The 114,417-nt window shown below is 70.0% G+C and carries 109 protein-coding genes, 2 tRNA genes, 1 other RNA gene and 1 pseudogene (2 of these 113 only partly in view); 58 read left to right on the top strand and 55 right to left on the bottom strand.

All coding sequences use genetic code 11. The annotated features are described in order from the left end of the window. The 12 genes from KIK05_RS15990 to KIK05_RS15935 all read left to right on the top strand — a co-directional run. Positions 1-804, top strand: the 3' portion of a protein-coding gene (locus KIK05_RS15990; protein ID WP_214411491.1) for a 3-oxoacyl-ACP synthase III family protein. Its footprint begins 156 nt before the window's first position; 804 of the gene's 960 nt are visible here — the last part of the coding sequence; the start codon falls outside the window, past its left edge; it ends in the stop codon at positions 802-804. A gap of 11 nt (positions 805-815) precedes the next feature. Further along, entirely contained in the window at positions 816-1,565 is a 750-nt protein-coding gene (locus KIK05_RS15985; RefSeq protein ID WP_214411490.1) for a glycosyltransferase family A protein, read from the top strand. Then, positions 1,562-2,731 (top strand): cytochrome P450, encoded by a 1,170-nt coding sequence (locus tag KIK05_RS15980; RefSeq protein ID WP_308249944.1) that lies wholly within the window; start codon positions 1,562-1,564, stop codon positions 2,729-2,731. Before KIK05_RS15985 ends, KIK05_RS15980 begins: the two co-directional genes overlap by 4 nt. Then, positions 2,728-4,230: a class I adenylate-forming enzyme family protein gene (locus KIK05_RS15975; RefSeq protein ID WP_308249943.1), complete on the top strand. Its 1,503-nt coding sequence runs from the start codon at positions 2,728-2,730 to the stop codon at positions 4,228-4,230. Before KIK05_RS15980 ends, KIK05_RS15975 begins: the two co-directional genes overlap by 4 nt. After that, a complete protein-coding gene (locus KIK05_RS15970) occupies positions 4,230-5,144 on the top strand; it encodes an NAD-dependent epimerase/dehydratase family protein (RefSeq protein ID WP_214411489.1) in 915 nt (304 codons plus the stop codon). The genes KIK05_RS15975 and KIK05_RS15970 overlap by 1 nt, the downstream gene beginning before the upstream one ends. 194 nt (positions 5,145-5,338) lie before the next feature. Continuing rightward, positions 5,339-6,514 (top strand): cytochrome P450, encoded by a 1,176-nt coding sequence (locus KIK05_RS15965; protein ID WP_308249942.1) that lies wholly within the window; start codon positions 5,339-5,341, stop codon positions 6,512-6,514. Between the two features lie 132 nt (positions 6,515-6,646). Then, complete coding sequence (locus KIK05_RS15960) at positions 6,647-8,107, top strand: LCP family protein (RefSeq protein ID WP_214411487.1); 1,461 nt, start codon at positions 6,647-6,649, stop codon at positions 8,105-8,107. Between the two features lie 53 nt (positions 8,108-8,160). Next, on the top strand, positions 8,161-10,500 hold the full coding sequence (locus KIK05_RS48120) for a glycoside hydrolase family 95 protein (protein WP_214411486.1): 2,340 nt from the start codon (positions 8,161-8,163) through the stop codon (positions 10,498-10,500). A gap of 451 nt (positions 10,501-10,951) precedes the next feature. Further along, complete coding sequence (locus tag KIK05_RS15950) at positions 10,952-12,013, top strand: ABC transporter substrate-binding protein (protein ID WP_214411485.1); 1,062 nt, start codon at positions 10,952-10,954, stop codon at positions 12,011-12,013. Positions 12,014-12,044: 31 nt separating this feature from the next. Then, complete coding sequence (locus tag KIK05_RS15945; protein ID WP_214411484.1) at positions 12,045-12,905, top strand: ABC transporter ATP-binding protein; 861 nt, start codon at positions 12,045-12,047, stop codon at positions 12,903-12,905. A gap of 2 nt (positions 12,906-12,907) precedes the next feature. Next, positions 12,908-13,831, top strand: coding sequence for an ABC transporter permease (locus KIK05_RS15940; RefSeq protein ID WP_214411483.1), 924 nt, complete (start codon positions 12,908-12,910; stop codon positions 13,829-13,831). After that, positions 13,831-14,226, top strand: a complete 396-nt coding sequence (locus tag KIK05_RS15935; RefSeq protein ID WP_214411482.1) for an RrF2 family transcriptional regulator — start codon at positions 13,831-13,833, stop codon at positions 14,224-14,226. The genes KIK05_RS15940 and KIK05_RS15935 overlap by 1 nt, the downstream gene beginning before the upstream one ends. Positions 14,227-14,240: 14 nt before the next feature. Here KIK05_RS15935 and KIK05_RS15930 read toward each other — a convergent pair whose 3' ends face one another. Then, positions 14,241-16,175 (bottom strand): APC family permease, encoded by a 1,935-nt coding sequence (locus KIK05_RS15930; RefSeq protein WP_308249941.1) that lies wholly within the window; start codon positions 16,173-16,175, stop codon positions 14,241-14,243. Positions 16,176-16,472: 297 nt separating this feature from the next. Here KIK05_RS15930 and KIK05_RS15925 point away from each other — a divergent pair, with 297 nt between their 5' ends. Further along, positions 16,473-17,429 carry an ATP-binding protein gene (locus tag KIK05_RS15925; protein WP_214411481.1) on the top strand — a complete coding sequence of 319 codons (957 nt, stop codon included), beginning with the start codon at positions 16,473-16,475 and terminating at the stop codon, positions 17,427-17,429. A gap of 106 nt (positions 17,430-17,535) precedes the next feature. Continuing rightward, positions 17,536-17,922 carry an SCO5389 family protein gene (locus KIK05_RS15920; RefSeq protein ID WP_214411480.1) on the top strand — a complete coding sequence of 129 codons (387 nt, stop codon included), beginning with the start codon at positions 17,536-17,538 and terminating at the stop codon, positions 17,920-17,922. Positions 17,923-17,995: 73 nt separating this feature from the next. Here the strand turns inward: KIK05_RS15920 and KIK05_RS15915 are convergent, their stop codons facing one another. Further along, positions 17,996-18,937: a LysR family transcriptional regulator gene (locus tag KIK05_RS15915; protein ID WP_214411479.1), complete on the bottom strand. Its 942-nt coding sequence runs from the start codon at positions 18,935-18,937 to the stop codon at positions 17,996-17,998. Positions 18,938-19,091: 154 nt separating this feature from the next. Here KIK05_RS15915 and KIK05_RS15910 point away from each other — a divergent pair, with 154 nt between their 5' ends. Further along, on the top strand, positions 19,092-20,366 hold the full coding sequence (locus KIK05_RS15910; RefSeq protein WP_214411478.1) for a pyridoxal phosphate-dependent aminotransferase: 1,275 nt from the start codon (positions 19,092-19,094) through the stop codon (positions 20,364-20,366). Positions 20,367-20,529: 163 nt separating this feature from the next. Then, on the top strand, positions 20,530-21,174 hold the full coding sequence (locus KIK05_RS15905; protein WP_214411477.1) for a GNAT family N-acetyltransferase: 645 nt from the start codon (positions 20,530-20,532) through the stop codon (positions 21,172-21,174). 195 nt (positions 21,175-21,369) lie between these two features. Here the strand turns inward: KIK05_RS15905 and KIK05_RS15900 are convergent, their stop codons facing one another. After that, positions 21,370-21,849: a hypothetical protein gene (locus tag KIK05_RS15900; RefSeq protein ID WP_214411476.1), complete on the bottom strand. Its 480-nt coding sequence runs from the start codon at positions 21,847-21,849 to the stop codon at positions 21,370-21,372. Positions 21,850-22,126: 277 nt separating this feature from the next. On the opposite strand from KIK05_RS15900, the gene KIK05_RS15895 reads away from it, so the two are divergent. The 3 genes from KIK05_RS15895 (at position 22,127) to KIK05_RS15885 (ending at position 27,115) form a co-directional block, all read left to right on the top strand. Then, positions 22,127-22,807 (top strand): DUF4097 family beta strand repeat-containing protein, encoded by a 681-nt coding sequence (locus KIK05_RS15895; RefSeq protein ID WP_250562900.1) that lies wholly within the window; start codon positions 22,127-22,129, stop codon positions 22,805-22,807. A 521-nt stretch (positions 22,808-23,328) separates the two neighbouring features. Beyond that, positions 23,329-26,352, top strand: a complete 3,024-nt coding sequence (locus KIK05_RS15890; protein WP_214411474.1) for an AfsR/SARP family transcriptional regulator — start codon at positions 23,329-23,331, stop codon at positions 26,350-26,352. A gap of 448 nt (positions 26,353-26,800) precedes the next feature. Further along, on the top strand, positions 26,801-27,115 hold the full coding sequence (locus tag KIK05_RS15885) for a hypothetical protein (RefSeq protein WP_214411473.1): 315 nt from the start codon (positions 26,801-26,803) through the stop codon (positions 27,113-27,115). A gap of 9 nt (positions 27,116-27,124) precedes the next feature. On the opposite strand, the gene KIK05_RS15880 is transcribed toward KIK05_RS15885, so the two are convergent. The 3 genes from KIK05_RS15880 to KIK05_RS15870 all read right to left on the bottom strand — a co-directional run bounded on the left by KIK05_RS15880 (position 27,125) and on the right by KIK05_RS15870 (position 29,503). Then, on the bottom strand, positions 27,125-27,976 hold the full coding sequence (locus KIK05_RS15880; RefSeq protein ID WP_214411472.1) for an LLM class flavin-dependent oxidoreductase: 852 nt from the start codon (positions 27,974-27,976) through the stop codon (positions 27,125-27,127). A 366-nt stretch (positions 27,977-28,342) separates the two neighbouring features. Then, complete coding sequence (locus tag KIK05_RS15875; RefSeq protein WP_214411471.1) at positions 28,343-28,933, bottom strand: TetR/AcrR family transcriptional regulator; 591 nt, start codon at positions 28,931-28,933, stop codon at positions 28,343-28,345. 57 nt (positions 28,934-28,990) lie between these two features. Beyond that, complete coding sequence (locus KIK05_RS15870) at positions 28,991-29,503, bottom strand: GNAT family N-acetyltransferase (protein ID WP_214411470.1); 513 nt, start codon at positions 29,501-29,503, stop codon at positions 28,991-28,993. Positions 29,504-29,590: 87 nt separating this feature from the next. Here KIK05_RS15870 and KIK05_RS15865 point away from each other — a divergent pair, with 87 nt between their 5' ends. Continuing rightward, a complete protein-coding gene (locus tag KIK05_RS15865; protein WP_214411469.1) occupies positions 29,591-30,073 on the top strand; it encodes a winged helix-turn-helix transcriptional regulator in 483 nt (160 codons plus the stop codon). 7 nt (positions 30,074-30,080) lie between these two features. On the opposite strand, the gene KIK05_RS15860 is transcribed toward KIK05_RS15865, so the two are convergent. Next, positions 30,081-30,731 (bottom strand): VC0807 family protein, encoded by a 651-nt coding sequence (locus KIK05_RS15860; RefSeq protein ID WP_214411468.1) that lies wholly within the window; start codon positions 30,729-30,731, stop codon positions 30,081-30,083. A gap of 193 nt (positions 30,732-30,924) precedes the next feature. On the opposite strand from KIK05_RS15860, the gene KIK05_RS15855 reads away from it, so the two are divergent. The 3 genes from KIK05_RS15855 (at position 30,925) to KIK05_RS15845 (ending at position 33,693) form a co-directional block, all read left to right on the top strand. Next, positions 30,925-31,722, top strand: coding sequence for an SURF1 family cytochrome oxidase biogenesis protein (locus KIK05_RS15855; RefSeq protein ID WP_214411467.1), 798 nt, complete (start codon positions 30,925-30,927; stop codon positions 31,720-31,722). 60 nt (positions 31,723-31,782) lie between these two features. Beyond that, positions 31,783-32,361, top strand: coding sequence for a putative glycolipid-binding domain-containing protein (locus KIK05_RS15850; protein WP_308249940.1), 579 nt, complete (start codon positions 31,783-31,785; stop codon positions 32,359-32,361). A 195-nt stretch (positions 32,362-32,556) separates the two neighbouring features. Beyond that, positions 32,557-33,693: an amidohydrolase family protein gene (locus KIK05_RS15845; RefSeq protein WP_308249939.1), complete on the top strand. Its 1,137-nt coding sequence runs from the start codon at positions 32,557-32,559 to the stop codon at positions 33,691-33,693. 41 nt (positions 33,694-33,734) lie between these two features. On the opposite strand, the gene KIK05_RS15840 is transcribed toward KIK05_RS15845, so the two are convergent. The 3 genes from KIK05_RS15840 to KIK05_RS15830 form a co-directional block, all read right to left on the bottom strand. Next, positions 33,735-34,073 carry a YkvA family protein gene (locus tag KIK05_RS15840; RefSeq protein ID WP_214411465.1) on the bottom strand — a complete coding sequence of 113 codons (339 nt, stop codon included), beginning with the start codon at positions 34,071-34,073 and terminating at the stop codon, positions 33,735-33,737. Between the two features lie 131 nt (positions 34,074-34,204). Next, a complete protein-coding gene (locus KIK05_RS15835) occupies positions 34,205-35,164 on the bottom strand; it encodes an LLM class F420-dependent oxidoreductase (RefSeq protein ID WP_308249938.1) in 960 nt (319 codons plus the stop codon). 84 nt (positions 35,165-35,248) lie between these two features. Beyond that, a complete protein-coding gene (locus KIK05_RS15830; protein ID WP_308249937.1) occupies positions 35,249-35,923 on the bottom strand; it encodes a TetR/AcrR family transcriptional regulator in 675 nt (224 codons plus the stop codon). Positions 35,924-36,136: 213 nt separating this feature from the next. Here KIK05_RS15830 and KIK05_RS15825 point away from each other — a divergent pair, with 213 nt between their 5' ends. Next, positions 36,137-36,784: a hypothetical protein gene (locus tag KIK05_RS15825; protein WP_214411463.1), complete on the top strand. Its 648-nt coding sequence runs from the start codon at positions 36,137-36,139 to the stop codon at positions 36,782-36,784. A 70-nt stretch (positions 36,785-36,854) separates the two neighbouring features. Here KIK05_RS15825 and KIK05_RS15820 read toward each other — a convergent pair whose 3' ends face one another. The 7 genes from KIK05_RS15820 to ffs form a co-directional block, all read right to left on the bottom strand. Beyond that, the gene (locus tag KIK05_RS15820) at positions 36,855-37,958 is read right to left on the bottom strand and encodes an aspartate-semialdehyde dehydrogenase (protein ID WP_214411462.1); all 1,104 of its coding nucleotides are present in this window, start codon (positions 37,956-37,958) and stop codon (positions 36,855-36,857) included. Further along, on the bottom strand, positions 37,955-39,229 hold the full coding sequence (locus KIK05_RS15815; RefSeq protein ID WP_214411461.1) for an aspartate kinase: 1,275 nt from the start codon (positions 39,227-39,229) through the stop codon (positions 37,955-37,957). Before KIK05_RS15815 ends, KIK05_RS15820 begins: the two co-directional genes overlap by 4 nt. Before the next feature lie 236 nt (positions 39,230-39,465). Next, positions 39,466-39,996 carry a DUF5063 domain-containing protein gene (locus KIK05_RS15810; RefSeq protein WP_214411460.1) on the bottom strand — a complete coding sequence of 177 codons (531 nt, stop codon included), beginning with the start codon at positions 39,994-39,996 and terminating at the stop codon, positions 39,466-39,468. Beyond that, positions 39,989-40,588: a recombination mediator RecR gene (recR, locus tag KIK05_RS15805; protein WP_214411459.1), complete on the bottom strand. Its 600-nt coding sequence runs from the start codon at positions 40,586-40,588 to the stop codon at positions 39,989-39,991. Before recR ends, KIK05_RS15810 begins: the two co-directional genes overlap by 8 nt. 5 nt (positions 40,589-40,593) lie before the next feature. Further along, positions 40,594-40,941, bottom strand: coding sequence for a YbaB/EbfC family nucleoid-associated protein (locus tag KIK05_RS15800; RefSeq protein WP_214411458.1), 348 nt, complete (start codon positions 40,939-40,941; stop codon positions 40,594-40,596). Positions 40,942-41,247: 306 nt separating this feature from the next. Continuing rightward, positions 41,248-43,383 (bottom strand): DNA polymerase III subunit gamma and tau, encoded by a 2,136-nt coding sequence (locus KIK05_RS15795; RefSeq protein ID WP_214411457.1) that lies wholly within the window; start codon positions 43,381-43,383, stop codon positions 41,248-41,250. A gap of 106 nt (positions 43,384-43,489) precedes the next feature. Next, positions 43,490-43,585, bottom strand: an RNA gene (gene ffs / locus KIK05_RS15790) — signal recognition particle sRNA small type. 116 nt (positions 43,586-43,701) lie between these two features. On the opposite strand from ffs, the gene KIK05_RS15785 reads away from it, so the two are divergent. Continuing rightward, positions 43,702-43,787, top strand: a tRNA-Ser gene (locus tag KIK05_RS15785). 217 nt (positions 43,788-44,004) lie between these two features. Here the strand turns inward: KIK05_RS15785 and KIK05_RS15780 are convergent. Next, positions 44,005-44,307: a hypothetical protein gene (locus tag KIK05_RS15780; RefSeq protein ID WP_214411456.1), complete on the bottom strand. Its 303-nt coding sequence runs from the start codon at positions 44,305-44,307 to the stop codon at positions 44,005-44,007. A gap of 244 nt (positions 44,308-44,551) precedes the next feature. On the opposite strand from KIK05_RS15780, the gene ypfJ reads away from it, so the two are divergent. Both ypfJ and KIK05_RS15770 read left to right on the top strand, forming a co-directional pair. Next, positions 44,552-45,433: a KPN_02809 family neutral zinc metallopeptidase gene (gene ypfJ / locus KIK05_RS15775; protein WP_214411455.1), complete on the top strand. Its 882-nt coding sequence runs from the start codon at positions 44,552-44,554 to the stop codon at positions 45,431-45,433. Positions 45,434-45,502: 69 nt separating this feature from the next. Beyond that, positions 45,503-45,820, top strand: coding sequence for a type II toxin-antitoxin system VapB family antitoxin (locus KIK05_RS15770; RefSeq protein WP_214411454.1), 318 nt, complete (start codon positions 45,503-45,505; stop codon positions 45,818-45,820). 80 nt (positions 45,821-45,900) lie between these two features. Here the strand turns inward: KIK05_RS15770 and KIK05_RS15765 are convergent, their stop codons facing one another. Continuing rightward, on the bottom strand, positions 45,901-46,221 hold the full coding sequence (locus KIK05_RS15765) for a hypothetical protein (RefSeq protein ID WP_214411453.1): 321 nt from the start codon (positions 46,219-46,221) through the stop codon (positions 45,901-45,903). 320 nt (positions 46,222-46,541) lie between these two features. Between KIK05_RS15765 and KIK05_RS15760 the strand changes: the two genes are divergently transcribed. After that, complete coding sequence (locus KIK05_RS15760; protein WP_214411452.1) at positions 46,542-47,063, top strand: GNAT family N-acetyltransferase; 522 nt, start codon at positions 46,542-46,544, stop codon at positions 47,061-47,063. A gap of 65 nt (positions 47,064-47,128) precedes the next feature. Here KIK05_RS15760 and KIK05_RS15755 read toward each other — a convergent pair. From KIK05_RS15755 to KIK05_RS15740, 4 genes are all read right to left on the bottom strand, one after another. Continuing rightward, positions 47,129-47,218: transfer RNA gene (locus KIK05_RS15755), tRNA-Ser, on the bottom strand. Between the two features lie 72 nt (positions 47,219-47,290). Continuing rightward, a complete protein-coding gene (gene tadA / locus KIK05_RS15750) occupies positions 47,291-47,725 on the bottom strand; it encodes a tRNA adenosine(34) deaminase TadA (RefSeq protein WP_214411613.1) in 435 nt (144 codons plus the stop codon). A 45-nt stretch (positions 47,726-47,770) separates the two neighbouring features. After that, positions 47,771-48,262 (bottom strand): tRNA adenosine deaminase-associated protein, encoded by a 492-nt coding sequence (locus KIK05_RS15745; RefSeq protein ID WP_214411451.1) that lies wholly within the window; start codon positions 48,260-48,262, stop codon positions 47,771-47,773. A gap of 17 nt (positions 48,263-48,279) precedes the next feature. Further along, on the bottom strand, positions 48,280-48,768 hold the full coding sequence (locus KIK05_RS15740; RefSeq protein ID WP_214411450.1) for a tRNA adenosine deaminase-associated protein: 489 nt from the start codon (positions 48,766-48,768) through the stop codon (positions 48,280-48,282). A 177-nt stretch (positions 48,769-48,945) separates the two neighbouring features. Here KIK05_RS15740 and upp point away from each other — a divergent pair, with 177 nt between their 5' ends. From upp to KIK05_RS15710, 6 genes are all read left to right on the top strand, one after another. Continuing rightward, positions 48,946-49,584, top strand: coding sequence for a uracil phosphoribosyltransferase (gene upp, locus KIK05_RS15735; RefSeq protein ID WP_214411449.1), 639 nt, complete (start codon positions 48,946-48,948; stop codon positions 49,582-49,584). A gap of 125 nt (positions 49,585-49,709) precedes the next feature. Beyond that, positions 49,710-49,928: a three-helix bundle dimerization domain-containing protein gene (locus KIK05_RS15730; RefSeq protein ID WP_214411448.1), complete on the top strand. Its 219-nt coding sequence runs from the start codon at positions 49,710-49,712 to the stop codon at positions 49,926-49,928. Positions 49,929-50,044: 116 nt separating this feature from the next. Then, the gene (locus tag KIK05_RS15725; RefSeq protein WP_214411447.1) at positions 50,045-50,203 is read left to right on the top strand and encodes a hypothetical protein; all 159 of its coding nucleotides are present in this window, start codon (positions 50,045-50,047) and stop codon (positions 50,201-50,203) included. Beyond that, complete coding sequence (locus KIK05_RS15720; RefSeq protein WP_214411446.1) at positions 50,200-50,727, top strand: PH domain-containing protein; 528 nt, start codon at positions 50,200-50,202, stop codon at positions 50,725-50,727. Before KIK05_RS15725 ends, KIK05_RS15720 begins: the two co-directional genes overlap by 4 nt. A 133-nt stretch (positions 50,728-50,860) precedes the next feature. Beyond that, positions 50,861-52,198, top strand: coding sequence for a helix-turn-helix domain-containing protein (locus KIK05_RS15715; protein WP_214411445.1), 1,338 nt, complete (start codon positions 50,861-50,863; stop codon positions 52,196-52,198). A 104-nt stretch (positions 52,199-52,302) separates the two neighbouring features. Further along, entirely contained in the window at positions 52,303-52,992 is a 690-nt protein-coding gene (locus tag KIK05_RS15710; RefSeq protein ID WP_214411444.1) for a FadR/GntR family transcriptional regulator, read from the top strand. A 241-nt stretch (positions 52,993-53,233) separates the two neighbouring features. On the opposite strand, the gene dnaN is transcribed toward KIK05_RS15710, so the two are convergent. From dnaN to KIK05_RS15695, 3 genes are all read right to left on the bottom strand, one after another. Beyond that, positions 53,234-54,328: a DNA polymerase III subunit beta gene (gene dnaN / locus KIK05_RS15705; RefSeq protein ID WP_214411443.1), complete on the bottom strand. Its 1,095-nt coding sequence runs from the start codon at positions 54,326-54,328 to the stop codon at positions 53,234-53,236. 147 nt (positions 54,329-54,475) lie between these two features. Beyond that, on the bottom strand, positions 54,476-55,129 hold the full coding sequence (locus KIK05_RS15700) for a LuxR C-terminal-related transcriptional regulator (protein WP_214411442.1): 654 nt from the start codon (positions 55,127-55,129) through the stop codon (positions 54,476-54,478). Continuing rightward, positions 55,126-56,613: a sensor histidine kinase gene (locus tag KIK05_RS15695; protein WP_214411441.1), complete on the bottom strand. Its 1,488-nt coding sequence runs from the start codon at positions 56,611-56,613 to the stop codon at positions 55,126-55,128. Before KIK05_RS15695 ends, KIK05_RS15700 begins: the two co-directional genes overlap by 4 nt. Before the next feature lie 132 nt (positions 56,614-56,745). On the opposite strand from KIK05_RS15695, the gene KIK05_RS15690 reads away from it, so the two are divergent. From KIK05_RS15690 to KIK05_RS15670, 5 genes are all read left to right on the top strand, one after another. Next, positions 56,746-57,657, top strand: coding sequence for an ABC transporter ATP-binding protein (locus KIK05_RS15690; RefSeq protein WP_214411440.1), 912 nt, complete (start codon positions 56,746-56,748; stop codon positions 57,655-57,657). Between the two features lie 9 nt (positions 57,658-57,666). After that, the gene (locus KIK05_RS15685; protein WP_250562857.1) at positions 57,667-58,440 is read left to right on the top strand and encodes an ABC transporter permease; all 774 of its coding nucleotides are present in this window, start codon (positions 57,667-57,669) and stop codon (positions 58,438-58,440) included. 75 nt (positions 58,441-58,515) lie between these two features. Beyond that, positions 58,516-59,097, top strand: coding sequence for a TetR/AcrR family transcriptional regulator (locus tag KIK05_RS15680; protein WP_214411439.1), 582 nt, complete (start codon positions 58,516-58,518; stop codon positions 59,095-59,097). A gap of 71 nt (positions 59,098-59,168) precedes the next feature. Continuing rightward, a complete protein-coding gene (locus KIK05_RS15675) occupies positions 59,169-59,921 on the top strand; it encodes an SDR family NAD(P)-dependent oxidoreductase (RefSeq protein ID WP_214411438.1) in 753 nt (250 codons plus the stop codon). An 80-nt stretch (positions 59,922-60,001) separates the two neighbouring features. Next, positions 60,002-60,817, top strand: a complete 816-nt coding sequence (locus KIK05_RS15670; RefSeq protein ID WP_214411437.1) for a helix-turn-helix domain-containing protein — start codon at positions 60,002-60,004, stop codon at positions 60,815-60,817. Between the two features lie 416 nt (positions 60,818-61,233). On the opposite strand, the pseudogene soxR reads toward KIK05_RS15670, so the two are convergent. Beyond that, positions 61,234-61,683, bottom strand: a pseudogene (soxR, locus tag KIK05_RS15665) (redox-sensitive transcriptional activator SoxR); the annotation flags it as partial. A 169-nt stretch (positions 61,684-61,852) separates the two neighbouring features. Here soxR and KIK05_RS15660 point away from each other — a divergent pair. Further along, positions 61,853-65,404: a WD40 repeat domain-containing serine/threonine-protein kinase gene (locus KIK05_RS15660; RefSeq protein ID WP_214411435.1), complete on the top strand. Its 3,552-nt coding sequence runs from the start codon at positions 61,853-61,855 to the stop codon at positions 65,402-65,404. Between the two features lie 55 nt (positions 65,405-65,459). Here KIK05_RS15660 and KIK05_RS15655 read toward each other — a convergent pair whose 3' ends face one another. After that, positions 65,460-66,335: a MarR family winged helix-turn-helix transcriptional regulator gene (locus tag KIK05_RS15655; RefSeq protein ID WP_308249936.1), complete on the bottom strand. Its 876-nt coding sequence runs from the start codon at positions 66,333-66,335 to the stop codon at positions 65,460-65,462. 155 nt (positions 66,336-66,490) lie between these two features. On the opposite strand from KIK05_RS15655, the gene KIK05_RS15650 reads away from it, so the two are divergent. After that, complete coding sequence (locus tag KIK05_RS15650; RefSeq protein WP_214411434.1) at positions 66,491-67,939, top strand: MFS transporter; 1,449 nt, start codon at positions 66,491-66,493, stop codon at positions 67,937-67,939. Here KIK05_RS15650 and dnaB read toward each other — a convergent pair. Then, the gene (dnaB, locus tag KIK05_RS15645; protein ID WP_214411433.1) at positions 67,936-69,291 is read right to left on the bottom strand and encodes a replicative DNA helicase; all 1,356 of its coding nucleotides are present in this window, start codon (positions 69,289-69,291) and stop codon (positions 67,936-67,938) included. The genes KIK05_RS15650 and dnaB overlap by 4 nt on opposite strands. Positions 69,292-69,597: 306 nt before the next feature. Here dnaB and KIK05_RS15640 point away from each other — a divergent pair, with 306 nt between their 5' ends. Further along, complete coding sequence (locus KIK05_RS15640; RefSeq protein ID WP_214411432.1) at positions 69,598-70,905, top strand: MATE family efflux transporter; 1,308 nt, start codon at positions 69,598-69,600, stop codon at positions 70,903-70,905. A gap of 54 nt (positions 70,906-70,959) precedes the next feature. On the opposite strand, the gene KIK05_RS15635 is transcribed toward KIK05_RS15640, so the two are convergent. The 7 genes from KIK05_RS15635 to rpsF form a co-directional block, all read right to left on the bottom strand. After that, positions 70,960-71,721 (bottom strand): amino acid ABC transporter ATP-binding protein, encoded by a 762-nt coding sequence (locus KIK05_RS15635; protein WP_214411431.1) that lies wholly within the window; start codon positions 71,719-71,721, stop codon positions 70,960-70,962. Beyond that, positions 71,718-72,677, bottom strand: coding sequence for an amino acid ABC transporter permease (locus KIK05_RS15630; RefSeq protein WP_308249935.1), 960 nt, complete (start codon positions 72,675-72,677; stop codon positions 71,718-71,720). Before KIK05_RS15630 ends, KIK05_RS15635 begins: the two co-directional genes overlap by 4 nt. Next, the gene (locus KIK05_RS15625; RefSeq protein ID WP_250562856.1) at positions 72,674-73,534 is read right to left on the bottom strand and encodes an ABC transporter substrate-binding protein; all 861 of its coding nucleotides are present in this window, start codon (positions 73,532-73,534) and stop codon (positions 72,674-72,676) included. Before KIK05_RS15625 ends, KIK05_RS15630 begins: the two co-directional genes overlap by 4 nt. A 335-nt stretch (positions 73,535-73,869) precedes the next feature. Further along, a complete protein-coding gene (gene rplI, locus KIK05_RS15620) occupies positions 73,870-74,316 on the bottom strand; it encodes a 50S ribosomal protein L9 (RefSeq protein ID WP_214411429.1) in 447 nt (148 codons plus the stop codon). Positions 74,317-74,333: 17 nt separating this feature from the next. After that, a complete protein-coding gene (gene rpsR, locus KIK05_RS15615) occupies positions 74,334-74,570 on the bottom strand; it encodes a 30S ribosomal protein S18 (protein ID WP_061256131.1) in 237 nt (78 codons plus the stop codon). A 79-nt stretch (positions 74,571-74,649) separates the two neighbouring features. Continuing rightward, positions 74,650-75,201 (bottom strand): single-stranded DNA-binding protein, encoded by a 552-nt coding sequence (locus KIK05_RS15610; protein WP_214411428.1) that lies wholly within the window; start codon positions 75,199-75,201, stop codon positions 74,650-74,652. 99 nt (positions 75,202-75,300) lie between these two features. Further along, the gene (rpsF, locus tag KIK05_RS15605) at positions 75,301-75,591 is read right to left on the bottom strand and encodes a 30S ribosomal protein S6 (RefSeq protein ID WP_214411427.1); all 291 of its coding nucleotides are present in this window, start codon (positions 75,589-75,591) and stop codon (positions 75,301-75,303) included. Positions 75,592-75,818: 227 nt separating this feature from the next. Here rpsF and KIK05_RS15600 point away from each other — a divergent pair, with 227 nt between their 5' ends. Further along, entirely contained in the window at positions 75,819-76,145 is a 327-nt protein-coding gene (locus tag KIK05_RS15600; protein WP_214411426.1) for a hypothetical protein, read from the top strand. A 56-nt stretch (positions 76,146-76,201) separates the two neighbouring features. Here KIK05_RS15600 and KIK05_RS15595 read toward each other — a convergent pair whose 3' ends face one another. Then, positions 76,202-76,384, bottom strand: coding sequence for a hypothetical protein (locus tag KIK05_RS15595; RefSeq protein ID WP_214411425.1), 183 nt, complete (start codon positions 76,382-76,384; stop codon positions 76,202-76,204). 98 nt (positions 76,385-76,482) lie between these two features. On the opposite strand from KIK05_RS15595, the gene KIK05_RS15590 reads away from it, so the two are divergent. Further along, positions 76,483-77,238: a deoxyribonuclease IV gene (locus KIK05_RS15590; protein ID WP_214411424.1), complete on the top strand. Its 756-nt coding sequence runs from the start codon at positions 76,483-76,485 to the stop codon at positions 77,236-77,238. 90 nt (positions 77,239-77,328) lie between these two features. Here the strand turns inward: KIK05_RS15590 and KIK05_RS15585 are convergent, their stop codons facing one another. From KIK05_RS15585 to KIK05_RS15570, 4 genes are all read right to left on the bottom strand, one after another. Next, positions 77,329-78,453, bottom strand: coding sequence for a mannosyltransferase family protein (locus KIK05_RS15585; protein ID WP_308249934.1), 1,125 nt, complete (start codon positions 78,451-78,453; stop codon positions 77,329-77,331). A 71-nt stretch (positions 78,454-78,524) separates the two neighbouring features. Then, positions 78,525-79,883 (bottom strand): glycosyltransferase family 87 protein, encoded by a 1,359-nt coding sequence (locus KIK05_RS15580; RefSeq protein WP_214411423.1) that lies wholly within the window; start codon positions 79,881-79,883, stop codon positions 78,525-78,527. A 20-nt stretch (positions 79,884-79,903) separates the two neighbouring features. Then, positions 79,904-82,543, bottom strand: a complete 2,640-nt coding sequence (locus tag KIK05_RS15575; RefSeq protein WP_214411422.1) for a transglycosylase domain-containing protein — start codon at positions 82,541-82,543, stop codon at positions 79,904-79,906. A 268-nt stretch (positions 82,544-82,811) separates the two neighbouring features. Then, positions 82,812-83,219, bottom strand: coding sequence for a DUF5318 family protein (locus KIK05_RS15570; protein ID WP_214411421.1), 408 nt, complete (start codon positions 83,217-83,219; stop codon positions 82,812-82,814). Positions 83,220-83,365: 146 nt separating this feature from the next. On the opposite strand from KIK05_RS15570, the gene KIK05_RS15565 reads away from it, so the two are divergent. Both KIK05_RS15565 and KIK05_RS15560 read left to right on the top strand, forming a co-directional pair. After that, entirely contained in the window at positions 83,366-84,022 is a 657-nt protein-coding gene (locus KIK05_RS15565; RefSeq protein ID WP_214411420.1) for a PadR family transcriptional regulator, read from the top strand. 13 nt (positions 84,023-84,035) lie between these two features. Continuing rightward, on the top strand, positions 84,036-85,115 hold the full coding sequence (locus tag KIK05_RS15560) for an inositol-3-phosphate synthase (RefSeq protein ID WP_214411419.1): 1,080 nt from the start codon (positions 84,036-84,038) through the stop codon (positions 85,113-85,115). Between the two features lie 88 nt (positions 85,116-85,203). Here the strand turns inward: KIK05_RS15560 and idi are convergent, their stop codons facing one another. Then, positions 85,204-85,794 carry an isopentenyl-diphosphate Delta-isomerase gene (idi, locus tag KIK05_RS15555; protein ID WP_214411418.1) on the bottom strand — a complete coding sequence of 197 codons (591 nt, stop codon included), beginning with the start codon at positions 85,792-85,794 and terminating at the stop codon, positions 85,204-85,206. A gap of 818 nt (positions 85,795-86,612) precedes the next feature. Here idi and KIK05_RS15550 point away from each other — a divergent pair. After that, a complete protein-coding gene (locus KIK05_RS15550) occupies positions 86,613-87,917 on the top strand; it encodes an MFS transporter (protein WP_214411417.1) in 1,305 nt (434 codons plus the stop codon). Here KIK05_RS15550 and KIK05_RS46925 read toward each other — a convergent pair. Beyond that, positions 87,910-89,409 (bottom strand): aspartate aminotransferase family protein, encoded by a 1,500-nt coding sequence (locus tag KIK05_RS46925; RefSeq protein WP_250562855.1) that lies wholly within the window; start codon positions 89,407-89,409, stop codon positions 87,910-87,912. The two genes, KIK05_RS15550 and KIK05_RS46925, sit on opposite strands and share 8 nt — an antisense overlap. 273 nt (positions 89,410-89,682) lie before the next feature. After that, positions 89,683-91,122: a CCA tRNA nucleotidyltransferase gene (locus tag KIK05_RS15535; RefSeq protein ID WP_214411416.1), complete on the bottom strand. Its 1,440-nt coding sequence runs from the start codon at positions 91,120-91,122 to the stop codon at positions 89,683-89,685. 144 nt (positions 91,123-91,266) lie between these two features. On the opposite strand from KIK05_RS15535, the gene KIK05_RS15530 reads away from it, so the two are divergent. The 8 genes from KIK05_RS15530 (at position 91,267) to trxA (ending at position 100,651) form a co-directional block, all read left to right on the top strand. Then, positions 91,267-91,845 (top strand): aminoacyl-tRNA deacylase, encoded by a 579-nt coding sequence (locus KIK05_RS15530; RefSeq protein WP_214411415.1) that lies wholly within the window; start codon positions 91,267-91,269, stop codon positions 91,843-91,845. A 46-nt stretch (positions 91,846-91,891) separates the two neighbouring features. Beyond that, on the top strand, positions 91,892-94,093 hold the full coding sequence (locus KIK05_RS15525; RefSeq protein ID WP_214411414.1) for a DUF6049 family protein: 2,202 nt from the start codon (positions 91,892-91,894) through the stop codon (positions 94,091-94,093). Next, complete coding sequence (gene murJ, locus KIK05_RS15520; protein WP_214411413.1) at positions 94,090-95,703, top strand: murein biosynthesis integral membrane protein MurJ; 1,614 nt, start codon at positions 94,090-94,092, stop codon at positions 95,701-95,703. The genes KIK05_RS15525 and murJ overlap by 4 nt, the downstream gene beginning before the upstream one ends. A 181-nt stretch (positions 95,704-95,884) precedes the next feature. Continuing rightward, the gene (locus tag KIK05_RS15515; RefSeq protein ID WP_214411412.1) at positions 95,885-97,393 is read left to right on the top strand and encodes a protein kinase family protein; all 1,509 of its coding nucleotides are present in this window, start codon (positions 95,885-95,887) and stop codon (positions 97,391-97,393) included. 13 nt (positions 97,394-97,406) lie between these two features. Then, positions 97,407-98,051, top strand: a complete 645-nt coding sequence (gene sigM / locus KIK05_RS15510; RefSeq protein WP_214411411.1) for an RNA polymerase sigma factor SigM — start codon at positions 97,407-97,409, stop codon at positions 98,049-98,051. After that, positions 98,041-99,072 (top strand): RsmA family anti-sigma factor, encoded by a 1,032-nt coding sequence (locus KIK05_RS15505; RefSeq protein WP_214411410.1) that lies wholly within the window; start codon positions 98,041-98,043, stop codon positions 99,070-99,072. Before sigM ends, KIK05_RS15505 begins: the two co-directional genes overlap by 11 nt. A 215-nt stretch (positions 99,073-99,287) precedes the next feature. Further along, positions 99,288-100,217, top strand: a complete 930-nt coding sequence (gene trxB / locus KIK05_RS15500; protein ID WP_214411409.1) for a thioredoxin-disulfide reductase — start codon at positions 99,288-99,290, stop codon at positions 100,215-100,217. A 110-nt stretch (positions 100,218-100,327) separates the two neighbouring features. Beyond that, on the top strand, positions 100,328-100,651 hold the full coding sequence (trxA, locus tag KIK05_RS15495) for a thioredoxin (RefSeq protein WP_250562854.1): 324 nt from the start codon (positions 100,328-100,330) through the stop codon (positions 100,649-100,651). 173 nt (positions 100,652-100,824) lie between these two features. Here trxA and KIK05_RS15490 read toward each other — a convergent pair whose 3' ends face one another. Next, a complete protein-coding gene (locus KIK05_RS15490; RefSeq protein WP_443729120.1) occupies positions 100,825-101,427 on the bottom strand; it encodes a GNAT family N-acetyltransferase in 603 nt (200 codons plus the stop codon). Positions 101,428-101,819: 392 nt separating this feature from the next. Here KIK05_RS15490 and KIK05_RS15485 point away from each other — a divergent pair, with 392 nt between their 5' ends. Further along, entirely contained in the window at positions 101,820-103,052 is a 1,233-nt protein-coding gene (locus tag KIK05_RS15485) for an aminotransferase-like domain-containing protein (protein ID WP_214411607.1), read from the top strand. A 101-nt stretch (positions 103,053-103,153) separates the two neighbouring features. Next, positions 103,154-104,116: a D-alanine--D-alanine ligase family protein gene (locus KIK05_RS15480; protein WP_214411407.1), complete on the top strand. Its 963-nt coding sequence runs from the start codon at positions 103,154-103,156 to the stop codon at positions 104,114-104,116. A 72-nt stretch (positions 104,117-104,188) separates the two neighbouring features. On the opposite strand, the gene KIK05_RS15475 is transcribed toward KIK05_RS15480, so the two are convergent. From KIK05_RS15475 to rpmH, 10 genes are all read right to left on the bottom strand, one after another. Then, complete coding sequence (locus KIK05_RS15475) at positions 104,189-105,235, bottom strand: threonine aldolase family protein (RefSeq protein WP_214411406.1); 1,047 nt, start codon at positions 105,233-105,235, stop codon at positions 104,189-104,191. Then, positions 105,232-105,723 carry an FtsX-like permease family protein gene (locus KIK05_RS49410; protein WP_372455592.1) on the bottom strand — a complete coding sequence of 164 codons (492 nt, stop codon included), beginning with the start codon at positions 105,721-105,723 and terminating at the stop codon, positions 105,232-105,234. The genes KIK05_RS15475 and KIK05_RS49410 overlap by 4 nt, the downstream gene beginning before the upstream one ends. 509 nt (positions 105,724-106,232) lie before the next feature. Further along, positions 106,233-107,195 (bottom strand): ParB/RepB/Spo0J family partition protein, encoded by a 963-nt coding sequence (locus tag KIK05_RS15465; RefSeq protein WP_214411404.1) that lies wholly within the window; start codon positions 107,193-107,195, stop codon positions 106,233-106,235. A 164-nt stretch (positions 107,196-107,359) separates the two neighbouring features. Beyond that, positions 107,360-108,208: a ParA family protein gene (locus tag KIK05_RS15460; protein ID WP_308249933.1), complete on the bottom strand. Its 849-nt coding sequence runs from the start codon at positions 108,206-108,208 to the stop codon at positions 107,360-107,362. Positions 108,209-108,432: 224 nt separating this feature from the next. Further along, a complete protein-coding gene (gene rsmG / locus KIK05_RS15455) occupies positions 108,433-109,122 on the bottom strand; it encodes a 16S rRNA (guanine(527)-N(7))-methyltransferase RsmG (protein WP_214411402.1) in 690 nt (229 codons plus the stop codon). Between the two features lie 323 nt (positions 109,123-109,445). After that, entirely contained in the window at positions 109,446-109,955 is a 510-nt protein-coding gene (locus KIK05_RS15450; RefSeq protein WP_214411401.1) for a Jag family protein, read from the bottom strand. A gap of 27 nt (positions 109,956-109,982) precedes the next feature. Further along, a complete protein-coding gene (gene yidC, locus KIK05_RS15445; RefSeq protein ID WP_214411400.1) occupies positions 109,983-110,945 on the bottom strand; it encodes a membrane protein insertase YidC in 963 nt (320 codons plus the stop codon). Positions 110,946-110,949: 4 nt separating this feature from the next. Beyond that, on the bottom strand, positions 110,950-111,234 hold the full coding sequence (gene yidD, locus KIK05_RS15440; RefSeq protein ID WP_214411606.1) for a membrane protein insertion efficiency factor YidD: 285 nt from the start codon (positions 111,232-111,234) through the stop codon (positions 110,950-110,952). A gap of 68 nt (positions 111,235-111,302) precedes the next feature. Then, on the bottom strand, positions 111,303-111,674 hold the full coding sequence (rnpA, locus tag KIK05_RS15435; protein ID WP_250562878.1) for a ribonuclease P protein component: 372 nt from the start codon (positions 111,672-111,674) through the stop codon (positions 111,303-111,305). A gap of 121 nt (positions 111,675-111,795) precedes the next feature. Further along, entirely contained in the window at positions 111,796-111,933 is a 138-nt protein-coding gene (gene rpmH / locus KIK05_RS15430; RefSeq protein WP_010849920.1) for a 50S ribosomal protein L34, read from the bottom strand. Between the two features lie 591 nt (positions 111,934-112,524). On the opposite strand from rpmH, the gene dnaA reads away from it, so the two are divergent. Next, positions 112,525-114,417: the 5' portion of a chromosomal replication initiator protein DnaA gene (gene dnaA, locus KIK05_RS15425; protein ID WP_214411398.1), read on the top strand. 18 nt of this gene lie beyond the right edge of the window; 1,893 of the gene's 1,911 nt are visible here — the first part of the coding sequence; its start codon is at positions 112,525-112,527; its stop codon lies beyond the right edge, outside the window.

Below are 114,417 nucleotides of genomic sequence, written 5' to 3'. Positions count from 1 at the left end.
CAGGCGTCCGACCTCGCCGCCGCGGCGGCCCGCGGGCTCGACCACGACGACGCCGACCTGCTGATCTTCGCCTCGGCGTCGCAGGACATGGTCGAACCCGCCACCGCGCACATCGTCGCCGCCAAGCTCGGCCTGTCGTGCCCGGTGTTCGACGTCAAGAACGCCTGCAACAGCCTGCTCAACGGCCTGCAGGTCGCCGAGGCGCTGATCCGCACCGGCGCCCACCGCAAGGTGCTGGTCTGCACGGGCGAGGTGCCCTCCCGCGCGATCCGCTGGCGCGTGGCCGACCGGGAGCAGTTCGTGGACGCCTTCGCGGGCTACACCCTCTCGGACGCCGGGGCCGCCGTGCTGCTCACCGCGGACCAGCGGCGCGGCATCTTCTACCGCGACTTCTCGGCCGACTCCACGGCGTGGGCCGTCGGCACCCTCCCGGGCGGCGGCTCGGCCCACCCGCGCGACCCCGAGTACTCCTACTTCCGCGGCGACGGGCGCAGGCTGAAGGAGGCGTTCGAGCTCATCGGGCCCGACATCTTCCTCAACGCCCTCAAGCGCACCGGCCTGACCTGGGACGACTTCTCCGTCGTGGCCGTCCACCAGGTCGCCGTGCCGTACCTCGACACGCTGACCCGCATCCTCGGCATCCCCCGCGACCGCCTGGTGGTGACGCTGCCGGAGCACGGCAACTGCGCCTCGGCGACCCTGCCGCTCCAGCTCGCCGCGGCGGGTGTGGGCCCCGGCGACCGGGTGGCGCTGCTCGGGCTGGGCGGCGGCATCAGCCTCGGCGTGCTGCTGGCCGACCTGTGAGCGGCGGCGAGATGGACCTGTGGATCGTCGTCCCCGCCTACAACGAGGCCGGGGGCATCGAGGCGACGCTGCGCGCGCTGGACGCCCAGGACGACCAGGACTTCACGCTGGTCGTGGTCGACAACAACAGCACCGACCGCACCGCGGACGTGGTCAGGGCCTACGCCGTCACCTCGCTCATGAGCATCGAGGTGATCACCGAGGAGCGCAAGGGCACGGGTGCGGCCTCCGACACCGGCATGCGGCACGCCATCGCCCGGGGCGCGACGCACCTGTTGCGGACGGACGCCGACTGCCTGCCGCGCCGCGACTGGGTGCGGGCCATGCGGCGCGGCTTCGCCGACGGCCTCGAAATGGTCGGCGGCCGGCTGCGGCCCCGTACCGACGAGTTCCGGCTGAAGCTGTGGGAACGCCACCTGATCCCGTTCATCGTGGACGTGGCCGCCGCGTTCGGCCGTGTCCGGCCGGGCAACCGCGACCCTGCCTACCTCGGACCGTACGTCATGATCCCGGGCTGCACCGTCGGCATCACGGCCGAGCTGTACGAACGGTCGGGCGGGTTCCCGCGTACCGCGATCGAGGAGGTCCACGAGGACCGCGCCCTGGTCAACCAGGTGCGCAGGCTGACCCGCGCGTACGCCTCCCGCCGGGACGTGGTCGTGTACGGCTCGGTGCGGCGGCTGCGGGCCTACGGCCTGGCCGGCACCCTGGCCTGGTACGCCGACCACCACTACCGACCCGACGTCGTCGACATCCGGTGAAGGCGCGCGACGACCGCGCCGGGCGGGCCATGCGGCACGAGACCCGGCTGTACGCCGCCGCGCACCCGGTGGCGTACCCGCTGATGCGGCTGCTCGCCCGGCTCGGCCCCGTGGTCCGGGTGCCGGGCGTCGGGGTCGTGGTGAACGACGCCGCGACCGCCCGCGCGGTGCTGATGGACGAGCGTTTCCGCAAGGACGGCCCCGGCTCGCCCGGCGACCTGTGGACGCCGGTCCTCGGCCCGTCGGTGCTGCTGAACATGGAGGGCGAGGCCCACGCGGCGTTGCGCCGCCGGCTCGCGCCGCTGTTCTCCCCCGCGCGGGTCACCGAGCTGGTGTCGGGCGTGCTGGAGATCCCGCTGCGTGAGCTGTCGGCGCGGCTGGCGCGCGGTGACACGGTCGACCTGGTCGACGAGATGCGGCTGATGGCCGGGGCGGTGATCTGCCGGCTGATCGGCATGGGCGAGGTGTCCGCCCGGGAGGCGCGTTCGCTGTTCGCCGAGGGGGAGCGCGTCGTCGCGATGGTCTCGCTGCGCTCCCGCAGGCTCTCCGATCGCCAGATCGCCGTCGCGCGCCAGGTGCTCGACCGGGTCGGCGACATCGCGGGCGCGGCGTACGACCGGGGCGAGGAGTCGACGGTCATGGGCCGGATGCGTTCGCTCGGGCTGTCGGCGGCCGAGGCGCGCGGGGCGGCGGGAGCGTTCTTCCTCACCGGCAGCGAGACGGTGGCGACGTTCGTGCCGAGGCTGGTCGCGCTGCTGGACGACAGCGGGTGGCGCCCGGAGGGGCCCTACGGCCTCGACCGGGCGATCGAGGAGGCCATGCGGGTGACGACGCCGACTCCGGTGATGCTGCGGTCGGTGTCCGTCCCGGCGCGCGTCGGGCGCGTCGCCGTGCGTCCCGGGGACCGGGTGCTCATCGTGACGCACAACTGCGCCCGCGCCCTCGGCCCGTTCGACCCGGCGCGCGGGCACCCGCCGGAACTGCGCCGACTGTGGTTCGGGGCCGGGCCGCACTTCTGCATCGGCTATCCGCTGGCGCTGGCGGAGATCCGGGCCGTGGCGGAGATGCTGCTGGCCCACCAGGTCAGGGTGGTCGGCCGCCGGTACGCGCGCGGGGTGCTCATCCCCACCTACGCACACCTGTGGATAACGGCGGGGGCGAAGTGAAGGACGTCGTCGGAGGTGTCCTGGAGGCCGCCGCGCGGTCTCCCCTCGCGGTCGCGATGATCGACGGGCGCGGCCGGGAGCTGACGTACGGCGCTCTGCGCCGCCATGTGGAGGCCGCCGCGGCGGCCATGACCGGGAGCCGGGGCGGACTGCGGCCGGGTGACGGCGTGCTGTTCGCCGTGCGCCCCGGGCCGGACGCCGTGACGCTGGCCCTCGGGGCCGTCGCCGCCGGGGGCATGCTCGTGCTCGCCGACCCTGGTCTCGCCCCCGACGTGGCCGCCGGGCGGCTGGCCCTCACCAGGCCGTCCTGGGTGGTCGCCGACTCGCTGGTGTACGCGCTGAGCGGGCCGCTGCGCCGCCTGGCCCGGCGGCGCGGCCTGTCGCTGCCGCACCTTCGCGACCCGGTGCCCGGGAGCCCGGTGCGCCACCTCTACGCCGGCCCGTGGCTTCCGGGCGTGCCACGCGGAGCCGTGTCGCTGCGCGCGGTACGGCGGCGGGCCGTGTCGCCGTACGGTGGCCCGCCCGAGGCCACGGATCAGCCGGCCGTCGTCGCGTTCACCTCGGGCACGACCGGGCGTCCGCGTGGCGTCGTCCACACCCGGGGCTCGCTGGCGGAGGGGGCGTCCCTGTTCCGTCAGGTGATCCCCCTGGGGCCGGGCGACGTCGTCCACACCGACCAGCTCATGGTGGGGCTGCCGGCGCTCATGGCGGGTGCCACCTGGTCGCTGCCCGGCCCCCTGCCGTTCGCGGAGGAGGTGGCGGCACGCCGGGCCACCCATGCCTTCTGCGTGCCGGTGCGCCTGGACGCCGAGCTCCGCCGGACGCCCGCCCTGCCGCCGACGCTGCGCTGCCTGCTGCTGGGCACGGCGCCGTCCCCGCCGGCCGTCCTGCGGCGGGCCCGCGCGGCGGCGCCGGACGCCGAGATCTGGTCGGTGTACGCGATGACCGAGGCGCTGCCGATCGCGATCGCCTCGGCGGAGGAGAAGCTGGCCTGCCGGGAGGGGGATCTGCTGGGCGCGCCGCTGCCCGGCGTGGCCGTCCGGATCGCCGAGGACGGCGAGCTGCACGTCTCCGGCCCGCAACTCGCGCTCGGGTACCTCGGGGAGGCCCCGCTGGGAGAGGTCGCGACCGGTGACCTCGCCCGGATCGACGGGCAGGGGCGGCTGGTGCTGCTCGGCCGGAAGAAGGACATGATCCTCAGGGACGGGGTGAACATCTACCCCGGCCTGTACGAGCCGGCGATCGGAGCGCTCCCCGGCGTCGCCGAGGCGGCCGTCGTCGGCATCGAGGACCCGGAGACCGGCGACGAGGAGGTCGTGCTCGCCGTGGTGGCCGACGAGGGCTTCGACGCGGCGCGGCTGCGCAAGGAGCTTCCGCGCATCATGGACGCCGGGGCCCTGCCCGACCGGGTCGCGGTGGTCGAGGGCTTCCCGCGCGCCGGCCGCACCGACAAACTCGACCGGGCGAGCCTGCGTGACCTGCTGAGACAGGGTCGGTGATGAGGCTCGCGGTGACGGGGGCGACCGGGTTCGCCGGGGGCGCGGTGTGCCGGGCGGCGGTGGAACTCGGCTGGCGGGTGCACGCGTTCGGGCGGCGGCCCCACGCGGTCGTGGAGGGCGCCTCGTACCGCTCCTGGGACGTCACCGGGCCCGTGCCGGGCGATCTGCCGGAGGTCGACGCGGTGGTCCACTGCGCGGGGAGCGTCACCGACTGGGGACCGGCCCGCGAGATCATCGAGGTCAACGTCGCCGGCACCGCCCGGGTCCGGCGGGCGTTCCCCGCCGCCCGCTTCGTTCATGTGAGCACCGCGAGCGTGTACGACCCGTTCCGCCCGACGGTGATGGCCCGGGAGGACGAGTGCCGGGCGCGGCGGTACGTCAACGCCTACGGGGCCTCCAAGGCACTGGCCGAGCGGGTGCTGGCCGGTACGGCGGTGGTGCTGCGGCCGCACGCGGTCTACGGGCCGGGGGACACCACGTTGCTGCCCCGGGTGCTGGGGGCCGTGCGGGGGCGGCGGCTGTGGGCGGTCGGCGACGGGAGCCAGCGGGTCAGCCTGACCTCCGTGGGCAACCTCGCGCAGGCCTGCCTGCTGGCGGCGCGCGGCCCGGTGGACACGGGTGTGTTCAACGTGACGGACGCCGAACCGGTCGTCCTGGACGACGCGCTGCGCTGGATCCTGCGGGAGCGGGGTGTCGACGCCCGGCCGGCCTACCTTCCGGCCTCGGTGGTGATGCCGCTCGCGGCGGTGGCGGAGGCGGCGTTCGGGCTGCTGAGGCGGCCGGAGCCGCCGCGCCTGACCCGGTACGCGGTGGGTCATCTGGCCGTGGAACGGACCCTCGACATCTCGGCCGCGCGGGACCGTCTCGGCTACCGTCCCGCGCCGACGTCGTTCGCGGGCGCGTCGGCGTGGTGACCCCCGGGCAGCGAAAGCCCTAAAGAGGGATAAATACTGAAATAGGGCTAAAAGCCCTATGGTGGATCACTGTGCGTCATGACATGTCTTGACAATGAGGATTGCACGACCGCCCCGCGAAATGCGACCGTCGGGATGACCCATTCGCGCAGGGGGCGTGGATGGGACGCAAGCCGAAGAGAGGGGCGCCCATCGTGTCCGATCTCCCCCAGCTGCCGTTCCCGCGAAGCGGGCCGCTGGACGTGTCACCGGAATTCCGCGACCTGCGCAGGAAGGCGCCGATCGCCCGGGTCCGCACCCAGACCGGCGACGAGGCATGGCTGGTCAGCGGTTACGAGGACGTACGCCGGCTGCTCGCCGACGAACGACTCGGCCGCTCGCACCCCGAGCCCGACTCGGCGCCCAGGATCTCCAACTCGGTGATCCTCGGCGGCCCGAGAGGCGACTACGACACCGAGAAGTCCCAGCACGAGCGGATGCGTAAACTGCTCGCCCCCGCTTTCTCCGCCCGCCGGATGAAGGCGCTGGCCGGCCACGTCCAGGACCTGGTGGACGACCTTCTCGGCCAGATGGCCATGAAGTCCCCGCCGGTCGACCTGCACGAGCACTTCTCCTTCCCGCTTCCCGTGCTGGTCATCTGCGAGCTGCTCGGCGTGCCGTACGACGACCGCGACCACTTCCGCTCGCTGGCCGACGGCATGACCAACATGACCGACCCGGCGGCGGCCGGCGCCGCGCTGGAGGAGCTCACCGTCTACATCCACCAGCTGGTGCTGGAGAAGCGGGACCACCCCGCCGAGGACGTGCTGTCCGACCTGGCGGACATGGACGCCGACGACGCCGAGATCTCCGAGCTCGGCGCGGGCCTGCTGTTCGCCGGGCACGAGACCACGGTCAACCGCATCGACTACGGCGTGACGTACCTGCTCAGCGACCTCGCCCACCGGGACGCGCTGGTCAGGGACCCGTCGCTGGCGCCGCTGGCGGTCGAGGAGATCCTGCGGATGTCGGCGCCGTCCGACCACGGCCTGGTGCGGTACGCCAAGGCGGACATCGAGCTGGAGGACGTGACGATCCGTGCGGGCGAGGCGGTGCTGATCTCGACGATCGCGGCGAACCGCGACGAGACGGTCTTCTCCGAGCCGGACCGGTTCGTCGTCGACCGCGACTCCTCCGATCCGCACGTCGCGTTCGGGTACGCCCACCACCACTGCATCGGGGCGAACCTCGCCCGGGTCGAGCTGCGGGCGGTGTTCGGCACGCTGTTCCAGCGGTTCCCGACCATGGAGCTCGCGGTGCCCGTGGCGGAGCTGCGCCCGAAGACGGGCCGGCTGACCGGCGGCTTCCTGGAGTTGCCCGTCACCTGGTGATCTTGTCCGGTTCTGGGCGGGCCCGGCGGCCCGCCCTCCGTGTGTCGCGCCCCGGCTGAACGATCACGACAGTGATCGTTATTAGCCTGTTACCGAAAACCCGCTGAAAGTGACAGGCCGGGGGCGATGCCGATGAAAACCGAAAGCAGAGGCCTCGGGACGGGGCCGGCAGGGGCCGGGTGGGGTGATCGGGAACCCGACCGGCCGCCACCGGGCGGCGAATGGGCGGGGAGCGAGCGGCCCGGACTCGCGCGCGTCCTCGCCCTCACCGCCGGCTCCGCGCTGCTGTGGGGCCTGGCGCACCTGTGCACGGGCCGCCGCACCACCGGCGCCGCCCTCGCCGGCCTGTACGCCGCGCTGGCCGCGGCCGTGGTGGCGTCCGTCACCGTGTCGCGCTCGCGGTTGCTCACGCTCCTGGTCCACCCCTGGGGGCCGGCCCTCCTGACGGCAGCCGCGATCGTGACCGGCATCGCCTGGTCGGCGGTCGTCCTGCGGTCGTACCGGCTGCTCGCGCCGTCCGGACTCGGCCGCTGGGAGCGGGGGGCCGCGCGGACGGTGACCACGGTGCTGTGCGCGGCCGTGCTCGCGCCCCCGCTGTACGCGGCGCACCTGGCGCGGGTGTCGCACGAGGTGGTCACCACCCTGTTCGCCTCCGGCCCCGCCATGGGCGCCGACCCCTGGCGCGGCAAGGAACGGGTGAACATCCTCCTGCTGGGCGCGGACGCGGCGCGGAACCGTCCCGGCGCGCGGACCGACAGCATGACGGTGGCCGCCATCGACACCAGGACCGGCCGCACCGTGCTGTTCAGCCTTCCCCGCAACCTCCAGCGGGTGCCGATGCCGAAGGGCCCGGCGCGAGAGGTGTTCCCGGACGGCTTCACCGGCGACGGCGCCGGCCCGGCCCCCGCCCTGCTCAACGAGGTCTACCAGTGGGGCGAGGAGCACCCGTGGATCGAGCCGAGGCTCCCCGAGCGGCGCCGGGGGGCGGCGCTGCTGAAGCAGACGATCGGCGGCATCCTCGGGATCCCGGTCGACTACTACGTCATGGTCGACATGAAGGGGTTCAAGGAGATCATCGACGCGACCGGCGGCGTGACGGTGACCGTCAAGCACGACATCCCGTACGGGCTGGAGGGCGGGGTGCTGCGGGCGGGCACGCGCAGGCTGAGCGGCGAGGAGGCCTTGTGGTTCGGCCGCTCCCGCTCCGACTCCGACGACTACACCCGGATGGGCCGTCAGAAGTGCCTGCTCGGGGCCATCGCCGCGCAGTCGGACCCGGTGACGGTCCTGCGGAGCTTCGAGCGGCTGGCCGATGCCGCCAAGCGGTACGTTTTCACTGATATCCCGGGCGAGTCTCTGCCGGCTCTGGTAGATCTGTCCAAGAAAATGAAGAACGTCCCGATTGAAAGCGTGCAGTTCGTTCCCCCGCTCATCAACACCGCCTACCCCGACTGGCGACTGATCAAGGAGAAGGTGGCGGAGTCCATCGACGCTCCACGGGCCAGGCCCTCCCGCCACATACCGGGCCGCAACCCCGGCGCGGAGGCATCCCAATCCCCATCGTCGAGCACAGTTACCGCTTCTTGTAACTAATTCTGATTAGCCCCGTTAAGATGCGGTTCGATCATCATGTTGATCGGGGAGAGATGCTGACCCTGTGGTACGACCGTCCCGCGGACGGGGCGGATGAGCACGACGCGTGGGAACGGCTGGCCCTCCCCGTCGGCAACGGCAGGCTCGGGGCGATGGTCTTCGGGCGGCTCGGCACCGAGCGGATCTCCCTCAACGAGAGCACGTTGTGGACCGGCGGCCCCGGCTCCAAGGACGCCCCCGAGGGCTATCGCGCCGGGAACTGGGCGACTCCCCGGCCGGGAGCCCTGGAGGAGGCCGGGAAGCGGATCGCGGCCGCCGGGCGGATCGCGCCCGAGGAGGCCGTCCACCTGCTCGGCAACGTCGCCGGGATGGACGGGCACATCCCCGGGTTCGGCGCCTACCAGCCGTTCGGCGACCTGCTCCTCGACATCGAACCGGCGAGCGGCGTCGGCGAGGTCACCGGTTACCGCCGCGAGCTCGACCTCGCCACCGGGATCGCCTCCGTCTCCTACACCCGCGGCGGCGTCCGCTTCACCCGCGAATGCTTCGCCTCCCACCCGTCCCAGGTGGTCGTCGTACGGCTGGCCGCCGACCGTCCCGGGCAGGTGTCCCTGACGGCCCGGCTGACCGGCCCGGAGGCAGGGATCGCGCCGGACACCCGCGCGCCGGGCCTGCTGGCGCTGCGGGGGGCGCTGGACGACAACGGGCTCCGGTACGAGGGGCGGCTCCAGGTGCTGGCCGAGGGGGGCGGCCGTACGGACGCGGGCGGCGCGGTGGTCGTGCGCGGCGCCGACGCCGTGACGCTGATCTTCTCCGCGGGCACGGACTACGCGCCCGTGCACCCGCACTACCGGGGGACGGATCCGCGTGAAGCGGTCACATCGTGGGTCGACCTCGCCGGCGCCCGGGGGTACGCGGCGCTGCGGGCGGAGCACGTGGCGGACCATTCGGCCCTCTTCGACCGCGTCCAGCTCGACTTAGGGGGAAATTTCGCCCAACAGGCGGGTATGCCGACCGACCGGGCGCTCGCGGCGTACGGCGAGGGAGGAGCGCGCGACCGCGCCCTGGAGACGCTGCTGTTCGCCTACGGACGCTACCTGCTCATCGCCTCGTCCCGGCACGACTCGCCGCTGCCCGCCAACCTCCAGGGACTGTGGAACGACAGCCCCACCCCGCCCTGGGACGGCGACTGGCACACCAACATCAACGTCCAGATGAACTACTGGCCGGCCGAGGTCACCGCCCTCAGCGAGTGCCTACCACCGCTGCTGCGGTTCGTCGACGCCCTGCGCCCGCCGGGGCGGATCACCGCCCGCACGATGTTCGGCGCCTCCGGCTGGGTGGTGCACTCCAACACCAACCCGTTCGGATTCACCGGCGTCCACGACTGGCCCACGTCGTTCTGGTTCCCGGAGGCGGCCGCCTGGCTGGCGCAGCACGCCTACGAGCACTACCTGTTCAACGGCGACCTCGACCACCTGCGCGATCACGTCTACCCGCTGCTGGCGGAGACCGCGGAGTTCTGGCTCGACCGGCTCGTCGAGGACGGCGGGCTCGTCGTCTGCCCCAGCCACTCGCCCGAGCACGGCCCCTTCTCCGCCGGCGCCGCGATGTCCCAGCAGATCGTGTGGGACCTGCTGGCCAACACCGCCGAGGCCGCCGACGAGCTCGGGATCGAACCTTGCTACCGCCTGCTGAAGGCGCTCGGCGAACTGGACGAGGGCCTGCGCATCGGGTCCTTCGGACAGTTGCAGGAGTGGCGGGAGGACTGGGACGACCCCGACGACACCCACCGGCACATCTCACACCTGTTCGCGCTGCACCCTGGCCGGCGGATCCACCCCTGCACCGAGTACGGCGAGGCGGCGCGCGTCACGCTGGAACATCGCGGGGACGGCGGGACCGGCTGGAGCAGAGCGTGGAAGATCAACCTGTGGGCACGCCTGCTCGACGGCGACCGCGCCCATCACCTGCTCGGCGAGCAGATCAGGCACAGCACGCTCCCCAACCTGTGGGGCACCCACCCGCCGTTCCAGATCGACGGCAACTTCGGGACGACCGCCGGGATCGCCGAGATGCTCCTGCAGAGCCACGCCGGCGTGATCGACGTCCTGCCGGCGCTGCCGTCCGCCTGGCGGCACGGCTCCTTCGACGGCCTGCGCGCCCGTGGCGGCCACACCGTCGGAGCCACGTGGCGTGACGGCGAACTGACCGAGGTACGCGTCCTTCCCGGCCGCGACGGCGAGATCCGCCTGCGCAACCCCGCCTTCCTCAACGGCTGCCACACCCACACCTCCGACGGCGGTCACACCCCCGTCCCCACCACCGTAGAAGACGACACCGCCACCTTCCCCACCACCAGAGCCCACCCCTGCCAAATCACCCTCCCCTGACCCCCACACCACCAGAACCCCGCACGCCGAACCTCCCTGACACCACCTGGGCCCCCGCACCACCCACCTCCACTCACCCCGAATCGCCAGGGTCAGCGCAGCACATCAACCACCACCACACCAGGCTCGCCGACACCCCATCCGCCAGATCCCAGGCGCCACAGCCACCCGCCCAGGCCCAGACGTGCTCGTCAATCGGCGCCGCGACGGCGGCTCGCAGGACGGCGGATCCGGCGCCGTTCACGGCGGGCCGCGGTGCTGTCTTCCCTCTGTTTTCGCAGGTCATGACATAGGTCGATATATCCGGATATAGAGCACCGCGCCGCCCTCCCCAACGGACACGAAGCGGTAACAACACGTGCCCGCCCCATCACCCCCGCTTGACAGGAGCCCCGGCATGTCGTCTTATGACACCTAACCGACTTATTAAGTAGGAATTAAGGAGTAGTCCATGAGGGTACGCAGGCTCCGGGGGATGACAGCGGCACTGGCCGCGGTCGCGGTGACCGCCCTCGCGGCGGCCTGCGGCGGAGGCGGCGGCGTCTCCGGCAGCGGCGGGGGCACGGCCAAGACCGAGGTCCGGCTCGGCTTCTTTCCCAACATCACCCACTCCACGGCCCTCGTGGGCGTCAAGAAGGGTTTCTTCGCCAAGGCGCTCGGCGACAACGTCACCCTCAAGACCGCCACGTTCAACGCCGGCCCGGCGGCGACCGAGGCGATCTTCTCCGACGCCGTCGACGCCACCTACATCGGCCCGAACCCGGCCATCAACGCCTGGTCCAAGTCCAAGGGACAGGCCATCAAGATCGTCGCCGGTGCGGCCTCCGGCGGCGTCTACCTCGTCGTCAAGCCCGGCATCAACGGCCCGGCCGACCTCAAGGGCAAGAAGATCGCCACTCCTCAGCTCGGCAACACCCAGGACGTCGCGCTGCGCTACTGGCTGCAGGAGAAGGGCCTCAAGACCGACACCAAGGGCGGCGGCGACGTCTCGATCGTCCCCCAGGAGAACTCCCAGACCCTGCAGACCTTCGCCACCGGCGACATCGACGGCGCCTGGGTCCCCGAGCCCTTCGCCAGCCGTCTCGTACTCGAGAGCAAGGGCAAGATCCTCGTCAACGAGGCCGACCTGTGGCCGAACAAGCAGTTCGTGATCACCCACCTCATCGTGCGGCAGCAGTTCCTCAAGGAGCACCCGGACCTGGTGAAGAAGCTCATCGAGGGGCACGTGGAGGCGAACGGCTACATCGCCTCCGACCCGGCCGGCGCCAAGGAGGCGATCAACTCCGAACTGCAGGACCTGACCGGCAAGCCCCTCAAGCCCGAGGTGCTGGACAGCGCGTTCAAGAACATCACCTTCACCAATGACCCCATCGCGTCCTCCCTGCTGACCAGCGCCGACCACGCCCAGAAGGTCGGCCTGCTCGACCCGGTGGACCTGAACGGCATCTACGACCTCAAGATCCTCAACGAGGTCCTGTCCGCCAAGGGACAGCAGGCGGTGAACGACAAGTGACCACCATCCAGGCGACCACGCAGGAGGCGAAGTGACGGCTCCCGCTCAGGAGCTGCAGGCCGGCCGGGCCGACGGGCACGAGCCCGCGGTCCGGCTGGACGCGGTGTCCAAGGTGTACGGCAGAGAGCTCCTGGCCCTCGACCGCGTGACGCTGTCGGTCGGCAAGGGCGAGTTCGTCTGCCTGCTGGGCGCGTCGGGGTGCGGCAAGAGCACACTGCTCAATCTCGTGGCCGCGCTCGACCGTCCGACGGCCGGTGAGATCGACACCGGGGGCGGGCGCATCGCGATGATGTTCCAGGAGCCCGCGCTCTTCCCCTGGCTCACCGTCTCGGCCAACATCGAGCTGGCCCTGCGGGTGACCGGAACCTCGGCGAACGGCTCGACGGGCGCGCCGCGGACCACCAGGAAGGACCGCCGCAGGCGCGCGGAGGAGCTGCTGGAGATCGTCCACCTGGGCGGCTTCGGCGACAAGCGCCCGCACGAGCTGTCCGGCGGCATGCGCCAGCGCGTCGCGCTCGCCAGGGCCCTGGCCCAGGACGCCGACGTGCTCCTCATGGACGAGCCCTTCGGCGCCCTCGACGCCATGACCCGTGACCTGCTCCACGACGAGCTGGAGCGGATCTGGCGCGAACGCGGGCTGTCGGTGCTGTTCGTGACCCACAACGTGCGCGAGGCCGTACGCCTCGGCGACCGCGTGGTGCTGCTCAGCAGCCGTCCCGGCACGGTGATCCAGGAGTTCCCCGTCACGCTGCCGCGCCCGCGCCGTACCGACTCCGGCGAGGTGGCCGAGCTGGCGGCGGGCATCACCGAACGGCTGCGGCAGGAGGTCCTGCGCCACGCCGGCGCGAAGCAGGCCCATGCACCCGGCGGACACGGAGAGGTGAAGGGGTGAGCATGACGACCGGTCCTTCGACCACCGGCGCACTGGAGACGTCCCCCGGGCAACAGCCGTCCGGAGCCGGGGCGACAGACCTCTCCCAGCAGCTCGCGGGCCTGGACGCCCTCGAGCTGTCCGGCCGGGAACGGCGCGGGGTCGCCGCGCGCGTCTGGGCACGCGTCTGGCCGATGCTGTCGGCCGTCGTGCTGGTCCTCGCCGTCTGGGAGGTGGTGACCCTCAGCGGGTGGCGGCCGGAGTACGTCTTCCCCGGCCCCGTCACCGTCTTGCAGGAGCTGGGGCACCGTCTGGGGGATCCCGAGTTCTACGACGCCGTCGCCGTCACCATGCGCCGGGCGATAACCGGGTTCGCGATAGCGGTGCTCGTCGGGCTCGTCATCGGGGCGGCGGTGTCGCGCGTACGTCCTCTGCGGGCGGCGTTCGGCTCGCTGATCACCGGGCTGCAGACCATGCCGTCGATCGCGTGGTTCCCACTGGCGATCCTGCTGTTCAAGCTGAGCGAGAGCGCGATCCTGTTCGTGGTCGTCCTCGGCGCGGCGCCGTCCATCGCGAACGGGCTGATCGCCGGGGTCGACTACACCCCGCCGATCCTGCTGCGCGCCGGGCACATCCTCGGCCTGCGGCGGCTCGCGCTGTACCGGCACGTCATCCTGCCGGCCTCGCTGCCGTCGTTCCTTTCGGGGCTCAAACAGGGGTGGGCCTTCGCGTGGCGGTCGCTCATGGCGGGCGAACTCCTGGTGATCATCGCGCACCAGACGTCGATCGGCGAGCAGCTCGACAACGCCCGGGAGCTGTCCGACGCCCCCGGCCTGCTGGCCACGATGATCGTGATCCTCGTCATCGGCATCGTCGTCGACATGTTGTTCGGCGCGGCCGACAACGCTCTCCGGCGCCGCTGGGGACTGGACCAGCGCGTCGGCTGATGCGGATCTCCGCGAGAACCCAGTACGCCCTGCGTGCCGCCGCCGAGCTCGCGGCCGCTCCCCCGGGCCCCGTACCGGCGGAACGGATCGCGAGCTCGCAGGACATCCCCCGCAGATTCCTGGACAACATCCTGCTCCAGCTGCGGCGCGCCGGGCTCATCGAGAGCCAGCGAGGCCCCGAGGGGGGTTACTGGCTCGCGCGGCCGGCCACCGAGATCACGCTCGCCGACATCATCGTCGTGATCGAGGGCGTGCCCTCGCACAGCGAGCGGTTCCCCGGGGTGGCCGGGCCGCTGGCCGACGTGTGGTCCGCCCTGCGCGCCTTCGAGAACGAGACGCTGACCGAGATCACCCTGGCCCACATCGCCAGCGGCTCCCTGCCGCCCCTGTCCTGACCCGCGGTGCGGGGTCAGCCCACGTGGACCGGGGGGCGGCGGGTGTCGTCGGGTTCGGCTTGGCGGAGGACTTCGCGGGTGAGGGGGGCGACGTCGCCGCCGCCGAAGACGAGGTAGCGCAGGAGGGCGGCAACCGGGTTGCCCTCGGACCAGTGGAAGTAGATGTGCGGCAGCTTGCCCGTCTCGTCGCGGATGTGGAGCAGGACCGCCGCGATCGTGTTGGAGACGGTGGCGCCCGACACTCGCAGGATCTTGTAACCGTGCCGTTCCTCGCCCTGCACGCACAGCTCGGAGTGGAACTCTGAGGCGTCGCCGACCGTCACCTCCAGGAACAGCAGGGGCTCGTCCTCAGGCAGGTGGTGGTTGCGCCGGGTCTCGTAGTCCTTGTCGGCGTACTCCTTCTCGTCGCGCGCGTCCGGCTCGTTGGCGATGATGCGGATCTTGCCGGGGACGTCGATCATCTTCTTCGCCTCCTCGTCCAGCTCGATGGCACTGACCCGCAGCTCGGTGGAGCGGGTGGCCCGGGAGATGAGCGAGGTGACGACGATGGCCACGACGAAGAAGAACGCGATCTTCAGGCCGTCGGGCCGCTCGATGATGTTCGCGACGGCCGTGTAGGCGAGGATCAGCGCCACGAGGCCGAACGCGGCCGCGCGACCGGTGCGGCGCTGCTGCCAGGAGGAGAGCGTCACCGCGACCGCGGCCGACAGGATGAGCGCGAGCACCCCCGTGGCGTACGCGCCGCCCTGCTCCTCGACGCCGGCGTGGAAGAAGATCGTGATGGCGAAGGCGATGGCGGTGAAGACCAGGACCAGCGGCCGTACGGCACGGGTCCAGTCGGGGGCCATGCCGTACCGCGGGAGGTAGCGCGGCACGATGTTGAGCAGCCCCGCCATGGCGGAGGCCCCGGCGAACCAGAGGATCGCGATCGTGCTCAGGTCGTACAGCGTGCCGAAGAGGTCGCCGAGGTTGGTGTGGGCGAGGTAGGCCAGGGCGCGCCCGCTGGCCTTGCCTCCCGGCTGGAACTCCTTGGCCGGGATCAGCACGCTGGTCGCGAAGCTGCTCGCGATCAGGAAGACGCTCATGATCAGCGCCGCCGTGGTGAGAAGCCGCCGGGCGCCCTTGACACGCTGCTGGAGGTCGCCCTTGACGAGCGGCATGACCGCGACGCCGGTCTCGAAACCCGAAAGGCCGAGCGCGAGCTTCGGCATGACGTACAGCGAGACGGCGATCATCGCGAGCGGCCCCGAGTGCTCGGTGGTGAGCGCGTGCTCCCAGTCGCCCACCAGCGCGGGGTGGGAGACGGCCTGGATGACGGCGGTGACCACCACGACGACGTTCAGCACGAGGTAGACGGCCACGAGGATGACGGCGAGCCCGATCGCCTCGCTGAAGCCACCCAGGAAGATCAGGCCCAGCAGGGCGATGAGCACCAGGGTGATCGGGACTCTCCACCCGTCGAAGAAGTCGGGCACGAAGGGGTTCTCGACGATGTGGGCGGTCGCGTCGGCCGCCGAGAGCGTGATCGTGATGACGAACGCCGTGGCGACGAACCCGAGCAGGAACAGCACGAGGAGCTTGCCGCGCCACCCCGGCAGAAGCCCTTCGAGCATCGACAGCGAGCCGAGGCCGTGGGGGCTCTCGGCGGCCACTGCGCGATAGGTCGGCAGCGCGCCGAACAGCGTGAGCGCCACCAGCAGGAGCGTGGCGATGGGGGACAGCGAGCCGGCGGCGAGCGCCGCGATGCCCGGCTGGTAGCCGAGCGTGGAGAAGTAGTCGACACCGGTGAGGCACATGACCTGCCACCACTGGTGCTGCTCGTGGGGCGCGGGATCGGCGTGCTGCCCCACGGCCTTGCGATCGGATTGGAGCAGGCCGTGCAGCAGCCACGCACGCAGCTTGTCGTCGGCGCGCCGCCCCGTCGCCGGCGGAGTGGATGTCGTGGCCACCCCTGTCACCCCTTGTTGTAGTACCGCAGGACGACAGGAACCCTACTCAACCCCTGCCGTCCGCGCTGACCATCCTCGACTCCCTGTGGACAACTCCCGACTGCCCGCCAGGTCCTGTGGACAACCACCGCCCTTGTGGACGACGCCGCTGCAGCACGTCACCCCTGCGGAAAACGGGGCCTGCTGCAGGCAGAGGCGTCCCTGAACAGCGGAATCGGGAGTGCGCGATCCCCGGGCGTGGCATGATGAAGGCCTCGGTACTTGCAATGGTTTTCATAATCAGATTGGATCCGACGTATGAGAGTTGCCTTCGTCGGCAAGGGCGGCAGCGGCAAGACGACGCTGTCGTCGCTGTTCGCCCGGTACGCCGCGCGGCAGGGCGGTCCCGTCGTCGCCGTCGACGCCGATATCAACCAGCACCTCGGCCTGGTCCTCGGGCTCGATCCGTCCGAGCTGCCCGAGCCGCTCGGCACCCACATCGGCGACATCAAGGAGTACCTGCGGGGGGACAACCCGCGCATCACCTCCGCCGCCTCGATGGTGAAGACAACGCCGCCGGGTCGCGGGTCCCGGCTGGTCGGCGTCACCGACCCCTTCTTCATGGACCGGTTCGCCACGACGGTCCAGGGCTTCGACCTCATGGTCACCGGCCCCTTCAGTGAGGAGGACCTCGGCGTCGCCTGCTACCACTCCAAGGTGGGCGCCGTGGAGCTCTTCCTGAACCACCTGGTCGACGGCCCCGACGAGTACGTCATCGTCGACATGACGGCGGGCGGCGACTCCTTCGCCTCGGGGCTGTTCACCCGCTTCGACATGACCTACCTCGTCGCCGAGCCGACACGCCAGGGCGTGAGCGTCTACCGCCAGTACCGCGACCACGCCCGCGACTTCGACGTGCCGATCGCCGTGGTCGGCAACAAGGTGCACACCGAGGCCGACGTCGCCTTCCTCCGCGAGCAGGTGGGCGACGACCTGCTGGTGTGCCTGGAGCACTCGCCGGCCGTCCGGGGCATGGAGCAGGGCCGCGCCTTCACCCTCGACGACCTGGAGCCCGCCAACCAGGAGGCCCTCACCGTGCTCATGAGCCACCTGCGCGCCCAGAAGAAGGACTGGGAGAAGTTCGGCCGTCAGACCGTCGAGTTCCACGTGCGCAACGCGCGGGCGTGGGCCAACAGGGCCACCGGCGAAGACCTGCTGCGGCAGATCGACCCCGAGTTCGTCTTCGGCGAGCGCCCCACGGTCCCCGCCGGGTGACCGGCCGCGTCGCGTGGCCCACGTGACTGTCTCCGTCACGCCACATGGAGCCATCCGACGCCACACATAACGTCGGATTCGTCCCTCCCGAGAGGAGAAACACAGCATGTCGCTGACCGTTCCGAACGAGCTCCTCGACCAGGCCCGCGCGGGTGACGTCGACGACGAGGCGTTCCTCGCCTGCGTCCGCGACTCCCTCCCCTACGCCTGGTCGCTGATCACCGGGCTGGTACGGCAACGCCAGGAGAGCGGCGCCGAGTTCGCCGACAACCACACCCCGCCGCCGGACGAGGCAGCGCGCGGCCAGCTCCTGCGGTGCATGGCCAGCGACGCCATGCGCGGCGCGCTGGAGCGCCACTTCGGCGTACGGCTGGCGTTCCAGAACTGCCACCGGGTCGCGGTGTTCGACCCGGCCGCCGAGAAGGCGCACGCGGAGTTCGTCACCGCCCGCGCCCAGATCCTCAACCAGCAGCCGGAACTCGTCGACTGCTGATCGCGCCCACACTCGTCACGCATGCCGCACCGCTGAGGTGGCGCGGCATGCGTTCTTTCACGGCAGCGGAGTGTCACTCGGCCGAGAACCGCACCGGCGCCAGGTCCGCCGACAGGTAGCGGGCGGCCACGTGCAGGGCCCGCAGGGTGGCCGCCACCGACGGCCGGTTCACGCTCGCGGCCCTGGCCACGGCGTGCACCTCCCTGGTGACCGGGTCGCCGGGGAACTCCCGTACCGCGACCCCGCGCACGCCCGCCGCCAGCGCCAGCGCGGGCACGGCGGCGATGCCGATGCCCTTGGCGACGAGGCTGAGTATCGTTCCGAGCCCTTCGAACTCCCACGGCACGGGCTGGGCGCCACCGACCTCCGCGAGCAGCCGGTCGACGGCCATTCGCGACGGCTCGCCGTCCGGCGTCGCCATCCAGGGTTCGTCGCGCAGCTCCCACAGGTCGACCGGGACGGAGGGGTCGGCCATGCGGTGCCGCCGGGGCACGACGAGCACGATGGGGTCGCGCAGCAGCGGGTAGACGGTCAGGACGTCGTCGCCGCGGGCGCGCACGCGTCCGTACCAGTCGTCCACCAGGGCGATGTCGACCTCGCCCGACCGCACCTCCCGCATGCCCCGCCCCGAGCGACTCTGCCGTAGCCGCAGGGACAGCGAGGTGTGGCGCCGCAGCGACCTCGCGAGCACGGGGGCGAACGCGACCGCGGCCGTGGGGAAGGCCGTCACCACGACCCGGCCCGACGGGGTGGCCTCGTGGGCGGACAGGTCGGACTCGGCGGTCTCGGCCATGGCGAGGATCCGTTCGGCGTGCTCGACCAGGCGGTGCCCCGCGTCGGTGAGCTCGGCGCTGCGGGAGGTGCGGTCGAGCAGGACGGCCCCGGTCTCGCGTTCCAGCGTCGCCAGCTGCTGGGAGACCGCCGACGCGCTGTATCCGAGGGCGGCGGCGGTGGCGGCGATGCTCCCTCTGCGGGCGAACTCGCAGAGCAGCGCCAGCCGCCGGAGGTCGAGCATCGGTTCTCCTCACGTCTTCCAATGACCAGTCTGGCGTGCCCGGCTGCCACCGAGCATCGGGTTTTCTTACGGTCACCCCCGAAAAGCCTCGCTTGTACTGATGGATGTACCGCTCCAAGCTGGGCACGTCCCCCAGTACCAGGAGGTTTTGACCATGAACGTCACTCTTTCCGCCACTCTGGCCGCTAATGAGGACATTGCCCGAAGACGTCGCGCCGGGCAGCGGGTACTGAACCTCGCATTCGGCGAGGCGGGGCTGCCCGTTCACCCGGCGCTGCGCGAACGGCTCGCCGAGGCCTCGCGGGAGAACGGCTACGGTCCGGTCGCCGGCGTGACGGCCCTGCGCGAGGCGGCGGCGGGCTACTGGGCGCGGCGCGGCCTCCCGACCGATCCCGAGCTCGTGGTCAGCGGACCCGGCAGCAAGCCCCTCCTTTACGCCCTGCTGCTCGCCATCGGGGGTGACGTCGTGCTGCCCATGCCGAGCTGGGTGACGTACGCCGCCCAGGCGGCCCTCGCCGGCGTCCGGCCGATCATGGTCCCCGCGCCCCCCGGCGAGGGGGGGACGCCGGCCCCCGACCGGGTCGCGGAGGCCGTCCTGCGCGCCCGCGCCCAGGGACGCACGGTCGGCTCGATCCTGCTCACGCTGCCCGACAACCCCACCGGCAGGCTGGCGACCCCGGAGACGGTGACGCGCCTGGCGCGACTGGCCCGCGAACTCGACCTGACGATCATCTCCGACGAGATCTACCGGGATCTCGTGCACGACGGGACCGCGGCGTTCCTCAGCCCGGCCGAGATCGCCCCGGAGCGCACGATCATCACCAGTGGCCTGAGCAAGAGCCTGGCCCTCGGCGGGTGGCGCATCGGCGTCGCCCGGCTCACCTCCGTGCCGCTCCGCGACAAGCTCCTCGCCATCGCCTCGGAGGTCTGGTCGAGCCCGGCCGCCCCGGTGCAGCAGGCGGCGGCGTACGCCTACACCGAGCCGGTCGAGATCGTCGAGCGCGTCGCGGCGAGCAGGAGGTTGCACGGCGTGGTGGCGCGGGCGGTGGCCGACCGTTTCGCCAGGGCGGGCGCGGTCCTCGACTCCCCGCAGGGCGGCTTCTACCTCTACCCCGACCTCGCCCCGCTGCGGAGCTTCGCCACCTCCGACGATCTCGCCTCGGCCCTGCTCGAGCAGCACGGTGTGGGCGTCCTGCCCGGTACGGCCTTCGGTGACGCGCCCGGGAACCTGCGGGTGCGCGTGGCGACGAGCCTGCTGTACGGCGAGGGCGACGAGCAGCGGACGGCCACGCTGGAGAGCGAGCGGCCCCTCGATCTGCCCTGGGTCACCGCCTCCCTGGAGCACCTGGAGGAGGCCCTCGCGAGGTTCACCGCGACCGGCGAATTCGCCGCCTGGATCCCCGCTTCCCTCGACCCCGTGACCTCGTGATCGTCATTGCCGAATCTTTACCGTTCGCGACTTGGGAGACGCGGCGACGATCAGGCCTCTGACCTGGTACTTTACCCTTCTCCTCGTTGTCCGCCGCGAGGGCTACCAAGATGTTCAGCGCGATTTGGTGCAGGGTCTCCCAAGGAGCCCTCATCATGTGCTCATGCCCGCTTTTGTCACCCTGTCCGGGCGCTCCGTGCGCCTGGAACCACTCAGCCTCGCGGTGGTCGACGACCTGGTCGCCGCGGCGAGTGAAGACCGCTCCACCTACGCCTTCACTCGGGTTCCCGATGGCCGGGAAGAGATGACCTCGTACGTCGAGGCGGCTCTGGCTGAGCAGGCGGAGGGCCGCACGTTGCCCTTCGCCATCCGGTGGCTGCACACCGACAGAATCGTCGGTGCCACCCGTCTGATGCACCTGGAGTACTGGCAGGGCCCCCTGCCGTGGCCTCCGGGCACGCGGGGCGTGGTGGGAGAGGTCCCGTCCGTGGCGGACATCGGTTACACCTGGCTGGCCGCATCGGCCCAGGGCACCAGCGTGAACCGTGAGAGCAAGTACCTCATGCTCTCTCTCGCCTTCGAGACCTGGCAGGTCCACCGCATCACCCTCAAGGCTGACGTACGCAACCTACGTTCCCGGGCCGCCATCGAGGCCCTCGGCGCACGCCTGGACGGCGTGCGGCGGGCGGACAGTCGAGGCGCCGACGATACGGTCCGAGATACGGCGTACTACTCCATCCTGGCCTGCGAATGGCCGGAGGTCCGAGAACGGATGCACGCGAGGCTCGGCCTCGTGTCAGCCGCGTGAGGTCCCCGATCCTTCGATGAGTCATGGAACAGACGGCCCGCCCGGCAGCCTTCACGGCCGCCGGGCGGGCTGTGTGTTTTCCCCGTGTCCTCCGCTTCCCCGCGTTCACCGCTCCCCCGAAGCGGTTTCCCCTTCACCGGCTCACCGACCCGCTCCCTCCCCAGAGCGGCCCCCCGCCGTCCGGTGGCGTGAGGTTCACTCGTCGCCGTCGGCCTCGTAGATGTAGTCCCAGCGGCCGCAGTACTTCTTGACGCCGTGGTAGTTGTCCCAGTAGCAGGTCCGGACCTGGACGTTGTCGACGTCGTCCTCGGAGAAGTGGAAGTAGCGGTAGCCGCTGGAGCCGCACTTCTTGGCCCAGTAGGTCGACTCGTCGCCGTCGGCGTTCTCGAACTTCACCTGAACGTAGCCGCACAGCCAGTTCGGTGAGTACTTGTCGTACAGCTTGCCGTCGACGTGGATGCGGCCGGAGCCGTCCTCCCAGACCTGGCCGCGGGCCTTGGCGCGGGAGCCGTCGTAGTACTTGCTGTAGTCGTATCCCCAGTAATCGCCCTCGAGCGACACCTTGTGGGACGTCTTCGCGGTCGAGGCGAAGGCGGGAGCGCTCACCGTGAGGGCGGTGGAGGCGGCTGCGGTCACGGCGGCGATGCCGAGCAGAGTGCGGACAGAACGGCGCATTTCGATCTCCTACCTGAGGGGCTTCCCGGTTCTACCTCCGGGTTTGTGCCTTTAGTGAAGACCGGGCCGATTGCAGGCGACTTACAGCAGGCTTGCCGTATCCACGGGGTCACTTGCAGATGCATTGACGAGTGCGCGGCCTGGACGCCGAGGAGTTTCTCCGCACGGCCGAGACGGCGCGGGGACCGGATGGTCGGGAAGCCCTCAGGGGACGTCGGGGGGTATACCCTACTGCGCCACGCCAAGAGGGCAGTGCATGATCTTCCATGTGAAGAAGATGGTGATGGTGGGTGCCCTGCTGGCCGCTGCGGCATTGTCGGCCGGTTGCCGGTTGGAGAACATCGTACCGGCGGCTCACCGGACGACCCTCGGTTACGAGGTGAAGGAGAAGGTGGCCAGGCTGGTCCTGGTGGGCGACGCGGGTGACATCGTGGTCAGTGAGGCGGACGGCAGCGCGGTCAAGGTGACCGAGACCCTCCGCTGGTCCTCGGACAAGCCCACCACCGAGCACAAGGTGCAGAGCGACGCCCTGGTGATGAGGTACGACTGCCCGCACGCCTTGGACAACTGCTCGGTCGACTACACCGTCGAGGTGCCCGAAGGCCTGCGGGTGGAGGTGGAATCAGATTCCGGTGACATCCATCTGAGAGCGCTGGGCAATCCGATCAAGGCAAAGGTAGGTTCCGGTGACCTGGAAGGCATTGGGCTGACGGGCCCGGAGATCAAGGTCGAGGCCGGCTCGGGCGACGCCACGCTGGGGTACGCCGCCGTCCCCGACGACATCGACCTGAAGGTCGGCTCGGGAGACGCGAAGATCACCCTTCCCGGAGGACCGTACAACGTGGACGCCGAGGCGGGCTCGGGCGATGTGACGGTCTCGGTGAAGACCGACCGGAACTCACCGCACAAGATCGTGGCCCGCGCCGACTCCGGCGACATCGATTTCCTGCCCGCCTGATCATTTTTGAATACCACCCGTGCGATCGCCGCACCCGGCTGATCACCGAAACATCGATGAGCCCCCCACCAGCGCTTCCTCGTGGGGGGCTCCGCCGTGCCGGACCGTGCCGGCCTCTCGCCATGAGGACCGTGGTCAGGACCCCATGTGCGCGCTCGTGATCTCGATTCCGGCGCGTCGCGGTTCTCCTGAATGAGGGTTTCCCCGCATTTCCGGCTGTCCCGCGCATATGTCCAAGTGGTAGGGCCGACCGCCCGCGGGTTACCCGAGTCGACCGCCCCCGCCGGGTCCTGATCTTCGAAAGCGAAAGGCCGGGACCCGGCGCGGATGGCGGTCGCCGTCCGCGGCCGCCCCCGCGCGGGCCACGTTCGACTGGCATCAGCATGCGCTTCACCGTTCAACGCCAGATCAACACCGAATCAATGCGAAGGATTACCGGAAAGGCGACCGCATAGGGCGGAAAGCATCGGGGGAACTAGTATTTGCACGGTCAAACTTGCTAAAGGGTGGGGAAATCCAAAATGGCTGGTCAGGAGGGTGAGGCTGGCCTGCGTTTCGCCGTGCTCGGGCCGGTCCAGGCGTGGCTGGACGGCCGTGAGCTGGAGCTCGGCACGCCGCTGCAACGATCCATCCTCGCCATGCTCCTCCTCCGGGAGGGTCGCGCGGTGTCACCCGTGGAGATGATCGACGCCGTGTGGGGTGAGGAGGCCCCGCCCCGTGCCCTCGGCGCGCTGCGCACGTACGTGTCCAGGCTGCGCGCCGTCCTCGAGCCCGACCGCTCCCCCCGCTCGCGTCCGGAGCTGCTCACCTCGGTCGGGCGGGGCTACGCCCTGCGCCTGCCGCCCGGCGCCCTCGACCTCACCGCCTTCGAGCACCGCGTCACCTCCGCCGAGGCCGAGCGCAGGGCCGGCGACCTCGCGGGCGCCGCCGAGATCGTCCGCGCGGCCCTCGCGCTGTGGTCGGGCGAGCCGCTCGCCGGCGCCGTCGGGCCGTACGTCGACAGCCAGCGCGGCCGGCTGGCCGAGCGCCGCCTCGGCGTCGTCGAAACCCTCATGGACCTCGACCTGCGCCTCGGCCGGCACGCCGAGGTGATCCCCGAACTGATCGCGCTGACGGCCGAGCATCCGCTGCGGGAGCGCCTGCGCGGCCAGCTCATGCTCGCCTACTACCGCTGCGCCAGGCAGGCGGAGGCGCTGGCGGTGTTCACCGACACCCGTCGCGCGCTGGTCGACGAGCTCGGCATCGACCCGGGCCACGAGCTGACCGCCCTCCACCGGCGCATCCTCGCCGCCGACCCGGAGCTCGCCTGGACGCCCGTGGAGCCGGTCCGGCTCGCGCCCGCCCGGACCCCCGGGGCCGACGCGGGCGCCTCGGAGGCATCGCCCGGCGCCGAGGACGCCGAGCCGGAGCCGCCGCACGAGATGCCCCGGCCCGCGCAGCTCCCCGCCGCGGTGAGCGACTTCACCGGGCGCCGCGAGGTCGTCAACCGGCTCCGCGTCCTGCTGACCGGCGCGGGCGCGGGCGAAGGCATCCCGGTGGCGGCGGTGTCGGGCATCGGCGGAGTCGGCAAGACCGCCCTCGCCGTACACGTGGCCCACTCGATGCAGGAGGTGTTCCCCGACGGCCAGCTGTACGCCGACCTGCGCGGATACGGCGAGGAGCCGGTGGCCCCGGAGTCGGTGCTGGCGGCGTTCCTGCGCGCCCTCGGCACCCCGGTCGACATCATCCCCGACGGCCTCCACGAGCGGGCCGCGCTGTTCCGCTCGCTGCTCGCCGACCGGCGCATGCTGGTCCTGCTCGACAACGCCCGCGACACCGAGCAGGTGGAGCACCTGCTGCCCGGCACGGCGGGCTGCGCGGCCATAATCACCAGCCGGGTGAAACTCGCCGACCTGCCGTCGGCCAGGCTGCTCGACCTGGAGGTCATGGAGCCCGAGGAGGCCCTCGGCCTGTTCAGGGCGGTCGCCGGGCCCGAGCGGGTCGCGGTGGAGCGGGCCGCGGCCATGGACGTCGTGGCGAGCTGCGGGTTCCTGCCGCTGGCCGTCCGCATCGTGGCGGCGAGGCTCGCGGCCAGGCCCTCGTGGACGGTCGCCTCGCTGGTGCCGCGCCTGGCCGACGAACGGCACCGGCTGGACGAGATGCGCATCGGCCACCTGGCCGTGGAGGCCACCTTCTCGCTCGGCTACGGCCACCTCGATCCCGGGCAGGCCAGGACGTTCCGGCTGCTCTCACTGCCGAACGGTCCTGACATCTCCGTACAGGCCGCCGCGGCGGTCCTCACGCTCGACCCGGTCACCACGGAGGACATGCTGGAGTCGCTGGTCGACGTGAGCCTGCTGGAGGCGCCCGCGCCCGGCCGTTACCGCTTCCACGACCTGGTGAGGCTGTTCGCCCGCAGGCAGGCGGAGGCCGAGGAGTCGCCGGGAACCGGTGCGATCGTCCTGCGCAGGATCCTCGGCCACTACCTCGCCTCGGCGCGGGCCGCGCACCGCCTGGCCTACGAGGGCAGCGTGATCTCCGACCACCTGGTGTCCACCGGGGCCGCCGGCCGGAGCTTCACCACCGCCGACGAGGCCGTGGCGTGGCTCACCGTCGAGGCCGAGACCCTGTTCGCCGCGATCGCGCAGGCGGCCGAGTCCGGCCCGGACATCCTGCTGCCCGCCGCCGACCTGCTTCTCGCCATGGAGCCGCTGCTGGAGTCGGGGGCCTACCTCAGGGAGTTCGACGGGCGCGCGAACGCCGTGCTCGCCGCCGCCCGGGCCGCCGGCGACCAGGCGAGCGAGCTGCGCTGCCGCTATGTACTCGGGCGGGTGCGGTTCGGCGGCAACCGGCTCGGCGACGCCGACGAGCAGTTCCGCGCCGCGCTGGACCTCGCGACCGCGACCGGCGACAGCATCGTCACCGGCGAGATCTACAACGCGCTCGCGGTCGTGGCCGGGCGGCAGCGCCGCCACAAGGACGCGCTGGCCTGGTTCGACGCCGCTTTGGAGGCGTTCCGCGAGAGCGGGGCGGTGGCGGGCGAGGCCCTGGTCGCGAGCTACTCCGCGCGCGACCATCTGGGCCTCGGTCACCCCGAGGACGCCATCGCCGCCGCCGAGCGCGGGCTGGCGATCTTCACCGAGCTGGGCAGCGGGGCCGGCATGGCGCGGGCCCGCTACCACCTCGGCATCGTGCTGTCGCGGGTCGGCAGGCTCACCGAGGCGGTCGTCCACCACGCCGAGTGCCTCGACTTCTTCCGGGCGAGCAAGCAGAAGGTCTGGGAGCAGCGCGTCTGCTGCAGGCTGGCCGAGACCTTCATCGCCGCCGACCGCCACAAGGACGCCGTACGGCACGCCGAGCAGGCGCTGACGATCAGCAGGGACATCGGGCACCCGTACGGCGAGGCGCTGTCGCTCACCGTGCTAGGCCGGGCCCTCGCCGGCCTCGGCAGCGTCAGGCGCAGCGGCGACTGCCTGCGGCGGGCCCTCGACATCTTCACCCGGCTCGGCTCCCCCGAGGCCGGCGACCTTCGCGCCCTTCTGCACCTCGACCAGGTCGGCGATTAGGTGGCGCACCCCGTCCCAGGGATCGTCGTCGAGTCGGGTCATCCACACATGATTGATCAACTCGAGGTTCATCCTGCCGGGTCCGGGCTCTCGCCGGGGGGTCGCGAGAGCTTGCGGGGTTCGTCGCCGTCCAAGGTCCCGGCCGGCCGTCTGCCGCCGCTCGGCACCGGGGGCCCGGCGTTCACCGGAAGGTGCCTGGCGGCGACCGGCCGCCTTGCGAACGACGACCGGCCGGGCGTGACACGGACCTCGAACCCCCCAAGCTCCGTGCCCACGCCCCAAGGCTCCCGCGATGCGTTCAATGTCGGATCAATGAATGATCAAAACGGCTGGACGGAGGCACCTGGGGCACCGGGCAGGTAAGCCGTTCGCAAGTCGCGTTCAACCGGGCAGCGGTACGACTGAGGTGTAAGACGCCCGCACCAGTCGTTTCGAGGAGCGGATCCGGATGTTGATACCGTGCTTCGCCTGTGATTCCAGGTTCCGGCCTGACGAATATTTCCTCGCCTGCCACGACTACAACCGCGGCATGGACCTCGTCGCGTGGACCTGCCCGCGCTGCGGGAACCGCGACGACCTGCGGGTGATGCCGGGCGCCATCGGCTTCGGCTACCCCCGGCGGGGCCGCTTCGACATCCACGATCGCCTTCAGGTGCCCGGCCTGCGCCGCCACCGGCAGGACCTCCGCCTCGACATCTCCCTCGACCAGGAGGTCTGGCGCGTCCCCACGCGCACCCGCGGCCTCGCCCACGCGACGCGATAGCCGTGCCGGTCAGCCCAGCGCGTCCGCGATGCGGTCCACCTGGCCGACGTCCGTCGCCCAGCAGTAGAGCATCACCTCGTCGGCCCCGACCTCCTCGAACCCCCGGACCGCCCGCCGTACGTCCTGCGGCGTCGTGAGCATGTGCTCCACGACCTGGTCGGCGTACCCGGCCCAGTCGTAGTACACGCGGACGGCACGGCGAGCGTCGTCCACGACCGGCGGCGGGCCGAGCGCGGCGTTGGCCTGCGCGACCAGACGGGGACGGCCGTCGCGTCCGGCGAGCCGCCACGACTCCTCGACCAGCCGGAACATCCGTCCCATCTCCTCGGGCCCGTACATCGCGCCGAGGAAACCGTCGCCCAGGCGCGCGACGCGGTCGGCCGTGGCGCGGACGAAACCGCCGAACAGCACCTCCGGGCCGTGCGGGCGGGCCGGGGCGGGCCCGATGGCCCCGACGCCCTCGCCCGGTGGCTCTCCCGACCAGATACGGCGCACGGTCCTCATCTGCTCGTCCAGAAGCCGGCCTCGCCCCCGGTACTCCACGTCCACGGCGCGGAAGTCGTCCTCGCGGGGACCGGCGCCGATGCCGAGGGTGAAGCGCCCGCCGGAGATCCGGTCGAGAGTGGCGGCCTGCTTGGCGAGAAGGGCGGCCGGGCGCAGCACCGCGATCAGCACCTCGGTCATCAGCCGGATGCGCGAGGTCGCGCCGGCGAGGGCCGCCAGCGTCACCAGCGGCTCGGGATTGTGATGGACGACCCGGTCGAGCAGGCCGAGGGTCGTGAACGGACCGCTCTCGGCGCGGCGCGCCCAGGTGATCAACGAGGGAGGATCGTCGATCGGCAGACCGAGACCTACGTTCACGGCGGTGCCCCCCGTCGCGGCGTTCCACACCAAGGGGGATGTGCCCACCGTACGATCACGGCGGCGACCGCCTGGGGCGACTCGCCGTGTTCGATGGCCTCGCTGTGTTCACGGCCTCGCTGTGTTCATGGCCTCGCTCCGCTCGGCGGGCGAGGGGCGCTCCTTGAGGCGGCGGGCTTCGTCGTCGTACGGGCTCGTTCCGTGCTTTCTTGCCTCGCCTTCGCTCGGCGGGCTCGGGGCCTCCTTGAGGCGGCGGCTTTCGTCGTCGTCCGGGCTCGTTCCTCGCCCTACCTCCTCCTCAAGCCACCGCCGGCCCCGAGCCGGGCCCTCCCTCCTCCTCAGACCACCGCCGCGCCCCTCGCGGGCTCAGGTGAGGCGGAGGCTGTGCCAGGCGGCCTCGCAGAGGGCCTTGATCTCTTCTTCGGTGGGCTGGTGGGCGCCGGAGAACCACAGCCGGCACATCTCGGTCGCCGGCCCCAGCCACAGCACGTAGCACATGGTGGGGTGGACGGGCCGCAGCACGCCTTCCTTCATGTGGGGCCGCCACCAGTCGGACACCTGGCGGAAGAACGTCCGCCGGGACTCGGCGACCTCGGGGCCACCGGGCTCCTCACGCCGGGGCGGCCGCTCGCTGAGCAGGATGCGGGCCCGCTCGGGGTGCTCGCCGCACCAGGCCATGTGCATCGCGACGATCGCCTCGATGCCGCCCTTGGCGGTCTCGTGCCGGAACAACTCCTCGAGGAAGGCCTGCTGGTACATGTTCTGGATCTCGGAGTAGAGCACTCCGAAGACGTGTTCCTTGCTGGCGAAGTGGTGGTAGAAGCTGCCGACGCTCACGCCGCTCTCCTCGCGCAGGCTGGCGAGGGTGGTGGCGGAGACCCCGTCCTGGCTGAAACGGCGCAGGGCGCCCTCGATGATGCGGGTGCGGCCGTCGCGTCCGTTCTTCGCGCTCTTCACAAAGTCAATGGTCGCTCAACAGAACCTTGTTCTGCAAACCCCGGCGGTCCATCAATCCTAGCGGCCGATGCGGCAGCGGACCTCTACCGTGCCCGACTGGACACGGACCTCGGCCTCGGGCCACCAGCGCCCGATGATGGAGAGGACTTTGCGGTTCTCGCCCATCACGTCCATCTGGACGAACTCCGCCCCTCGCCCCGCGGCCCGCCCCAGCAGCGTCCACACGAGGCGGCCGCCCAGCCCGAGCCCCTGCCATCCGTCGGCGACCACCACGGCGATCTCCGTGACATCACCCCTCAGGAAGCCCATGACGTGCCCGACGACGTGGCCGCGGTCGTCGAGGGCCAGCAGGATGTCGCGGCTGTCGTCCACGGTCACCAGGGTGCGGGCCAGGCGGGCGTCCGGCCGGGTCAGTCCGGTGAAGAAGCGGAGCACCCTGCTCCTCTGCGAGAGCCCTTCGACGAACGCCGTCACCCCCGCCTGGTCGTCCGGCCGGGCGGGCCGGACCTCGACGGTGGGGCCGCTCGGGCTGGGCAGGGCCTCGGGCTCCACCGTCTGGGTTCCATGCATGAACTCAGCCTCACGTAGCCCACCTGAGTCTGTCAACTAGACTCAGTAGCGTTGGAGGGAGAGAAACACGCCGCCTACCATGCCTGCATGAGAGCGCCGACCCCGTTCCGTGTGGACAACTGCTCCATCGAGCGCACGCTCGCGATCCTCGGCGAGAAGTGGACCTTGCTCGTGCTCCGCGAGGCCTTCAACGGGGTGCGCAGGTTCGCCGACATGCAGGCCGGCACCAGGGCGCCCCGGCAGGTGCTCAGCGCCAGGCTGGCCAAGCTGGTCGACGAAGGGCTGCTGCGCAAGGTGCCCTACCGGGAGCCGGGCAGCCGGCGACGCCACGAGTACCGCCTCACCCAGAAGGGGCTCGACCTCTACCCGATCATGGTCAGCCTGATGCACTGGGGAGATCACTACATGGCCGATCCCGAAGGAGCGCCGGTGGTGCTCACCCACCGCGAGTGCGGCTCGCCCATCGAACTGCACCTTCGCTGCCGGCAGGGCCACGAGGTGGCCTCACCCCGCGAGGTCACCCCGAAGCCCGGCCCGGGAGCCCGGCTGGCGGCCGGCGGCGCGGCCTGACCCCGGCTCAGGCCTTCTGCACCGCTCGCAGCACCCGCTTGAAGGCCAGCAGGGAGGCCCCGGCGGCCAGCACCATCAGCACGGCCACCGCCGACGTCCTCACGATCAGATACGTCTCGATCGACTCGCTGAACAGCAGCCAGAGGCTGAGCGACCCGTTGACGAACTGGACCGTTCCCCACAGCAGCGACAGGTGCACGAAGAACCTGCGCATCCGCGGGTGGTGGACCAGGTGGTCGGGCAGCGGCACGAGGTCGGTGGTGACCCGCTGGATGAGCGGCCGCGGCGCGGCGGCGGTGGTCAGGAAGGCCAGGCTCGCGCAGAACACCCCGAGGGTCGGCTGGAGGAAGTAGAGCACCACGTCGCCGGTGACCAGCGCGAGCGCGGCGCGCACCGTGATCGCGAGCATGGCGAGGAGCACCGTGCCGGGCACCGCCTGCCGCCGGACCAGCCGCAGGGCCACCCCGCCGTACACCCAGCCGACCGCCATCACCAGCCCGCCGTTGAGCCCCGCGACGAGCAGCCCGGCGTAGAAGACGGCCACGGGCAGGATCATGCCTTCGAGCACGCGTGGCACGGCATGCCTGATCAGGACGGAGATCTTCGGCAGGACGTGGGGCTGGGCGGCGGGCGGCAACGCGAGAGCGGGCGCGGTCATGTTCGAGAGGGCTCCTACAGTGCCGGAGACGAACCCCAATGACCGTACGACATACCCCCGCCCTCCGCGAGCGGTTCCACGAGATCATGATCACCCGATGGCGGGGGCTTCACCCGCGCCACGCACACGCCCGGCCGCCGCTCCTCCCCAGGTCGGGTGACGGACCGGTCACCGCCTTGCCTACCCTGAAGTGGTGTACCGGTTCCTCCTGACGCCCCGGTGGCTGGCGTTCCACGCGCTGGTCCTGCTGCTCATCCCCGCGTTCTTCTTCCTGGGCAGGTGGCAGTTCGGGCGCTACGAGGAGCGGTCGGCGGCCAACAGCCTGGCGACGTCCAACCTCGCCGCCGCGCCGGTGCCCCTGACCGGCCTCGACCGGCCCGGCGCGAGTGTGCCCGACAAGCTCAGGTTCCGCGCGGTGACGGCCACCGGCCACTACGACGCCGCCCACGAGTTGGTCGTCCGGCGCCGCACCCAGAACAGCCGGCCGGGCTTCTACGTGCTCACCCCGCTGGTGACGGCCGACGGGAGCGCGGTGCTCGTCAACAGGGGCTGGGTGAAGATGGGGCCGACCGCCGACACCCCGCCCGAGGTGCCGCCGCCCTCCACGGGTGAGGTAACTGTGACGGGAAGGCTACGTCCGGCGGAGACCGAGGACAGCACCGGCATCACCGACCGCAGCGGCCTGCCCGCCCGGCAGGTGCTGCTGATCAACACCCCGAACATCGCCAAGACGATGCCGTACAAGCTGTTCGGCGGGTACGTCGAGCTGACCGGCCAGCAGCCGGCCGCCGCGGCCGCGCCCGAACCGGTCCCCGATCCCGACACAGGCGGGGGCGGCGGGCTCAACCTCGCCTACAGCGTCCAGTGGTGGCTGTTCATCGCCATCGCCATCGGCGGATGGTTCACGCTGATCCGGCGCGAGGCGCAGGACCGCAAGTCCGAGGGCGAGCGCGCGCCGCGGGCCGACGCCGTCCCCACTCCCGGCCGCTGAACCGCCGGCGTCCCGTCCGCGACTCCCCCACGACACCCCTTTGACGGAACCGGAGGCATCGTGACGTCGGTCGTCTGGGTGAAGGACCAGGGCGCGGAGTACGCGCAGGTGCGCCTCGGCGACGGCCTGCTCGCGGCCACCGGGGTCGCGGTCGGCGCCCGCCCCGTGCCGTACCGGCTCGAATACGAGCTCACGGCCGGCCCCCGGTACGTGACCCGGGCGCTGCGGGTCCGCGCACAGGGAGAGGGCTGGTCCCGCACCCTTGATCTGCGGCGGGACGCCGAGGGCCGCTGGTCGTGCTCGGCCGAGGCGGCCGGCTCGCTGGAGGGCCCGGACCCCGGCGGTGATGCGGCGGCGCTCGACGGGGCCCTCGACTGCGATCTCGGTCTGTCGCCTTTGACCAACACCATGCCCGTGCTGCGCCACGGGATGCTCACCGGAGGTCTCCCGACCGGCTTCGTGATGGCCTGGGTACGGGTGCCGTACCTCGCGGTGACCCGCCATCCGCAGCGCTACACCCCGCTGGAGCACGGCGTGGTGCGCTATGAGAGCGACGGATTCCAGGCGGATCTGTCGTTCGGACCCGACGGCCTGGTGACCCGGTATCCAGGGCTCGCGGAGCGGGTCGAGGGACCATGACTCCATTGTTGTCGGAATTGTCATGAGTTGAAGTGAGCCCTCTAACGCCGCCGGACGCCGCTCCGCGTGCGAACGGATACCAACCGGAGACCTCCCAGCTTGTCTCGTGTTATTCCTGCGGCATACGGTTTCCTCGTGAACACATCGCTGCCTCCTGACCCCGAGCCACGGCGGCGAGACTATGTGATCATTTCCGTGGACGATCACCTCATCGAACCGCCCGACATGTTCGAGGGCCGGCTCCCTGAGAAGTACGCCGAAGTCGCGCCGAAGGTCGTCGAGACCGATTCCGGCCACCAGGTGTGGCGCTACGGCGGCAGCACCTACTCCTGCGCCGGCATGGACGCCGGGGCCGGGCTCCCGCGCGAGCAGTGGACCCTCGACCCGGTGCGGTTCGAGGAGATGCGGCCCGGCTGCTACGACATCGAGGCCCGCATCAACGACATGGACATCGCGGGCATCTGGGCGGCGCTCAGCTTCCCCGGCATGCTCGGGGTGCAGTCGGGCATGGCCTTCGCCAAGACCCGCGACCAGGACCTCGGCCTCGCCCTCGTCCGCGCCTGGAACGACTGGCACTGCGACGTCTGGGCCGGCACCTACCCCGAGCGCATCATCGCCCTGCAGCTCCCGTGGCTGCCCGACCCCGAGGTCGCCGCCAAGGAGATCAGGGCCAACGCCGAGCGCGGCTTCAAGGCCGTGGTCTTCCCCGAGTTCCCCACCCGGCTGCGGCTGCCGTCCATCCACACCGGCCACTGGGACCCGTTCTTCGCCGCCTGCGAGGAGACCGGCACGGTCGTCTGCCTGCACACCGGGGCCTCGTCGTGGTCGCCGGTGCCCTCGCCGGACACCCCGATCGAGGCCATCACCACGATGATCCCGGCGAGCGCGATGTTCGCCTGCGCCGACTGGCTGTGGTCGGGCGTGCCGCTGCGGTTCCCCAAGCTGCGCATCCTCATCGTCGAGGGCGGCGTCGGCTGGCTGCCGATGCTCGCCGCGCGGGCCGACTACGCGCTCGACCACCCGGTGGCGGGCGAGGCCACCTGGGAGGGCGGTCTCAAGCCCAGCGAGGTGCTGCGCCGCAACTTCTACTTCGGCACCCTCGACGACTATGCCCTGTCCGGCGTGCGCCTCGCCGTGGGGCTGGAGCACGTGCTGCTCGAGAGCGGCTATCCCCGTTCGGAGTCGACCTGGCCCGACGTCCAGCAGGCGCTGGCCCGCAACCTCGGCAGCCTGCCGCCGGCCGACATCGCGAGGGTCGCCTACGGCAACGCCGCCCGCCTCTTCGGGCACCCGCTGCCGTCACGCGCCTGGCTGCTGCGCGAGGAGCTTTGACCCATTCGGGTTCCTGACCTCACACTGCGCGGCGGACAGGTCTAGATGATCTCTCCGTGCACGCGCCGGCGCTCCCAGTCGAGGTAGCGCCCGCTCTCGCCGAGCAGGGACGTCATGAGCCACAGGAAGACGCCGAAGTCGTCGGTCACACCGATGATCGGCAGGAAGTCGGGCACGATGTCGACGGGAGAGACGATGTAGAGGATGCCGAGGCCCATGAGGGCCAGCTTGCTCTTGCCCAGATCGTGGTAATCCCCGCGCAGGGCCCCGCCGATCATCCTCGGCAGTGCCTTGACCCGGGCCATCAGGCCCGGTGACCCCGGCCGGCTGATCTCCCGGTAGGCCCGGTAGGCCGAGGCCGCGCGTCCAGCCTTGCTCATGATGGCCACCTCCGTCCGCGCGGGCGCCGCCGCGCCCCTTCGCCCGGCGCCACTACCCTTCCGCGCACCCCGATAACGCCCGGGAGGTCCACGGGGTTCCTCCAGAGCCGGTCGGCCGTCCCAGGAGCCTCTCAGGGCGCGGTGGGGGCCAGCTCGCGGACGGCCTGGAGGACGGGGACGTCGCCGCCGGGGATCGGCGCCAGCACCGGCGTCGTGAGCCCGTTGCCGACGTACTCGCGGATGCGCGCCCGGCACGTCGCCGCGTCGCCGTGGACGACCAGATCGTCCACCACCTCGTCGGGCAGGGCCTTCAGCGCCGCCTGGCGGTCGCCCGCGGCCCACGCCTCCTGCATCGGGCGCAGCAGCTCGCCCCGGCCCAGCCACTCGTGGAAGGCCGCGTACGCCGGCACGGTGAGATACGCCGCCAGCATCCGCTTGGCCGCGGCGCGCACCCGGTCGGCGTCCTCGCTGACGCAGACGAACAGGCGGGCGATCAGCTCGGTCTCCTGCCCCAGCTCGGCCCGCACCGTGCGGACGTCCTGCGGGGAGAGCCAGTTGGTGATGGCGCCGTCGGCCTCCTCGGCCGCGAGGTGGAGCATCCGGGGGCGCAGCGCGGCCAGCACGATCTTCGGGGGCGTCCTGGGCGCGCGTTCGAGCCGGAACCCGGCGACCTCGAAGGTCTCGTACTTCTCGGTGACCTTCTCCCCGGCCAGGGCCTTCCTCAGGAACCGCAGCGTGTCACGGGTACGGGCGTACGGCTTGACGAACTCGCCGGCGTTCCACCGCTCGACGATCACCGGGGACGAGGCGCCGATGCCGAGCACGAAGCGTTCGGGGGCGAGGTCGGCGAGCGTGGCGGCCGACATGGCCAGCAGCGCCGGCCCCCGGGTCGAGACGGGGATGATCGCCGTACCGAGCCGGAGTCCCGGCGCCCAGTCGGACGCCAGGGCGAGCGGGACGAACCCGTCGTTCCCCCCGACCTCGGCGGACCAGGCGTCGGTGTACCCCAGGTCGGGAAGCTCGGCCACCAGGTCCTTGGACTCGGCCATGGTGAGATCGAAGAACGGAATGGTGATGCCCCAACGCTTCACTGTCCACCTCCAGTGCCCCGACCATACCAACCGGCCGGTATGTCGCGCACCGCCCATCCTCACGTCCCGGCGGCAGCGCGGCCGTCAGGCCCGGAGCTCCCGAACCGCCGTGATGAAGTCCTTGGTGACCCCGCGCAGGCCGGGCAGGTGCGACAGGCCCACGAGACGGTCGATCAGCGGCACCATGACCTCGATCAGGCGGTACGTGCGCTCGCAGCCCGGCGAGGTGTCGTGCACCCAGTAGAGCACCACGCCGAGCCACGAGAGCCACAGCAACTCGGGAAGCTCCTCGCGCAGCTCGGCGTCGATGCGGTCCTGCGAACCCTCCACGACCTCGCGGTAGATGCCGATCGCCGCCTCACGGGCCGGCGCCGACTCCCCGCTGAAAGGGCTCAGCGGGTTGCTGGGCTCGGAGGCGTGCTTGAAGAACTTCACGGCGAACTCGTGGTACGGATCGGAAACCCGGACCCAGGCCCGCAGCACCCCGCTCAGCCGCTCGGCGAACTTCCGCTCCGAGGCGAGCAGGTCGCGGCAGGCGGCCTCGTGCTCCGACTGCGCGCGATCGTAGTACGCCTGGACCAGCTGTTCCTTGGACGAGAAGTAGTAGTAGGCGTTGCCAACGGAGACCCCCGCCTCGGCGGCGATCGCCCGCATGGTCGTCGCCTCGTACCCCCGCTCCTTGAACAGCCGCAAAGCCGTCTCGACGATGACCTCTCGGGTCTTTTCTCCCCCACGCGCTCTTGGCGTCGATTCGACCACGTGGCAACTGTACGACCCGGAGCCCTTCAAGGTCACAGACGAACAGCATGGCAGCTATTTTCCCGCAAAAACACGCAGAGTAGTGGAGTCGCCACTTTCCGACGGTGGGATAGATCTTCGTGGCGGAGGGGCGCCCTGCGACAGAGGATCAATATGGGTTTGCGTCCACGCAGACGAGGACCCGCGTGGCTCGGTGCCTGCGCGTTGCTCGCCATGCAGATCACAGTGACGACACTGGCCGGAGCGGCGCACGCCGCCGCGGCCGCACCCGGCGGACCGGACGCCGGTCTCCCGCGCGCCCTGCGCGAACGGCCGAACCAGCCCGGGGCGCAGCGGCTCCGGAGGTACTCACCGGCCCAGGCGCTGCTCGCGGCGCCCGGGGCCGGGAAGCAGGCACGGCAGGCCGGCAGCGCCTTCCTGATCAGCCCTGCGCTCTGGCGACAGCACCTCCAGTACCGGGAGGTCAGGCTGTCGCACCGGCAGGCCGCCTGGCGGCTTCGGCAGGAGGGCCTGCGACGCCGCTCGTCGGGCCACTGCGCGAACCGCCACCGGCCCTCCTGCACGTCACTGGACTCGGTACGCCTCGGAACCCTGTGGGGCGTGGTGGACCTCAAGCGCCGCAGCGGCTGCCGCATCCTCGTGACCGGCGGAACCGAGGTGGGGCACGCCGGAGGACGCCGCAGCCACGGGCAGGGCTACAAGCTCGACGTCGCGCACAACCGGTGCGTCGACCGCTTCGTACGCGGCAGGAGCCCCGGCCGGGTACGCGGCGACGGCGCCCGGCTGTTCTACGAGAACCGTCCCGAGGGCAGGACGGTCTACGCCGACGAACCGAGCCACTGGGACATCACGTTCACCTGACCGCCGCCCCCTGGCAAGCGATCACCCCGGCCCGCGGGACGCGGGCCGGGGTGATCGAAGAGAGGGCTCGCTACGCCGAGAACTCCGTGGCGACGAGCTCGGCGATCTCGGCGGTGTTGAGCGCGGCGCCCTTACGGAGGTTGTCGCCGCACACGAACATGTCGAGGGTGTTGGGGAAGTCGAGCGCCTGACGGAGGCGGCCGACGTAGGTGGGGTCGGTGCCGACGACGTCGGCGGGCGTCGGGAAGACGTTGTTCGCCGGATCGTCGAGCACCACGACCGTCGGGGCGGCCTCCAGCACGGCCCGGGCCTGCTCGACGGTCACCGGCCGCTCGAACGTGGCGTGCACGGCCAGCGAGTGGGTGGTGACGACGGGGACCCGCACACAGGTCGCCGAGACCTTGAGGTCGGGAATGCCGAGGATCTTGCGGGACTCGTTGCGGACCTTGAGCTCCTCGGAGAACCAGCCGTCCTCCTTGAGCGAGCCCGCCGCCGGTACGACGTTGAACGCCAGCGGCGCGGGGAACGGCGAGTCGACCAGGTCGGGGACGGCCTTGCGGACGTCACCGGCGACGGTGCCGATCGTGCGGTTGCCCGCGACGGCCGCGATCTCGTCGTAGAGCCGCTCGGGCCCGGCGACACCCGCGCCCGACACCGCCTGGTAGGACGCGACGACCAGCTCACGCAGGCCGAACTCGCGGTGGAGGGCGCCGAGGGCCGCCATCATCGACAGGGTGGTGCAGTTGGGGTTGGCGATGATGCCCTTGGGCCGCTCACGCGCCTGCTCGGCGTTGCACTCGGGGACCACGAGCGGGACGTCGGGGTCCATGCGGAAGGCGCCGGAGTTGTCGACCGCCACCGCTCCGCGGGACGCCGCGATCGGCGCCCACTCGGCCGACACCTCGTCCGGCACGTCGAACATGGCGACGTCGACCCCGTCGAAGGCCTCGGGCGAGAGCGCGATGACCTCGACCTCCCGGCCGCGGACCACGAGCTTCTTGCCCGCCGAGCGCGCGGAGGCGATGAGGCGGATCTCGCCCCACACGTCGGGACGGTTGGACAGGATGTCGAGCATGACCGTGCCGACGGCGCCGGTGGCGCCGACGACGGCCAGGGTGGGCTTGTTCACTGCGCGGTCATTCTCCTCGGCGGCGTGCTGTCGCTGATCGGTCATCGTCCGGTGCCTCCGTAGACGACGGCCTCGACCTGGTCGGCGTCGAGGTCGAACTCACGGTGGGCGGCGGTGACGGCGGCGTCGACCTCGTTCTGCCCGACGATGACCGAGATGCGGATCTCGGACGTCGAGATCATCTCGATGTTGACGCCGGCGTCGGCGAGGGCGCCGAAGAACTTGGCCGTGACGCCGGGGTGCGAGCGCATGCCCGCGCCGATCAGCGACACCTTGCCGATCTGGTCGTCGAAGAGGATCTTCTCGAAGCCGATGCGCTCCTGGACGCGCTTCAGGGCCGTGACGGCGGTCGCGCCGTCGGCGGAAGGCAGCGTGAAGGAGATGTCAGTGCGGCCCGTCGCCGCGGCCGAGATGTTCTGCACGATCATGTCGATGTTGATCTCGGCGTCGGCGAGCGTCCTGAAGATGGCCGCGGCCTCTCCGACCTTGTCGGGCACCCCGACGACGGTGATCTTTGCCTCGCTCCGGTCGTGTGCGACACCGGAGATGATCGGCTGCTCCATCTCGTTTCCTTCAGTGTTGGGATCGGAGACGACCCATGTGCCTTCCCTGCTGCTGAACGAGCTCCTGACGTGGATCGGCAGATTGAACCGCCGGGCGTACTCCACGCAGCGCAGGTGCAGAATCTTGGCGCCGCAGGCGGCCATCTCCATCGCCTCGTCATAGGAGATGCGGGGGATCTGGCGAGCGGCGGTGACGATGCGCGGATCGGCGGTGAAGATGCCGTCGACATCGGTGTAGATCTCGCAGACATCGGCCTCGAGGGCCGCCGCGAGGGCCACGGCCGTGGTGTCGGAGCCACCCCGGCCGAGAGTCGTGATGTCCTTGGTGTCCTGGGACACCCCCTGGAAGCCGGCGACGATCGCGATCTGGCCGGCGCTGACCGCCTCCTGGATACGACCGGGCGTCACGTCGATGATGCGCGCCTTGCCGTGGGTGGAGTCGGTGATCACGCCGGCCTGCGAGCCGGTGAACGACCGGGCCTCGTGACCGAGGTTGGCGATCGCCATCGCCAGCAGGGCCATGGAGATGCGCTCACCGGCGGTCAGCAGCATGTCGAGCTCGCGCCCGGGGGGCAGCGGCGACACCTGCTGCGCGAGATCGAGCAGCTCGTCGGTCGTGTCCCCCATCGCGGAAACGATCACGACGACGTCGTTGCCGGCTTTTTTCGTGGCGACGATCCGCTGGGCGACCTGCTTGATGCGGGAAGCGTCGGCGACGGAGGAACCACCGTACTTTTGGACAACGAGCGCCACGGGATGTCTCCCAAAGGTTCAGTCTGCGGAGCTCACAGTCTACTGGGGCCTCCAAAACGCCCAACTGTTTTAACCACCATGTGGACATTCGGCCCGCGAGGGGCGCGGCGGTGGGGTGAGGAGGAGGGAGGGTGAGGAACGAACCCGGACGACGACGAAGCCCGCCGCCTCAAGGAGCGCCCCTCGCCGCCGAGCGCAGCGAGGCCATGGGCACGAGCGCAGCGAGGCCAGGCAGGCTACGCGCTGGTCGTCTCCTCCACCACGTCGAGGCGGGCGTGGGCGACGAGGGACTGCAGGGCCCTCATGGCGGCGCCCGCGTGGTTGCCCCAGGTGTTGAAGTAGGAGTACTGCCACCACCACAGGGCCTCGAGCGGGCGTCCCGCCCGATAGTGGCTCAGGCCGTGGACGAGATCGGCCGCGACGGCCGTCAGGTCGTCGGACAGGCGGTACGGCGTGACGACGGTGTCCTTGTAGGGGTCGAAGACCTCCGCGTAGTCGTCCACGGGGCCCAGACGCGTGGCGAGGGCCGTCCGCACCCCGTCGAGGTCGGGGTCGGGACCGGTCGGGGGCTCGAAGTTGCCCTGCAGGATCACGTCCTGGGCCGCACCGAGCTGCGCGCCCGCCAGGCTCACCTGGGAGACCTCCACGAGCAGCATGGCGAGCATGGCGTCGCCGCCCTCGCCGCCCGCCAACCGTGTCAGGCCGTCGAGGTAGTTCTGCGCGTGTGCCGCGACGCGATCCGCGAGAGCGCTCCACTCGTCAAACATCCAGAAGCCTCCGTCCTTCGAAAGCGCGGCCCAATGTGACCTCGTCGGCGTATTCGAGGTCTCCGCCCACTGGCAGACCGCTCGCCAATCTCGTGACTTTCAAACCCATGGGTTTGACGAGCCTGGCGAGGTAGGTCGCCGTCGCCTCTCCCTCGAGGTTCGGGTCGGTCGCCAGGATGAGCTCGGTGACCTGCCCGTCGGCGAGCCGCGTCATCAGCTCGCGGATGCGCAGGTCGTCGGGGCCGACGCCCTCGATCGGGCTGATCGCCCCGCCGAGCACGTGGTAGCGCCCGCGGAACTCGCGCGTCTTCTCGATCGCGACGACGTCCTTGGACTCCTCGACGACGCAGATGACATGGGGGTCGCGCCGGGCGTCCCGGCAGATCCGGCACTCCTCCTCGGCCGCGACGTTCCCGCAGACGCGACAGAACCGGACCCTCTCCTTGACCTCCAGCAGGGCATGCGCCAGCCGCTTGACGTCGGCCGGGTCGGCGGACAGCAGATGGAAGGCGATCCGCTGCGCGCTCTTCGGACCGACGCCGGGCAGCAGGCCCAACTCGTCGATCAGGTTCTGGACGACCCCTTCGTACATGGCGGTTAAAATCCTGGCAGCTGGAATCCGCCTCCGCCGAGCCCCTGGGCCAGCGGCCCGAGCTTCTCCTGCTGGAGCTCGGACGCGGCCCGCACGGCGTCGCGCACCGCGGCGATCACCAGGTCGGCGATCGTGTCGGCGGTCTCCTGCGGGTCGCCCGGGTCGACGGCCTTGGGGCTGATCTTCAGCTCGAGCAGCTCGCCGCTGCCGTTCACCGTGGCGACGACGAGGCCGCCACCGGCGGTGCCCTCGACCTCCGCGTCGCTCAGCTCCTGCTGCGCCGACGCGAGCTGCTGCTGCATGAGCTGCGCCTGCTCCAGCAACTGCTGCAAATTGACATCCCCTGGATTCACGATCATGCGCTCCTCATGGCTTCGCGTGTGGCACGAGCCTACGGGGTTTACCGCGCATGTTGCACTGGCGCAGGGCGGTGTTGACGTGTGCGGGCCCGCCGGAGGCGCCGCGGAACGGGCGGTGGGCGCAGGTCGGAGACGTAGCCGGGCGAGCGGGGGACGGTGCCGGTACATCGCCGGGCCAAGCCGGCACGGCCACCACCCGCCCCCACCCATGACACGGCCACGGGCCGGCCCGAAGACGCCAGGCTCGCGCCAAGACTTCCCCGGCCCGGTCAACAGGGCCCCTGCCCCCGGGCCGCGGCCTCAGGTGTGGTCGATCTCCCCGATGATCTGCCCGCCGAGCTCGCGCTGGACCAGCGCCAGCCCGGTCAGCGAGTCGGTGTCGGCGTCCGCGTCGTTGTCGGGGTCGACCTCGTCCGCCTCGCTGGCGGGCGAACTCGAACGGCCGGGGACGGCGTCGGGCCAGGCCGCGGCGGGCGCCTGACGCGGGCCCGCCTGGGCCGCCGAGCGCGCCGCCGAACGGGCCGCGGCGAGGCCGGGACCGGGACCCGGCGCCGGGCCCTCGTCGTCGGTGGGGGCGTCGGGCCACGGTTCGTCGGAAGGCTCCGGGACCGCCTGCGGCGCCGGCGCGGGAGCCGGGCGCGACGCCTGCGGGGGGACGGCAGGCCCCCTCTGCGCCGGCTGCGGGGGCTCGGGCCGCGCGGGACGCGCCGCCGCCGGCCGTACGGCCTGTGCCGGGCCGGAGGAGGGAGCCGCCGGGCCCGGAGAGTTGCCGACGACGGCCTCCACCCGCCAGGTGCCCCCCATGACCTCGGCGATAGCCGCCGCGACCACGGCGTCCTTGCCGCCGTTCACGAAGTTGCGCATCGCGCCGACCTGGCTGAAGCCCAGCGTCACGATGTTGCCCTCGACGCCGGCCAGCTGCGAGTTGGTGTTGACGTTCGCCCACACGGCGGGGGACCGCCGCTTGAGGACGTCGAGGATCTGTGGCCAGGTGTGCTGGAATGCGCCGCCTGCGGGCGTCTGGACGGGCGGGGCCGCGGGAGCCGCCGGGGCCGCCTCCGGCTGGCGGGCGGGAGCCTGGGGGGCACCCGGCCGGGACGGCGCGGGCCAGTCGTCGGCGGGCGGACGCGCGGCGGGCGCGCGTGTCGCGTCCTGTGGAGCGGGGGACGGCGCCGCTGGCTGCTGGACAGGGGACGGCGCGGGCTGCGGCGGCGCGGCGACCGGAACGGACGGGCCGACGGCCGGCACGGCCGCGGCCACCGGGACGGCCCCGGCGGCGACCCCGCCCCGTTCGAGACGCTCCAGCCGGGCGAGCAGCGAGGCCTCGCCCTGGTCGACGGCGGGCAGCAGGACGCGTGCGCACATCAGCTCGAGCAGCAGCCGCGGCGAGGTGGCGCCGCGCATCTCGGTCAGTCCGGCGTTGAACACCTCGGCGGCCCGGGTGAGCTCCGCCGGCCCCATCGAGGTCGCCTGCTCGACCAGCCGCTCGAGCTCGTCGGCCGGGCGGTCGAGCAGGCCGCTGGCCGCCGCGCCGGGGACGTTGGCGAGCACCACGAGGTCGCGGAAGCGCTCGAGAAGATCCATGGCGAACCGGCGGGGGTCGTGGCCGCCCTCGATCACCCGGTTGACGGCCTGGAACACCGCGGCGCCGTCACGCTTGGCGAACGCCATGACGATCTCGTCGAGCAGGTCGCCGTCGGTGTACCCCAGCAGGGACACCGCGCGGGAGTAGGTGATGCCGGCGTCGTCGGCCCCGGCCAGCAACTGGTCGAGGATCGACAGGGAGTCGCGCGCGGAACCGGCGCCCGCGCGCACCACCAGCGGCAGCGCGGCGGGCTCGTACGGCACCGACTCCGACTGGAGGATCTCCTCCAGAAGCTGCCGCAGCGTCGCCGGCGGCATCAGCCGGAAGGGGTAGTGGTGGGTGCGGGACTTGATGGTCCCGATGACCTTCTCGGGCTCGGTGGTGGCGAAGACGAACTTCAGGTGGGGCGGAGGCTCCTCGACGAGCTTGAGCAGCGCGTTGAAGCCCTCGCGGGTCACCATGTGCGCCTCGTCGATGATGTAGATCTTGAAGCGCGCGGACACGGGGGCGAAGAAGGCGCGCTCACGCAGGTCACGCGCGTCGTCGACGCCTCCGTGGGAGGCGGCGTCGATCTCGATGACGTCGAGGTGGCCCGGCCCGGTGGACGCGAGGGCCACGCACGACTCGCACTCGCCGCAGGGGTCGGGAGTCGGGCCCTTCTCGCAGTTCAGCGAGCGGGCGAGGATGCGGGCGCTGGAGGTCTTGCCGCACCCGCGGGGACCGCTGAACAGGTAGGCGTGGTTGATGCGACCGGTGCGAAGCGCCTGCCGCAGCGGCTCGGTGACGTGCTCCTGGCCCTTGACCTCGGCGAATGTCCCAGGCCGGTACTTTCGGTAGAGGGCGAGACTCATGCCGTCTCCTCGCCTTGGGGGCCTGCGTGCGACGTGACCGGAGCCCTGCGGGTGTCATGGACGCCGATCGGCTCACTCATGCGACGACACCGTCCCGAGGCTCCAGCGAAGAGACCCCTCGCACACCCGACAGAGCCCGCTTATCCTTGCTGCCTTCCGGCCCTGGGGAGGTTCACAGGATGACGCCGTGCGAGGGGTCCGGTAACAGTCTAGCCGTGACCGGCAGTGCTCGTGGCCGCTCCCGATACGAAGACCGAGACCGATTCGTCGCCGTCGCCGTGGTCTCCGGCGGTCCCAGAGTCCGGTAAGCTTCTCGACGGAGGATTCGCCTAGTTGGCCTAGGGCGCACGCTTGGAAAGCGTGTTGGGGGCAACCCCTCAGGAGTTCGAATCTCCTATCCTCCGCGCTTGGTTGAGCAGCAAGAACACGAAGGCCCCGGACCGATCCAGCCGGGGCCTTCGTGCTTTTCCGTCTCCGTCGGCTTTTCCGGAGGTCTCCGGTCCCAACCGTCGAGCGTCAACCCACCGCGCATGTGGCGAGGGCCGATTCGACGCCAGGGACGCGCTCGTGCAGCCGGTCCCCGCCACCCTCTTTTCTCCGGCTCGTTCGGTCTTCGCCGGGTCAGGGCCAGGGGTGCTGGAGGAGGTCCGGCGGGATGCGGTGGCCGCGGACGACGTACGGGCCGGGGGTGGGGGCGTGCGAGACGGGGGGTCTCGGGCCGGTGGAGGGCCGCTCGGGGGCCGCGGGCTCGCAGGAGGGGCGGACGCCGAGGCCGAGGCCGGTGCCGGCGGCCAGGGCGAGCACCAGGGCGGCGAGGAACGGGCCCTGTGAGACCGCCTTCGCCCGGATCCACGCGCCGGTCGGCATGACGGGCAGGCTCCGGACGAAATACGCGGGAGGCGGCACATCATCGTCCGCACTCACGGTAACCTCCTTGTGACTTTGGGCGGCGGTTCGGTCGGCACAGTAACCAGCCCCCGTCCGGCCACCTCGCATCCCGCGCCCGGCCCCACGCGATCACGGCGAACCGTTGGCCCGTGGCGGTGGCGGACTTGACCGCCGAGGCCCTGTCACATGGACGGCCATAGGTCCCGCGCATGATCGTTTTACTCTGGGGAACTAGCGGGGGTAGGCAGACCTCAGAACTGAGGAAAAGGGAAAAGGGCCGATGGATTTCCGGGACGATGTCGACCTTGACGCCTCACAGGTCGAGCAGCGCGGTGGCGGCGGTGGTTTTCCCGGTGGCGGCCTCGCCATCGGAGGAGGGGCGGCGGGCATCATCGCCCTGATCGCGGCGTTGATCTTCGGGGTCAACCCGGGCGACATCCTCGGCCGGGGCGGCGGCGACACGGGCGGCACCGCGCCGACCTCCAACCTCTCGCAGGAGTGCAAGAAGGGCTCCGACGCCGACCAGTCGGAGAACTGCCGCGTGGTCGGCGTGGTGAACAGCATTCAGGCCTACTGGAAGACCGCTTTCGACCGCAGGGGCAAGAACGCCTACGTCCCGGCGAAGACGGTGCTGTTCTCCCAGGCGGTCAACACGGGGTGCGGCCAGGCGACCTCGCAGGTCGGCCCGTTCTATTGCCCCAGTGACAAACACGTGTATCTCGACCTGAGTTTCTTCGACGAGTTGCAGAGCAAATTCGGCGCGAAGGGCGGGCCGTTCGCGCAGGCGTACGTCATCGCCCATGAGTACGGCCACCACGTGCAGGACCTGATCGGCACGATGGACCGCGTCGGAGGCAACAGCCAGGGCGCCGAGAGCGCTTCGGTGCGCCTCGAGCTCCAGGCGGACTGCTACGCGGGCGTGTGGGCCAAGAACGCCGTGGACACCGGGTTCTACGAGAAGCCGTTCACGCAGACCGACATCCAGGAGGCTCTGGACGCCGCGGCCGCCGTCGGCGACGACCGCATCCAGGAGAAGGCCCAGGGCCGGGTCGACCCGGAGGCGTTCACTCACGGCACCGCCGACCAGCGGATGAAGTGGTTCAGCACGGGCTACACGTCGGGCGAGCCGGCCAAGTGCGACACCTTCCGCGGGAGCATCTGACCCGCTCGGCGGCTCGTGATCGAGCCGCCGAAGCAGGGAAGACTCGGAAACTCTCTTAAACTCAATGGGGTGATCTTCAAGTCAATCGGCGACGGGCGCCCTTACCCCGAGCACGGCCTCTCGCATCGTGAATGGGCGCAGATACCGCCTCGGCAGGTCAGGCTCGACTCATTGATCACCACGAAGGCGGTGCTCGATCTGCATTCCCTGCTCGCCAAGGACTCCACGTTCTACGGCGATCTTTTTCCCCATGTGGTGCAGTGGCGAGGCGAGTTCTACCTCGAGGACGGCCTGCACCGTGCCCTCCGGGCCGCCCTCCACCAGCGTTCCGTGCTCCACGCCCGGGTTCTCGACGTCGACACCCTGAACGAGCCCTCTCCCATGTGAGAACTTTCCGGCACCAGCGCGGGTCGCCCCGCGAGGGGATCCTCCCGGGGCGACGAAGAAGGGCCTGGCGGCCGCCGTTCTCAGTAACGGCTGCTGCGGTGGTGGCTCTTGCCGTGGTGGTGACTCTTGTGGTGGTGGCTCTTGTGGTGGTGCCGCTTGTGGTGGTGCCGCTTGTGGTGGCTCTTGTGGTGGTGGCTCTTGTGGTGCCCCCTGTGCTTGTGGTGCCTCTTCCGGTGGCCGTCGTCGGAGCGGACGTTGCCCTGCTGGCCGGTGCCGGGGGCGGCCGCGACCACGGAAGCGGGAGCGGAGGTCGACGCGCTGGCGGAGTGCATCGCCAGTGCTCCCGGGCCGACCAGTGCGGAGGCCACCAGGAACCCGGTGGCGATTACTTGTCTGAGCATAAGAGATCACTCCGTTGTCGAGACGGTCTGCCGGGGATGAGGCTCCGGCAGACGGAGCGCCGCATTGGTTACTCGAGGTGCCCAAAACGCCGCGAGAAACTACAAATCTCACCCTAACTGGGCGAAATCAAGCGAGCAGCCGGTAAGCGGCAAAGGCTTGGTTCTGTAATTTCAACCCTACGGCGCATTTATTTATCTATTTCTCCCGCGCCGGATATCTTCCGATTCAGGGAAACCGCCGGGGTTTCAGACCACGCGCCGCGGCATGAGGGTCGATTATTCAATTGACACGCTTTGCCCAGGCTGGGGATGCTGGCCGGATGTTCGTACGACGCGAGTCCAAAGCCGATGTCCCGGCCATCCACGACGTCCACGCCGCCGCCTTCGCCGGCGCGGCGTCACCCGGCCAGATCCCCGTGGAGGCCGGCCTGGTCGACGACCTCCGGGCCTGTGACGCTTGGATTCCGGAGCTGTCCCTGGTGGCCGTCGGCCGGGACGGCGCCGTCGTGGGTCATGTCGTCTGCACCCGGGCCACGGTGGGGACGACCCCGGCACTCGGCCTCGGCCCCCTCGGGGTGCTTCCGGCGTTCCAGCGGCAGGGGGTCGGCCACGCCCTCATGCACGCCGTGCTGGGGGCCGCGGACGCGCTCGGCGAGCCTCTGGTGGTGTTGCTGGGGCACACCGACTACTACCCGCTGTTCGGTTTCCGGCCGGCCGAGGAATACGGCATCACGCCGCCGGTTCCCGGCTGGCGATCGCACTTCCAGGCGCGCACGCTGACGGCGTACGAGCCGGGGATGCGCGGCGAATTCACCTACGCCAAGCCGTTTCGCGATCTGTAGGCAGAGCCTGGCCGCACATGACAAGGGGCCCTTGGACCGGCTGAGCGGTCCAAGGGCCCCTTGGGTGGCGGTGGAGGTGGGATTTGAACCCACGGATGAGTTGCCCCATCACACGCTTTCGAGGCGTGCGCCCTCGGCCACTAGGCGACTCCACCGCCGAGCAGCCTACCGGATCCGCGGCCCTGTTCGCGCATCAGAAGTGTCCGGTATGCGAAGAAGAGCGAAGTTCATGGGCGACGGCCTGAGAAGAAGTCCTTCAGCACGGCCGAGCACTCCTCGGCGAGCACGCCCAGGACCACCTCCGGACGGTGGTTGAGCCGCCGGTCGCGTACGACGTCCCACAGCGAGCCCACCGCGCCGGCCTTGTCGTCGGTGGCGCCGTAGACGACCCGGTCGACCCGCGCGAGGACCGCGGCTCCGGCGCACATCGTGCACGGCTCCAGCGTCACCACCAGCGTGCAGCCCGCCAGGCGCCACTCGCCCCGCACGCGGGCGGCCTCCCGCAGGGCGAGGACCTCCGCGTGGGCGGTCGGATCGCCGCTCGCCTCGCGATCGTTGCCTGCCGCGGCGAGCACCTCGCCCTCGGGTCCGACGACCACGGCCCCGACGGGCACGTCACCGCGCCGGCCCGCGTCCGCGGCCTGCGCGAGCGCGAGCCGCATGGCGTGCTCGAAGGACCTGCCGTTCAAGGGACCGCGGGACGAGGGCTAGTGGAGCCGGTCGAGCTCGTCGGCGAAGGAGAGCTTCTCCGCGATCACCGACAGGGTGTCGGCGGGCAGTACACCTTCTTCCATGCTGAGCTCCAGCAGCTCCTCCGAGGAGACCCCGAGGTCGCTCAGCAGGTCGAAGTCACCCGCGGGCCGGACACCGAGGTCGGATTCCTTGTCGGGCACCACGACACCGGCCAGCTCGGTGAAGAGCTCGCCGAGGGAGTCGTTCGCCGCGGCGTGCGCGTCGGAGAGGAACACACGCGGCTCGGCATCGTCGTCGTAGCGGACGATGGCGAACCACTCGTCCTCCACCTCGACGCAGAGCAGGGCGAGCTCGTCGCCTTGCAGACCGAGGCTCTCCTGCACGGCGTCGCCGAGGTCGTCGGCGATCTCGGCGTTCGAGAGATCGACCTCCGCGCCGTTCCACCCGCTGGGCGTACGGACGAAGGCCGCGGCGAACAGAGCGCTGTTTGTTGGTCTCGAGGGCATGATCGGGGCTCCCGAGGTCAGCCGATGGCTGAGTCGACGGCACGTTCAAACGGCTGGGAGAACCCGAGCCGTGCTGCGATGCTGGAAAGCACCTCATCAGGAAGCAGTTCGAGATCGCCGGAGAGTGCGCCGAGTTCCATCTCGTCCAGCCCCAGATCGGAGAAGATCGACAGGTCTCCCGCAGGGAGCACCATGTCGAGCTCCTCCTCTTCGGGCACCGGGACGTCGAGGTACTCGAGGACCTGCTGGGCCAGGGGCCAGTCCCAGGACGCGGTGATGTCGGAGAGGAAGACGTCGACGCGCTCGCCGAACACCCGTAGTGCCACGAAGAAGTCATCCCCCACCGCGACGAGGCCAATCGTGGCGCCCATGCTGGGCTGCTGGCGAAGGGCGTGGATCAGGCCATGGAGATCGGCCGTGAGACCCACCGGCAGCATCTCGGCTTCCCAGCGGTCGTCCTCGCGGTACACCACGATGGCGAAGTCAAGAGCGTCTACGTCTGTCATCTTCACCCCACCGACGCGGTTCTTACAGTTGGTAATGCTCCCAGAATCACGCTGTCCCCGTAGGCCTCTCTGGCAAACTGTGATCAAAGAGGGAGACACGGGGTCCAGCTTAGTGTGATGGCCGTTACCGGCCTGGTCGTACCTTTTACCCCACTACAGCAGCTACCGTTACCAGGCATGAAGACCCTCGTCGTCGACCACCCGCTCGTCGCCCACAAGCTGACCACGCTGCGGGATGTGCGTACCGACTCCCCCACGTTCCGCCGGCTCGCCGACGAGCTCGTCACGCTGCTGGCCTACGAGGCCACCCGTGACGTCCGGGTGACCGACGTGACGGTCGAGACCCCGGTCGCCCCGGCCCACGGCGTACGGCTCGCGCGGCCCGTGCCGCTGGTCGTCCCGATCCTGCGTGCCGGCCTCGGCATGCTCGACGGCATGACCCGGCTGCTGCCCACCGCCGAGGTCGGCTTCCTCGGGATGATCCGCGACGAGGGCACCCTCAAGGCCCAGACCTACGCCACCCGCCTGCCGGAAGATCTGTCCGGCCGGCAGTGCTACGTCCTCGACCCCATGCTGGCCACCGGCGGCACCCTCGCCGCGGCGGTCCAGCTGCTGTTCGACCGGGGCGCCGAGGACGTCACGGCCATCTGCCTGCTCGCGGCCCCTGAGGGCCTGGCGTACATGGAGAAGGTGTTCGGGGACTCCGGCAGCCCGGTGCGGGTGGTCACCGCGTCCCTGGATGAGCGGCTGAACGAGAACGGATATATCGTGCCGGGACTCGGCGACGCGGGGGACCGCCTCTACGGCGTCGTCTGATTCCTTTTCCTCTTTCTTCCCCAGGTTGACCGTCGTCTTGTTACAAAGTGTGCTTCGACGGGTACTCTCAGTGACGACAAGGTTCCGGTTCGTCAAAAGACCGAGGACGCACACCTGGGAGAGCTATGGACCATCTGCCGGACATTGACGCCTATACACAGGTCGAGACCGTGCTTAAGGTCGAGTTCGCCGGGGTCCATCCCGCCGCGACGGTGACGCGCTGCATCGCAGCCGCCCATCACGGCGCGATGGAAGTCACGGGTCATGCGTACCCCAGCCTGGTCGAACGCATCGCGCGCAAGCACCTTCAGGTGCTGGCCACGGTGACCGACGAGCAGGGGTGACGCACATCACATCCATACCCCTACATACTGTGGGGTCGGGATGCGCTTTACCGAGCCAAAGGGCTGGGTAATGTATACGGTGGGTGCAGTGGGTGAGTGGTTAAACGGAGGCGGCAGTGCAGGTCAAGAAGGTTCTTACGTACACAGCCATCGCGTTTGTGGCTTTCTACCTGTTCACCAGACCGGCTGACGCGGCAAGCGCAGTCCAGGGGGCAATGAACACTGTGGTGAACGCCGCGGATTCGCTGGCCGTATTCGTCGCGAAGCTCACATGAGGCTTGTGACCCACGGCGACTCTGCTCCGTCGTCGGTCAATCGTTACCTGCTCCCCCACGAACACCAAGTCATCATGGTACGGCGCCATCCAGCGGTGCTGTTACGGCCGGTCGCCGAGGTCTTCGGCGGCCTGGTCCTCGCGGGGCTGCTGAGCAAATGGCTCGGCGAGAACCAAGGGTCACAGGCTCTCGTCATCGTGTGGTGGGCCTGGCTGCTCCTACTGATCCGCTTCGTGTGGAAGGTAGCCGAGTGGTCGGTCGACTACTTCGTCGTGACATCCAAACGGATGCTCTTGACAACCGGTCTGATAACTCGCCGAGTGGCGATGATGCCACTCGGCAAGGTCACCGACATGAGTTTCCAGCGATCCCTCCTCGGCCGCCTTCTCGGCTACGGCGAGTTCGTCCTGGAGTCGGCCGGTCAAGATCAGGCCCTTTCGACGGTCACCTACATCCCCTATCCCGAGACCCTGTACCTCGAGGTCTGTCAGATGCTCTTTCCCGGCTCTGACGACGATGATTAGTCCAGTTTCGTCCTGAATCCCGAGGGGTGAGACACACTTCTCCCTCGGGATTCTTGACGTGGGTATACCCGTTTCGGCTGCTTCGTGCCATCATGGCGGAACCATTGACCATATCCCCGCCCTAAGAGATCACATGCCGAGTCAGGGAACCATCGGTGACCGCGTCCGCGGACTGCGACTGAGCAGGCGAATGTCTCAGGCCCAGTTGGCCGGACCGGACCTCTCCGACAGTTACGTCTCTCTCATCGAGTCCGGCAAGCGCACGCCCACGCCGGTGGTCGCCCGCCTGCTCGCCGAGCGTCTTGGATGCACCACCGAGTTTCTCCTCCACGGGATCGAGCCGCGCCAGCGCATCGACACCGAGCTCGGGCTGCGCCATGCCGAACTGGAGCTTCACCACGGTGACGCGGCCCTCGCCGCCGACCGTTTCGGTGACATCGTCAAGGCGGCGGGCGAGGACAACGCGCTCCTCGCCGCGCACGCCCGTCTCGGGCGCGCACGGGCCCTTGAGGCCCAGGGCAAGCTTGGGCGGGCCGTCGAGGCGTACGAGCGCCTGCGCCGCGAGGCCGCGGCCCACCCCGAGCGGCTGGCCGACGTGCCGCTCACGGTGGCGCTGTGCCGGTGCTACCACCGGGCGGGTGACGTCATGCGCGCCCGCGACCTCGGCACCAAGGCGCTGGAGCAGGTGACGAGGCTCTCGCTCGTGCACGGCGAGGTGGCCGTCGAGCTGGCGGCGGCGCTGGCCGACGCCGGGATCGGGCAGCCGTACGTCGAGCAGGTCCTCGCCGCGACCGGTGTGCCGGTGCCCGTCGACCGCACGACCGAGATCCTTTCGCTCTGGCAGGCCAGCATCTCGGCCGCCGAGGGCGAGGACTCCGCGCTCGCCGTGCAGTTCGCCGACGACGCCATCTCCGCCGGTCGTCCCGCCCGCATCGCGGTCCAGATGGCGAAGATCGCCATGCGCTGGGCCGAGATCACCGCGGCCACGGCCGACGGCGACGTCCACGAGATCGACGAGCTCGTCAGTCGCGCGAGCGACGTCTTCTCGGCCCTGTCGGCCGAGACGATGGAGCACGGTCGCAGCCTGCTGGTGCTGGCCCGCGTCCGCCTTCGCACGGGCGACCCGAACAGCGCCGAGGAACTGGCCGGCCAGGCTCTCGAACTGCTCACCGGCGAGCCCTCTTCCCTGGCCGCCTCGGCCCACCTGGTGCGGGCCGAAGTCGCTTTGGCACGGTCCGACCAGGACGCGGTCACGACGCTCAAGCGTGCCGAGGCCGTCCTTTCGGCGGTGCCGGCGGCGGGGGCGATCCGCGACCGGGAGACCGCGGCGGCGTGGCGTCAGCTGGGCGATCTGTGGGGCAGGGCCGGTCATCGCGAGCAGCAGACCGGCGCGTATCGTAGGGCTCTCGAAGCGGTCGGAGTCAGGTCGACCGTCGCAGGCACCGTCACGTCCACGGTTTTCGCACGGTAGGCCCCCCTCGCTGACCACCGGATTTGGCGAGGGGACTCCGGAATAATTAAAGTCGACCAATCATTGACTTGTAGGATGATTGGTTTCTCCGGAGGAGGCAGACTGTGAGTCTGCGTACGGCTCAGCGGGCTTCCCTCGTCGACCAGGTGATCGACCAGCTCAAGGAGCAGATCACCTCGGGGTCCTGGCAGCTGCACGCCAAGATCCCAACGGAGACGGTGCTCGCCGAGCAGCTCGGCGTGGGCCGTAACACCGTGCGCGAGGCCGTGCGCGCGCTCACCCACGCAGGTCTGCTGGAGTGCCGTCAGGGCGACGGCACCTACGTCCGAGCCACCAGCGAGCTCTCGGGCGCCATGGCCCGCCGCCTGCGCACCGCCGAGCACCTCGAGATCCTCGAGGTGCGGCGGGCGCTGGAGGTGGAGGCCGCCAAGCTCGCGGCCGTCCGGCGCACGGCCGGGGACATCGAGCTGATCGAGGCGGCGCTGCTGCGGCGTGAGCAGGCCTGGGCCGAGGCCGAGGTCGAGGCCTTCGTGGAGGCCGACCTCGCCTTCCACGTGGCGGTGGTCGAGGCCACGCACAACCGTGTCCTCATCGAGCTCTACAAGGACTTCTCGGCGGCGCTGCGCGCGAGCATCGCCGCCGCGGGCGCGCCGCTGGAGAACGGCCACATCCCGCACGACGCGATCGCCCGCGCCATCGCCTCCGGCGACGCGGCCGCCGCCGAACGAGCCGGTCACGCCTGCATGGAGCACATCGCCATCGCCCTCACCGACACCCCCGAACTCCTCGACTGAGCGCGCGCGAGGGGCGCGGCGGTGGTCTGAGGAGGAGGTAGGGCGAGGTACGAGCCCGGACGACGACGAAGGCCGCCGCCTCAAGGGCGCCCCTCGCCGCCGAGCGGAGCGAGGCCATGGGCACGGGCGCGGCGGTGGTCTGAGGAGGAGGTAGGGCGAGGTACGAGCCCGGACGACGACGAAGGCCGCCGCCTCAAGGGCGCCCCTCGCCGCCGAGCGCAGCGAGGCTGATGAACAGGGTTCAGTTGAGGCGCAGCGACATCACCAGGTAGCGGAACGACGGGTCGTCGCCGTCGTCGGTGATCAGCACGGGGCGGGTCGGGGACACCATGTTGATCACGACGTTCTCGGTCTGCACGCCGGCGACCCCTTCGAGCAGGAAGTGCGGCTGGAAGGCGATCTGGATGTCGTCGCCGTCGAGCTCGGCCCCGACCGCCTCGGCGCCCCGGCCGATGTCGCCGCCACCCGCCTGCACCAGCACCTGCCCTTCGCTGAACGACAGCCGGATCGCGGTGTTGCGCTCGGCGACCAGCGCCACCCGCTTGACGGCCTCCACGAACGGCGCGGCCTTCACGGTCGCCCGGATCGGCCAGTCGTCGGTGAGCCGGGAGCGGTAGTCGATGAACTGCTCGTCGAGCAGCCGCACGGTCGTGGTGCGGCCGGCGCATTCGAAACCGGCGATGCCGTCGCCGATGCCGACCGAGACCTCCCCGGCCCGCAGGGAGCGCGCCACCTCCACCATCACGCGGGCGGGGACCATCATCGCGGCCTGCGCGTCGGGCCGCTCCGGATTCCACAGGAAGTCGCGTGCCGCGATCCGGTAGCGGTCGGTGGCCGCCAGGGAGACCCCGGTCCCGTCGATGTCGACCCGGATGCCCGTGAGCATGGGCAGCGTGTCGTCGCGGCTGGCGGCCACGGCCACCTGGTTGACGGCGGTGGCGAAGACCCCGCCCCCGACCGCTCCCACCTTCGCGGGCATGGCCGGCAGCGCCGGGAAGTCCTCCACCGGCATCGTGAGCAGGCCGAACTCGGCGCCGCCGCAGGTGAGGACGGCCTCGGCCCCGGAGGTGACAAGCTGGACGGGCTCGGCGGGCAGACTGCGCGTGATCTCGGCCAGCACCCGGCCCGGGATGAGCACCTTGCCGGGCTCGGCGACGTCGGCCTCGATCAGGGCGCGCGCCGAGACGTCGTAGTCGAACACCGAGAGGGCGAGGCTGTCGTCGAGAGCCTCGAGCAGGATGCCGGACAGCACCGGCAGCGCGGGACGCCCCGGCAACGCCCGGGCGCTCCATGCCACCGCGTCGGCCAGCACATCGCGGTTCACCTGGAACTTCACCCTGATCCATCCCCTTCGAGTCGTCCGTCCCCAGAAAGGTAGCGTCTTGGTAGGACATTTGATGGCGAAGCGATCCCCCGGCAGCCGCCGGACACACCCGTTACCAGGTGCCGGGGTGACAGAGATGTCACTCATGGGGCAGGCGGATCAGCCGCGCGTCCCGTTGAGGTAGGCGAGGACCGCGAGGACGCGGCGGTTGTCGTCGTCGGAGGCCACCAGGCCGAGCTTGGCGAAGATGTTGGCGGTGTGCTTGGCCACGGCGCTCTCGCTGAGGAACAGCCGCTGGGCGATGGCGGCGTTCGAGCGGCCCTCGGCCATGAGCTCCAGCACGTCACGCTCACGCGGGGTGAGCCTGCCGAGGGGCTCGTCCCGTGCGTTGCTGGCCAGCAGCTTGGCGATGACGTCAGGGTCCATGGCGGTGCCTCCGGTGGCGACCCGGCGCACCGCGTCGACGAACTGGGCGGCGTTGAAGACGCGGTCCTTCAGCAGATAGCCCACCCCTCCGCTGCCGTCGGCGAGCAACTCCCTGGCGTACAGCTGCTCGACGTGCTGGGACAGCACGAGCACCGGCAGGCCGGGGATCGACCGCCGGGCGGCCAGCGCCGCCTGGAGGCCCTCGTCGGTGAAGGTGGGCGGCAGCCGTACGTCGACGACCGCCACCTCGGGGCGTTCGTCGAGCAGGGCCTTGAGCAGCTCGGGCCCCGACTCGACCGCGGCGACGATCTGGAAGCCGTGTGCCTCCAGCAGCCGGACCAGACCCTCACGCAGCAGGTAGAGGTCTTCGGCCAGGACCACCCTCATGCACACGACTCCGAGTCTCGCTGTTTCAGCTGGATGGAGGTGCGGATGGCGAAGAAGGCCATGCCCGCACCGAGGCCGATCATGCCGAGGACGACCGGCCACTGCAAAGGCGCCGGCATGTACAGGGCCAGGAACCAGCTGCGCTCAGGGCTCTGGAAGATCTTGAAGGCCATCGCCACGAGCCCCTGCGGGAACAGCGGGAGCCAGAACAGCGCCCAGCACAAGCTCAGGAGGGCGTTCTTCCAGGGCGGCAGGTCCGAGACGCGGCGGACCCCCGGCAGAGCGCGTGGGATCTCGACGGTCGCCGTCGTCGGCCCGCCGGGCGGGCTGTTCAGGGCCAGCACACCGTCGAAGGCGGCGAGCCGCCGTTCGATGCCGCGCAGTCCGGTGCCCCGGGAGGGGTCGGCCCCGCCGTGGCCGTCGTCGGTGACGGTGACGCGCAGCGCCGGGCCGCGGTGACTGATGTCGACGGTCACCTCGCGGGCGTCGCCGTGCCTGCCGGCGTTGGTGAGCAGCTCGCTGATCACGAAGTACGCGGCCGATTCGACGGGGGCCTCGGCGCGGCCGGGCAGGTCGACCCGTACCGTGACGCGCAGCGGGCTGTCGAGGGCCAGGGCCCGCACGGCGTCGTCGAGGCCGCGCTCGGCGAGGACCGGGGGGTGGATGCCGCGCACGAGTTGTCGCAGCTCGACCAGCGAGGCGGCCGACGCCTCGCGCACCTTGGCCAGCAGCGCCTTGGCCGCGGCGGGGTCGGATTCGACCAGTTCCTCGGCGGCGGCGAGGGTCATGCCCATGGCGACCAGGCGGGCCTGCGCGCCGTCGTGCAGGTCGCGTTCGATGCGCCGCAGCTCGGCGGCCTGCGCGTCGACCACCTCGGTGCGCGTCTGTTCGAGCAGGCGCAGCTCGTGGGTCAGCCGGGCCTTCTCGGTAGGGGCGAGCAGCAGCTTCGTCCACAGGCTGTGGACACGTGTGATCCGCGGGGCCAGGAGCACACCCGTCATGATGACGAGCACCCCGGCCACCGCCTCGGCGGGCCGCCCTACCGCGAGGAGCGCGACGCCGTACCCCGTCAGGAGCAGTGGCGCGCCCGCGACGAACGGGTCGGCGATCAGCCAGGCGAAGTCGCGCCAGGTCGCAGGGTCCTTGATCATCCAGTTGAAGGTCCGGTTGAAGGTGGGCACCAGCGAGGTGCGGTAGAGCTGGCGCCCGTCGCGGTACCAGCCGTCGCGCTGCGGCAGCGGAGGCGGCGGCGCCGGACGGTACGGCGTGGCGATCTCGACGCCGGACCACTCGCGGGCGATGTCACGCGCCTGACGGGCGCAGGCGCGCACCAGGCGGACGGCGGGCGGGAACAGGAAGACCATGCCGAGTCCGAAGGTCAACAGGAAGACGACCACGGCCAGCACCGCGGCCAAGGCGTGCATGAAGGCCAGCACCGCGAGCATGAGGCAGCGGCCGAAGCCGATCGTCGTCCGGAGAAGCATGCAGCCAGTCTGGTTCACCGGCCCTGTTATCCGAAGTAGCGATGGGTGCCGAGTCGAGGTGTACCTAGGTCCACCCCCGTTCGGGCCGCAGGTGCATTCCGGGCGAGAGCCGCGATTCCTAGCGTCGACGGCATGGAAATCATCGAGATCGGCAACCTGCGCAAGCTCTACGGCGCGCAGGTCGCGGTGGACGACGTGTCGTTCAGCGCCCATGAGGGGGAGATCTTCGGCGTCGTCGGCCGCAACGGCGCGGGGAAGACCACCACCGTCGAGTGCCTGAGCGGGCTGCGCACTCCGGACGCCGGCACCGTCCGCGTCACGGGCCTCGACCCCGGCCGCGACCGTGCCGAGGTGCGGCGCAGGGTCGGCGTGCAGTTGCAGGACTGTTTGCTGCCCGACAAGCTGCGGGCCGGCGAGGCCCTCGAGCTCTACGCCTCGTTCTACGACAAGCCCGCCGACTGGAGGCGGCTGCTGGAGGAGGTGGGGCTCGGCGCCAAGCGCGAGACCCCGTTCGCCAAGCTGTCGGGCGGCCAGCGGCAGCGGCTGTCGATCGCCCTCGCCCTGGTCGGGGGGCCGCGCGTGGCGATCCTGGACGAGCTGACCACGGGCCTGGACCCGCAGGCGCGGCGCGACACCTGGGATCTCATCGAGCAGGTGAAGGCACGCGGGGTCACGATCGTCCTGGTCACCCACTTCATGGAGGAGGCCGAGCGGCTCTGCGACCGGATCGCCGTGATCGACCGGGGTCGCGTCGCGGCGGTCGACACGCCGGCCGGTCTGATCGCCAGGGCCGGCGGCGGGATCCGGGTGGTCTTCCGCTGCCCGCCGGACGCCGACCGCGTCCTCCGGTCGATCCCCGAGGTGGTCTCGGTCACGCGGGACGGCGACCAGGTGACGGTGGCCGGGTCCGAGAACGTGCTGCTCGCCGTCACCACGGCGCTCGCCGCCCACGGGGTCGTCCCCGCCGGGCTGCGGACCGAGCAGGCCACACTCGACGACGCCTTCCTCGCCCTCACCGGCCGCGCGGCCGCCGACGCCTCCTAGGAGACCCTCATGTCGAACATCGCGACCTCCCGCAGGGACACGGCCCTGTTCAGGCTGACCCTGACAGAGGCCAAGCTCTACCTGCGGGAACCCAGCGCGGCCTTCTTCACGCTCGTCCTTCCCCTCGCCCTGCTGCTGATCCTGGGCTCCGTGATCCCCGGCTTCCGCACCCCCGACCCGGCCCTCGGCGGCCAGCGGGTCGTCGACACGCAGCTCCCCGCGATGATGGTGCTGCTCTCGATCGCGACCACGGCCTTCACCCTGATCCCGGCGGTGCTCGCGCAGTATCGGGAACGCGGCGTCCTGCGCCGGATGTCGGTCACGCCGGCCTCCCCGCGCACGCTGCTGCTCACGCAGTTGCTGGTCAACCTGGTCACGTCGGTCGTCTCCACCTCCCTCACGATCGTCGGCGCGCGTCTGGTGCTGCAGGCGCGGATCCCGATGCTTCTGCTCTGGTTCGTGCCGGCGTTCGTGCTCGGGGTCTGCGCGCTGTTCGCCATCGGCCTGGTCATCGCGGCGGTCATCCCGAACAGCCGGGCCGCCGGCGGGATCGGCTCGCTGGTGATGTTCCCCATGTTGTTCACCGCCGGCATGTGGCTGCCCCGGGAGATGATGCCCCAGGTCCTGCGCCGGATCAGCGACTTCACTCCGACCGGCGCCTTCGGGCAGGCGCTGCGCGACACGTGGGCCGGTACGCCTCCGCAGGCGCTTCACCTGGCCGTCATGGCGGGGTGGGCCGTCGTGGCCGGACTGTTCGCGGCGCGCATGTTCCGCTGGGAGTGACGCGCCGGGGTACGGACGCGGGGGCCGTACCCCGGGGCGCTATTCAAGACCGACCGTTCTGATATGGTGGCGAACATGGCGAGGACGAAAGAGTTCGATCCCGACGTCGCGCTCCAGGGCGCCCTGGAGCTGTTCTGGGAGCGCGGGTACGAGGCGACGTCGATGGCCGACCTCGTCGAGCACCTCGGGATCAGCAGGGCCAGCTTGTACGCCACCTTCGGGGGCAAGCACGACCTCTACATGAAGGCCCTGCGGCGCTACGTCGACAGCCGCGACCCCTCACCCATCGAGGTCCTCTCCCGGCCGGGGCCGGCCCTGGCCGCCGTACGCGCGCTGGTGGAGCACTACGCCGCCGACTCCGTCGACGACACGCGGCGGCGCGGGTGCATGGTCGTCAACGCGGCGGCCGAGATGCTGCCCAGGGACGACGAGGTGAGCCGCCTGCTGAACGTCCAGTGGACGTCGCTGGAGGCGGCGCTGACGACGACGCTGATGCGGGCGCGCGCCCAGGGCGAGCTGCGCCCGGAGAAGGACCCGGCGGCGCTGGCGCGCTTCCTGCTGGTGTTCCTGCAAGGGCTTCGGCTCATGGGCAAGGGGGACGCCGACCCCGTCCGCCTCCGGGACGCCGCCACGCAGGCGCTCTCGATCCTCGACTGAGAACCCCCTCGTCGGCGGGTTTTCGGCTGCCTTCAAACTGGAACGATCAGTCTAGTACAACCGGAGATGACATGAAATTTCAAGACAAGGTGGTTCTGGTGACCGGCGGCGGCTCGGGCATCGGCCAGGCGGCGGCGCTCGGCTTCGCCCGCGAGGGCGCCACGGTCGTCGTCGCGGGACGGCGGCGGGAACCCCTGGAGCAGACCGTCAAGCTCATCGAGGCGGAGGGCGGCCGGGCGACCGCGCTCACCGCCGACGTCACCAGCTCCGCCGAGGTCGCCCGCCTGATCGGGGAGATCGTGGAGCGGCACGGCGGGCTCGACGTGGCCGTCAACAACGCCGGGGTGCTCACCAGCGGGCAGGCCGGCGACATCGACGAGGACGACTGGGCGCGGACGATCGACACCAACCTGACGGGCGTCATGCTGTCCATGAAGCACGAGATCGCGGCCATGCGCGAGCGCGGCGGCGGTGTGATCGTCAACGTGTCGTCGCAGATCGGCGCACACAAGCGGCTGCCCGGCTTCGGCGCGTACGCCGCGTCGAAGGCGGCGGTCGCCGCCCTGACCCGCACGGCCGCGCTGGAATACATCCGCGAGGGCATCCGCATCAACGTCATCAGCCCCGGCCCGCACGACACGCCGATGTCGATGCGGCCCGGCGAGACCGAGGCCGATCGCGCGGAGCGGGTGAAGCACCAGCTCCCCATCGGCCGGGTCGGCACGATGGACGAGATCACGGGGGCGATCCTGTGGCTGGCGTCCGCCGACGCCGGCTTCACGGTGGGGCACGACCTGGTGGTCGACGGCGGCTCGACCCTCTGACACCCGCCCGCGCCGGGGAGGCGCGTCCGTTACGTGCGACGTAATCGCGACATCGCGGCCGCTCCGCATACCCTCGCACCATGACCACCACGGCGCCCTCCCCGCGGCCTATAGGCGAACTGCTCCGGCAGTGGCGTGAACACCGCCGGCTCAGCCAGCTCGACCTCGCCATCCAGGCCGACATCTCCACCCGTCACCTCAGCTTCCTGGAAACCGGCCGGTCGAACCCGAGCCGCGAGATGGTGCTGCACCTGTCCGAGGAGCTCGACCTGTCGTTGCGCGAGCGCAACCGCCTGCTGCTCGCCGCCGGGTTCGCCCCGGTGTTCGCCGAGACCCGGCTCGACGCGCCGGAGATGACGGCCGTCCAGGGGGCGCTCCGGCAGATCCTCACCGGCCACGATCCCTATCCGGCCGTGGTGGTGGACGGCCGGTGGAACCTCGTGGAGAGCAACCGGAGCCTCGCCCTGTTCACCGGTCTGATCTCCCCCCACCTGCTCGAGCCGCCCGCGAACGTGCTTCGTGCGAGCCTGCACCCCGACGGCATGGCGCCCCACATCGTCAACCTGGGCGAGTGGCGGGGGCACCTGCTCGGACGGCTGCGGCGCCAGGTGGCGCTGACCGCCGACCCGGAGCTCACCGCCCTCGACGAGGAGCTGCGGGCCTACCCGTGCGACCAGCCGGAGCCGGAGGTCGAGCTGCCCGGCCCGGGCGAGATCGTGGTGCCGCTGCGCCTGCGTCACCGAGGACGCGAGCTGGCCTTCTTCAGCACGATCGCGACGTTCGGCACTCCACTCGACATCACGGTCGCCGAGCTGGCCATCGAGTCGTTCTTCCCCGCCGACGACATCACCGCCCGGGTCCTGCAAGAAATGAACGGCGCCAGGGAGGCGGAGTAACGGCGGCCCGCACCACCGTGCGGGGCCGCCGTAAAAGCCTTGACTCTGGCTCACGTCAGCGACGTTCACATAGACGGCACCACCCGCAGCATCGAGCGCACCGAGCGGGTGGTGCGTCACATATCCGGCCTGCCCGGTCCGATCGACACCGTGCTGGTCCCCGGCGACCACGACAGCAGGCCGCAGTTCCGCAAGGTGCTCCTCGGGGCCGGGCACGTCCACACGGCCGCCGCCACGATGTTCGCCGGGCTTCCGCTCTACATCGCGCCCGGGGTGGCGTCCACGGTGCTGACGCAGCAGGAGTCGAGGGCCGAGGTTCCGCTGGACTTCGAGCTGCCGCCGGGGTTCGCGCTGCACATCTTGTCGCCGGACGGCCGGTTGACGTCCCATTCCCGCGTGGTGCTCTGACCGCGGCGCAGCAGCCTGCGCGGCCCGGCACCCTGCTTGCCGAGCTCGTCGTCGGGGTTGATCAGCGGGCAGCGGTCGATGGACATGCACCCGCATCCGATGCAGTCGGTGAACTCGTCACGTATCTGCTGGAGGCGATGGATGCGTTCGTCCAGCTCCTGCTTCCAGCACTGCGACATGCGCTGCCAGTCGGCACGCGTCGGGACGTGGTCCGCCGGGAACAGGTTGAGGATCTCGGCGACGTTCGCCAGGGGGATCCCGACGCGCTGTGCCATGCGGATCAGCGCCACCCGTCGCAGCATGTCGCGCCGGTAGCGCCGCTGGTTGCCCGTGGTGCGACGGCTGCTGATCAGCCCCTGCCGCTCGTAGAAGTGCAGCGCCGAGACCGCCACACCGCTGCGTGCGGCGAGTTCCCCGACGCTGAGCTCCGTGGCCAGGTGGCGCGTGGATTCGCTCATCTCCGCCATGCTCCCGATTCACTTGCCCTACTGAATCTGAAGGTTACTTCAGGTTCATCGGCGCTCACGCGGGCGGCGCCATGGACCCGCGGCGGCACTAGGGGCAAACTTCGGTGGCGGGGGCGGCGTCTAAGGACGTAGTCCATCTGTTACGGCGGGGTGATTCGTGGTGGCGGCGACGGGGCTGCTGGCGGGGGATCCGTCCCGGTTAGGCGACTACTGGCCGGCAGGGCGGCTGGGGGCCGGAGGCCAGGGGGTCGTGTACGAGGCCTACGACTCCGAGGGCACGCGTGTGGCCGTCAAGGTGCTGCACGCCGACGCCGCGGCCGATCCCGACCTGCGCTCGCGGTTCGGCAAGGAGGCCACCGCCGCCCAGCGGGTCGCGTCCTTCTGCACGGCGCGCATCCTCGCGGTCGACCTGGAGGCCCCCAAGCCGTACATCGTCAGCGAATACATCGAAGGCCCCAGCCTGCGCACGGCCGTCACCGGCGGACGTCTCTTCGCCGGCGACGACCTCTACCGGCTGGCCACGGCGGTGGCCACCGCGCTGACCGCGATCCACGACGCCGGTGTGATCCACCGCGACCTCAAGCCCGACAACGTCCTCCTCGGCCCCGACGGGCCCCGCGTCATCGACTTCGGCATCGCCCACACGCTGGAGATGTCGCTCACGGCCACCGGCATGGTGACCGGCACCCCCACGTACATGGCCCCCGAGGTCTTCACCGGCCAACGTGCCGGGGCACCCGCCGACGTCTTCTCCTGGGGGGCCATCGTCGTCTACGCCGCCAACGGCGACGACCCCTTCCGGGCCGAAAGTCTCGGCGCGGTCATGCACAAGGTGCTGGCGACCGATCCCGAACTGGACTACGTTCCCCGCACGCTGCGGCCGCTGGTCGCCGCCGCCCTGTCCAAGGACCCCCTGGCGCGTCCCACCGCCCGGGAACTGCTGCTCGGCCTCATCACCGGATTCCAGGGCACCCAGGCCGAGCTGCTCACCATGGGCAGCGTCGAGGCCGGGCTGCTGGCTCCCGGCGGGCGTGCCGACCCCGCCCTCGGCACCCTGGCCGAGGACGCCTACGGATTCCTCAACCCCGCCCAACGCGACCTCGTCCCCGACCTGTTCCTCCGGCTGATCGGCTTCGGCGAGGCCGACGAGATCAAGATGCGGACCGCCTCGCGGGACGAGCTCCTCGGCGGGCGCACCCCCGAGGAGCAGGCCGCGTTCGACCGCGTCCTGGACGTCTTCTCCTACCTGCTCACCACCCGCGGGGACGCCATCGGCATCGCGCGGCCCGCCCTCGTCCAGGCCTGGCCGCGGCTGCGGTCGTGGGTGGACGACGAGCGCGAGGGCCTGCCCGTGCACGCGGCCATCCACGCCGCCGCCGTGCACTGGGACGACCACGGACGCCGCGAGGCCGACGTCTACCAGGGCAGCCGCCTGGAGACCGCCCTGCGGTGGGCCGCCACCGGACGCCGCCACCTCACCCTGACCGAGCTCGAACGCGACTTCCTGGACGCCTGCAACGCCGCCACCCGCCACCGGGTCCGCCGCCGGCGCCTGCTCACCGTCACCCTGGCCACCCTTCTCGTCCTCGCCCTGGTCGCCGGCACGCTGGCCGTACTGCAGACCCGCACGGTGACCGCGCAGAGGGAGATGCTCGCGGCCCGGCTCGCCGAGGCGTCCGCCGGCAAGGCCGCCACCGAGGCGGACGCGATGCGCACCACCGACCCGGTACGCGCCATGCTGCTCAGCGTGGCCGCCTGGCGCCTGTCCCCCACCCCGGCCACCCGCTCGACCCTGCAGAACGCCTGGGCGCAGCACGAGCGCACGGCCTTCACCGACCCGGACAACGGCGGCGAGACCTTACGGCAGCTGACACTCGACGGCCGAAGGCTGTTCAGCGTCTCCCGGAAGGGCGTACGAATCTGGGACGTCCGCACCGGCAAGCGGGTCGGCGGCTGGGACGACGTGAAGATCGGCGAGCAGACCTTCCGAGGAATCGCCCTGAGCGACAGCGGCAAACGCCTGGCGGTGGTGGCCGGAGGCACGATCCAGGTGTGGGACACCACGACAGGACGCGTCGTGGCACGGCACAAGCTGTGGGCGCAGCAACATTTCCACTCCATCGACTTCGGCCTCAACGACCGGTGGCTGACCGTCCACGAAGGCCAAGGGGCGGAACTGTGGGACACGAGCACCGGGAAGACCGTCGGATACAAGAACGCTCCGATCGTCGACGCGGCCTACACACCCGCCGGTGACCTCGCCGCCCTCACCCTCCTCACCGGGGACGGCGGATATCAGTTCGGCCTCCTCCGGCTCCCGAGCGGTCACCGGGTCGCCCACTGGCACGACTCCGACACGTGCGCGGGGACGGCCAAGGCCGTGGCGTTCAGCCCGGATGGACATACCCTCGCGTGTGGTGACGACTCGAAGGTCACCGTCCTTGATGTACGCACCGGACGCCCCTTGCCGTATGAGCAGATAGTGGCCTGGAAGGCGGACGGCCCGTTGCGTTTCAGTCCCGACGGGCGTCTGCTGTGGGCGGGCAGCAGGCTCGTCCGGGTCGCCGACGGCCGCCCGTTGCTGACCTACGGGGGAGCGAAGGAAGGCGTCGGCTTCGACGGCACGTCCTTGCGCTTCCTCACGGGTGAGACGGTGGTGGGCATCGACGTGTCCGATGTGGTGTCCCCGGTCCGGCTCCCCGTTCCGGCCTCGCAGGCCACCACTTTCAGTCCCGACGGCCGCCTTCTCCTGACCCACGCCGAGAACGCGTCCTCGATGGTGCTCTGGGACACCGCCCGGCGCCGGCCCCTCGGTGCTCCCATACCGGTGAGCGGCGACGACCCGTTCGGTCCCGCGTCAGGGCCTGTCTTCAGCGGGGATGGCCGGTTCCTCGCCTACGCCGGTGACGAGAACATGGAGCGGGTGCGTGTCTGGGACACGGTCAAGCAGGCGCGGGTAGCAGAGATCAAGCTGCCCGCGGATTGGACCATCTACTCACTCGCCCTGAACGGCGACGGTTCTCTCCTCGCGGTCGGGGCCAGAGGCATGGCGAGTGACTACGAGGAAGGACGTGACAAGCTCCTCGTCTGGGACGTGCGGCGTGGCCGTTGGAGCAGGTCGATCGATTTCAAGAACGACGTCTCGGTGGTCTTCCGTCCCGGAACACCCCAGGTCGCTCTGACCGAGGGAGGCTCGAACCGGCTGCTGGACCTCAGCACCGGACGGGAGATCGGCCCGCCGCTCGGCCCGGGACGCGTTTCCGACCCGCTGCTGTCGCTGGACTTCAGCCCCGACGGCGGCACCGTGGCCATCAGCAGCTCGGGCGGAGTGGCGTTCTGGGACGTCCGGTCCGGGGCACGGCGTGGGCCAAGCCTGAACATCGCGGCCGGCGACATCATGTTCTCCCCCAAGGGTGACGTGGCGGCCGTCGTGTACGGGGATGAGGCCCAGGTCCAGCTCGTGGACGTCTCCACTCCGCGGAGACTCGGCCCGCCTCTTCGTCTTGAGGGAACGGACATGCCTGTGGTCACTTTCGCCGCGGGCGGTGCCGTCCTCCGCGCCGTCGACCAGGCCGGGGTCATCCATGAGATGCCGGTCGACCCCGCGCGCACGGCCGCCGCCGTATGCGCCCGCGCGGGCCGTACGTTGACCCTCGCCGAGTGGCGCCAGTACTTCCCCGGGGTGGAGCCGTACCGCGACCCGTGTAAGTGAGAGGTTCTCCTCGCCGGCGCCGTCGTCCGTGACCTCACCGAGCGGTTGACAGCGGCTACCCGGACGCGCCGCCGTCCAGGAGTTTGGTCAGCAGTGTGCGCAGTTCGCCGGCGTCGGGGCCGAGGGCGTCGAGGACGTCGGCCTCGATCCGCTGGAGCGCCTCCTTCACGATCGGGACGCGCTGCCGGCCGAGATCGGTGAGCGCCAGGGCGTAGCGGCGGCGGTCGTGGGGATCCTGGCCGCGCGCCACGATCCCGGCGCGGACCAGTTCGTCGACCACTTCGGCGGCCGCGGGCTCGGTGATCATCAGCTGCCGTGCGAGCTGCTGCTGCGGGCAGGGGGCGAGGACCTCGAGCGCGTAGATCGGCCCGAAGTGCCTTGTGCGCAGGTCGATGTCGGCCAGCAGCCGGTCGCCGAGCCGGCGCAGGCGGTAGTGAGCCTGGGAGACGAGGTATTCGGTGCTCTGGATGGCCGGTTGATCGGGCTCGGGCAGGAGCCTGCTCAGCAGCTCTCTGAGCCTGAGCCGTTCGGCGGGAGTGAGCGCGGCGGTGACCCGCGCGTCGCGTTCGAACACGGCCTGGCGCATGTCGTCCACCGCCTTGCGGCCGGCCTCGGTGATCGACAGTACGTAGGAGCGGCGGTTGGCGGGGTTGCGCTCTCGCGTGACCTGTCCGGAATCTTCGAGCCGGTCGACGAGCCGCACCATGATCGTGCGGTTGATGCCGAGCCGCTCGGCGAGCTCCTGCTGGGAGTAGCCGTCCTCGTCGGCGAGCACGTCGAGCATGACGAACTCGCGCGACCGCGGCCCGTCGCGCATCGCCTCGGCGGTGAAGCGCACGAAGGCCTTGCGCAGCAGGTGCCCTATGGACCAGCGCAGATCCGCCGGCAGGGGCGAGCCGGCGTCCCCGGTCTCCTCGCGCCATTCGCGCACTGATCCACCTCCGGGTTCAGTCTATCGGAGTATTGACAGTTCCATATATTGACGGTTGGAAGTGAATCAGTTGGAATGTTGACAGTTGGCCGCGTGCGCGATCAGCGTCTCCCGCGGCCGGCACCCTGACCCACGACGTCCCCATCGGAGAGCGCATGTCCCCCCACCCTGAAACAGAAGTGATCCCGCGCGCCGACGCCCCGCCCGCGACCGGGCACCGGCTCGGCCTCGCACTGGTCGTCATCGCCGCGGCGCAGCTCATGCTCGTGCTCGACGGCACCATCACCAACGTCGCCCTGCCGAGCATCCAGAAGGCGCTCGGCCTCGCGCCGTCAGACCTGAACTGGGTGATCAGCGCCTACGCGCTGACCTTCGGCGGGCTGCTGCTCGCCGGCGGCCGGGCCGGCGACCTGTTCGGCCGCCGGCGCATGTTCCGCCTCGGACTGGTCGTGTTCACCATCGCCTCCCTGATCGGCGGCCTCGCCCCGACGGCGGCCGTCCTCGTCGGCGCACGCGCGCTCCAGGGCGTGGGCGCCGCGATCGCCGCGCCCACCGCGCTGTCGCTGCTCGCCACCACCTTTCCGGCCGGTCCCGAACGCACCAGGGCACTGGGCGTGTACGGCGCGATGGGCGGGCTCGGCTCCGTGGTCGGCCTGCTGCTCGGCGGCGCGCTCACCGAGTACCTCAGCTGGCGATGGATCCTGTTCGTGAACGTCCCGATCGCGGTGGCGGTGCTGCTCGGCACCAAGGTCCTCGTCCAGGGCGAGCGCGACCGCGGCCGCGTCGACCTGCCGGGTGCGCTCTGCGCGACGGCCGGCATCGGCTCGCTGGTCTACGCCATCAACCGCGCCGGCACGTACGGGTGGACCGACGCCCTCACGGTCACGTTCCTCGTCGCGGCGGGTGCGCTGCTGGTGGCCTTCCTCGTGGTCCAGCGACGTGCCGTGGCTCCCACGCTGCCCGCACGCGTCATCCTCGACCGGGGCAGGGCCGGCGCCAACGCCGTCGTGTTCCTCCTCGGTTGCGGCATGACGGCCACGTTCTACTTCCTCACGCTCTACATGCAGGTCGTCAAGGAGTACCCGGCGATGCGGACCGGGCTGGCGTACCTGCCGTTCGCGCTGGGGATAGGGCTGGCCGCCGGCGTGATCGGGCCGAAGGCGCTGTCCCGCGTGTCGGTGCGCGCGGTGGTCACGACCGGGTTGCTCCTGGCGGCCATCGGCATGGCCTGGTTCAGCCGTCTCACGCCGGATTCGGGGTACTTCGCCATGCTGATGCCCGCGATGCTGCTGGCCGGCATCGGCCTCGGTCTCGCCTTCGTCACCACGACCATCTCGGGCGTCCAGGGCGTGCAGCCGCAGGACACCGGAGTGGCGGCCGGGCTCGTCAACACCAGTCAGCAGATCGGCGGCGCGCTCGGCCTCGCCGTACTGGCGGCGATCGCGGCCGAGGTCACCGCCGGGATGCCGTCAGGCACGCCACTTCCCGACGCGCTGACCAGCGGCTACACGGCCGGGTTCGTCGCCGGTGGCGTATTCTACCTGGCGGCCCTGGTCGTGGCGGCGCTGACCACGAGGGTGCCGTCGGCCCGGGTCGAGCCCTAGTGAGGCGCCATGTCGACGAAGCGGCTGTAGTGGCCCTGGAAGGCGACCGTCACAGTGGCGGTGGGGCCGTTACGGTGCTTGGCCACGATCAGGTCGGCCTCGCCCGCCCGCGGCGACTCCCGCTCGTAGGCGTCCTCGCGGTGCAGCAGGATGACGACGTCCGCGTCCTGCTCGATGGAGCCCGATTCACGCAGGTCGGACACCTGGGGACGCTTGTCGGTGCGCTGCTCGGGACCACGGTTCAGCTGGGAGATCGCGATGACCGGCACCTCGAGCTCCTTGGCCAGGAGCTTCAAGGCACGCGAGATCTCGGAGACCTCCTGCTGACGGCTCTCGGTGCGCTTGGGGGAGCTCATCAGCTGGAGGTAGTCGACGACGACGAACCGCAGGTCGTGGCGCTGCTTGAGGCGGCGGCACTTGGCGCGGATCTCCATCATCGACATGTTGGGCGAGTCGTCGATGAACAGCGGAGCCTCGGCGACCTCGCTCATGCGGCGGGCGAGGCGGGTCCAGTCGTCGTCGCTCATCGTGCCGGACCGCATGTTCTGCAGCGAGACCCGCGCCTCGGCCGACAGCAGACGCATCGTGATCTCGTTGCGCGACATTTCCAGCGAGAAGATCACGGTGGTCATATGGTGCTTGATGGCGGCGGATCGGGCGAAGTCCAGGCCGAGCGTGCTCTTACCGATGGCCGGACGCGCGGCCACGACGATCATCTGGCCCGGGTGGAGGCCGTTCATGAGGGAGTCGAGGTCCTGGAAGCCGGTGGGCACACCGACCATCTGGCCGCTGCGGCTGCCGATGGCCTCGATCTCGTCGAGCGCGCCAGGCATGATCTCCGACAGCGGGCGGTAGTCCTCGCTGGTGCGGCGCTCGGTGACCGCGTAGATCTCGGCCTGCGCGCGGTCGACCAGTTCGTCGACCTCTTCGTTGTGCCCGCCGTAACCGAAGGAGACGATGCGGGTGCCCGCCTCGATGAGCCGCCGCAGGATCGCCTGCTCGCGCACGATCTTGGCGTAGTAGCCGGCGTTCGCGGCGGTGGGGACGACGGCGGTGAGGGTGTGGACGTACGCGCCGCCGCCGACGCGGGCGATCTCGCCCCGCTTGGACAGCTCGTTGAAGACCGTGACGGCGTCGGCGGGCTCGCCGCGGCCGTACAGATCGGTGATCGTGTCGTAGATGATCTGGTGGGCGGGACGGTAGAAGTCGTCGGAGCGCAGCACCTCGACGACGTCGGCGATGGCGTCCTTGGAGAGCAGCATGCCGCCGAGCACCGACTGCTCGGCCTCGATGTTGCTGGGGGGTGTGCGCTCGAAGGGCGCATCGAAGGCGGGGGCGACCTCACTGCTCACCTGGCGACCCTCTCCTTGCGTTCGCAAGCTACCCCCGTAGTAGCCGAGGTGCCAGTGTCGCCGGTTCTGAACGAACCGGCAACGCGTCCTGTAGACGAGCCTGTGGATAACGTGTGCAGTTCCTCGGGACGGGGTGTGGGCACACTGGGGACAACCCTGTGGATAACCGATGTGGATACCCACAGACCCCCTGTTGAGCAGGCAAAACGATATCCACGGCCTGTGGAGAAAAGAAAGTCGGTGTGACACGCCTTACGCTGTCGGGGGCGGTGCCGAGCAGGCCGACGTAAGGGGCAATATAGACAGGTGACTCTTACCACTCGCGTCGGCAACCGGGAGATCCTCAGGCTCGCCGTACCGGCCTTCGGCGCGCTGGTGGCCGAGCCGCTCTTCATTCTCGCCGACTACGCCATCGTCGGGCGACTCGGCACCGTCGCACTCGGCGCCCTCGGCATCGCCGGCACCGCGCTCACCACTCTGGTCAACCTCTGCGTGTTCCTGGCATACGGGACGACGGCCGCGGTCGCGCGGCAGATCGGGGCCGGGAACGCCGCCCAGGCGGTCAAGCTGGGGATCGACGGGCTCTGGCTGGCGGCGGGCATCGGCGCCACCCTCATCGTCACGTGCTGGCCGCTCACCCCCTGGCTGGTGGAGCTGTTCGGCGCCTCGTCCGACGTGGCGGGCCCCGCGGTGACCTACGTGCGGATCAGCCTTCTCGGCACTCCCGCCATGCTCGTGATCCTGGCGGGCACCGGCATCCTGCGCGGCCTCCAGGACACCGTGACCCCGCTCGCCGTCTCCATCGGGTCCTTCGCGCTCAACGCCGTCCTGAACGCCCTGTTCGTTCTGGTGCTGCACTGGGGCATCGCCGGCTCCGCCTGGGGCACCGTCATCGCCCAGGGGCTCGGTGGCGCGGTGTACGTGCTCGTCGTGGCGAAGGCGGCCCGCGCGCGGAAGGTGTCCCTGAGGCCCGACCTCGCCGGGATCCGGGCCTCGGGCACGGCCGGCATCGCGCTGCTGGTCCGCACGCTGTGCCTGCGCATCGTGATGCTCGTCGCGACCGCCGTCGCCACCCGCATGGGCGTCGTCCAGCTCGCCGCGCACGCGATCGCCACGCAGATCTGGTCGCTGCTGGCCTTCGCCCTCGACGCCATCGCGATCGCCGGCCAGGCCATCACCGGCCGCGCCCTGGGGGCCGGGGACGTACGCCAGACGCGCGCCGCCACGCGGACCATGGTGATCTGGGGCATCGGGTACGGCGTGGTGCTGGGCGTGGCGATCCTCCTGCTGCGTCCGGTGATCCCTCATTTGTTCGACGCCGACCCGGCCGTGAGCGAACAACTGCGGTCGGTGCTGTGGCTCGTCGCGCTGCTGCAGCCCGTCGCCGGGGTGGTGTTCGTCCTCGACGGGGTGCTCATCGGGGCCGGCGACCGGCGATACCTCGCCTGGGCCTCCGCCCTCACGACGCTGGTCTACCTCCCGGCGGTGTACGCGCTGGCCCCCTCCGGTGGCCTGGTGGCGCTGTGGGCGGCGCTGGGGGTGTGGATGGCCGCGCGGCTGGTCACCCTGGGGCTGCGCGCGTACGGCCGCGCCTGGCTGGTCACCGGCGGCTGACGCGCGTCCGGCCCGACCTCAGCGGCCGTACGTCGAGCGGCCTCGATGGCGCGGTCAGAGCCTCCGCACGTCCAGGACCCGCTTCAGGAACTCCCGGGTGCGCGGCTCGCGGGGGTCGGTGAAGATCTGCTCGGCCGTCCCCTGCTCCAGCAGGACACCCTGGTCGAGGAAGCACACCTTGTCGGCGATGTCCCGGGCGAGCCCCATCTCATGGGTGGCCAGGACCATCGTCATCCCCGACTCCTTCAGCTCACGGATGATCTCCAGTACCTCGCCCACCAGCGCCGGGTCGAGGGCGGAGGTCACCTCGTCGAGCAGCAGGAGGCGTGGCCGGGTGGCGAGCGCCCTGATGATGGCCACGCGCTGCTGCTGCCCGCCGGAGAGCCGATCGGGGTAGGCGCCGGCCTTGTCCGACAACCCGAACCGCCCCAGCAGCTCCCGGGCCTCCTCCTCGGCCCGCGCCCTGGCCACGCCGTGCACCTTCCTCGGCGCCAGCGTGATGTTGTCCAGCACGGTCATGGACGGGAAGAGGTTGTAGGACTGGAAGACCATGCCGATGCGCTTGCGCACGTCGTCAGGGTCGGCCCGGACATCGGTGATCTCGGTGCCGTCGAGGTGGATGGCGCCGTCGTCGACGGTCTCCAGCAGGTTGACGCAGCGCAGCAGGGTGGACTTGCCCGAACCGGAGGCCCCGATCAGGCAGACCACCTCGTGGGAGTCGACCGTCAGGTCGACGCCACGCAGCACGCAGTGCCGGTGGTAGTGCTTCCAGACGCCCTCGACGCGCAGGACGGAGGTCGCGGTCGGCTCGCTCACGCGCCTCGCCGCCTCTGTGAACGGACCGCCAGGTAGTCGGTGAAGCGGGCCATCGGGATGGTCAGCAGGATGAACAGCAGCGCCGAAGCCAGGTACGGGGTGTAGTTGAAGGTCTCGGCCGCGTGGATCTGCGCCTGCCGCAGCGCCTCCAGCGGCCCGATCGTGGCGACCAGGGCGGTGTCCTTCTGCAGGGAGACGAAGTCGTTGAGCAGCGGCGGGACGACCCGGCGTACGGCCTGCGGCAGCACGACGTGCCGCATGGCCTGGCCGTGGGACAGACCGAGCGACCGGGCGGCGGCCCGCTGGCTGGGGTGCACCGAGTCGATGCCGGAGCGGAACACCTCGGCGACGTACGCGCCGTACGACAGCGTCAGCGCGATGATCCCCAAGGTGGCGAGGTCGGAGGGCGCGCCCTGGAGCTGGAGCGCGGGCAGCCCGAAGCCGACCAGGTAGATGACCAGGATGGTCGGCACGCCACGGAAGACGTCGGTGTAGAGCACGGCGAGGGACCGCAGCGGGAAGAACACCGGAGCGTGCAGGTTGCGGACCAGCGCCACCAGCAGGCCGACGATCAGGATCAGCGGCTCGGCGATCAGGAAGATCTTGATGTTGAGCAGGAACCCCGTGAGCACGTCGGGCAACGCGTCGGCGAACTGGCCGGGGTCGAAGAAGGTCTCCTTGACCCTCGGCCAGCCGGCCGAGGCGGTGACGAGCCAGACCAGCAGGACGATGAACACGATCGTCGAGACCGTCGCCACCGAGCTCGATCGCAGGTCCGTGCGCCGCCGCAGCCGCTCCCGCTCACGCTGCCGCTCGCTCTTCACCCACACGGCGCCGGCCGGTCGTCCGTCCTGCTGCAGCAGGTCGGACGGCACCGCGTCCGCGGGGGGCCGGCCCGACATGTCGGACGGTGAGCCGGTCGCCTCCGGGGAGGCGGAGCCGGAGGGGTCGCTCACTTCAGCTCCGGCGCACCCGCGGCCGAGCCGAGCCACTGGGTTTCGATCTTCGCCAGTTCGCCGGAGGACGTCAGCTCGTCGATCGCCTTGTCGACGCAGCTCACCAGCGTGCTGCCCTTCTGGAAGACCAGGCCGAACTGCTCGGCGGTGCCGGAGCCGCTGCCGAACTGTCCGATGATCTTCGCGCCGTCGACCTGCGCCGCGGTGACGTAGAAAGCGGTCGGCAGGTCGACCACCACGACGTCCACCTGCTTGTTCTTCAGCGCGTTCACCGCGTCGATCTGCTCGTTGTAGACGTTGGGCTCGGCGCCGGGCTTGATGACGTCCTTGACCGCCTGCAGGGACGTCGTGCCCACCTGCACGCCGATCTTGGCGTCCTTGAGCTGGGCGAGCGAGGTCACGGAGGCGAACTTCGAGCCGTTCAGGGCGACGGCGGCCTGCTTGACGGTGTAGTAGCCGTGGCTGAAGTCGACCGCCTTGGCCCGGGCCGGGGTGATGGAGACCTGGTTGACGTCGAAGTCGAACTGCTTCTGCCCGGGGGCGAAGGCCGAGTTGAACGGCGTCACCGCCCAGGTCACCTCGTTCTGCGCGAAGCCGAGCTTGCTCGCGACGGCGTAGGCGACGGCGCTCTCGAAGCCCTGGCCGTTCGCCGGCTTGTCGTCCTTGAACCAGGGCTCGTAGGCGGGCTTGTCGGTGGCGATGGTCAGCGTGCCGGGCTTGGTGAGCTTCAGTTGGTCTTTCGCGCAGGAAGCGGCGGCCGAGGGGTTCGCGCTCGCCGAGCCGGACGCGGTGGAGGTGTCGGAGGCAGGTGCGCAGGCTACCGCCGCCGTCGCGAGGGCGCCAAGCGCAAGCAGCATCGAGGGACGGAGCATCCATGCCTCCAGAACGGGTTTACCTGAGGGAATTCGCCGCCCAGGATAGCGGGAAGCACTGATTACCACATACCGGACTTAAGACCCCTAAAAAGGACGTCTTCCTTGGGTGTTACATCATGGCGGACACCGTACAACGACGCCGGCATCGCCGTACCCCTTCCCGCCGTCCCGGCGCCGAATGGACAGGCGCGGCGGTAAAGAGGGCAGTGCGGGCCCCCGCCGTACCTTTCCCGCCGTCGGTCGGACACCCGCCGGGAACGGAAGGACCCCTTCCCTTGGCAGGGAAGGGGTCCTCGTGACCGAAGAGGCCGGGACGCTCAGGCGCCGACGACCTCGACGTCGAGGTTGGCGGCCACCTCGGGGTGGAGCCGGACCGAGACGCGGTGGGAGCCGACGCTCTTGATCGGGTTGCCGATCTCGATGCGACGGCGGTCGAGGGCGGGACCGCCGGCGGCCTTGACGGCCTCGGCGATGTCGCCGGTGGTGATGGAGCCGAACAGGCGGCCGGACTCGCCGGCGCGCGTCTTCAGCTGCACCCGCAGGGCGCCGAGCCGGCCGGCGACCTCCTTCGCGGTGCCGAGGTCGCGGATCTCACGGGCGTCGCGCGCCTTCTTGATCGAATCGACCTGCTTCTCGCCGCCACGCGTCCAGCGGATGGCGTAACCGCGCGGGATGAGGTAGTTGCGGCCGTAGCCGTCCTTGACCTCGACGATGTCACCGGGGGCGCCGAGGCCGGAGACCTCGGTGGTGAGAATGAGCTTCATATCTCGAAAGCCTCCTGTCAGCGCGCGGTGCTCGTGTACGGCAGCAGCGCCATCTCACGGGCATTCTTGATCGCGGTCGCCACGTCGCGCTGGTGCTGGGTGCAGTTGCCCGTCACCCGGCGAGCACGGATCTTGCCGCGGTCGGAGATGAACTTCCGCAGCAGCGCCGTGTCCTTGTAGTCGACGTAGGAGATCTTGTCATGGCAGAACAGGCAAACCTTTTTCTTCGGCTTGCGCAGTGCCGGCTTCGCCATCGTGGTGCTCCTCCTAAGAGAGCCCCGCATAATGCGGGAATGGTCGATCGGTTACTGGATCGAAACTGGTGATTGGTGATCAGAAAGGCGGTTCGTCGCTGAGGTCGCCGCCGCCGCCACCGCCGTAGCCGCCCTGGTTGTAGCCGCCACCGCTGTAGCCGCCGCCACCACCACCGTAGCCGCCACCGGGAGGCGCCGGAGTGGCCGAGGCCCACGGGTCGTCGGCGCCGCCGCCGAACCCGCCACCGCCGCCGCCACCACCGCGAGAGGTCTTGTTGACCTTGCAGGTGGCGTTGCGCAGGGACGGGCCGACCTCGTCGACCTCGACCTCGTAGACCGTGCGCTTCTCGCCTTCCTTGGTCTCATACGACCGCTGGCGCAGCCGCCCCTGGACGATGACCCGCATGCCGCGCTGAAGGCTCTCGGCGACGTTCTCCGCCGCCTGACGCCACACGTTGCAGGTCAGGAAGAGGCTTTCGCCGTCTTTCCACTCGTTGGTCTGGCGGTCCATGAACCGCGGAGTGGATGCGATGCGGAACCGGGCCACGGCCTGCCCCGAAGGGGTGAAACGCAGCTCGGGGTCGTCGACAAGGTTGCCGACGATAGTGATCGTTGTGTCGCCTGCTGCCATCGGTCGCTCTCGCCTTCGTGAATCTGCGCAGCCTGTTGGGCCTCAGAGTACGGCTACCGTCCGACAAAAGCCGGGCTTCGGCATGAGCCGAAGCGGCTTTCAGTGCATGTCGGGGCGCAGCACCTTGGTGCGCAGGATGCCTTCGTTGAGGTTGAGCTGACGGTCCAGCTCCTTGACCGTGGCCGGAGCGGCGGTGAGGTCGATGACGGCGTAGATGCCCTCGGACTTCTTGGCGATGTCGTAGGACAGCCGGCGACGGCCCCACACGTCGACCTTCTCCACAGTGCCGCCGTCGTTGCGGATGACGCCGAGGAACTGGTCGAGCGACGGGCTCACGGTGCGCTCATCGAGGGACGGGTCGAGGATGACCATCACTTCGTAACGACGCATGGACTTCCTACCTCCTCTGGACTCTTGCGGTCACGACACCATGCCGTGACAGGAGGACGCTGACGTCATTCGCCCCCGCCTTCGGCGGCGGGGCGACCGCGCGGTGGACTACACGCGCACAGCAAACGCAGCCCAAGGAGTCTACCAGGCTCTATAACCACCTGACGGCGATTACCGGCCGTCCGTAAGGGTACCGTCACGCAGAGAAGGAAGGGGAGGTGGTCCCGATGCCCCACGCCTTGCACCCGCACGAGAGCGAGCGCATTCGTCTCGCACTCGGCCGTCTGAAGTTGAACACGGACGGGAGGAGACACCCCTTCGAGAACACCTTGTCGCTGGTGGCCCTGGCCTGCGGGGTGGTGGCCATCGTCAGCGGGCTGATCGTGAGCGCCCACATGGTCGCTTCGTGGGCCGGTGCGACGGGATTCCTCCTGGGCATGTACTCGCAGTACGTCTCGGCCACGACCCCCGAGCGTTCGCTCAACATCCTCGCGATAGTGATGTCGTTCGTCGGGGTGGCCACGGGCATCTATCACGGGGGCTTCATCCCCTGACCTGTCGTGCCACCCGGGGGGCGCTCCCCGAGGCGCCCCTTCGGCGAACCCGGGGATCAGCCCCCGATGTGCAGGTCGACGCCGAGCAGGATCAGGAACCAGAGGAAGACCGCCAGTAGTGCCTGGGCGATCTTCTTCAGCAGGCTCGGGGTGATGTAGTCGTGAAGCCAGGCGACATAAATGCCGATGAGGATGTAGATCAGACCTAAGAGGCTGACCCCGCGGCGATAGTAGGCCACAGTCGTCTCCTATATGTCTCGGTACGCGGGTCTCCGGGCGTACCAACCCGCCGCCCCACTGCCCCTGCCGGGGTCGTTGAAACGGCTACGCTCGACCCATGGTGCGTATCGGAGCTCACGTCGACCAAGACGACCCCCTCGCCCACGCGGCCACCCGCGACGCCGAGGTCGTGCAGTTCTTCCTGGGCGATCCCCAGGGCTGGAAGGGGCCGGTCCTCCCCGCGAACGCCGACGCGCTCAAGGCGTCCGACGTCGACGTCTACGTGCACGCGCCGTACGTCATCAACGTCGCCACCGCCAACAACCGCATCCGCATCCCGAGCCGCAAGCTCCTCGCGAGCCAGCTCGAGGCGGCGGCGTCCATCGGAGCCAAGGGCCTCATCGTCCACGGCGGCCACGTGAACAAGGACGACGATCCACAGCTCGGGTTCGACAACTGGCGCAAGGTGTTCGAGCGGCTCGAGACGCCCATCCCGGTCCTGATCGAGAACACCGCGGGCGGCGGGAACGCCATGGCGCGCAAGCTGGAGCGCATCGCCCGCCTGTGGGAGGCCCTCGACGGCTTCGACGTGGGCTTCTGCCTCGACACCTGTCACGCCCACGCCGGCGGCGAGGACCTCGTCGACGTGGTCGACCGGGTGAAGGCGATCACCGGCCGCATCGACCTGGTGCACTGCAACGACTCCCGCGACGCCTTCGACTCCGGCGCCGACCGTCACGCCAACCTGGGCAAGGGGCAGATCGACCCGGAGCTCATCCTGGGGGTCTGCCGCGCGGCGGGCGCGCCGATCGTGGTCGAGACGCCGGGCGACGGACAGGCCGCGGACATCGCCTTCCTCCGCGATCACCTTTGATCCACAGCCTGTGGATAAGTCCCTGGATTACTCCACGGCGAAAGTGGGTACAGCCGGCGTTCGCGCTGGTGGACGGACCGTCGCCGGGCCTCAGCCCGCCCAGGCGCCGTTGATGAAGCTGACCGTGTTGAGCACCATCAGCGGCCCCACCACCAGCGCGTACACCACCAGAGCCGAGCGGCGCCTGGTGAAGATCCCGCCGAGCATGACCCAGATCGGCCACCACAGCAGCGCCGACCGCGGGATCGACAGGTAGTACGCCGAGAACAGCAGCGCTCCGAGCTGCAGGCCGACGTAGAGGAACTCGCTCCACCGGCGGGCGATCAGCAGCCAGACCACCGCCGCGATCCCGAGGACGGCTCCGGCCATCTCCAAGCGGAAGGCCCACACGAACTGCCCGTCGCCGGTCGCCATCTGCAGGGTCGTCCAGAACGACTTCCACGGCCAGACGATGTGCCGTCCCCACCCGGCCTCCTGGGCGTGCTGCCAGGCGAGCCAGTCACCCGTGCGCGCGTGCTGGTAGGCCGAGTAGAGCACGAGGGGCACGAACGGGAGCAGCAGCCACGGGGCCGAGCGCGCCCGCTGCCGGCGCATGACGAACTCCACGATCAGCGCCAGCGCGAGGAACAGGCCGGTGATCCGCACACAGGACGCCCCCGCCGCGAGAAGCGCCGCCACAGGCCAGCGGCCGCGCCGGGCGTACAGCCAGGCGGGGACGGCGAACGCCAGGAACAGCGCCTCGCTGTAGCCCGCGAACAGGAACACCGCGGTCGGGCAGAGGAGCAGGGCGAGTACGGCCCGCCCGCCCGCGCCCTGCGGACCCTCGAACTCGGCCAGCCGCGCCAGAGCCACCATCGCGACCGTTCCGGCGACGAATGAGATCAGCAGGCCCGCGAGCGACCAGTCGGGCACGATCAGATGCACCAATCGGAGGGCGAGGGGCATCCCGGGGAAGAATGCCGGAAGGCCGGGGTCGGGGTTGGCGGCGGGGTCACCGTCATAGCCGAACTCCGCGATGTCGGCCAGGAGCTTGGCGTCCCAGTGATCCCAGCGCGACAGGAACGGCGCCAGGGGCTTGTCTCCCGCCAGTACGCCCGCCCCCACCGTGGCGACCACGACGATCCCCAGACGGGTGCCCAGCCAGAGCAGCAGCGCCTCGTCGTCGGATCGACGCTCCGGAAGCGGAGAAACCATCTCCTGGGGGGAGGTTTGCACGCATAGGAGAATAGATGCTCATCCTGGACTTTTGATCAGGTCGGTGGCGACGGATCTCGGCCGCCGGCGGGTCACACGGAGTTCGGCAGGGGCTCCTTCGGCCCGCCCGGACGGGTCAGGCGCAGGACGACATGGTCCTCGGCCCGGTCGAAGACGCCACCCGCCGGATCGTCGAGCCCCTGCGCCCGGATCAGGTCGTGCTCCGGCCTCAGCATGTCGCGCACCACGAACGCCGCCATGACCGCGATGGTGATGACCCGGCCCCACACGGCCGTGAAGTACGTGAAGTCGCCGATGCCGAGCGCCTCGTTGCCCGGCTGGATCCCCACCAGGTAGAGCCAGATCGCGAAGAAGTACCAGACCTCCGCGAGCTGCCAGAACATCAGCGGCTTCCAGTTGGGCCGGGCGAGCACGGCGAACGGCACCAGCCACAGGACGTACTGGGGCGACCAGACCTTGTTGGTGACCATGAAGGCGGCCAGGACCAGGAAGCTCAACTGCATCAGCCTCGGCCGGACCGGCGCGGTGAGCGTGAGCAGGGCTATCGCCAGGCACAGCACCCCGAACGACGCGATGCCGAGGATGTCGAGCCGCGCCGGGTCGCCGAGGAGCGGCCACTGCTTCATCTGGAAGAAGTACCAGATCGAACCCCAGTCGGCCCCGCGCTCGCTGCTGAAGACGTAGAACCGCTTCCAGCCGTCGAACGCCAGCACGATGAACGGCAGGTTGACCACGACCCAGGTGACCACCGCACCCGCGACGGCCGACAGGAAGGCGGGGAACCTGCGCGTACGCAGGGCGAGCAGGAACAACGGGCCGAAGAACACCAGCGGGTAGAACTTCGTGGCGACGGCCAGGCCCAGCAGCACCCCCGTGAGGACGTGGTTGCGTCTCGACCAGGCGACGAACGCCCCGAGGCTGAGCGCGCCGCACAGAAGGTCCCAGTTGATGAACGCCGCGAGGATCACCGCCGGCGCGACCGCGTACCAGGCGGCGTCCCACGGCCGGCCCTGCAGCCGGGACAGGGACGCCATGAGCACGACCCCGACGACCAGCGACACCGCCATGACGAGCACGGTCAGGTCGTAGAACCAGACCCCGGGCTCGTTCAGCCCGAACACGAGCCGCTGGATCACCCACATCAGCGAGCCGATGCCGACCGGGTACTCCACGGGATGACCGAAGTACGGCGCGAGCCCCTGATCGAGCTTCTCGTTCCACCACAGCGGATAGATGTCCGTGTAGCAGAAGTTCAGGAACTGCTGGGTGCCGTCGTTCCAGGCCCCGCCGAACCGGCAGGGCGCCTTCCACAGGTACGCGAGCACTGCGCCGCAGGCCGCGAGGACCCCCAAGGGGACCGTCGGCGGAACCTCGCGCGCCAGCGTCAGCAGGCGGCTGACGGGACCGGGAACGTGCGTCGATCGGCTCATGACGTTATTCGATCATCCGGTCACGGTGACGGCGTGGCAGTCGAGCGGCGGGAACCGGACGGTGTCGGGCTGGGCGGCGTGCTCGCCTGGACGGAGCCCTGGTTCAACGGATCGTCGCCGCTGTTCCCGTTGCCGTGTCCGTTCCCGTTGCCGTTTCCGTTGCAGGCGTCGTCCCAGGGCAGACAGTTGTCCCCGCCACCGCCGTTGTTGTCGCCGTTGGGGTCACCGTTGCCGTTCGGGTCACCGTTGCCGTTCGGATCGCCGTTGCCGTTCGGGTCACCGTTGCCGTTCGGGAAGCCGGTGTCGTCGGTGGGGGTGGGCGTCGGCGACGGAGCGGGCTTCTCCACGATGTTCATCGGCGTGCCGGCGTTGGCGGGCTCGGGGAACTGCTGAACCGGCTGGCCCTTCATCGCCTCCATCATGAACGCCCGCCAGATGCGGCTCGGGTAGGTGGCACCTTGGATGTTGCCGAGAGAGATTTCACTGCCGACGTAGCCGTTGGGACAGATCTCCCGGCCGTTCAGCTTCTTGACCACCTTGTTCCCCTTCATCCGCACGCATTCCTCGCGGTACATGCCGACGCCGGTGGACAGTTGCGGGGTGAAGCCGACGAACCAGGCTTCCTTGTTCTCGGAGTTGGTACCGGTCTTGCCGGCCACCGGGCGGTCGGGCAGCGCGGCGCCGCGGCCCGTTCCTTCCTTGACCACCGCCTGCAGCGCCTCGATGGCGTCGGCCGCCGAGGTGGGCGAGATCACCCGGGTGAAGGTGGTGTCCTCGGGGATGAAGGGGGTGCCGTCGACCTTGTCGACCTTCTGCACCACGTGGGTCTTGTAGTGCTTGCCCTCGTTGGCGAAGATCGAGTAGCCGGCCGCCTGCTCCAGCGGGGTGACGATGGCGGTACCGATCGAGAGCAGGTACTTGTGGGCCGTCTCGTCCCGGTCGAGCTCGTCCTTGGGGATGCCGGCCCCTTCGGCGATCTGCTTCACCTTGTCCAGCCCCAGCTTGTACGCCATGGAAGCGTAGGCGGTGTTGATGGAGTGGGCGGTGGCCGAGGTGACGGTGATGCCCGACGGCATGCGCTCCTCGTTGGTGACCTTGGTCGTGCCGGGCAGCACCTTTGGCACGGTCTCGTTGCCGGGCACGTAGCTGTTCAGGCTGTAACCGGCCTCGAGCCAGGCGGCCAGGACGTACGGCTTGAACGCCGAGGCGGCCTGCTTGTGGGCGTCGAAGGCGTCGTTGAACTGGTCGGGGTGCTTGCCCAGATAGTTCTTGCCGCCGTAGAACGCGATCACCCGGCCGTTGCGCGGATCGACCGCCGCCAGCGAGGCATGGATCTCGGGCGACAACCCCGTGGTGTTGTTCTGGACGGCGTCGGCGGCCGCCTGCATCAGCTTCTTGTCGAAGGTGGTGTAGATCTTGTAGCCGCCGGTCTCGATGTCGGCCTGCTTCAGGCCGTTCCGCTGCTGGAGCTCGTTCATGACCGCGTTGATCATGTAGCCGCGGAAGCCGCTGTAGTAGTTCTTGAACGACTGCTTCTTGATCTTCGGGAACTTCGCGGTGGTCGGCAGGTCGGCGTACTTGACGTTGCCCGGCGCGACCTTCTGCGGCCAGATCTTCGCCATCTGCTTGAGCACATAGTTGAAGCGGAACTCGGTGCCGCTGCGGTCGCCCTTCCCCTCCTGGAGGTCGAAGTTGCCGGGCTGCTGGATGCGCCCCGCCAGGTAGGCGGCCTCGGCGGCGTTGAGGTCCTTGGTCTTCTTGCCGAAGAACTCCCTGGACGCGGCCTCGATGCCGTAGGTGTTACGGCCGAACGGCACGATGTTCAGGTAGTAGAGGAGCACCTTGTCCTTGGACCACTCCTTGTCCAGCTTCACCGCGATGAAGATCTCCTTGATCTTCCGGGTGATCGACCGCTCGTTGCTGAGGTTGTTGAAGTAGCCACGCGCCATCTGCTGGGTGATGGTGGAGGCGCCCTGCACCTGCTTACCGCTCGCGGTGTTCCACAGCGAGCGCACCATGCCCGAGAGCGAGATGCCGGAGTCCTCGCGGAAGGTGTCGTTCTCGGCGGCGATGACCGCGTCCTGGACGACCTCAGGGACGTCTTGCTTCAGATTTTCGAGCTTGATGCGCTTGGTGCCCAGCTTCGCGAGCACCTCGGGCTTGCCCTTGGCGTCCTTGCTCGCGTAGTAGATCGTGCTGCCCTGGGAGGTGGCGGTCTCCTTGGCGCTGTTCTCGTCGGGCAGAGGAGTGTTGGCGTAGGCCACGGCGATCATGCCGAAGACACCCGCCGCGAGCACGACGAAGCCCGCCATGACGATCTTCCAGTTGGGGAGGAACCGTTTCCATCCCCTCTTGCGCGGCGGCTCGCCGTCGTCGTCGAACCCTCCGCGCCCGGGGCCCCTGCCGGCGGATCCGTCACCGGCCCCGCGGCCGCCTCGTCCACCGGACGCCCTGCGGCCGCGCCGGCCACCGCCCTCGCGGCTCACCACGGTCTCGGCCCCGGCCATCTCGCTGCGGGCCTGAGGCTGCTGGGGGCGAGGAGGCATCTGTCCCGTCGGCTCGCCCTGCCGGCGTGGGGGTGGTGGGGCCACCTGTCCCATCGACTGCGTGTCCTCGAAGGCGGCCTCCGCGCGGCGGGGCTGCGCGCCCTGCGGCGGCATGGCACGCCGAGGAGATGTGGCATCAGGGCCTGGCGCCGAGCGCCGCGCCTGGTACCCGGCGGGCGCGTCCCCCTGAGCGGAGCGACGGCGCCGTCCCGGGCGAGGAGATCCACCGGGGCCCTCGTCGGGGCGGCCGGTCGGCTCAGGGCCATTGCTGCTGTAACTCACGCATCCTCGTTGGGTCATCTGGCGATCGGAGGGTGTTCGACGTCTGTCAGCGGCAGGGCGGGAGGCTACCTCCTGAAGCTGTGAATCAGACCGCGTTGGACTACTTCTCCGCTGTCTGTCCATCTGCGCCGGAGTCGCCCGGTGGCTCGCCGTTGCCTAGGACGTAGGAAACCGTCAGGTGATTCCATGAGCAACCTTGGCAGACCTCGACAACGTAGACCCGGAATTCACCGTATTCATGGGCCATCTGAACGAGGTCTGACGTGGCCTTTACCCGTCCTGCGCTGCGACCGAGCTGGTCACCGTACACATATGTGACATGCGTCACGTTCGTGCGTTCGCATATCGGGCAGGCGCGCTGGGTGGGCTCGCCGAGAAGGCGGGCGGCTCGCAAAAGGTAGGGATGAGCATCGCACACATCACGCCTGGCCATGCGACCGGAGCGAAGCGACTGCACGGTCGCCCGCTTCGCGAGGCCGTAGTCCACGACCCCTCGCTGTGACCACATGGTCGCCAGACTACGACTTTTTTATCTATTCCGCCCAACCGCTTGACGGATTTCTTCATTGCGCAGTATGCCGAGCAGACGTATCCTCCTGATGTATCGGCTCGATACATCGGCGGAACACATCCACGCGAGAGGGGGCGGTTCCAGTGGCGGTCGGCAAGGGCGGAGTGCTGGAACTGGCCGTGCTCGGCTCGCTCCACGAAACACCCCTGCATGGCTATGAGCTGCGCAAACGGCTCAACGCCCTGCTCGGAATGTTTCGCGCGTTCTCGTACGGCTCGCTCTATCCGTGCCTTCGGCAGCTCCTCGCCGACGGGCTCATCGCGGAGGAGCCGCCGGCCGAATGTGGCTCCGGAACCTCCGCGCAAGGGGCACGCGACACCGCGCTGCCCCTGACGGGCCGCCGATCGAAGATCGTCTACAAGCTGACCGCCGAGGGCAAGGAGCGACTGCAGGAGCTCCTCACCCAGGCGGGCCCGTCCTCCTGGGAGGACGAAAGCTTCGGGGTTCACTTCGCCTTCTTCCGCCACACCGAGGCGGAGGTACGACTACGCATCCTCGAAGGTCGCAGAAGCCGTCTGGAGGAGCGACTCGACGCGGTTCGGACGGCTCTCGCCCGCACGGCAGAGCGATTGGACAGTTACACGCTGGAGTTACAGCGCCACGGCTTGGAATCGGTCGAGCGCGAGGTGCGCTGGCTGAACGAGCTGATCGATACCGAACGAGCGCAAGCCGTACGGGCAAGGGCGGACAGGGCGCAGGCGCAGGACGCCGAGCCCGTTCCTGACAAGACGAACGAGTAAAGGAGCGAGTGCGATGGGTTCCGTGCGCGTAGCCATCGTAGGTGTCGGCAACTGTGCCGCGGCGCTGGTGCAGGGTGTGCACTTCTACAAGGACGCCGATCCCGCCACGCGGGTGCCGGGCCTGATGCACGTCCAGTTCGGCGACTACCACGTCGGCGACGTGGAGTTCGTGGCGGCCTTCGACGTCGACGCCAAGAAGGTCGGGCGTGACCTCTCGGAGGCCATCGTCGCCTCCGAGAACAACACCATCAAGATCTGTGACGTGCCGCCGACCGGTGTCACCGTGCAGCGCGGCCCGACCTACGACGGCCTCGGCGAGTACTACCTCGAGATGATCGAGGAGTCCGACGAGACGCCCGTGGACGTCGTCGCCGCCCTTAAGCAGTCCAAGGCCGACGTCCTGGTGTCCTACCTGCCGGTTGGCTCGGAGGAGGCCGACCGCTTCTACGCCCAGTGCGCCCTCGACGCGGGCGTGGCCTTCGTCAACGCGCTCCCCGTCTTCATCGCCTCCGACCCCGTCTGGGCGAAGAAGTTCACCGACGCCGGCATCCCGATCGTCGGCGACGACATCAAGTCGCAGGTCGGCGCCACCATCACCCACCGGGTCATGGCCAAGCTGTTCGAGGACCGCGGAGTGGAGCTGCTGCGCACCTACCAGCTCAACTTCGGCGGCAACATGGACTTCATGAACATGCTGGAGCGCAAGCGCCTCCAGTCCAAGAAGATCTCCAAGACGCAGTCCGTCACCTCGCAGATCCCGCACGAGATGGCCAAGGCCGACGTGCACATCGGCCCGTCCGACCACGTGCCGTGGCTCGACGACCGCAAGTGGGCCTACGTCCGCCTCGAGGGCAAGTCCTTCGGCGACACCCCGCTGAACCTCGAGTACAAGCTGGAGGTCTGGGACTCCCCGAACTCCGCGGGCGTCATCATCGACGCGATCCGCGCCGCCAAGATCGCCATGGACCGCGGCATCGGCGGCCCCATCCTGTCCGCTTCTTCCTACTTCATGAAGTCGCCGCCGGAGCAGTACTCCGACGACGACGCCCGCGAGGCCGTCGAGAAGTTCATCCGCGGCGAGGTCGAGCGCTGAAGCCTCTGATCCGGCATGCCGGTACATGAGAAGCGTCCCGGTTCCCCTGGAACCGGGACGCTTCTCGCGTCTCCGACGGCCGGGCCGCTCATGAAGGGATGCGCGCCGCCGGGGGAAGGTCGGCGGGGTCGGCGGCGGGCCAGGTGAAGGGATCGGCGCCGAGGGTCGTGAGCAGCGGCACCTGCTCGCCGCACCACGGAGAGATCGCCAGCAGGCCGCTCATCACGTCGTCGGTGAACTCCTTCCAGGGCATCCACCGCGTCGCGCTCACCTCGTCCGGGTTCGGCCGGGGATCACCCGTCACGAACGCCCGGTAGACCGGGCACATCTCGTGCTCGACCGTCCCGTCCTCCATCACCGCGCGGTAGGCGAACTCCGGCAGCACCAGCTCGACCTCGGCGGCGCCCAGCCCGAGCTCGTACGCCAGCCGGCGGGCGACCGCCGCCTTCGGGGACTCTCCGGGCAGGGGGTGGCCACAGCAGCTGTTGGTCCACACCCCCGGCCAGGTGCGCTTGTGCGACGCTCTGCGGGTCAGCAGCACCCTGCCCTCGCCGTCGAACACATAGCAGGAGAACGCCAGGTGAAGCGGGGTGTCGGCGCCGTGCACCTCGGTCTTGGGCGCGGTGCCGATCGCCTCGCCTCGCGCGTCCACGAGCACGACATGTTCGTCAGGGTTCACCTGTCCGAGATTACGTGATCATGTTCACCATCCGGCCGCTCCCACCCGCCTGCGGCTCCCCAGACCGAACAAACCATTACCTCCGGATGGGCAAAAGTCACTCCCAGTGGACCGCCCCTCTACCTCCCGAATACCGAGGCCGAAAAACGCCCCCCACCAAGAACTCCAACCTTCCCCACCCCGAACCAGGAACTGCAACCTTCCCCCGCCCCCAGGGTCCTCCCACGACCCCAACCCCGCCCACATACGACACCCACACCCCCGAAGCGCACCGACCCCGTACCGGCGGAAGGCCTCACACGCCAACCACTCCCACCACCACCACGAAGGCGGCCCCACCCCCGACGCCTCCAACCCAGATGGGCATGTACGACCAAGGTGCCGGCCGTTCACATCCACGAGGGCACCCCCAAGCCCCCGACCACTCCCCGCACTATCGGGGAGCCGACGCCGCTCTGGCGCACCCGCCGACACCTGCCCCACCCTCGGCGCGAGACTCCACCCGCCCACACCTGCCCCGCCCTCGGCGCGAGACTTCCCCGCCCGCATCTGCCCGCCCTCGGTGCGAGAGGTCGCCCCTCCACGTCTCCGGGACGATCGCGGCCGCCGACTGCTTCCGGCGCCATCGTGGGACCGGTGTCGATTTTCCGCGTAGCCACCACATTCGCCCCGCGGCCGGGCGTGTTTTCCGCTCGCGGCCGTAGGGGCGGAGATACGACCCGCCCTCCCGTTATGGAATGAGTTCATTGGGTCGAGTCAGGGGATATCAGGGTTGTTCCCGATGTGGCGTTCGACAGGCTGCCAGTAGGCTGGCCCGCGTGTCTTTCGTCTCCGACCTCCGTGCCGTCCTTCGGGGCCGGGACTTCAGGCGTCTGTTCGGTACCCGCCTCCTCTCGCAGTTCTCCGACGGCATCTTTCAGTTCGCCGTGGTGGGCTACGCCTTCTTTACACCGGAGAAGCAGGCCACAGCCGCCGAAGCCGCCGTGGCCTTCGCTGTCCTTCTGCTCCCATATTCCATCCTCGGCCCGTTCGCCGGCGTGTTCATCGACCGATGGTCCCGCCGTCAGATCCTGGTCGTCGCGCCGATCGTCCGAGGCACCCTGCTGGGTCTCGCCGCCCTGCTGGTCGCGCTGAACGCCCCCGACTGGTGCTTCTACGCCGCGGCGCTGGCCGTGCTGGGTGTCAACCGGTTCTTCCTGTCAGCGCTCAGCGCCTCGCTCCCCCACGTGGTCGAAGGGGAGCGTCTGCTGCTCGCCAACGCCGTAACCCCGACCTCCGGGACGGTGGCCACCTTCATCGGCGCCGGTACCGGCTACCTGCTCCGCCTGGCGTTCGGCTCCTCGCACACCGGGACGGCGCTGCTGCTCGTCATCTCCGGTCTGATGTTCGGCTTCAGCGCGCTGATCGCCTCCAGGATGCACAGGACCCTGCTCGGCCCGTCGTTCGACGCGAACCGCCCGCAGGCCCGCCAAGCCGTCCGCAACGTGATCGTCGGCATGATCGACGGCGCGCGCCACGTCGTCCACACACGGACCCCGGCCGCGGCGCTCGCCAGCATGGCCGCCCACCGGTTCCTGTACGGGATGACGATCGTGATGGTGGCCATGCTGTACCGCTACTACTTCACGAGCAACGTCGAGGCCGGTCTGAACCAGGTCACCGGAGTGCTCGCGACCTCGGGCGTGGGCTTCTTCGTCGCCGCCCTGATCACACCGTGGGCGACCGAACGCTTCCGGCCCGAGTCCTGGATCCCGATCATGCTGGCCTCGGCGGGAGTGCTTGAACTGCTGCTCTGCCTGCCGTTCCACCAGCTAGGGTTCCTCGTCGTGGGCTTCGTGCTCGGTGTGAACGGCCAGAGCGTGAAGATCTGCGCCGATACGATCGTGCAGCGGGACGTCGAGGACGCCTATCTCGGGCGGGTGTTCTCCATCTACGACATGCTGTTCAACGGCATGTTCGTCCTGGCCGCCGCGGTCGCCGCGATCCTGCTCCCGCCCAACGGCAAGTCGTACCTCGTGCTGGTGATCGCCTCCGTCGGCTACGTCGTCAGCGCCCTCCTCTACCGTCTCCTGACCGGCGGCACCTCCTCCCGTGCCCCTCAGGAAGCCCAAGAGGTCACCTGACCCCGACGACGGCGGCGGTCATGGCCGTGGTGATCTGGGCCAGGGCGGTGGAGTCGGTGTTGTAGGGCGGCATCGTATAGATAAGGCGCCCGAAGGGCCGTAACCAGACGCCGTGCCGCATCGCGACCTCCTGGACCATCGCCACGTCGACCGGCTGCTCGGTCTCGATCACCCCGATCGCGCCGAGGACCCGCACGTCTCTCACCCCGGGAGCGGCGGCGGCCTCGGCAAGCCCGTGGGCGAGGCCTGATTCGATGCGCTTGACCTCCTCACGCCATGGGCGCTCGTCGAGCAGCTCCAGCGAGGCGACGGCGACCGCCGCCGCCAGCGGGTTGGCCATGAACGTCGGCCCGTGCATGAGCACGCCGACGCGCTCGGCGACCTCGGCCGTGCACAAGGTGGCGGCCATGGTGAGATAGCCGCCGGTCAGGGCCTTGCCGACGCACATGATGTCGGGTCTGACGGTCGCGTGGTCGCAGCCGAACAGCTCACCCGTGCGGCCGAAGCCGGTCGCGATCTCGTCGGCGATGAGCAGGAGGCCGTACTCGTCGGCCAACTGCCGCAATCGGGCTAGGTAGGCGGGGTGGTAGAACCACATGCCTCCGGCACCCTGCACCACCGGCTCCACGATGATCGCCGCCAGCTCCCCGGCGTGCCGCTCCACCACCTCGGCCAGATGATCGAGATATCCCTGGTCGACGACATCACCCCCGACGGTCGCCCCCTCAGGGCGGCCCGCCCGCTCCCCCTCGCCTCTCCTCACCGAACCGGAACACGCCCCACCAGCCGGACCACCACCCGAGCCCGGACCGGACCCGGCGAGCGGCCCGCCCCTAGGCCCAGTGCCTGCGACGGAGCCGGCGAGCAACCCGCACTCGGGCCCACCGCCCGCATCGGCGTCCGCGCCCGAACCCGCACGGGTGCCTGGAGCGGCGCCGGGAGGTTGGGGGCGGGGGTGCAGGCCGTATCCCCCTGGCGGCCGGTCGGCGAAGACATGGCGGGGCAGCACTCCGCTGAAGAGGTGGTGCATGCCGTTGACCGGGTCGCAGACCGACATGGCCCCGAAGGTGTCGCCGTGGTAGCCGCCCCTGACGGTGAGCAGGCGGCTCCTGCCGGTGCACTGGAGGGCCATCTTGATGGCCACCTCCACCGCCACCGAACCGGAGTCGGCCAGGAAGACCTTGGGCAGGCCGGTCATCCGCGCCAGGCGCCGGCCGAGGCGCACGGCGGGCTCGTGGGTGAGCCCGCCGAACATCACGTGGGCCATCGCGTCGAGCTGCTCGCGGGCCGCGGCGTTGAGTCGCGGATGGTTGTAGCCGTGGATCGCCGCCCACCAGGACGACATGCCGTCGACCAGCTCACGGCCGTCGGCGAGCGTCAGCCGCACTCCATCGGCCCGGACCACGGGCTGAGGAGCGACGGAGGGAACGGCCTCGGCGTAGGGATGCCACAGGTGTCCGTGGTCGAGGTCGAGCAGCGTGTCGGCGTCCATGCGGCCACCGTAGCCCCGGGCACCTGGCCGGGCCGCCGGAAAACACGACCCTGTGGATAACTAGGGGGACACCGGCTACGCACAGGTGGATAACCGGGTCGAATCGACCCTCAACCTGTGGATAACCCGCGGCCACGCCGCTCGTGAGCGAGGAAGCCCGCGACAGGCCGCCGAAACCTCTTCGCGCTCGACCGGCTTCGACGGGCCGCCGGGGCTCTTCGCACTCGACCGGCTTCGACGTCCGCCGGACCCGGGGCAGACGTGGCCGCGGAACTAGCCGGAGATGACGCCCTGCTCGCGGGCCCAGCTCATCAAGGCCTCCGTGGCGTTCTCCTTGCCGACCACCCCTTGGTCGAGGCGCATCTCGAGCAGGAACTTGTACGCCTTGCCGACCACCGGCCCCGGGCCGACGCCGAGGATCTGCTGGATCTCGTTGCCGTCGAGCTCCGGCCGCATCTTCGCCAGCTCCTCCTCGTCGGCGAGGCGGGCGATGCGCTCCTCGAGGTCGTCGTAGGTGCGCGAGAGAGCCTGGGCCTTCCGCTTGTTGCGGGTCGTGCAGTCGGCCCGGGTGAGCTTGTGGAGCCGCTCGAGGAGGTGCCCGGCGTCGCGGACGTAGCGGCGCACGGCCGAGTCGGTCCACTCGCCGGTGCCGTACCCGTGGAAGCGCAGGTGGAGCTCGACCAGGCGCGAGACGTCGGCGACGACGTCCTTGGGGAACCGCAGCTCGGCGAGCCGCTTCTTGGTCATCTGCGCGCCCACGACCTCGTGGTGGTGGAAGGAGACGCGGCCGCCGTCCTCGAACCGGCGCGTCTTCGGCTTGCCGATGTCGTGGAGCAGCGCCGCCCACCGCAGCACACGGTCGGCGCCGGCCGCCTCCAGCGCGATGGCCTGCTCCAGGACGATGAGCGTGTGCTCGTAGACGTCCTTGTGCCGGTGGTGCTCGTCGATCTCCAGCCGCAGCTTGGGCAGCTCGGGCAGCACGTGGGCCGCCAGGCCGGTGTCGACGAGGATGCCGAGGCCCTCCCTGGGGTGGGCGCCGCAGATGAGCTTGTCGAGCTCGTCGCGGATGCGCTCGGAGGAGACGATCTCGATGCGGTCGGCCATCTCGGTCATCGCGGTGACCACGGCCGGGTCGACGGTGAAGCCCAGCTGGGAGGCGAAACGAGCCGCGCGCAGCATGCGCAGCGGATCGTCGTCGAAGGACCGCTCGGGCGTCCCCGGCGTCCGCAGGACCTTCGCGGCGAGGTCGGACAGGCCGCCGTACGGGTCGACGAACTCGTGCCCCGGCAGCCGCACGGCCATGGCGTTGACGGCGAAGTCGCGCCGTTCGAGGTCGGCCTCGAGGGTATCGCCGTAGGCGACCTCAGGCTTGCGGGACTTGGGGTCGTACGACTCGCTGCGGTAGGTGGTGATCTCGAGGACCCAGTTGCCCTTGCGGACGCCGACCGTGCCGAATTCGATGCCTATGGTCCAGATCGAGTCGGCCCAGTCCTTGACGATCTCGAGCACCCGCTCGGGCCGGGCGTCGGTGGTCAGGTCGAGGTCGTTGCCGATGCGGGCGAGGAAGACGTCGCGGACCGACCCGCCGACCACGGCGAGTTCGTGCCCGTTCGCGGCGAAAAGCTCGCCGAGTTCGTCGGCGACCGGGGCGATGCGCCGGAAGAGATCGGTCACGGCCTTCTGCTGACTGACGCTCAGGTTTGAGACGGACAAGCTGGGTAGGTCCTTCGGTTACGGAAGAGAATCTCCGCGCTAGCCCTGGTGTAACCCGCCGGGAGATACACCCCGCGCGATCACCAGGTTACGGTCGGTCGTAGATCTGTCGGGGGCACCCGTACAAGACAAGGAGCACGAGAGATGAAAGACGCCCTCGCGATCCACCGCTGGCTCCTGTCTCACCAGATCCACCATGAGATCGTACGGCTTCCGCGCGCCTTGACATGCGCCGACGACCTCCCCGCCATTCTGCATGCCGACCCCGCGTGCTGTATCCGGGTCAGCGTTTTCGAGGTCACGATCCGCGGCTCGCGCGCTCCGGTCGCCGTGGTGACGACCGTCGCCTCGCCTCCGAGGGCGGGGGCCGTCGGAGCTCTTCTCGGCGCCCGCAAGGTGCGGCCCGCGCCGGCGTTCCTGGTGAATTCGGCCACTGATTACGCGGAGACGGCGGTTTCCCCGCTTCTGCTTCCCCCGGAGCTCACGGTTCTGATCGACGAGCGCCTCACGAACTGGCAGCACCCCGGCGACCTGGTTTACGCCCCGACAGGTGAACGGCACACGGCGCTGCGCATGAAGGTGCTCGATCTGCTGTCCGTCACCCCTGGTAAATATGTGAACCTGCGGGCCCCGCGGCACACGACGCCGCGCGTGCCGGCCTCCAGGGACGCGCGGCCGGTCGTGGGGCTGCCCTGCCGCGAATCGCCGCCCGCTCTGCTTTAGGCCATACCATTCTGGGCGTGCGCCCAACTCCATCCCTGGCCGGCACGTGATCCGCGGAGCCGCCCTGATCTCCGTACTGACCGCCGCGTTCCTCGTCCCGGCGGCCGTCGCCGGTGCCGAAAGCGCATCGGCCACGGGGATCGTCGCCGGTGCCGGAAGCGCGCCGGCCGCGGGGGCCGTACAGGCCGCGAAAGGTACGAGCGCCGCACGGGCGAAGGGCACGGCCCGGACGGCGTCGGCCCGGCAGGATCCCCAGGTGGTGATCAACTCGATCACCCCCCAGGCGCCGACCGACCCGTCGACGCCGATGAAGATCTCCGGCTACCTCTCCGTCACCGGGGGCACGCAGCTCACGGCCCCCCTGACGATCCGGATGCGCTTCTCGCGGCAGCCGTTCGCCGGCCGGGCGGAGATGCAGGCGTTCGCCGACGGCGGGACCATCCTCGACCAGGCGCGGCAGACCATCCCCGTGACCCAGCTGACACCAGGCAAGACCCCGTGGGAGTTCCCCACCACGCCCTTGTCGCTCGGGATGTCCAGGTTCGGCGTGTACCCGCTCACGGTGGAGCTGATCGACGGGACGGGCCGGCAGGTGTCGGCCCAGCGGACGTTCCTCCCCTACGCCCCCAAGAACCAGCCCGTCACGCGCACCCGTATCGCGTGGGCGTTCCCCATCGTCGACCAGCCCCACCGCGGCGATGACACGACCTTCGTGGACGACGGTCTCCGGGACACCGTCGCCGACGACGGGCGTCTGGGCAGGATCCTGAAGATCGCCGAGACGCCGTCCAAGGGCATGAACTGGTTCCTGGACCCGGCGGTGCTCGACGACGCGCAGGTCATGGCCAAGGGCTACTCCCTCAAGACCGGCACGGGCACGACGAGCAAGCCCGCCGACCAGGACGTCGCCCAGTGGCTGCAGAGACTCCGTACGGCCCTTGCGGACGCCGACGTCATCGCCACCCCCTACGCCGACCCCGACGTCACCGCCATCAGCCACAACGGGCTCGACTCCGCCACCGGCATCGCGCTGAAGAAGGGCGAGGACGTCGCCACCGAGATCCTCGGCAAGAGCGTCGGCACCGGTACCAACTGGCCCGCGGGTGGGGTCATCGACTACGACGGGCTCGACACGCTCGCGGTGAACGACGTCCGCACCGTGCTTCTCTCCTCGACGGCGCTGCCGCCGAACCCTCCGCTGCCCACCACCTCGGACGCCGCCGCCTCGCTCGACAGCGTGCAGCGGAAGATGAAGGTGCTGCTGGCCGACCCGGTGCTGAGTCAGCTGCTCAACACGAACGGCGCCTCGGCCCCCGACGCCACCCTCGCCACGCAGCGGTTCCTCGCCGAGACCGCGATGATCAGCGCGGAGCCCGTGCAGGAGTCGCGCGCCGTCATCGCCGCGGCGCCCCGCCGCTGGAATCCCGACCCGGCGTTCGTCACCTCCCTGCTGAAGGCGGCGTCCTCCGCGCCCTGGCTCAAGCCGGTCTCCCTGGGCTCCATCAAGCCCAAGGCTCCGGCGACGCCTCGCAGCGATCTGCTCTACACCGACAAGGACCGCCAGGCCGAGCTGAGCCGTTCGTACCTCTCCGGGGTGCGCAAGCTCGGCATCCGCGCCGACCTGACGGCGACGGTGACCAAGGACCACCGGCGGGTCTTCGACGCGGCCGTGCTCAGGCTCACCTCGACCGCCTGGCGCGGCCGTACGGGCAGTGCCGGCCCCCTGGTCAAGCAGGTCGACTCCGCCGTGGCCGCCCGCACGAACACCATTTCAGTGAACACCGTCGAGGACCGCAACATCGCCGGCAAGAACGGCGTGGTGCCGATCAGCATCCGCAACGGCCTGCCCGACCAGGACGCGACGGTCGGGGTGCGCATCACCTCCGGCGACAAGAAGGTGCTCACGATCGGTAGCTACGAGACGCCGGTCACCATCAGCGCCGGCAAGACCACGACGATCGACATCCCGATGATCATCAACCGCGGCGGCCAGACCACGGTGAAGGTGCAGCTCACCACCGCGAACGGGGTCCGCTACGGCAACGCGGTGCAGGTGACGGTGAAGACCACCGGCTACACCGCGATCGCGCTGGTGATCGTCGGAGGCGCCCTCACCGTGATGCTCGCCGCCGTCGCGCTTCGCCTCCTGCGCCGCCGCTCGCGCCGGTTGGCCAAGAGCCGCAAGGCCGCGCAGACCGGCCCGCATCCCGTACCCGAACCCGCACGACACCGAGAGGGGCCCTCATGAGCCGGATGTTGCGCGCCAGCGCGATCATGGCGGCGGGCACCATGGTGTCCCGCGTCACGGGCTTCGTGCGGACGGCGGTTCTCGCCTCCGCCATCGGCGTGCTGGCCCTGGGCGACGCCTACAACGTCGCCTACCTCATCCCGATGCAGCTGTTCGACTTCCTCATCGGAGGCGTGCTCAGCAGCGTCATCGTGCCGATGATCGTCAAGGCGCAGAAGAACGACCCCGACGGCGGGCGCGCCTACGAGCAGCGGCTGATGACCGTGACCACGCTCGTGCTGATCGTCGTGGCGGTGCTCGGCGTGGTGTTCGCCCCGGTGCTGGTCGACGTGGTGACCACGGGTCTCACCCCGCACGAGACCGAGGTCACCGTCACGCTGGCGCGCTACATCCTCCCCCAGATCGCGTTCTTCGGCATCGGGGCCATCGCCGGCGCGATCCTCAACACGCGCGACCGGTTCGGGGCGCCCATGTGGGCGCCCGTGCTCAACAACGTCGTGGTGATCGCGGTCGGCCTGACGTACCACTTCGTGAGCCACGCCGGCCGTGACATCAACGCGGTCACCCCCTCCGGCCTGGCCCTGCTCGGCATCGGCACCACGGCGGGCATCGTCGCGCAGTCGATCGTCCTGATCATCTCGGTGCACCGCGTCGGGTTCCGCTTCGTGCCCCGGTTCGACCTGCGCAACGCCCGGCTCGGCGAGATGGCCAGGGCGGGGGTGTGGACCCTCGCCTTCGTCGCGGTGAACCAGCTCGGCATGGTCGTCACCACCAACCTCGCCACCGGCGCCAGCGCCAAGGCCGGCTTGGAGCACGTCGCCGGCTGGGCGTCCTACAGCTACGCCTACCAGTTCTTCCAGCTCCCGTACGGGATCATCGCCGTCTCGGTGATCACGGCGATGCTGCCCCGCATGAGCCGGTACGTCCACGAGGGACGGCCGGAGGCCGTGCGCGAGGAGTTCGCCTCGGGCGTGCGCCTGGTGTCGTGCGTGATCGTGCCGTGCGGACTGCTGCTCATGGTGCTCGGCCCGGCGGTGACCGTGCTGGTGTTCGCCCACGGCAACGTCACCGTGCAGGACGCGCTGAACATGGGCAACGTGCTGCAGGTGTTCGGGCTCGCGCTCGTGCCGTTCTCGATCTACCAGCTGCTGCTGCGCATCTTCTACAGCTTCGGCGACACCCGCACCCCGGCGCTGATCGCGACGGGGAACGTCATGGTGAACGCCACGCTGGGCTTCGTCCTCTACCTCGTCCTCCCGCCCCGTCTCATCGTCATGGGCCTGGCCCTCTCGTTCACCGCCGCCTACTCCGTCGGCGGGATCGTCGCCTGGACGCTCGCCAGCCGCAAGGTGGGCGGCGGGCTCGGCGGCAGGCTCGTCGCCTCCGGGCTCTCGCGCATGTACGTCGCGGCGATCCCCGCCGCCGTCGTCGCCCTGGTCGCGCTGTGGGCCACCAAGGAACTGGCCGGCATCACCCCGCTGACCTCGGCCGTCATGCTGATCGCCGGCGGCGGGGTCGGCGGCGCGATTTATCTCGTGGCCTCGCAGCGGATGCGGATCGCCGAAATCACCTCGATCATTGGACTTGTGGCCGGACGGGTAGGCCGCTAGGCATAGGTAAGGCCGGAAGTCCGGTTCGCCCTTGTTCCAAGGGCAACACGGGCGGCACCCGCTCCGGACTACCATGGTGGCTCGTGCACGGTGGAGGCCGGGCACCGACGGCGACAAGGAGCAGGAGGGGCGTGGGGGTATTCGCACGGAAATCGCCCACGACCAGGGAGAGGATCGCCTCATGAGCGCCCCGGCCGTGGAGCCCGGCGGCCGGCTGGCCGACCGGTTCCGCCTGGAAGACCGCGTCAGCGAGTCAGGTGGCGCCACGTTGTGGAAGGCCATCGACGAGGTGCTGGCGCGGCCCGTCTGCGTCCTCACGCTGGCCCCCGACTTCGAACGGGTCAACGAGGTCGTCACCGCCGCCCGCGGTGCGAGCCGGTTGACCGATCCCCGCCTCACCCAGGTCTTCGACGCCGCCGAGGAGGACGGCCAGGCGTACGTCGTGAGCGAGTGGGTCACCGGCGAAACCCTGACCGACATGGTGTCCGCCGGACCGCTGGCGCCCGAACGCGCGGCCGCGCTGGTCGCCGAGGCCGCCGAGGCCGTCGCCCACGCCCATGAGTCCGGCCTGTCGCACCTCTGCCTCACCCCCGACCGGCTGATCTGGACCGCCGGCAACACCGTCAAGCTGCTCGGCCTGGCCGTCGACGCCTCGCTGTCCGACATCGAGAGCGAGGACCCCGCCCGTGACGACGCGGTGGGGCTCGGCCGCCTCCTCTACACCGCCCTGACCGGCCACTGGCCCGGCGACGTCGAGGTCGACCTCCCGCCCGCGCCCACCGACGACGGCAAGATCTGCACTCCGCGCCAGGTCAGGGCGGGTGTGCCGGGCTTCCTCGACGCCATCACCTGCCGGGCGCTCCTGCAGGAGCCCCGGCGCGGCCTTCCCGCCCTCGCGACCCCCGCCGACGTCGCCGAGGCCCTCGCCGAGGTGCCGCGGCCGTCCCCGGTGCCGGTGTCGGCGATGCCGCCGCCCGCGGTGAGCCTGCGCTCCGAGGCTCCCGACTCCGTCGACTCGGCCAACCCGCCGAGGCCGCCGCTGCCACCGTCCCCGGTGCCTTCCACGATGGTCGCGCAGCGCCGTCCCCGGGGCGTGATGGGACGTGCGCTGGTCACCGTGGTGATCGCGCTGGTCATCGCCGCGGTCGGCATCGGCGCGTGGACGCTCGGCCAGAGCCTCGGCAGGCAGCAGCCCGCGGCGTCCCCGAGCACGCCGGCCAAGCAGACGCAGGCCCCGAAGATCGTGACGGTGAAGCCGGTGAGCGCCCGCGGGTTCGACCCGCACGGCGACCACTCCGAGGGCCGCCCCGACACTCCCCGGCTGGCCATCGACGGCAAGCCGTCGACCGAATGGCACACCGAGACGTACGAGAGCGCCGATTTCGGCAGGCTCAAGGACGGAGTCGGCCTGCTGCTCGACATGGGGAAGGAGACCTCGGTATCCGATCTGGTGCTCACCCTCGGCGACTCGCCGGCGTCCATCGAGTTGCGCATCGGCGACTCGGGCGACCTCAACTCGCTGAAGAAAGTCGCCAAGCAGGAGAACGTCGCAGGCACAGTGACCCTCACCCCCGAAAAGGCCACCAGCGGTCAGTACGTTTTGATCTGGTTTACGCGTCTTCCGGCCTTCGACGGGAAGTTTCGTGGCACCATCTACAACGTAGTGGTGCACTCTCCCGAATCGGCATAACAGGACACGCGTTGTGAATCCTCCTCCCGACAGCCCGCCGGCGGCTCAGCAGGCGGCACGGTCCGCGTTGTCCGACGCCGACCTGCTGATGAGCCATATAGGCGGCGATCCACACGCCTTCAGTGAGATCGTCCGCCGCCATCGCGACCGTATGTGGGCCGTGGCGCTGCGCACTCTCGGTGACCCCGACGAGGCCGCCGACGCCGTGCAGGACGCCTTCGTCTCGGCCTACCGCAAGGCCGAGAGCTTCCGCGGCGAAGCGGCGGTGACCACCTGGCTCCACCGCATCGTCGTGAACGCCTGCCTCGACCGCATGCGGCGCAAGTCCATCCGTCCCGTGGCCGACGACGAGCTCGTCGAGGCCGCCGAACGGGACACCCCGGTACCCGACCAGACAGGAGATCGCGACGTCTCCATGGAGGTCTCGGCCGCGCTCAAGCTCCTCCCGGCCGACCAGCGAGCCGCATTGGTGCTGGTCGACATGATGGGTTACTCCGTGGAGGACGCCGCGCAGGTTCTCCAAGTGCCGGCCGGCACGATCAAGAGCCGGTGCGCCCGCGGCCGGGCGAAACTTGCCCCGATTCTTTCGCATCTGCGGAACCGCTCAGGCCTAACTCGCGTCTCATCCGCGAAGGGAGCAGAACTTCGTGACGGGTGATACGCACTACGACCTCGAGGTCCTCGCCGAATTGGCCGAGGGTCTCCTCGACGTCGCCACTGCCGCGCGGGTCCGCGAGCATCTCGCGGTATGCGATCCCTGCGGGGAGAGCCTGGCCGACCTGGCAGCGGTCCGCGAGGTGCTCGCAGGGGTTCCGGTGCCCGCGATGCCCATGGGTGTCGCGCTCCGCATCGACAAGGCCCTGAGCGCCGAGGCGGAGACCAGGAAGGCCGGTGGCGGGCTCAAGCTCGACGAGGCGCCCGACTGGGACCGCATCATGGCCGATGCCCCGTGGGAGACCGCGGCGCCGATGCCACTCACGGCGTCGGTCCCGGCAGAGCAGGAGCTTCCGGTCCTGGAGCCGGTGCCCGCGATGTCGCAGCCCGAGGAGGGCGTGCGCCTGGGCGTGGTGGCCGACGACGGATCGATCGTCCCCGCGAGGCGCAGGAAGACCTCCCGGCGCCGTCCGTGGGCGATGCCGCTGGCGGCCGGTGTGGCGGCCGCGGTGGTGATCGGAGCGGCGGGCGCGTCGGCGACGCTGCTTTCGGCCACGGGCACCGACGGCCCGCAAGCCGCTCCGATTGCAGAGCGGGCTCCTCAGCCGAGCGCCAGCCACCAGAGCCTTCCCACCAGCGCCCCGAACTCCAACTCGGGGACCCGGAAGGGAACGGCCCAGGCGATCGGCTACGCGATCGGCAAGAGCGGCTTCAACTACTCCAGCACCGTGCTCGACGGCCCTCTGGTCACCTACGTGGGTGCCATGGGTCCGGGCGCCGGGGGCGACGCGTCCGTCGACCCCGCGCTCGTGCGGTGCGTGAACCAGATCTCCACCCGGGTCGGCCACAAGCTCGGCCTGCGGAAGGCCCCCAAGCCCATCGGCGTCGACCAGGCGCTGTACGAGGGCAACGAGGCCACCGTGATGGCGTTCTGGAAGGACCGCATGCGCAACGCCGTCTGGGTGTACGTCGTCGACGACTCCTGCAAGAACATCCGGCAGCCCGGCGTGGGCCGCTGGCAGTAGCCTTCTTCCACCTCTGCGAAGTCCTCCGCGGGAAACCGCGGGGGACTTCGTCATGTCGGGGACCCGCCCTTGGCGCGCCCGGGAATCCCGGAAGCCTAGGATCTGTTGACGCCACTGCATCCACCGAACAGGTGGATGAGCAGTCGGGGGACGGGTGCGGTGACGCACACCGGCAGCCGAGCGACCGACCACCATGGGCACGAAAGGCGACAGGCGTGAGCGACGTCCGTAATGTGATCATCATCGGGTCGGGGCCGGCCGGCTATACGGCCGCGGTCTACGCTGCGCGCGCGGACCTCAACCCCCTCGTGTTCGAAGGCTCCGTCACCGCCGGCGGCGCGCTCATGAACACCACCGACGTCGAGAACTTCCCCGGCTTCCCGGACGGCATCCTCGGCCCCGAGCTCATGGACAACTTCCGCAAGCAGGCCGAGCGGTTCGGCGCCGAGCTGGTGGCCGACGACGTGATCGAGGTCGACCTCACCGCCAGCCCGAAGGTCGTCAAGACCCACACCGAGACCTACCTCGCGAAGACGGTGATCATCGCGACCGGGTCCGGGTACCGCGAGCTCGGCCTGCCGAACGAGAAGCGGCTCTCCGGCCGGGGCGTCTCCTGGTGTGCCACCTGTGACGGCTTCTTCTTCCGCGACCAGGACATCGTGGTCGTCGGGGGTGGCGACACGGCCATGGAGGAGGCCACGTTCCTCAGCCGGTTCGCCCGCTCGGTGACCGTGATCCACCGCCGCGACGAGCTGCGCGCCAGCAAGATCATGCAGGACCGCGCCTTCGCGAACGAGAAGATCAAGTTCGTCTGGGACAGCGTCGTCACCGACATCCTCGGCGAGAACCGCGTCAGCGGCGTCAAGATCCGCAACCTCAAGAGCGGGGAGGAGACCGAGCTGGCCGTCAGCGGCGTGTTCATCGCCATCGGTCATGACCCCCGCAGCGAGCTGTTCAAGGGCCAGGTCGACATCGACGACGAGGGTTACGTCATCGTCCAGGCCCCCACCTCGCGGACGAACCTCGACGGCGTCTTCGCCGCGGGTGACGTCGTCGACCACATCTACCGCCAGGCCATCACCGCGGCGGGCACCGGCTGCGCGGCGTCGCTGGACGCCGAGCGGTGGCTCGCCCACCACAGCTGACAGCCGGGCCGATCCCGGTCGCGGCTCTGCCGGCCGCGACCGCGGGCCCTCCGGGCACCAGGGTGGTGCCCGCCGACCGTCTCACCGTCAACACTCAATGGGAGAACACCTTGGGCGAGATCAAGTCAGTGACCGACGCCACCTTCGAGGCCGAGGTCCTCAAGAGCGACAAGCCCGTGCTCGTCGACTTCTGGGCGGAGTGGTGCGGTCCGTGCCGTCAGGTCGCGCCGATCCTGCAGGAGATCGCGAGCGAGCACGCCGACAAGCTCACCATCGTCAAGATCAACATCGACGAGAACCCGCAGACCCCGCGTGACTACGGCGTGCTGCAGATCCCGACGATGAACGTCTACAAGGGCGGGGAGGTCGTGAAGCAGATCATCGGCGCCAAGCCGAAGGCCATGCTGCTCCGCGAGCTCGACGGCGTCATCTAGGCCCGTATCCCCGCACTGGCCCCGGATCCCCCAGGCGATCCACTCGGATCGACGTACCGGAAACGGATCTCGGCGCCGCCACATGGCGACGACAGAGCCCCTCGCACCACACGGTGCGAGGGGCTCTGTTGCTCCTGGGGGCTGTGGGGCGCCGTGCGGGCGCTCAGGTCGCCTCAGACGGGACGAAGCGCACGTTCCGGACTCATGGAGCCCAGCAGCCGCTCCAGCGCCACCTCGACGTCCTCGCGCCACGAAGCCGCCGTCTTCAGCTCCAGACGCAGCCTGGGGAAGCGCAGATGTGGGCGTACCGTCTTGAAACCGACGGCGAGGAGATACTCGGCGGGCAGCACGCAGCCCGGCTGCTCCCACTTCAGGTCGCCGAACGCCTCGATGGCCCGCACGCCACGCCGGGTCAGGTCCTTGGCGACCCCCTGGATCAGCATGCGGCCGAGCCCGCCGCCGGAGAACTCCGACACGATGTGCGCGGTCATCAGCAGGACCGCGTCCGCGCTCACCGGGGAGGTCGGGAACGCGACCGACCGGGGGACGTACAGCGGCGGCGCGTACAGCACGAACCCGGCGGGCACGCCGTCGACGTAGCAGATCTTGCCGCAGCTGCCCCACTCGAGGAGGGTCGCGGAGATCCACGCCTCCTTCTCGAGCCCCGGGTCACCGGCCTCCTGGGCACGCTCCCCGCTGACGGGGTCGAGCTCCCAGAAAACGCACCGCCGGCAGCGGCGTGGCAAATCGTCAAGGTTGTCCAGCGTGACATTCACCAGCCGACGCGACACCTCGGAGCCCCCAATCCTTGCGAGACGAACGCGAGTCATGGCGGAAAAGCGCACCAATTTACGGCGTCTCCAGACTGGCATGGTAGCTGAGTGAAGGGCGGGCGCGGTGATCCTCCTCACCTCTCCCCACGCGGCTTGTCGTATCGTCCTGACCGTCAGCTGACGGAGGGTATGCCGGGAATAGCCCCTGAAGTGAAGAAATAAGGAAAGGCGGCGGGGCTCGCTGGCGTACTCTGGTTTCTCCGCAGCCAAATCTGACGCGGCTATGACCTAGGAGGTGGACCGTGACGGAAGAGCAGGATCACGGTCGGAGGACGGCGGCCCACGGGTCGCGCATCGACGCCTACATCGATCGGTACGCCGCACGGGCAGCCGGGATGGTCGCCTCCGAGGTCCGAGCTCTCTTCGCCGTCGCGTCGAGGCCCGAGGTGGTCTCGCTGGCCGGCGGCATGCCGTACGTCACCGCCCTCCCCCTCGACACCGTCGGCGAGCTCGTCGCCGACCTTGTGGCCCGGCGCGGCACCGTGGCGCTGCAGTACGGCTCCGGCCAGGGAGACCCCCACCTGCGCGAGCAGATCTGCGAGGTGATGCGCCTCGAAGGCATCGAGGCCGGCCCCGACGACGTCGTCGTCACCGTCGGATCGCAGCAGGCCCTCGATCTGATCACCCGCATCTTCATCGACCCCGGCGACGTGATCCTCGCCGAAGGCCCGTCGTACGTCGGCGCGCTCGGCACGTTCGCGGCCTACCAGGCCTCCGTCGTGCACGTCCCCATGGACGACCTCGGGTTGGTGCCCGAGGCCCTCTCAGAGGCGATCACCGCCGCGGCCCGCGCGGGACGCCGCATCAAGTTCCTCTACACCGTGCCGAGCTTCCAGAACCCCGCCGGCGTCACCCTCACCGCCGAGCGACGCCGCCAGGTGCTCGAGATCTGCCGGCGGGCCGACGTGCTCGTGGTCGAGGACAATCCGTACGGCCTGCTGGGCTTCGACGGCGAGCCGATGCGCGCGCTGCGCGCCGACGACCCCGAGGGGGTCGTGTACCTCGGGTCCTTCTCCAAGACGCTGGCCCCCGGCTTCCGCGTCGGCTGGGCCCTCGCGCCCCACGCCGTCCGGGACAAGCTGGTGCTGGCCATGGAGTCGGCGGTGCTGTCGCACTCGAGCTTCTCGCAGCTCGCCGTCGGCCAGTACCTCGCCACCCAGCCGTGGCGCGAGCAGATCAAGTCGTTCCGGGAGCTCTACCGCGAGCGACGCGACGCCATGCTGGGCGCGCTGGAGGCGCTCATGCCGCCCGGATGCACCTGGACCCGCCCAGCGGGCGGCTTCTTCGTCTGGATGACCCTCCCCGAAGGGCTCGACTCCAAGGCGATCCTGCCGCGCGCGGTGGCCGAGCGGGTGGCGTTCGTGCCCGGCACCGGCTTCTACGCCGACGCCTCCGGCTCGCGCAACATGCGCCTGTCGTACTGCTACCCCGAACCCGACCGCATCCGCGAGGGGGTCCGCCGCCTCGCCGGGGTCATCCAGCAGGAGCTGGTGCTGCGCGACACGTTCGGCACCGGCTCGGTGCCGGCCCACGGTGGCGTCGACACGCCGGGGCCCGACCTAGCCTGAAAGGGACGCCGCGTCCCATCCGACCGGAAGAATTGCCGCACGGCCGGCGCCCGCCCGTCCAGCGGGCGCCGGCCGGTGCCACGACGTGAGAAAGGTCCCCGATGAGCGATCTCGGCCATGTGCTGGTGCTGGCGGGCGGGCTGTCGTACGAACGAGAGGTCTCCCTCCGCTCCGGACGCCGGGTGAGCGAGGTGCTGCGGGCCGCCGGGGTCGACGTGGAGACGCGCGACACCGACGCGGCCCTCGTGCCCGCCGTCCTCGCCGACCCGCCGGACGTGGTCTTCGTGACGCTGCACGGCGGCAGCGGGGAGGACGGTGCCATCCGGTCGGTGCTGGAGCTGCTCTCGCTGCCGTACGTCGGGGCCGCTCCCGACGCATGCCGCATCGCTTACGACAAGCCGACCGCCAAGACCATGGTCAGGTCCGTGGGCGTGCGCACACCCGAGTCGGTCGTGCTGCCGAAGGAGACCTTCCACGACCTGGGCGCCACCGCCGTCCTCGCACGCATCGTCGAACGGCTGGGGCTCCCGCTGTTCGTCAAGCCGTCCCGCGGCGGGTCCGCGCTGGGCGCTTCCATCGTGCGCAAGGCCGACGAGCTCCCGGCGGCAATGGTGGGATGCTTCGCCTACGGCGACACGGCGCTGATCGAGCAGTACGTCGAGGGGGTCGAGGTGGCGGTCTCCGTCATCGACCTCGGCGACGGGCCCGTCGCCCTGCCGCCCGTCGAGATCGTCCCTGACGGAGGGGTCTACGACTACTCCGCCCGCTACACCGCCGGACGCACCGAGTTCTTCGCGCCGGCGCGGCTGCGGCCCGAGGTGGCGGAGGCGTGCGCCGAGCTCGCCGTCACCGCGCACACCGCCCTCGGCCTGCGCGACCTGTCCCGCACCGACCTCATCGTCGACGGCGACGGCCGCCCCCACTTCCTGGAGGTCAACGTCGCCCCGGGCATGACCGAGACGTCGCTGCTCCCCATGGCGGTCGAAGCCGCGGGCAAGGATCTCGGCGACATCTGCCGCGGCCTCCTGGACGCCGCCGCCCACCGGGCCACCGACCTCCCGTAACCCGGCGTGCCGCTGTTTCACGTGAAACGGGGGGCGGGATTGCGGCGGCTGGGGGTCACAAGGGCGGCTTGATCAGCCCTTGACCGCCTTGCGGATGTCGCTGATGAAGGCGTCGACGTCCTCGGGAGAGGTGTCGAAGGCCGTCATCCATCGGACCGTGTTGTCGGTGGCGTCCCAGACGTGGAACAGATAGCGGGAGCGCAGCTCCTCGATCGCACCGGCGGGGAGAGAGGCGAAGACGGCGTTCGATTCGACGGGCCAGCGGATGGTGAGGCCGGGGAGATCGGCGATCCCGTCCGCGAGCCTGCGGGCCATCGCGTTCGCGTGGCGGGCGTTGTCCCGCCAGAGCTCTCCCGTCAAAAGGGCCGACAGCTGAGCCGAGACGAAGCGCATCTTGGAGGCCAGCTGGAGCATCTGACGCCGTAGATAGGGGCCGCCCTCCGCCAGGTCGGGGCGCAGGACGATCACCGCCTCGCCGACCAGGCCGCCGTTCTTGGACGCGCCGAAGCTCAGCACGTCGACCCCGGCCTCGGTGATCAGCTGCCGCAGGGAGCAGCCGAGGAAGGCGGCGGCGTTGGCGATGCGCGCACCGTCCACGTGGAGGAGCATGCCGTTCGCGTGCGCCGTCTCGGCGAGCGCGGCGATCTCCTCCGGTGTGTAGCAGGTGCCGAGCTCGGTGACCTCGGAGATCGAGACGACCTTGGGCTGTACCTCACTGATGTTCTCCGGTGTGCCCAGCCGTGCGATCACGTCCTCCGGAGTCAGCTTGCCTTGCGAGGTCGGGACGGTGATGAGCTTGACCCCGAGGATCCGCTCGGTGGCCCCGGTCTCGTGTGTGGCGATGTGCGCGGTGTCCGGACAGATGATCGCGTCATAGCGGCGCCCGAGCATCAGGCTGAGCCCGAGCATGTTGGCCCCGGTGCCGTTCAGGGCGACGAACGGTGTGGCCTGGTCGCCGAACTCGGAGCGGATCTGATCGATGAGCCTGCTCGTCCACGCGTCGTCACCGTACGCGGGCGCGTGACCTGTATTGGCGGCCGCGACGGCGTCGAGCACGAACGGGTGTGCCTTGGTGTGATTGTCGCTGGCGAAGTCGCCGACATAGGGAGATTCGATCACCCCGTCAGGCTACGCCCGCACGGATCCACAGATCGGAGCCGCATGTGGGCGGTCCGGTCCGGCGGCCGGCCCGATCCAGGTCGGCGGACACCAGGTACCTCTGGTGTCATGAACGAGCCGGGCCTGGATCGGAAGAGAGGCAGCGGCCGAGGCGGTCGGCCCACGCCAGCCGAGACAGTTCCGCCTGACGACATCGAAGTCAGCCGTCGCGCAGTAGCGGCCTCTGCCGTGCTTTCCGTGTGGCCGGCCAGGCCGGTCACGGCGCAGACCAGTACGAGGCCCGCGTACTGCGGCAGGGAGTAGGCGAACCACGCTCGGCCGGTCGCGGCCTTGCAAAGGGCGGTGAGGGAGGCGGCGGCGATCGCCGTTCCCAGCAGTGTCCCGACGCAGGTCACGATCAACGTCTCCCAGCACACCGCCCTGGTGAGCTGCGGTGGTCTGGCCCCCACGGTACGCAGCAGCCGGATCTCCTCGGCCCGCTCGCCCATCGTCATGGCCGTCGCGTTGAGCACCGAGATGACCCTAGATCACTGCTGATCCCACCAGCGGCGAACCAGGGCGGCACCCCAGACGACGCGGCGGACCGCACCCGGAAAACCGGTCGACGTGGCCACCAGGCCAGAAAGCGAGCTTCGACGGCGAACCAGGGCGGAAAGCCCGCCGAGGTGGTGGACCGAGCCGTTGGCGGCGAGCCAAGGCGGGGAGGTAACAGCCGTGGCTGCGCGGTACTCGACCGGAGGCCGGATCGTGTTCGTCGTTTCACGTGAAACGAGATAAACGACCGTGGCTGCGCGATGCTCGATCAGGGGCCGGATCTGTTCGACGTTTCACGTGAAACTTGGAGTGGGCCGACCGCGATCTACGAGTCCTCACCGCCGTCGACAGTCTTCCCTGGAGCCCCTGCTCCTGGTCGACCGGGGGCCAGGCGAAGACGACCGCTGGGGCGCGGATACCTAGGATCAGGGAAATCCGCGCCCGTAAAAAAGGGGATGGGCGGTCAGTCGTCCAGGTCGTTCAGCGCACCGGTCGCGCCGGGCGCCATCGTGCTGAGGATTCGCTCCAGATCGTCCATCGTGGCGAACTCGACGACGATGCGGCCCTTGTGCCGTCCCAGATCGACCTTGACGCGGGTCTCGAAGTGATCGGACAGGCGGTGGGCGATGTGGGCCAGGGCCGGTTCGGGAGCATCCTTCGGCCGGCGGGCCCGGGGGACCGGGGCCGCGGTGGCCTCCCCCAGCGACACGATCTCCTCCACGCTGCGCACGGAGAGCCCCTCGGCGACGATGCGCTTCGCGAGATGCTCCATCGCCGCGGGGTCGTCGAGCGCGAGGAGCGCTCGGGCGTGGCCCGCGCTGATCGTGCCGGCCGCCACGCTGACCTGTACGTTGGGTGGGAGGTTGAGCAGGCGCAGGGTGTTGGTGATGTGGGATCGCGAGCGGCCGACCCGCTGGGCGAGCTGCTCGTGGGTCGCGCCGAAGTCGTCCAGAAGCTGGCGGTACGCGGCCGCTTCCTCCAGGGCGTTGAGCTGTTCACGCTGGAGGTTCTCGATGAGCGCCTCGCGGAGCATCTCGTCGTCCTGGGTGCTCCGGACGATGGCGGGGATCTCCTCGCGGCCCAGACGCTGGAAGGCGCGCCACCGCCGCTCCCCCATGATGAGCTCGTAGCGCTCCTCGCCCATCGAGCGAACCACGATGGGCTGGAGGAGCCCGACCTCATCGATGGAGTCGGCCAGCTCCTGAAGGGACTCGTCGTCGAAGATGTCCCTCGGCTGCCGCGGGTTCGGGCTGATCGACTTGAGGGGTATCTCCATGAAGTAGGCGCCCGCGACGGGCTTGGGGCCCTCGCTCGCCGGAGGGGGTTCCGGCACCGCTTCCGCGGCCGCCGGAACTTCGATGATCGGCCCGGTGGGGATCAGGGCTCCAAGGCCCTTCCCCAGTCCACCACGCCTCTGCTGAGCCACGACTCCTCCTCGCCCAACGACCCGCTCGCGCGGAGACGGCCATCAAAGGTCGCCGCCGCCGCTTTCACCGCGCCCATGCCACGTAGGCACGGCGAAGTGACTCTGACGTTCCCATCGGGCCCGGCGCGGGACACTCCACAGGAGGGTACCGCCGCCGGGCCGGGTCAGCTTCCCGCCACGGCCGCGCCCCGGAAGGCGATCTCCCGGGCCGCGTCCATGTACGCCATCGCTCCGCTGGAGCCGGCGTCGTAGGTGAGCACGGACTGCCCGTAGCTCGGCGCCTCCGAGACCCGCACGCTGCGAGGGATCACGGTGTTGAGGACGGTGTCACCGAAGTGGGACCGCACCTCATCCGCCACCTGGGACGCCAGGCGGGTCCGCCCGTCGTACATGGTGAGCAGGATCGTGGAGACGCGCAGCACCTGGTTGAGGTGCACCCGGACGAGCTCGACGTTCTGGAGGAGCTGGCTGACCCCTTCGAGGGCGTAGTACTCGCACTGGATCGGGATCATGACCTCTTCGGCCGCCACCATGGCGTTCACGGTCAGCAGTCCGAGAGACGGCGGGCAGTCGATGAGGATGTAGTCGAGCTCGATGTCGTCGTACGCCTCGATCGCGCGCTTCAGGCGCGCCTCCCTGGCGACCAGCGACACCAGTTCGATCTCGGCGCCGGCCAGGCTGATGGTGGCCGGCGCGCAGTAGAGGTTCGGCATGTCGGGGACGGGGCTGACGATCTCGCGGAGCGGGAGATCCTCCACCAGCACCTGGTACACGGAGGGGATGTCGCCGCGATGCTCGACGGACAGGGCGGTCGAGGCGTTGCCCTGGGGGTCGAGGTCGATCACGAGCACCCTCTGGCCGTGCATCGACAGGCCCGCCGCGAGGTTGACGGCCGTCGTCGTCTTGCCGACGCCGCCCTTCTGGTTCGCGATCGTGACGATGCGCCGCTTCGGTGGGCGCGGCCAGTCACCGTCTCGCGTAGGGGAGGGATAGCCGACTGAAGGGGCGGCCACGGGAGTGGACGGGCCTGTTTCACGTGAAACCACTGAGCTGAGTGCCTCTCGGACCAGCGGCGAATCGCCTGGGTTGACGGGGGGCTGTGACACGGTCGTCGTCCTTTCAACGGGCGTCGCAGCAGCAGAGGAGGGAGGCCAGCCGAGACCCGAGGGTCTTCCGCTCGACACGGAGACTTGGCTACCCGGCCAGCCCAGGCCGCCCGCCGTATCCGGCATAACCGTCACCTCTTCCGTCGGCGCCGCGCACCCTGCGCAGTTCTGGCGGGGGAGCGTCCGGCGACCACCCGGACAAGAGTCGCGGGCGGATCGACCCTACCGTGCCCGACCGTGACAAGCTCGGCAGTCTGCGCCCCATAAGACTGCAATTGCTGAGCCGCGCCCTCGAGCTCCTCCGCTGCCCGCTCCCCCTTCATGGCGAGCAGCTGGCCGCCCTCGTGAAGAAGGGGCAGCGCCCAGGTCAGCAGACGGTCAAGGGGGGCGACGGCGCGAGCGGACGCGACGTCGAACAGGCGCTTGCCCACCAGCTCCTCGGCGCGGCCGCGGAGCACCTCCACGTTGGCCAGCTTGAGCTCGTTCACACATTCTTCGAGGAAGGTCGTCCTGCGCAGAAGGGGCTCCAGAAGTGTCACCTTCACGTCAGGCCGCACGATCGCCAGGACGATGCCGGGAAGCCCGGCGCCCGACCCGATGTCGACGAGGTGAGCGCCCTCGGGCACCACCTCGGCCACCACGGCGCAGTTCAGCAGGTGCCGGTCCCAGATCCGGGAGATCTCCCGCGGACCCAGAAGCCCTCGGACCACACCGGGGCCGGCCAGCATCTCCGCGAACGCCTGGGCCCGCGGCCAGGCCTCACCGGTGAAAACCTCGCGCGCCACAGCGGGCGCGTCGGGCAGCTCGTCGCTTTCCGCCATCACTCACTCAACTAGAACGGTCACAACATCTCCGCGTAAGGGTAGCCGTCCCGGCACTCGTCCTGGCTTCCGACGCGTCGTACCCCTGCCTCCGGATGGCCGTGGGAAGACCTTCGCAACGGTGGGACCAAGCGGGGGAAGAGATTCCGGAAAGGCTGTGAGCGCCCTCGGGGGCGGCGCGCGGCGCGGGGTTACAACGGGAGAGACGCATCGGATTGCCCAGCTCGCCCACCCGGGGGAGTCTGGAAAGCCGAAGGGCCGCCGATCCCTGGTGGATCGGCGGCCCCTGCTCGGTCGACTTCAGCGAGGGTTGCCCCCGCTGATCACGCGGGCAGCACCACGACGTAGCGCTCGGGCTCCTCGCCCTCCGACTCGCTCCGCAGGCCCGCCGCCGCGACGGCGTCGTGCACGATCTTGCGCTCGAACGGCGTCATCGGCTGGAGGGACTTGGCCTTGCCGGTGCGCTTGACGTCGTCGGCCGCCTTGGCGCCCAGCTTGCTCAGCTCGGTCCGGCGCCCCTGCCGGTAGCCGGCGATGTCGAGCATCAGCCGCGAGCGCTCGCCGGTACGGCGGTGCACCGCGAGGCGGGTGAGCTCCTGCAGCGCCTCCAGCACCTCGCCGTGCGGGCCGACCAGGTCGCTGCCCTTCACATCGACGATGGACACCAGAGCACGGTCGCCTTCGACATCCATGTCGATGTCGCCGTCGATGTCGGCGATGTCCAGCAGCCCTTCGAGGTAGTCGGCCGCGATCTCGCCTTCCTGCTCCAGGGCGGCGATATCAGGCGCGGCCTTCTCGGCCTGCGGGGCCTGTTCCTCGTTGACTTCGGTCACGTCCGGACTCTCCTTCAAGACAACCGGCTACGACTTCTTGGTGCCTGTGCGCTTGCTGCGCGGCTGCCGGGTGGGCTGCTGCCGAATGACCTTCTGCTCCGGCTCGGGCGCGGGCGCGTCCTGAGGCTTCTTGTCAGCGGCCTTGCCCGGCAGGATCTTGCTCAGCAACCCAGGCTTGGGCTCGGGCTGCACCACGTTGCCCTTCGCGTCGACGACCGGCATCGGATGCCTGCTGTAGAACCAGTGTTGCTGACCGAGCGTCCACAGGTTGGTGGTGACCCAGTAAAGGATAAGCCCGAGCGCGAAGTTGAGGCTGAAGACCGCGAACAGCGGCGAGATGTACATCAGGATCTTCTGCTGCTGCGCCATCGGGTTGTCGGGCATCTGCGCCATCGAGCGGGTGACGCTCTGCCGCACCGTCAGGAACGTCGTGGTGGAGCTGATCGCGACGAAGATGCCGAGGACGATCTTGGTGACGATGGGGTCGGCACCGAGGGCGTGGATCTCGTTCGCACTGGTGAAGAACGTCGCCGGGATCGGCGCCCCGAAGACGTGGGCCGCACGGGCGCTGTCGACCATCGCCTGGCTCATGCCGTGGGCGGCCTTGTCGGAGGCGATCGCCCTCAGCACGGTGAACATGGAGATGAAGATCGGGAACTGCGCGACGACGGGCAGACATCCACCAAGAGGGTTGGCTCCGGCCTCCTGGTAGACCTTCATGACCTCCTGGTTCATGCGCTGCTTGTCGTTCTTGTACTTCTTGCGCAGCTCCTGCACCTTGGGCGCGAGCTCCTGCATCTTCCTCGACGAGCGCATCTGCTTGAGGAACAGCGGGAAGATCAGCAGACGCATCATCACGGTGAGGGTGATGATGGTCAGTGCCCAGTTGAGCCCGTTATCAGGGGGAATGATGACGCTGTACGCGGCGTGAATCCACGAGATGACCGTGGCGATCGCCGTATACAGCGGCTCCAGGAATGACAGCTCCACCGAGCTAGCTCCCTTGCGTTTCGTCGTGGGACCGGACCGGGCGCGGAGGCACCGGGTCGTAACCTCCCGGGTGGAAGGGGTGGCAACGCCCGATTCTCCTGGCGGTCAGCCACAGCCCCCGCAGCGCGCCGTGTACGGCTATCGCCTCGAGGCCATAGGCACTGCAGGATGGTTCGAAGCGGCATCGCGGCCCAAGGAGGGGGCTTATGAAGGCTCGATAGAACCTGATCGGAGCCATGAGGATCCTGGCCGCCGGAGTGATCTCCGGAGCCTGCCGGCCCGCTCTCATGGTCGCGGCCACCGGCGGAAGGCTCGCTCCGACCGCGTTCCGCTGTCTTGCCTGCGGGTCACCGCTACTCATGCTCGTCCATCCGTCGCGGCCGGACGATCGGATCGTCGTCCAGGCGCCCGCCGCCCGATCAAGCGATCCAGCGCGACGTCGAGCTCGGCGGCGAGGTGCTCGCTTCGCGCGGACGCCGCCTGGGGATTGGCGCGTACAACAAGCAGGCTACCTCGCGGTAGGGAGTGCAGGCGGTCCCGCATCAGGTGTCTCAGCCGACGCTTCACGCGATTTCTGACGACCGCGCCGCCGACGGCCTTGCTGACCACGAATCCCACGAGGGGAGGGGCCTGCGGATCGCCCCGATCGCTCAGATGGGCGACCAGGGTGGGACGCCCGGCGCGCTTCCCTCCACGGATCGCGCCAGCGAACTCCTCACCCCGGCGCATGCGGGAGGCGGACGACAGCACGAGTGGACCTGCTTTCAGACGGACACGGGTCCGGGCACGGCTATCGCCCGCCGGTCAGTTCCGACGGGCGACAAAGCCACGCACCGGGCGCTCCGCGCTGTCAGGCGGACAGCTCCGCGCGGCCCTTGCGGCGACGGGCGGCGAGGATCGCGCGGCCGGCCCGCGTGCGCATGCGCAGCCGGAAGCCGTGGGTCTTCGCGCGGCGACGGTTGTTCGGCTGGAAAGTACGCTTGCTCACGAGTGGGCTCCAGGCTTGAGTTCACCCGCACGGCGGGCGATTGACACACAGGGCAGGGCCTGTCGATTGCGTGGGCACGCCAAAGCGCCGTCGCGCGACAAGCCGACCGTCGTACGTTACGGGGCGAGCAGGCCAAAGGTCAAACCGAACGGGAGAAGCCGCCCCGCCTCGGACGCGGGTTTCGCCGGCAGATCTTCGCGACGCCCAAGGTTATCCACTATTCCACAGGATGTCTTTCCACCGCCTCGCCGGTCATCCACAGCATGTGCACCATGCCTTCCCCAAGCTGCCACTAGGCTGTGGACAACGTCTTGAACAGGGATGTGCACAGCGCTACTGTCGGCCCTCCGGACCTTCCCTCAATCTCATTGTTGTGCGTGGTCGCGCGCGCCTTGAGTGTCGTGGATGCCGTGTGGACCGTGTGTGGACACGGTGTGGAGCCGGTGTGGACCACCGAAGGGAGCCTGCGGACAAACCTGTGGGGAACCACCGCGAGGCCGGCACCGGCGGAGTTCGCTCCGGTGGGTGCGCATGTGGATAACGGATCGCGGCGAGCGTGCGGGGGCCGCGTAAGGGAGGAGGGGCCGGCCGATGGATGGCGTCGACCTCGGTCCATTGTGGACACGGGCGCTGGAGAGCTTCGCGGAGGGAAGCGTCCCGCCTCAGCAGCGCGCGTGGCTGAACATGACCAGGCCGTTCGGCCTCGTCAACGACACGATCATCCTGGCCGCGCCCAACGACTTCGCCAAGGACGTCCTCGAGACCAAGCTCCGGCCGCTGATCGCCCAGGCGCTCTCCCAGGAGTTCGGCCGGCCGATGCGGGTGGCCGTCATGGTCGACCCGCTGGCCGGCGCGGCCGAGACGCCCGGCCGGTCGGACGGCTATCCCCAGAGCTCCGGGCAGGGTTATCCCCAGAGTGGACAACCATCGCAGGGGTACGGACAGCCTGGCAGGCAGGAACTTCCGGGCCGTCCCTCCTTCCCCGACCAGCAGGTGTCCACCGGATATCCACAGGACCGGCCACAGGGGCAGCCCTACTCCTACTCCTATGGGGACAACCGCGAGGCTTCCTACGGCGGCACCCCCGACGGCTCGTACGCCGGTGGTCCCACAGGCTCCGCGCAGACTTATCCACAGGGCGGCTACCAGGGGCAGGAGCAGTTCCCCGGCCAGCAGGGCAGGCCCGGGCAGGGCGGCGACGAGCAGTCCCGTTCCCCCCAGCAGGACGGGGCGTCGTCCCAGCCCTATCCGCGCGGCGACGCGCAGTCCTTTCCCCGCGGGGAGCAGCAGTCCTTCTCCCAGGGCGACGGCGGGCAGCCGTACAGCCCCCAGAACGGAGGTTTCGGCGGGCAGCCGCCGTTCACCGGCAGGCCGGAGGGCCAGGGCCGTCCCCGGCAGGAGCAGGAGAACTTCGACCGTCCGGTGCAGAACCGCTGGGACAGCCGGGGCGGCAAGCCCGGCGAACCCGCCCGGCTGAACCCGAAGTACACCTTCGAGACCTTCGTCATCGGCGCGTCGAACCGCTTCGCCCACGCGGCCGCGGTCGCGGTGGCCGAGGCGCCGGCCAAGGCGTACAACCCGCTGTTCATCTACGGTGACTCGGGGCTGGGGAAAACCCACCTTCTGCACGCGATCGGGCACTACGCGCAGCGGCTGTACGACGGCGCCCGCGTGCGGTACGTGAGCTCCGAGGAGTTCACCAACGACTTCATCAACTCCATCCGCGACCACAAGGCCGACGGTTTCCGCGCCAGGTATCGCGCCGTCGACATCCTGCTTGTGGACGACATCCAGTTCCTGGAGGGCAAGGAGCAGACGCAGGAGGAGTTCTTCCACACCTTCAACACCCTCCACAACGCCAACAAGCAGATCGTCATCTCCAGCGACCGCGCCCCCAAGCAGCTGGTGACCCTGGAGGACCGGCTGCGCAACCGCTTCGAGTGGGGACTGATCACCGACGTCCAGCCGCCCGAGCTCGAGACGCGTATCGCGATCCTGCGGAAGAAGGCGATCCAGGAGGGGCTCGCCGCCCCCGGTGACGTGCTCGAATACATCGCGAGCAAGATCTCCACGAACATCCGGGAGCTGGAGGGCGCGCTCATCCGCGTGACGGCCTTCGCCAGCCTGAACAGGCAGTCCGTCGACCTGCAGCTCGCCGAGGTCGTCCTGAAGGACCTCATCACCGAGGACTCCAGCACCGAGATCACGATCGCGACGATCATGGCGCAGACGGCCGCCTACTTCGGGCTGTCGATCGACGACCTGTGCGGCAGCTCGCGCTCGCGGGTGCTGGTGACGGCCCGGCAGATCGCGATGTACCTCGCCCGGGAGCTCACCGACCTGTCCCTGCCGAAGATCGGTCAGCAGTTCGGCGGGCGCGACCACACCACGGTCATGCACGCCGAACGCAAGATCCGGTCCCTGATGGCGGAGCGCCGGTCGATGTACAACCAGGTCACCGAGCTGACGAACCGCATCAAACAG

It is taken from the genome of Sphaerisporangium fuscum, assembly GCF_018531465.1.
GTDB classification, from domain to species: domain Bacteria; phylum Actinomycetota; class Actinomycetes; order Streptosporangiales; family Streptosporangiaceae; genus Sphaerisporangium; species Sphaerisporangium fuscum.
Note: the sequence above shows the minus strand (reverse complement) of the source record. Positions and strands in the feature narration are given on the sequence as shown.

Coding starts and splice junctions, on each gene's coding strand:
- KIK05_RS15985 (WP_214411490.1), top strand. CDS start 816: ATGGACCTGTGGATCGTCGTCCCCGCCTACAACGAGGCCGGGGGCATC.
- KIK05_RS15970 (WP_214411489.1), top strand. CDS start 4,230: ATGAGGCTCGCGGTGACGGGGGCGACCGGGTTCGCCGGGGGCGCGGTG.
- KIK05_RS15960 (WP_214411487.1), top strand. CDS start 6,647: ATGAAAACCGAAAGCAGAGGCCTCGGGACGGGGCCGGCAGGGGCCGGG.
- KIK05_RS48120 (WP_214411486.1), top strand. CDS start 8,161: ATGCTGACCCTGTGGTACGACCGTCCCGCGGACGGGGCGGATGAGCAC.
- KIK05_RS15950 (WP_214411485.1), top strand. CDS start 10,952: ATGAGGGTACGCAGGCTCCGGGGGATGACAGCGGCACTGGCCGCGGTC.
- KIK05_RS15940 (WP_214411483.1), top strand. CDS start 12,908: ATGACGACCGGTCCTTCGACCACCGGCGCACTGGAGACGTCCCCCGGG.
- KIK05_RS15935 (WP_214411482.1), top strand. CDS start 13,831: ATGCGGATCTCCGCGAGAACCCAGTACGCCCTGCGTGCCGCCGCCGAG.
- KIK05_RS15925 (WP_214411481.1), top strand. CDS start 16,473: ATGAGAGTTGCCTTCGTCGGCAAGGGCGGCAGCGGCAAGACGACGCTG.
- KIK05_RS15920 (WP_214411480.1), top strand. CDS start 17,536: ATGTCGCTGACCGTTCCGAACGAGCTCCTCGACCAGGCCCGCGCGGGT.
- KIK05_RS15915 (WP_214411479.1), bottom strand. CDS start 18,937: ATGCTCGACCTCCGGCGGCTGGCGCTGCTCTGCGAGTTCGCCCGCAGA.
- KIK05_RS15910 (WP_214411478.1), top strand. CDS start 19,092: ATGAACGTCACTCTTTCCGCCACTCTGGCCGCTAATGAGGACATTGCC.
- KIK05_RS15905 (WP_214411477.1), top strand. CDS start 20,530: ATGCCCGCTTTTGTCACCCTGTCCGGGCGCTCCGTGCGCCTGGAACCA.
- KIK05_RS15900 (WP_214411476.1), bottom strand. CDS start 21,849: ATGCGCCGTTCTGTCCGCACTCTGCTCGGCATCGCCGCCGTGACCGCA.
- KIK05_RS15895 (WP_250562900.1), top strand. CDS start 22,127: ATGGTGATGGTGGGTGCCCTGCTGGCCGCTGCGGCATTGTCGGCCGGT.
- KIK05_RS15890 (WP_214411474.1), top strand. CDS start 23,329: ATGGCTGGTCAGGAGGGTGAGGCTGGCCTGCGTTTCGCCGTGCTCGGG.
- KIK05_RS15885 (WP_214411473.1), top strand. CDS start 26,801: ATGTTGATACCGTGCTTCGCCTGTGATTCCAGGTTCCGGCCTGACGAA.
- KIK05_RS15870 (WP_214411470.1), bottom strand. CDS start 29,503: ATGCATGGAACCCAGACGGTGGAGCCCGAGGCCCTGCCCAGCCCGAGC.
- KIK05_RS15865 (WP_214411469.1), top strand. CDS start 29,591: ATGAGAGCGCCGACCCCGTTCCGTGTGGACAACTGCTCCATCGAGCGC.
- KIK05_RS15860 (WP_214411468.1), bottom strand. CDS start 30,731: ATGACCGCGCCCGCTCTCGCGTTGCCGCCCGCCGCCCAGCCCCACGTC.
- KIK05_RS15840 (WP_214411465.1), bottom strand. CDS start 34,073: ATGAGCAAGGCTGGACGCGCGGCCTCGGCCTACCGGGCCTACCGGGAG.
- KIK05_RS15825 (WP_214411463.1), top strand. CDS start 36,137: ATGCAGATCACAGTGACGACACTGGCCGGAGCGGCGCACGCCGCCGCG.
- KIK05_RS15820 (WP_214411462.1), bottom strand. CDS start 37,958: ATGACCGATCAGCGACAGCACGCCGCCGAGGAGAATGACCGCGCAGTG.
- KIK05_RS15810 (WP_214411460.1), bottom strand. CDS start 39,996: ATGTTTGACGAGTGGAGCGCTCTCGCGGATCGCGTCGCGGCACACGCG.
- recR (WP_214411459.1), bottom strand. CDS start 40,588: ATGTACGAAGGGGTCGTCCAGAACCTGATCGACGAGTTGGGCCTGCTG.
- KIK05_RS15795 (WP_214411457.1), bottom strand. CDS start 43,383: ATGAGTCTCGCCCTCTACCGAAAGTACCGGCCTGGGACATTCGCCGAG.
- ypfJ (WP_214411455.1), top strand. CDS start 44,552: ATGGATTTCCGGGACGATGTCGACCTTGACGCCTCACAGGTCGAGCAG.
- KIK05_RS15765 (WP_214411453.1), bottom strand. CDS start 46,221: ATGCTCAGACAAGTAATCGCCACCGGGTTCCTGGTGGCCTCCGCACTG.
- KIK05_RS15760 (WP_214411452.1), top strand. CDS start 46,542: ATGTTCGTACGACGCGAGTCCAAAGCCGATGTCCCGGCCATCCACGAC.
- tadA (WP_214411613.1), bottom strand. CDS start 47,725: ATGCGGCTCGCGCTCGCGCAGGCCGCGGACGCGGGCCGGCGCGGTGAC.
- KIK05_RS15745 (WP_214411451.1), bottom strand. CDS start 48,262: ATGCCCTCGAGACCAACAAACAGCGCTCTGTTCGCCGCGGCCTTCGTC.
- KIK05_RS15740 (WP_214411450.1), bottom strand. CDS start 48,768: ATGACAGACGTAGACGCTCTTGACTTCGCCATCGTGGTGTACCGCGAG.
- upp (WP_214411449.1), top strand. CDS start 48,946: ATGAAGACCCTCGTCGTCGACCACCCGCTCGTCGCCCACAAGCTGACC.
- KIK05_RS15730 (WP_214411448.1), top strand. CDS start 49,710: ATGGACCATCTGCCGGACATTGACGCCTATACACAGGTCGAGACCGTG.
- KIK05_RS15720 (WP_214411446.1), top strand. CDS start 50,200: ATGAGGCTTGTGACCCACGGCGACTCTGCTCCGTCGTCGGTCAATCGT.
- KIK05_RS15715 (WP_214411445.1), top strand. CDS start 50,861: ATGCCGAGTCAGGGAACCATCGGTGACCGCGTCCGCGGACTGCGACTG.
- KIK05_RS15700 (WP_214411442.1), bottom strand. CDS start 55,129: ATGAGGGTGGTCCTGGCCGAAGACCTCTACCTGCTGCGTGAGGGTCTG.
- KIK05_RS15695 (WP_214411441.1), bottom strand. CDS start 56,613: ATGCTTCTCCGGACGACGATCGGCTTCGGCCGCTGCCTCATGCTCGCG.
- KIK05_RS15690 (WP_214411440.1), top strand. CDS start 56,746: ATGGAAATCATCGAGATCGGCAACCTGCGCAAGCTCTACGGCGCGCAG.
- KIK05_RS15685 (WP_250562857.1), top strand. CDS start 57,667: ATGTCGAACATCGCGACCTCCCGCAGGGACACGGCCCTGTTCAGGCTG.
- KIK05_RS15680 (WP_214411439.1), top strand. CDS start 58,516: ATGGCGAGGACGAAAGAGTTCGATCCCGACGTCGCGCTCCAGGGCGCC.
- KIK05_RS15675 (WP_214411438.1), top strand. CDS start 59,169: ATGAAATTTCAAGACAAGGTGGTTCTGGTGACCGGCGGCGGCTCGGGC.
- KIK05_RS15670 (WP_214411437.1), top strand. CDS start 60,002: ATGACCACCACGGCGCCCTCCCCGCGGCCTATAGGCGAACTGCTCCGG.
- KIK05_RS15650 (WP_214411434.1), top strand. CDS start 66,491: ATGTCCCCCCACCCTGAAACAGAAGTGATCCCGCGCGCCGACGCCCCG.
- KIK05_RS15625 (WP_250562856.1), bottom strand. CDS start 73,534: ATGCTGCTTGCGCTTGGCGCCCTCGCGACGGCGGCGGTAGCCTGCGCA.
- rplI (WP_214411429.1), bottom strand. CDS start 74,316: ATGAAGCTCATTCTCACCACCGAGGTCTCCGGCCTCGGCGCCCCCGGT.
- rpsR (WP_061256131.1), bottom strand. CDS start 74,570: ATGGCGAAGCCGGCACTGCGCAAGCCGAAGAAAAAGGTTTGCCTGTTC.
- KIK05_RS15610 (WP_214411428.1), bottom strand. CDS start 75,201: ATGGCAGCAGGCGACACAACGATCACTATCGTCGGCAACCTTGTCGAC.
- rpsF (WP_214411427.1), bottom strand. CDS start 75,591: ATGCGTCGTTACGAAGTGATGGTCATCCTCGACCCGTCCCTCGATGAG.
- KIK05_RS15600 (WP_214411426.1), top strand. CDS start 75,819: ATGCCCCACGCCTTGCACCCGCACGAGAGCGAGCGCATTCGTCTCGCA.
- KIK05_RS15590 (WP_214411424.1), top strand. CDS start 76,483: ATGGTGCGTATCGGAGCTCACGTCGACCAAGACGACCCCCTCGCCCAC.
- KIK05_RS15580 (WP_214411423.1), bottom strand. CDS start 79,883: ATGAGCCGATCGACGCACGTTCCCGGTCCCGTCAGCCGCCTGCTGACG.
- KIK05_RS15575 (WP_214411422.1), bottom strand. CDS start 82,543: ATGCCGCCGCAGGGCGCGCAGCCCCGCCGCGCGGAGGCCGCCTTCGAG.
- KIK05_RS15570 (WP_214411421.1), bottom strand. CDS start 83,219: ATGTGGTCACAGCGAGGGGTCGTGGACTACGGCCTCGCGAAGCGGGCG.
- KIK05_RS15560 (WP_214411419.1), top strand. CDS start 84,036: ATGGGTTCCGTGCGCGTAGCCATCGTAGGTGTCGGCAACTGTGCCGCG.
- KIK05_RS46925 (WP_250562855.1), bottom strand. CDS start 89,409: ATGGACGCCGACACGCTGCTCGACCTCGACCACGGACACCTGTGGCAT.
- KIK05_RS15530 (WP_214411415.1), top strand. CDS start 91,267: ATGAAAGACGCCCTCGCGATCCACCGCTGGCTCCTGTCTCACCAGATC.
- murJ (WP_214411413.1), top strand. CDS start 94,090: ATGAGCCGGATGTTGCGCGCCAGCGCGATCATGGCGGCGGGCACCATG.
- KIK05_RS15515 (WP_214411412.1), top strand. CDS start 95,885: ATGAGCGCCCCGGCCGTGGAGCCCGGCGGCCGGCTGGCCGACCGGTTC.
- KIK05_RS15485 (WP_214411607.1), top strand. CDS start 101,820: ATGGTCGCCTCCGAGGTCCGAGCTCTCTTCGCCGTCGCGTCGAGGCCC.
- KIK05_RS15480 (WP_214411407.1), top strand. CDS start 103,154: ATGAGCGATCTCGGCCATGTGCTGGTGCTGGCGGGCGGGCTGTCGTAC.
- KIK05_RS49410 (WP_372455592.1), bottom strand. CDS start 105,723: ATGGGCGAGCGGGCCGAGGAGATCCGGCTGCTGCGTACCGTGGGGGCC.
- rsmG (WP_214411402.1), bottom strand. CDS start 109,122: ATGGCGGAAAGCGACGAGCTGCCCGACGCGCCCGCTGTGGCGCGCGAG.
- yidD (WP_214411606.1), bottom strand. CDS start 111,234: ATGAGAGCGGGCCGGCAGGCTCCGGAGATCACTCCGGCGGCCAGGATC.
- rnpA (WP_250562878.1), bottom strand. CDS start 111,674: ATGCGCCGGGGTGAGGAGTTCGCTGGCGCGATCCGTGGAGGGAAGCGC.